Below are 110,464 nucleotides of genomic sequence, written 5' to 3' on the forward strand. Positions count from 1 at the left end.
GAGCTCGGCCGTCGACGCCGTCACGATCGGCGACGCGAACGGGAGCGGGCCGTACAGCAGTATCCGGACGGGAGCCGGGGGTTCGGGCGTCCGACGGCCTGGGCTCTCGGACGAACGGGGAGGTCGACCGCGACGGACGACTCGACGGTCCCCCCGGTTACCGCACGGGCACCGTTCCCGCGGTCCCGGGCCGCTCGGCGAGGTCCACCTCGACCGCGCGTTCGCCGGCCTCCCCCTCCCGGTGGACGGTCAGTTCGACCGTCCCCCCCGGCTCGCCGTGGAGGATGAGGTGTCTGACCAGCTCCTCGTGGGTGCGCACGGGCTCGCCGTCGGCCGCGACGATCACGTCGCCGCCGACGGGCAGCTCGCGCCCGTCGACGACGGCGGTCCGCGAGCAGCCGCGGAGGCCGCCGCCGTCGCCCGTGGATCCGTCGCCCCCCGCGGACCCGGATCCCGTCCCGCCCACGTCGACGACGAGCACGCCGTCGGTTTCGAGGAGGCCGTTCGCCTCGGCCAGCGCGGGGGTCACGTCGCTCGTCCGCACCCGGAGGTAGGGGTGGCGGTGGACGCCGTCGGCGACGAGCGAGGGAACGACCCGGTTCACGAGCCGCGCGGAGACGGCGAAGCCGATGTTTTCGCCGGCCTTCGCGCGGTTGACGCCGACCACCTCGTAGCCGCCGGCGTCGGTCGCGGCCACGAGCGGCCCGCCGCTGTTGCCGGGGTTGATCGCCGCGTCCGTCTGCACCACGTCGGGGACCGAGAACCCGCCCCGTAGCGGCAGCGAGCGGTTCACGCCGGAGACGATGCCGGCGGTGACCGACCCGTCGAGCCCCATCGGGTTGCCCAGCGCGGCGACCGGCCGGCCCGGGGCGGGCACGTCCGTCGCCGTCGCCAGCGGCTCGGCGTCCATCCCCGCCACGCGGACGGCCGCGAGGTCGGTGTCGGCGTCGGCGCCGACGACCCGCCCCGCGAGCCACGAGCCGTCGGCGAACCGGATCCTGACGGCCCGCCGGTCGCCGACGACGTGCTCGTTCGTCACCACGTGCTCGGCATCGTAGACGAACCCCGAGCCCGCGCCGCGGGCCGCCCCGTCGCCGTCCACGTACACCGACACGACCGACGGCGCGACCGACCGGTACAGCTCCTCGTGATCGAGGCCGAACGGCCCCGTCTCTGCGTCCATCACCTCCGGTAAGCGATTAGGTGACAAGTACCGCTCGCGGTCGGGCGACGCGGCGCACAGGTGGCTGGAGTCGGCGTGTCCGAGCGGCTCGTCGCTCGCTTCGCGTATCATGATCGGGTGGAGCGGTCTCAGTACCGCTCAGCCGCCGTTCTTCGAGACCTCGCTCGCTCCCGCTTGTTCTGTGGGCGGCTCGGCCCTCCGGACCTCGCCGCCGTTCCCCGAGGCGCTCGCTCCCTCCGGTCAGTGGTTCGGTGGGCGGCTCGGCCCTCCGGACCTCGCCGCCGTTCCCCGAGGCGCTCGCTCCCTCCGGTCGCTCGCGCCTCGCACGTCTCGCACCCGCCGGTTTTATTCTCCGCCGCGAAGTTCACTCGTGTATGAGTACCACCGATGCGTTCGCGGCGATGCGCGAGTCCGGCGTCGTCGCGGTGCTGCGCGGGGCGGAGCCCGAGACCGTCGTCGACACCGCCGAGGCGCTCGTCGCCGGCGGCGTCACCGCGCTGGAGGTCACCGCCGACACCGCCGGCGCGACCGACATGATCGCCACGCTGTCGGAGGAACTGGGCGACGACGCGCTCGTCGGCGCCGGCACGGTCCTCGACAGCGAGACCGCGCGCGCGGCCGTCGCGGCGGGCGCGGAGTTCGTCGTCTCGCCCTCCTTCGACGAGGGCGTCGTGGAGACGTGCAACCGCTACGGCGTGCTGTGCGCCCCGGGCGTGATGACGCCGACGGAGGCGGTCGAGGCGTACGAGGCCGGCGCGGACGTGGTAAAAGTGTTTCCGGCGAAGACCGTCGGCCCGGACCACGTCGCCGCGCTGAAGGGGCCGCTCGGGCACCTGGAGATCATGCCCACCGGCGGCGTCTCCCCGGACAACGCCGGCGACTACATCGAGGCCGGGGCGGTCTGCGTCGGCGCCGGCTCCGCGCTGGTCGACCGCGACCTGGTCGACGTCGGCGACTTCGACGCGATCACCGAGCGCGCGGAGGCGTTCCGCGACGCCATCGAGGCGGCCCGCGAGTAGCCGGTCGAAGGGTATTCGTCGCCGCCGGCAGTCGGGTCCCGTATGTCCCGCCCCGCCGGCGTCGTCTTCTTCCGCACCGCGAACCGCGAGCGCGTCGTCGACTGGTACCGGCAGGTCGTCGGGTGCTCGGTGTGGCTCGAACAGCCCGGGTGTACGATCCTCGCGCGCGGCGACTTCCGGTTCGGGTTCTGCGACGCCGACGGGGGCGACACCGAGACGGAGGGGATCCTCACCTTCGTCTATCCGGACCGCGAGGGCGTCGACCGGGCGCACGAGCGCGTGGGCGACGCCGCCCGCGAGGCCCCGCACGTGAACGAGCGCTACGACATCTACCAGTTCTTCGCCGACGACCCGGACGGCCGGGCCGCCGAGTTCCAGACGTTCCTCCACGAGCTACCGGGGTGACGGCCCCGGACGCGTCCGGGCGACGCCCGTGCGCCCGAACCGCCTCGGGTCACTCCCCGGCGCGCTCGCGGTGGACCGACTCCCCGTCGATCCAGTAGACGTACGTCTGGGTGAACCAGTCGGCGTGGACGACCGTCGAGGTGGCGGTGCCGTTCTCGGCCTCGCCGCCGGTGTTCGAGTAGCCGGTGCAGGTGACGACCGCCCGCCAGGCGTCGCCGCGGCGCTCGACGCGGTCGACCTCGCACTCGAGGGACACCTCGCTCGTCTCGTCGTACCAGAGGCTGTTGTACACGTAGCGGTACTCGTACGTCCGGGCGAACGACCCGACGGACGACTCGTTCAGCTCGGGCGGCCGCTCCGGACGCTCCTTCGGCCCGTCGGGCCAGGCGATCGACTTCCCGGGGAGGGGCGTCGACGACGCCGTGGTCGCGGGCGACCCGGGCGACGTGCCGGTGGCGGTGTCGCCCGTCATCGGTCCGCCGGGCGCGGCGAGACAGCCGCTCGTCAGGAGGAGGGCCGCGGCGACCGCCGCGGCGAGGGCTCGACTGCGGGGACGCATGCGTCCGGAGGACTCCGGGGATCCGGCAAGTGTCTTGTGTCGGCGTCGCCCCGGCGGGGAACGCGGGAACGCGGGCCGGCCGGCGAGAACGCTGGTCGGCCGGCGGCGACCCGACCGACCGCGGCCGACCGGTCCGATCAGTCCCTGGCCCCCTCGACCGGGATGTCGACGCCGGGGGCGTCGCCGTCGCTCCCGGCGTCCGTTCCCGCCCCCGACTCGGCATCCTCGACGTCGACGGGAGCGTCCGCGTCCGCGTCGAGTCCCCGGATGCGGTCGGCGGTCACGTCGACCGCCGGCGAGTAGTGGAACACGGGGTCGCTCTCGGGCTCCCCGAAGCCGTTCGCCGCGAACAGGCCGTTCGTGCGGATCTCGCAGTGGGCGGGCGCGAGCGGCCACGGGTCGTGCTCGATGTCGCCGTAGTAGACGCGTCCGCGCCCCTCGGTGTAGAAGCGGTAGTTCTCCACGAGGAACGCCTCCAGGCTCCCCGGCTCGGGGGGGCTCGGCTCCCCGACGGGGCCGTACGTCGCCTCGAAGTCGGCCGGCGGCGCTCCCGGGTGGGCGCGTCTGCTGCGGAAGGTGACCCGGTCGCCCTCGCGGGTCACCTCCATCGAGGCTCGGTAGTACGGGAGGCGGAACAGCGAGCGGGCGAGGCTCACGCCGACGGTGTCGGCCGCGTCGAGGGTGAAGAAGTACACCCCCTTCCTCCCGCCGTGGGTGACGTAGGTGCGGAGGTTGAGCTCCGGGAACGACAGGCCGACCGGCGCCCCGCGCGGCCGGATGTCCGCCATCTCGAACGGGACGACCCCGAGGTACGCGTCGCCGTCGTAGGTCGCGACCGACAGCGGCTCGGGCAGGCGCGCCCCGACGGTCGCCGGGTCGACGCGCCAGTGGGCGAACAGCGCGTCGAGCCAGCGCATCTCCAGCAGGCGTCGCTTCATGCCGGCCGGTAGGGGCCGCGTACGGAAGGGTCAAACGGCTCTTTGAACGTACGGAACGTTCAGGCGTCGGGGCTCGGTACCGTGGGACATGCCACGTTCCCGACTCGCGACCGTGTGCTGTGCCCTCCTGCTCGTCCTCGCCGGCTGTTCCGGCGGCGCCGGCGGCGCCGACGGCGGCGGGGGGAGCGACCTCGACGCGACCGGCGACCCGGAGGCGGCGGAGGCGACGGCGACGCCCGCGGCGACCCCGGGCGGGGGGTCCGGATCCGGGTCGAGCGACGGCGGCGCGGCCGGCGTGTCGGCGCAGGTCGCCGAGCGGAAGTTGATCTACGAGGCGACCGTCCAGCTCCGCGTCGACGACTACGAGGCGGCCCGCGAGGACCTGACCGCGATGGCGCGCGAGCGCGGCGGCTACGTCGGCAGCGCCACCCAGGAGGTCCGTGGCGAGGGGAACCGCACGTGGACGACCGGCCGGCTCGTGCTCCGGGTGCCGGCGGGCAACTACTCCGGCGCCGTCGAGACCGTCAGGGCCCGCGGCGAGGTGCGGTCGTTCCAGGAGTCGACGACCGACGTCACCGACCGCGTCGTCGACCTGGAGGCGAGGCTGGAGAGCCTCCGGGCCGAGCGCGACCGCCTCCGGGAGCTGTACGAGCAGGCCAACGACACCGAGGAGGTGCTGGCGGTCCAGCGCGAACTCTCCGACGTCCAGACGGAGATAGAGCGGACCGAGGCTCAACTGCGCAGTCTGGAGCGCCGCGTCGCGTACTCGACCATCGTGGTGGAACTGCACGAGCCCCGCCCCGACTACGAGCCGCCCGAGCGGCAGCAGTGGTACGAGACGCCGCTGACCGAGGCGTTCCTGGCGTCGGTCGACGGCGTGGTCGTCCTGGGGCGCGCGCTGGTGGTGCTCGCGGCGTACGCGCTGCCGTACCTCGCGGTGCTGTCGGTCCCGGCGGCGGGCGCCGCGGCGGGCTACCGGTACCTCCGCACCTGACCAAAAAATTCATAAACCCCTATCGTAGATAGCCCCGTCGGGGACGCGTCGGTTCCGGACTCGCCCGTTGCCATACCCACGGGGTGGGACCGGAGGTACTGCCATACCCACCACGTGTCCCCATCTCCAGCCCGCGAGCGGCCGCTCCGTCCGTCGAGCGGGCGGACCCGCACGCACCGCTTCTCCCGTGTCGGAGCCGGTTACCCGACCGTTCCGTCGGGGAGCGTCTTGACCAGCGCCGCCAGCGTCGCCTCGTCCGCGGCGCCGACGTAGTAGCGGCCGCCGGCCGCCGAGACGGCGCCGGCCTCCGCGGCCAGCAGCTCGCCCGCCTCCTGCTCGAACGGGTCGGGGTACGCGCAGACGACGCCGGCGACGCTCCCCCGCGCGAGCAGCCCCCAGTCGACGCACGGCGACCACGTCTCCAGCACCCGCTTGCACCGATCGCGCAGCGCGGCCCTGATCCGGTCGGCCTCCGCGCGCCGGTCCGCGTCGCGGACGGCGGGCAGCCCGACGATCAGCGAGACGGTGGACCGGTCCAGCGGGCGGTCACGCGGCGCCGCCGTCAGGGGGTCGCCGTTCAGCCTCGCACCGTCCCCCCGGACGGCGACGTAGCAGTCGTCGACGAGCGGCTCGTGGATCGCGGCGACGAGAGTGTCATCGCCGACCCGCGCCGCCGCCGCCGTCGCGATCGACGGGTAGTCGACGGCGTAGTTGTTCGTCCCGTCCAGCGGGTCGACGATCCACTCGACCGGCCCGTCGCCCGGCCTGCCCGACTCCTCGCCGCGGAGCGCGTGGTCGGGGAAGTCCGCGCGGATCCGGTCGAAGATCAGCCGCTCGGCGGCCTCGTCGGCCTCGGCCTTCACGTCGTCGGTGCCGTAGTCGCCGACGGTGCCGCCGTCGCGGAAGCGCTCCGCGAGGTACTTCCCCGCGGTCCGCACCGCCGCCTCGGCCGTCGCCGCGAGCGCGTCCGGCTCCGGCGCGTCGTCGCCGGCGCGGTCCCGTGGTCCGGTCCCCCGCGCGTCCTCGTCGCTCATGGCCGCTACTGGGCCGGTGGGGCGTTTCAGGCCGTCGGTTCCGCGGCCGGTCGGGGGCCGGGTCCGTCGGCCCGCCGGACCGTCGCCACACCGGCCCGCCGGCCCGGTCGGGAGCCGCGGCGCCGCCCGGATGCGGCCGGCACGACCGGATGACGAACCTATTTGCGGCGGGCCCCGACACGTCGTGGCATGACGGAACTCCCGCTTTCGGCCTTCTACGACCTGACGCAGGTCGGCGAGGTGGCGGTCTCGCCGTCGGGCGACCGGGTCGCGTTCACGACGACGGAGTACGACGCCGACGCCGACGAGCCCGTCGGGTCGCTGTTCGTCGCCCCCGCCGACGGGTCGCGCGACCCCCACCGGCTCACCCGCGTCTCGGGCGCCTCCGCGCCCGCGTGGTCGCCCGACGGCGACCGGCTGGCCTTCCTCGCGGCGCGCGAGGAGGATGCTGACCGGCGTGTCGGCCGCGACGACGGCGAGGCCGACGAGGGGGGCGACGGAGACGACGAGGACGCTGAGGACACCCCCGCCGGCGACGACGAGGAACCGGACCGACAGGTGTGGGCGTTCGACCTCGCGCTCGGCGGCGACGCCCGGCAGGTCACCGACTTCGAGGAGGGCGCCGAGGAGTTCGACTGGGGCCCCGACGGCGACCGCCTCGTCGTCGCCGCCCGCGACCCGACCGAGGCCGAGCGGGCGTACCTCGACGGCCGCGAGGAGGGCGACCCCGTCGAGACGGAGCGCCTCCAGCACAAGCTCGACGGCGTCGGCTACACCGACACGGTCCGCACCTACCTCCACGTCGTCGACGCGGAGACGGGCGAGGCAGAGCGCCTCGACGACGCCCACGGCGGCGGCGCCTACCAGGACCTCTCGGGGATGGAGCCCGACTGGGGCCCGAACGGCCGCATCGCGTTCACCTCCTGCCGCGAGGAGAACCCGGACGACACGCTCGTGCGCGACGTGTTCACCGTCGCCCCCGACGGTACGGGCCTGCGGAAGCTGACGGACTCGGATCTCTCTGCGAGCGCGCCCGCGTGGTCGCCGGACGGCGAGCGCCTCGCCTTCCTCGGCGGCGACCCCGTGAACTGGTGTATCCCGACGCAGGTGTTCGTGTACGAGGACGGCGAGCACGCGTCGCTGACGGCGGATCTCGACAGGACGACCGCCCGCGGCGCCGCGCCGGCGTGGGCCGACGGCGGGACCGTCTACTGCCTGTTCGCCGACGAGGCCCGGACCCGACTGATGCGCGTCGCGGCCGACCTCGACGCCGCGGCGGGCGAGGACCACGCCGCCGAACGCGTCTTCGAGGCGCAGGGGGGCGACCGCGCGATGGGGTCGTTCGACCTCTCGGCGGACGGCGAGCGCGCGGGCTTCGTGTTCTCGCACCCGAGCGACGGGCAGGACGTGTACGCCGTGGACGCCGCCGACCTCGACGCGGGCGCGGGGGAGGAGCCCGCGTCGCTGGCGCGGCTCTCGGCGGTCAACGCCGACCTCACGGGGGAGTACCCGATGCCGGAGGCCCGGCGCGTCGAGTGGGACAGCGACGGCGAGTCCATCTCGGGCGTCGTCTACCACGACCCCGACGTGGCCCTGGAGGAGGGGAACCACCCGCTCGTCGTCGCCATCCACGGCGGCCCGATCAGCTACGACGAGCCCGAGTTCAGCTTCGCCCACGCCGCCCTCACCAGCCGGGGCTACGTGGTGCTGCGGCCGAACTACCGCGGCGGCTCCTCCTACGGCCGCGAGTTCGCCGAGGCGCTCCGGGGCCGGTGGGGCACCCACGAGGTGACCGACATCGCCAACGGCGTCGCGTCGATGGTCGAGCGCGGCTGGGCCGACGGGGACCGGGTGTTCGGCTACGGCTTCTCCTACGGCGGCATCGCGCAGGGCTTCCTCGTCACCCAGGAGCCGGACCTGTTCACCGCGGCGGCGCCCGAGCACGGCATCTACGACCTCCGCTCGGCGTACGGGACCGACGACTCACACATCTGGATGGAGAACGAGTACGGTCTCCCGTGGGAGAACCCCGAGGCCATCGACGCCTCCTCGGCCATCACCGACGCGGGGAACATCGAGACGCCGCTGTTGGTCACCGCCGGCGCCGAGGACTGGCGGTGTCCCCCGGGCCAGAGCGAACAGCTCTACGTCGCCGCGAGGAAGCAGGGCGTGGAGGCGCGCCTCGTGCTGTACGAGGACGAGCACCACAACATCGGGACGCCCGACCGCGCGATCCACCGGCTGGAGGAGATCACCGCCTGGTACGCCCGCCACGACCCCGCGGTCGAGGCGCCCGACGCCGACGACCCGCACGGTCGCGAGGACGACGAGTAGCCGCCGGCGGTGGCGGGGCGGGACGGCGCGGAGCGGCGCCGCCCCGGCCGCGCCGGGACCAACATATTTGAGCGATGACACGGATCCCTCGACCATGGAGTTCGAGGTGATCCGCGGCGACATCGCCGACCAGTCCGCGGACGCGCTGGTGAACGCCGCCGGGACGAGCCTGAAGATGGGGAGCGGCGTCGCCGGCGCGCTCCGCCGGGCCGCGGGGGTCGGCCTGAACGAGGAGGCGATGTCGAAGGGGCCGGTCGACCTGGGCGAGGTCGCCGTCACGGACGCGTACGACCTCGACGCGGAGTACGTGATCCACGCGGCCGCGATGCCGCACTACGGCGACGGGCGGGCGACCGAGGAGAGCATCCGCGACGCGACCCGGAACGCCCTCGCGGCCGCCGACGAGCGCGGCTGCGAGTCGCTGGTGATCCCCGCGCTCGGGTGCGGCGTCGCGGGGTTCGACCTCCGGGACGGCGCCCGCGCCATCGCCGAGGAGATCCGGGCGTTCGAGCCCGACTCCCTCCGAGACGTGCGGTTCGTCGCCTACTCCGAGGAGGAGTACGAGACCGTCCGCGAGGCCGTCGAGGCCGACCGCTGACCCCGCCACGTCCGCGGTCGCGTCGCCGCGGCCGCCGTCGCCGGCACCGATTTGTCGCCGGAGGCCCACCCGCCGACCGTGGACGTCCCGAGCGACGCGCCCGCGACGTGCCCGACGTGCGGGGCCGAGTACGACTCCGTCTCGGTGCACGACGCGGGCCTGCTGGTGAACCTCCTCGACAACGAGCGGTACCGCCGGGTGTGCTTCGAGCCGGTCGCCGGCGACGACGGGACGCCGCTGGTCGAGTTCTACCACCACACCCACGAGCAGGTCGCCGCCGACGGGGAGTGACCGACCCCGAATCGGCAAGCGTTGCCAGCTGTTCGGAGCACCGGCGACCACTTCGGACGACACAACGACCCCGTCGCTGGCGACCGTAGTCCCCGACGATGTCCGACACCGAAGACCGCGACCACGAGCACGGCACCGTCCGCGAGCGCGTCGACGAGTCGGTCGACGCCCGCGACGACTGGGCGCGACGGCGACGCAAGGGGATCCCCACCGACGAGAACCTGCTCGTCGTCGCCTGCATGGACGAGCGCATCCCCGTCGAGGACGCGCTCGGGCTGGAGCTGGGCGACGCCCAGATCTACCGCAACGCCGGCGGGAAGGTGACCGACGACGTGATCCGCTCGGCCGCGCTGACGACGAACTTCTTCGACACCGACGAGATCGTCGTCGTGAACCACACCGACTGCGGGATGATGTCCGCGAGCGACGAGGACGTCCGGGCGGGCCTGGAGGCTCGGGCCGAGGCCGCCGGCGTCGACCTCGACGACGTTGATCTGGACCCCGCGCTCCCCGAACTCGACATCGGCGACGCGACGGTCGAGGAGTGGGTCCGGATGACCGACGACATCGACGCGGCCTGCGCCGCGCAGGTCCGCTACCTGGAGGAACACGAGCTCATCCCCGACGACGTGACCGTCTCCGGCTACGTCTACGAGGTCGAGTCCGGCGAGCTCCGCCGCCCCGGCGAGCGGATCGCCGAGGAGATCAGCGAGCGCCGAGTCTGAGCCGGCGACCGCGACGGGGACCCGGCCGCCCCGCGGCCGCGGTCCGGCCCCGTACCCGCGGCGACCCCCGCCCGAGCGTTCATGCCCCCGGAGCGCCAGCGTTCGTCCGTGCCGGCGCTCACAGACCCGCTGGCGGTCGGGGACGTCACGCTCCCGAACCGGCTCTACCGCGCGCCGCTGCTCGAACACGCGGGCAACGGCCCCGACGCCGTCGACACGCTGATCGAGAAACTGGAGCCGGCGGCCGCCGCCGGCGCGGGCCTCGTCTGCCAGGGCGCCACCATCGTCCGCGAGGAGGGCGGCTGTGCCGCGCCGGGGATGACCCGCGTCCACGACCCCGACTTCGTCGCGACGCTGGGGCGGCTCGCGGAGACGATCCACGACCACGGCGGCCGGATCGCGATCCAGCTGGAGCACGGGGGGCTCCGGTCGATGGAGACGTGGCACCGCGGCTTCCGCGAGCGCAACCCCGGCCTCGAACAGCTCGCCGTCTCCCGCCCGCCCCGCCCGCTCAGGCTCCTCGACCGCCTCGGGTTCCTCGACTACGACGCGCACGTCCTCGGGACCGACGAGTGCCGCGAGCTGGCCGCCGACTTCGGCCGCGCCGCCGCGGCCGCCGTCGACGCGGGCTACGACCTGGTCCACCTCGCCGGCGCCAACATGGGCATCCTCCACCAGTTCGCCTCGCCGTTCTACAACCGGCGCGACGACGAGTTCGGCGACCCGGCGCGCTTCTTCGAGGCGGTCCTCGCCGAGATCCGCGACCGCGTCGGCGACGTGCCCGTGCTGACGAAGGTACCCGCCGAGACGGGGGCGCCGCCGGGGATCGGGCCGACGCTGTCGGCCGACGACTGTGTCCGCCTCTGCGGGCGACTCGCCGACGCCGGCTACGACGCGCTCGTCCCCGTAAACGGCTCGGTGTTCTGGGACATGAGCGTGATCCGGGGCGCGTTCCCCGGGCGCTCGTGGCGCGACGAGCGGTTCAGGGAGGGGTACGTCGACGCCTTCGGCTCGCGCCCGCGGGCGGCGCTCGTCGCCGCCGCCAACTGGGTCGAGTCGCTCGTCTACTCGCGCGAGCCGGCGTGGAACGCCGCCCTCTGCCGGCGAGTCCGCGAGCGCGTCGGCGTTCCGGTCCTCTGTGAGGGCGGGATCAGGGACCGGGAGACGATCGACGGTCTGCTCGGGGACGCGGCCGACGCGGTGGGGATGGCCCGGCCGTTCTACGCCGAGCCGGAACTCCCGGCCCGCCTGCTCCGCGAGGACGCGGCGGCGGACGGCGTCGCGGCCGTCTGCGCGGACTGCAACAACTGCGTCGTCCCGCAGGCGGCCGGCGAGCCGGGCGTGTGCCGGACGCCCGAGGTGCTCCGCGAGGCCGGCGAGCTCCGCGGGGCGGGCGCCTACGAGCGGACGGACGCGGAGCCGACCGACGCCGAGCGGTGAGCGGGACGGGCGACCGCTCACAGCCTCGCGCGCGCGGACGCGAACGCCGGAACGTCGACGCCGACCACGTCCGCGATGGCGTCGGCGGCGCCCAGCAGCCACTCGGCGCGCTCGATCCGCGACTCCAGGTCGCCGGGGCCGATCCGGTAGGCCTCGACCAGCTCCTCGACGCTGGCGCCGTCGACCCACTCCGCGAGGATCCGCGCGGTCTTCACCGACTCCAGCCACGCCTCGAAGTCGCCGGCCTCCGCCATGCCGGTCGTGAGCTCCGCCGAGCGGTCGCGGGCGAACTGATAGATCTCCGCGCGCTCGGCGTTGCCGAGGTAGGTGTCGACCATGTCGGGGGTATCGCAGACGATCTCGAACGCCGTCAGCTCCGTCACGTCGCCGTCGTCCATCCCCGCGACGGTCTCCAGCCCCTCGACGATGCGGACGCCCGTCTCCGGGGTGACGTACTGCCGCGACACCTGCGCGCCGAGGTCGGTCGCCTCGATGCCGCCGCCGTTGCCCCCGTTGCCGCCGGCGCCGCCGTTGCCGCCGCTGTCGCCGGCGGCGCCCGCCGCCGCCAGCATCCCGTCGTCGATGAGGCTCGCGATGGCGTCGCCGACGACGCCGCCGAGGTCGGGGTTCGCGGTTCTGGAGGCGTAGAAGGTACCCGAGAGCGCGTCGAGCACCGCCGCCTGCGACCCGGCGACGCCGGTGGCGACGAGCGCCAGGGTGTGCGTGCGAAGCGCGGCCGGGTCCCGCAGCTTCGACTCCACCCGCTCGGGGTCGGCCGTGACGTAGCGGTCCCACAGTACCTCGCGCTCCTCACCGTCGTCGGCGACGAGCACCGCCTCGCCGTAGGGATCGAGGTGGGGTCGCCCCGCACGCCCGCACATCTGGTGGACCTCCAGCACGGGGAGCCACTCGGTTCCCTCGCCGGTGTAGCGCCGCTGGTCGCGCACGACCACCCGCCTCGCGGGGACGTTCACCCCGGCGGCGAGAGTCGGGGTCGCGCAGATGACCGCCAGCCGGCGCTCGCGGAACGCCCGCTCGACGAGGGCGCGGTGGTCCGACGAGAGGCCGGCGTGGTGGAACGCGACGCCCCACGCGGCCGCCCCGGCGAGGCGCTCGCCGGTCTCCGTGCCGTCCGCCTCCCGCAACTCCTCCGCGACCTCGGCGGCGGCCATCGCGGGGTCCGCGGCCGTCCCTCCGGGGTCGCCGCCGCGGTCGGCCCGGGCCGCGACCGCCGCGAGGCGCTCCTCGGTCAGCCGGTCGGCGAGCGCCTCCGCCTCCCGGCGGGAGCTGACGAACGCCAGCGCCTGGCCGCCGTCCTCGACGGCGCCGCGGACGAGTTCGACCGTCGCCTCGGTGTCCGCGTCGGTCGCGGGGTCGGCGCCGTCGACGGGGACCGACAGCTCGGTGCCGTCGTCGAACCGCACCCCGTCGTCGGCGTGGACGCCCACCCGGAGGTCGACCGGCCGCCACGTCGACTCCACCAGGGCGGCGTCGAGCCACGCCGCGATGTCCTCGGGGTTGTCGACCGTGGCAGACAGCGCGACCACCTGCACCTCCGGCGTCCGCCGGCGGAGCGTCGACAGCGTCACCTCCAGGGTGGGGCCGCGGCCGGGCGAGCCGAGCAGGTGCACCTCGTCGACGACGACGCACGCGAGGTCGTCGACCCACCCGGCGCCGTTGCGGATGGCCGAGTCCACCTTCTCGCTGGTCGCGACGATCACGTCGTTGTCCGCCAGGTCGCTCGCCGCGGAGTCGTAATCGCCCGTCGAGATGCCCGCCTCGACCCCCGGGAGCGCGTCGAACTCCTCGTACTTCTCGCGGGCCAGCGCGCGCAGCGGGCAGACGTACAGCCCCGGCCCGTCGGCCGTGAGCAGCGCCAGCTCCGCGACGAACGTCTTCCCCGAGGCGGTCGGGACCGCGGCGACGACGTTGTCGCCGTCGCAGACGCCCGCCTCCACGGCCGCGACCTGCGGGGGGTACAGCTCCTCGATCCCCTCCCGCTCGAAGTGGTCGACGTGCTCGGGGGCCAGCGGGAGGTCGGCGACGCGCATTCGATGGCGTCCCTGGGGCCCTCTCGGGTATAAATTTCCGTACGCGAGGCGGGGGCATGCCGCGTCCCGTCCTGTGCCATCCCGTCCCGCGGCCGATCAGTGGCGGCCGTGGTCGTCGCTGCGGCCGTGATCGTGCGGGTGCTCGTGGTGGTGTGCGCCCTCGGCGTGGCCCTCGGGGAGCCGGTCGGCGTGGGCGTGGGGGTCGCCCTCGACGAACTCGTGGGCGTCGCGCTCGCCGTCGGCGAACGCCCGGACACGGGCGGCGAAGTCGTCCTCATCGACGAGGTCGCGGTCGGTCAGGAAGCGCTCCAGCGCCGCCAGCCACGCGCCGTAGTAGTCGGCGTCGCTCCCGTCCTCGGCGCCGGGGGTCGCCTCCAGTTCGGCGACCAGCTCCGACTGGAAGTCCTCCCAGGCCCGCCCCGGTTCGTCCTCGTCGGTGAGCGCGACCGCGAGCGCGAACGACCGCGCCATCCACGGCTCCGCGAACGTCGGGCCGTCGTCGTCGACGCGCGGGACGGGCTTCCCCGCGGTGTCGACGTCGGCGGTCGAGGTCGGTTCCGCGCTCGGGTTCCCGTCCGCGCCCGTGCCGGCGTCCCCCGCCGCCCGCGCCCCGCCGTCGGAGGCGATGGCGCCGCCGTCCGCGAGCCGCTCGACGCCGATCATCGCGTCGCGGGAGACCAGCTCCGCGAGTTCGTCCTCGCTCATGTCCTCGGTGCCCTCGGGCCGCCGCGGGAGGACCATGTAGCGGACCTCGGAGTTGGAGTCCCACACCTCAACGTCCACGGAGTCGGGGAGGTCGGTGTCGAACTCCTCGCGCAGCAGCGCGCGGGGCTCGTCCACGACGCGCGAGCGGTACGCCGGCGACTTGTACCAGGTCGGCGGCAGGCCGAGCACGGCCCAGGGGTAACACGAGCAGAGCGTGCAGACGACGACGTTGTGCGTGTCCGCGGTGTTCTCGACCACCCGGAGCTCCATCACCTCGTCGTTCACCGAGATGTCGAGGTCCGCGACGGCCGCGATGCCGTCCTCCAGCAGCCACTCGCGGTACTCGGGGTCGGTCCACGCCCGCGCGACGACCCGGGCGCCGTTCATCGGCCCCACGTCGCCCTCGTAGGTCGCGATCACCTCGTCGACGGCGTCGGTGCTCAAGATCCCCTTCTCCGTCAGTAGCGACTGGAGCGCGCGCGCCCTCGCCTGCGGGTCGACCTCGTCGCGGAGCTCGGGATCGGGGTGGGACGGCGGGTCCTCGCCGCCGGGGCCCCCGTGGTCGTCGGTCATGGGGTGTGGTGACGCGTGCGGGGGCTTAGGCGTTCGCCCCGTCGGGGGTGCCGCCCGATCGGGTCACTCCCCTTCGGGGTCGACCAGATACGGCTCCCACAGTTCGATGTGCAGGCCGTCGGCGTCGGTGCACCCCTCCCCCCACAGCTCCTCGGCGTCGAAGCGGACGTTGTACAGCTGTTCCGCGTGTCCGCCGGCGCCGTCCTCGCGGGCGTTCGCGTCGGGGTACACGTGCGCGCCGCGGTCGGCGACGACCTCGCCCTCGGCGCCGCGGACGTACCGCGGGCACCGCGTGTGTCCCGCGGGGTGTCGCTTCACCGCCCGTACGCGGTCGCCGACGGCGAAGGCGGGGTCGCCGTCGCCGCGGCGGCTCAGGTACTTCTCGCGGACGCCCGCCAGCAGTTCGGGCAGCCGGTCGGGGTCCTCCACGTCCGGTACCTCGGCCTCCCCCGACGCGAACGCCTCGGCACGCTCGCGGAGCTCGTCGGCGTCGACGACGCCGGCCTCGACGAACAGCGTCTCGACGGCGCCCAGCCAGCGCTCGTAGTACGGCGTCGTGAGGTAGCGCTCGGGGTCGTCGCCCTCCAGCGTGTACCGGAAGCGGTCGAGTTCGAAGCTGTCGGAGCCGAGCCCGGCGATGTACAGCGACTGGACGACGCCCTCCCACTCGTGGTGGAACGGGCTCGCGTCGTCGGGCCGGTCCGGCGGGAGGTCGTCGAAGGAGTCCATCCCGCCGAGGTCGTGGATCCCGTCCATGATCGCTCGTTGGCGTGGGTGGTGGTAAAGACTTGGTAGGTGGTAGCACGGTTGAGGTCGGCGGTGCCCGATCCGAACCCGACAGCGCCCCCACCGCGACGGGGGCGACCGTGACCACGACAGCCCCCGCCGGTCTCGACTCGGTGCGGGCGGCGCGCTCCTCGGTCGGCTCGCTCCGCTCGCCTCCCTGCGGTGCTCACCGCTCCGCGCCTTCGTCGAGACCGGCGGCCCCTTTCAGTCCCACCCGAGGTCCGGCCGGGCGTCGTCGTTCGGCCTTCGGACGGGCAGAATCGAACCCGGACTCCCGCGAGAACAGGCTGCGGGGAGTCGGTGTCGCGTCGTCGACGGTCGTTCCTCTCAGTCGTCGCCGAGCAGGCCGGCGTCGAAGAGGCGCTGCATGCCCTCGCGCAGTCGCTCCTCGCTGGCGGCGTAGCTGATCCGGGCGTAGCCGGGCGCGCCGAAGGCGGAGCCGGGGACGGTCGCGACGTGCGCCTCCTGGATCGCCTCCTCGGCCCACGCGGAGTCGTCGTCGGCCACGGGGAGCATCATGTAGAAGGCGCCGTCGGGGACGGTCACGTCGACGCCGTGGTCGTCGAACAGCTCGACGAGCATGTCGCGGCGCGACTCGAAGGCGGCGCGCATCTCCTCGACGGACTCGTCGGTGTTCCTGAGGGCCTCGATGCCCGCGCGTTGGACGAAGTTCGTCGCACACGACACCGAGTGGCTGTGGAGCTTCCCCGCCTGCGACACCAGGTCGCCGGTGGCGTGCAGGTAGCCCAGCCGCCAGCCGGTCATCGAGTACGCCTTCGAGAAGCCGTTGATCGTGACCGTTCGATCGGCCATTCCGTCGAGGCTCGCGAGGCTGGTCTGCTCGACGCCGTAGACGATCTCGTCGTAGATCTCGTCGGAGATGACGGCGACGTCGTGCTCGACGGCGAGGTCGCGAACGCCCTCCAGCCCCTCGTCGGAGTAGACGGCGCCGGTCGGGTTCGACGGGGAGTTGACGATCAGGAGTTCCGTGTCGTCCGAAACGGTCGCCGCGAGGTCGTCGAGCCCGTCGGCGAGCGAGAAGTCGTGCGGCGCGAGGTCGACCCGGGCGAGGTCCCCGCCTGCGAGCTTCACCATCGCCTCGTAGGACACCCACGCCGGGTCCAGCAGGACGACCTCGTCGCCCTCGTCGACGAGCGTCTGGACCGTCTCGTACAGCGCCTGCTTGGCGCCGGGCGTGACGATCACCTCGTCGGCGTCGGCGTCGATATCGTCGGCGCGGAGCTTCTCGGCGATCGCCTCCTTCAGCTCCGGGACGCCGTTCGAGGAGGTGTAGCCCGTGTGGCCCGCGTCCATCGCGGCCTTGCCGGCCTCGACGACGTTCTCGGGCGTGGGGAAGTCCGGCGCGCCCACCGAGAGGTCGACCACGTCGTGGCCGGCCTCCTCCAGCTCGTTCGCGGCGTTCGAGATGGCGAGCGTCGCCGACGGCTCCACGCGGCCGACGCGCTCGGCGAAGTCGTAGGCGAAGTCGCCGCCGGCCTCCTGTCCGCTCATGCGGCCACCTCCGGGGCGGGGAGCCCCTCGGCCAGGTCCACGGCGGCGCTCGCGGCCTCGGCGCCCTTCTCGGCGCGCTCGCGCGCCTCCGCGCCGCTCTGTCCCGGCCCCGACACGCCGAAGGTCACGGGCGTGTCGCGGTCGAGGCTCACGTCGGCGAGCTTCGTCGCGATCGCCTGCCCGATCACCTGGTCGTGATCCGTGTCGCCGGAGACGATGGTGCCGACGACGGCGACGGCGTCGATGTCGTCGCGGCGGGCCAGCCGGTCGGCCGCCAGCGGCGTGTCGTAGGCGCCGGGGACGTCGACCGTCTCCCCGACGGTCGCCCCGCGCTCGGCGACCGCCTCCCGGGCGGACTCCTCCATGGACTCGGCGATGGACGCGTAGTAGCGCGCGACCACCAGCCCGAGCGTAGTCTCGGTCATTGTGTCCGGGGAGGGTCGGCCCGCTCAAAGGCGTACCGCTCCTGGCCGATGTCTCCGCCCCGAGGTCCCCCTCGACGGGCGGCCGGCGCCGGGGACGGTCGGCGGTTCGGCGGATCACAAGAGTTGTTACCGGCGGCGTGCGACCGCTCGCCAATGAGTGACCCCGCCGGCGGGGACCGATCCGCCCCCGACGGGACCGCGGCCGACGACGGCGACCCGGACGCCCCCGACGCCGGGCCCGACGCGGACGGGGAGGCCGCCTCGGACCCCTCCCGGGACGATGCCGCCCCGTCGTCCCCCCGCGACGACGGCCGGCTGCCCGACCCCCTCCGCGACCGCGTCGGCGACCCCGCGACCGCCGCCGTCCTGCTGATCGTCGCCGGGTCGCTGCTCCTCCGCACGGTCCAGCTCGGCCACCGGGTCTTCCACTGGGACGAGGGCCGCGTCGGCTACTGGATCCTCCGGTTCGACGCCACCGGCGAGTTCTTCTACCGGCCGATCATCCACGGGCCGTTCCTCCCGGTCGTGAACAACGCGCTGTTCGACGTGATCGGGGCCTCCGACTTCGCCGCCCGGCTCCCCGTCGCGGTCGTGGGCGGCCTGCTCCCGCTGGTCGCGCTGCTGCTCCGGCACCGCCTCCGCGGGCGCGAGCAGGTCGCGCTCGCGCTGCTGCTGTCGGTCGACCCCCTGCTCGTCTACTACGGCCGGTTCATGCGCGGCGACGTGCTCGTCGGATCCTTCTGCGTCGCCGCGTTCGCGCTCGTCGTGTACGCGGTCGACACCCGGCGGACGCTCCCGCTGTTCGGCTCGGCCGCGCTGCTCGCGCTGGGGTTCACGGCGAAGGAGAACGCGTTGGTGTACCTCGCGTGCTTCCTCGGGGCGGGCGTCCTGCTGCTCGATCACCGGGTCGTCAGATCGGCGTCGCGCACGGGCTCGCCGCTCGACGCGCTCGTCGGCGAGGTCGTCGCGCTCGGGCACTTCCTGAACGAGTGGACCGCGGGCTCGCACACCAGACGCCTGATCGAGCGCCGCGTCCGCGAGCGCGCCGGCGACGGGGGCGGCGCGCCGTACGCCCCCGAGGTCGGGTTCCTCGGCCACCTCGCGATATGGGTTCCCCTGGGCGCGGGCGGCGTCGTCGCCACGTTCCTCGGGGTCGTCGCGTTCTTCTACGCGCCGCGCCCGGAGCTGTGGAACGCCCTCGGGCTGGGGAACCTCATGGCCGGGGCGCCGACCCCCGACGCGTCGGTCGGCTCCGTCCTCCACGACGCGACGTGGGGCGCCGGCGAGAAGTTCTGGGGCACGTGGGGCTCCGGGACCCACTCGGGCCACGCGTACGTGCCGTACCTCTACGACGTCGGCGAGACGCTCGCGTACGGGTCGGGCGTCCTCGTGGTGCTGGCGGTCGTCGGCTTCCTGGCCGACGGCTACGGCCGCGACCGCGGCACCCGCACGGTCGTCGCGTTCGCGACCTACTGGGGCGCCGCGTCCCTGGTGGGCTATCCCGTCGCGACGGACATCCAGGCGCCGTGGGCGGCGGTCCACGTCGTCCTCCCGCTGTCGATCCCGGCGGCGGCGGGGCTGGCGTCCGTCGTCGACTCCCTGCGCGCCTCGGTCGCCCGCGAGGACGCGGCGACCGCCGCGCTGGCGGGGCTGGTCGTGTGTGCCGCCGTCGCGGGCGTCGCCGCGCCCAACGCCGACTACTGGAACTCCGCCTCCGTGGAGGACAAGCAGGTGCTCCAGTGGGCACAGCCGGAGAACGCCTACAAGGAGGCGCTGCAGGACGCCGGCGCCGTCGCCCGGGACAACGAGGGGACGGACGTCCTGTTCGTCGGGACCGACAGCGGCAGGGGGACGAGGCTGTACGTCGCCAACGAGTCGAGCCTCGACCGGATGCCGCCCGGGGGCCCGAGCTGGCACTCCCGGCTCCCGACGCCGTGGTACCTCGAACTCCACGACGCGGAGGTGACCTCCACGCCGCCGGAGGCGCGCTTCGACGGCCTGCCGCCGGCCGAGGAGATGCCGCCGGTCGTCATCGCCAAGCCGAACGACGCCGAGGAGCTTTCGGCGCGCCTCGACGGCTACGAGTCCCGTGAGTACGCGTTCCGGCTGTGGAGCGAGCGCATCGTCGTGTTCATCGACGAGGAGGCGCTCGCGGACGCCCGCGCGGAGGGACGGCCCCGCTGACGACCACCGCCGACGCCCGTCCCCGGACGGCGGTACGGGCGGGAGTCGCCCTGTAATACGCACGTCCGTGTACACATTCCGTCCTGTGGAGCAAGGTTTATTCGCGGACCTGCCGAACCCGCGGCCGTGAACCCGACGTGTCCCGGCCCGACGCTCGGCGTCGTCGGCGGCGGACAGCTCGGCCGGATGCTGGCGGAGGCCGCGTCGCCGCTCGGCGTCAACGTGGTCGTGCTCGACCCGACGCCCGACTGTCCCGCCTCGCGCGTCGCCGACCAGATCGAGGGGGCCTTCGACGACCCGGACGCCGTCCGCGCCCTCGCCGAGCGCGCGGACGCGCTGACGCTGGAGATCGAGCTCGCCGACCCGGACGTGCTGGAGGCGGTCGGCGAGGAGTTCGACGTACCGGTCCACCCCTCGCCGGACGCGCTGCGGACCATTCAGGACAAGCTCGTCCAGAAGCGGGCGTTCGCCGACGCGGGGGTGCCCGTCCCCGAGTTCGTCGCCGTCGAGGACGCCGACGACCTCGCCGACGCGGTCGAGCGCTTCGACGGCTGCATGCTGAAGGCCCGCACCGGCGGCTACGACGGTCGCGGGAACGTCCCGGTCGAGCCGGGCGACGACTACGAGGCGAAGTTAGCGGAGGTGGGCGCCGGCGAGGGCGGCGCGATGGCCGAGGAGCTGATCGACTTCGAGCGCGAGCTCTCGGTCGTGGCCGCCCGCGGCGACGGCGAGTCCCGCGCGTTCCCCGTCGTCGAGAACGTCCACCGCGAGGAGATACTGCGCGAGACGGTCGCGCCCGCCCGGTGCTCGGAGGCGGTCGCCGAGCGCGCCCGCGAGGTCGCGCTCGACACGCTGGAGACGCTCGACGGGCGGGGCGTGTTCGCGATGGAGCTGTTCGAGGAGCCCGACGGCACCGTGTCCGTCAACGAGGTGGCTCCGCGCCCGCACAACTCCGGCCACTGGAGCATCGAGGGCGCGACGACCTCCCAGTTCGAACAGCACGTCCGCGCCGTCCTCGAGTGGCCCCTCGGGAGCGCCGAGGCGCGCGCGCCGACCGTCATGGCGAACGTCCTCGGCGACGTCCCCGAGCCGCGGCCGGCCTCGCTGTCGGGCGTCGGCGACGTGCTCGCCGCCGGCGACGCGCACCTCCACTGGTACGGCAAGCGGGAGGCCCGCCCGCTGCGGAAGATGGGCCACCTGACGCTGACCGCCGACGGCGACGCCGCGGGCGACGCGGCCGGGGGGCGAGACGCCGCGACCCGCGACGACCTGCTCGCCCGCGCCCGCGACCTGCGGGACGGGCTGACCTTCGAGTGATCACCCACGCGACTCACCCACCATGACCACCGTTCAGGACCTCATCGACCGACTCGAATCCGACGCGAACAGGGACGCCGACCCGGAGACGACGCCCGACGTGGGGGTGATCATGGGGTCGGACTCGGATCTGGACACCATGCAGGGGGCCTTCGACGCCCTCGACGAGCTGGGGTTCGCCGAGCAGACCGACTTCGCCGACCCGCCGGACGCGCGCTTCACCTACGAGGCGTACGTCGTCTCGGCCCACCGGACCCCCGACCTCATGTACGCGTACGGGGAGACCGCGGCCGACCGCGGCCTCGACGTGATAATCGCGGGGGCGGGCGGGAAGTCGGCGGACCTGCCGAACATGACCGCGAGCATCGCCTACCCGATCCCGGTGATCGGCGTGCCGGTGCAGGAGAAGTCCGTCGACTCGGTGATCGGGATGCCCACCGGCGCGCCCATCGTCGCCGTCGACGCCGGCAAGTCGTTCAACGCGGCGCTGTCGGCGGCCCAGGTGCTCGCACGGGAGCACGACGAGATCGAGGAGCGCCTCGTGGAGTACCACGAGGGGCTGCAGGGCGACGTGGCCGAGACCTCCCGCGACCTCCACGACCTCGGGGTCGCGGGCTTCCGGGAGTCGCGCGGCCGCGAGCGATAGTCCGAACCGGCCTGCGCCGTCCCGGCCCGAGCCGGGGACCCCCCGGCTGCGGGACGGGCGGAGGGAGGGACCGGGCGCGAGGCGCCGCGTTCGTCGCCGACGGGGGCTGACGGCCGCTCCGCGCGGGCACGCGCAAGTGAAGCACTTATCTGTGGGGGCTCCAAACCGACGTACGATACGGAGAACCCGGTATGAATCCATGGATAGCGATCGGCGCGTTGGCGGTGATGGGCGTGGGCATCCCGCTCGGGATGATGGCGGTGTCCGCGATCCTCCGCCCGAGCGTGCCAGAACAAGGCAAGAGCGCCACCTACGAGTCCGGTGAGATCCCGACGGGGTCGGCGACGGGCATCCAGTTCAACATCCAGTACTACATGGTTGCGCTGCTGTTCGTCGTCTTCGACATCGAGACGGTTCTGATCTTCCCGTGGACGGTCATCTACCAGTCCGCGTTGGCGTCGGGCGTCGGGCTCGCGACGGTGCTGCTCCCGATGCTGATCTTCATCGGGACGCTCGTCGTCGGACTCGTGTGGGCGTGGCGGCAGGGCGCCGTGAAGTGGACGAGCAGTCCGCGTGCGGCGAGACAGAAGACGGAGCGCACACAATGAGCAGCGACAACAGACCCTTCGTCACGGACGATAGCCAGGTACTGACCGACACCCGGGACGCCCGGATGACGGGCGAGGACAACCGCTTCAACTCGAAGCTCCGGGAGGCGTTCGGCTCCTCGCCGTTCATCCTCACCAAGTTCGACAAGTTCATGAACTGGGTGCGGGGCTCCTCGATGTTCATGCTGCAGTTCGGCATCGCCTGCTGCAGCATCGAGATGATGCACACCTACGCGGTCAAACACGACCTCGACCGCTTCGGCGCGGGCGTCCCGCGCGCCTCCCCGCGGCAGGCGGACGTGATCATCGTCCCCGGGACCATCGTTTCGAAGTTCGCCCCGCGGATGAAGCGCGTGTACGACCAGATGCCCGAGCCCAAGTTCGTCATCGGCATGGGCTCGTGTACCATCTCCGGCGGCCCGTTCCAGGAGGGGTACAACGTGATCAAGGGCGCAGAGGAGGTCATCCCGGTGGACATCCACGTCCCCGGCTGCCCGCCGCGCCCCGAGGCGCTCGTGTACGGCGTCGCCAAGCTTCAGGAGCGGATCGCCAACGGCGAGTCCTCCCCGGTGACGGTGAAGCCCTACGAGCTGGAACAGTTCGGTGACCTCGACCGCGACGAGATCGTCCAGCAGCTCGCGGACGACATCGACGAGGAGGACCTCGTCATGCGGTACAACTGGGCGGACTCACCCTAACCATGAGCCTGGAAGACCCCGAGCCGGACGCGCCGGCCACCGTCGAGGAACAGACCCCGGACGAGCTCGCCGAGCTGCTCGGCGACCGCGTCATCGGCCGCGAGGAGCACCTGAACGCCCCCGGCTACGTGATCCGGCCCGACGCGGTCCAGGACACGCTCTCGACGCTCAAGGAGGAGGCGGGCTACGACCACCTCTCGTGTGTCACGGCCCAGGAGTACGAGGACCGCTACGAGTCGATATACCACCTGAAGAAGTACGACGACCCGACCCAGGAGGTCAGCGTCGTCGTCCCCACCGACCGCGAGAACCCCGTCAGCGAGTCGGCCGAGCCGGTGTTCCGGACGGCCGACTGGCACGAGCGGGAGGCGTACGACCTCGTCGGCATCGAGTACGACGACCACCCCGACCTCCGCCGCATCCTCCTGCCCGAGACCTGGCAGGGGCACCCGCTGGCGGCGGACTACGACCAGGACCGCCCGCAGGTCGTCCCGCTTCGCGAGCACGCGAACCCGCTCCACGAGGACCAGCGCGACGAGCAGGACACGGACACGATGTACCTCAACATCGGTCCCCACCACCCCGCCACGCACGGGGTCCTGCACCTGAAGACGACGCTGGACGGCGAGCAGGTCGCCGACGTCGAGAGCGACATCGGCTACCTCCACCGCTGCGAGGAGCAGATCTGCCAGAACGGCACCTACCGCCACCAGATCATGCCGTACCCCGACCGCTGGGACTACATCTCGGCGGGCCTGCTCAACGAGTGGGCGTACGCGCGCGCGGCCGAGGACATGGCCGACATCGACGTGCCCGAGTACGCGCAGGTCATCCGGACGATGGGCGCGGAGCTGTGCCGGATCGCCGCCCACATGCTCGCGGTCGGGACGTTCGCGCTGGACGTGTACGGCGACTTCACCGCCATCTTCATGTACGCGATCCGGGACCGCGAGAAGGCCCAGAACATCCTGGAGGACCTCACGGGCCAGCGGCTCATGTTCAATTACTTCCGCCTCGGCGGGGTCGTCTGGGACCTGCCCGAGCCACGCGAGGAGTTCTTCGAGAAGACCCGCGACTTCCTCGAGGACCTCCCGGAGGCGCTGGAGGAGTACCACGACCTCATCTCGGGCAACGAGATCCTCCAGATGCGCACCATCGACACGGGTGTCCTCCCGCCGGAGGTCGCGAAGAACTACGGCGCGACCGGTCCCGTGGCACGCGGGTCGGGCATCGACTACGACCTGCGCCGGGACGACCCGTACGGCTACTACGACGAGCTCGACTGGGACGTCGTCACCGAGGACGGCTGTGACAACTACAGCCGCCTGCTCGTGCGCCTGCGCGAGGTGGAGGAGTCCGCGAAGATCATCGAGCAGTGCATCGACCTGCTCGAGGACTGGCCCGAGGAGGACCGCACCATCCAGGCCAACGTTCCGCGGACGCTGAAGCCCGACGACGACACCGAGATCTACCGCGCGGTCGAGGGCGCCAAGGGCGAGCTCGGCATCTACATGCGCTCGGACGGCACGGACAAGCCGGCCCGGTTCAAGATCCGGTCGCCGTGCTTCTCGAACCTCCAGACGCTGCCGGAGATGGCCGAGGGCGAGTACGTGCCCGACCTCATCGCCGCGCTCGGCAGCCTGGACATCGTGCTCGGGGAGGTGGACCGCTGATGGCGGGCGGCGCCGTCGCGCCCCTCCAGCAGGGGATGCTCCCGGACACGATCGCGAGCTTCCTGCCGTTCGGCGGGCTCGCCGCCGACGTCGTCGGCGCGCTGCTGGGGGCGTTCCTCATCGCGAACTTCCTGCTCATCAACACGGCCTTCGCGGGCCCGTGGGCCAAGCGGAAGATCACCGCGGCGTTCACCGACCGCATCGCGGTCAACCGGATCGGGCCGTTCGGCCTGTTCGTCATCGTCGCGGACGCGGTCCGGCTCCTCTCGAAGGAGCTGATCGTCCCCGAGGGTGTCGACCGTCCGGCGTGGGACCTCGGTCCGATCCTCATCCCGTTCTCGGCGCTGCTCGGCTTCGCGGTCATCCCGATGGGCAGCGGCCTGCAGTTGGCCGACCCCGAGACGGGGCTGGCGTTCGCGTTCGCCGCCTCGTCCATCGCCTCGCTCGGGCTGATCATGATGGGCTACGCGTCGAACAACAAGTACAGCCTGCTCGGCGGCCTGCGCGCCGTCGCCTCGAACATCGCCTACGAGATCCCGCTCATCGTCACCGGCGTCTCCGTCGTGCTGTTCACGGGGACGCTCCAGACGAGCGCGATCGTCGAGGCCCAGCGGGCGGCGTTCCTCTCGGTCGCCGGCGTCACCATCCCGCAGTGGTTCGCGTTCGTGAACCCGTTCGCGTTCGTGCTGTTCGTGGTGGCGAACGTCGCCGAGGTCGGTCGCAACCCGTTCGACATCCCGGAGGCGCCCACCGAGATCGTCGCCGGCTACCAGACGGAGTACAGCTCCGTGTACTTCGTGCTCATCTACCTCGGGGAGTTCATCCACATCTTCCTGGGCGGCGCCATCGCGGCGACGCTGTTCCTGGGCGGTCCCGCCGGGCCCGGCCCGGCGGCGCTGGGGATCGTCTGGTTCACCGCGAAGATCTGGGCGTTCTTCCTGTTCACCCAGTGGCTGCGCTCGGCGATCCCGCGCCTGCGCGTCGACCAGTTCATCGAGATCGGCTGGAAGGGGATGCTCGTGCTCTCCTTCGCGAACCTCGTTCTCACCGCGGTCATCGTGGGGGTGCTCGCGTAACAGTTCAGAACCATGATCGGACTACTCAAAGGAATGGCGACGACGATGAAGCACGCGCTGGACGGCAAGACGTTCACGGTCGAGTACCCGGACGTCGCGCCCGAGGTGAGCCCGCGGTTCCGCGGGGTCCACAAGTTCTCCCAGGAGCGGTGCATCTGGTGCCGCCAGTGCGAGAACGTCTGTCCGAACGACACGATCCAGATCGTGCAGGACGACCAGCGCAACGGCGAACAGTACAACCTCCACATCGGCCAGTGCATCTACTGCCGGCTGTGCGAGGAGGTGTGTCCGGTGGACGCGATCCTGCTGACGCAGAACTTCGAGTTCACCGCCGACACGAAGGACGAGTTCGTCTACAACAAGGAACAGCTCAAGAACGTCCCCTGGTACAAGGGGATCGACCCGCTCAACTCCCGGGAGCCGGACCGCGGCGCGTGGATCGGCGAGGGCGACGGCGAGATCGACTACCAGTAACGTCCGTCCCTCGCCCCGCGCCGCCGGCGAGCGCTCCGGGTTCTCCGCCGTTCTCGCGTCCGACAGCGGCGCGGCCGCCGACCCGCGGGCTCGGCCGGCGAGTCCCGACGCCGACAGCCGACCGCCGCCCCACGCGACGACCGCCCGCACCCCGCGCCGGCTATCGATCCGACCCCGGGCCCGGGAGTATCCGCGCCGCCCGCGGCCGCGGCGGCGACCTGCGACGGCGGGGACGGCCCCGATCCGCGTCGAGGTGTCCCCACGCCGTCGTTCGCGACCGATCGGGGCTCCGAACGTGTTCGCCCGACGCCCCCGGATCCGGCCGACCGCCCACGCGTACCCACACGCACACGCGCAAACCGTTCTCGAAACCTTCAAACGGACTCCGCCGGGAGTGTCGGGTAATGGTTGTAGAGACTATCGCGTTCGCGCTGTTCGCCCTCGTCACCGTGGGCAGCAGCCTGGGCGTGGTCCTCGCGGAGGACGTGTGGCACTCCGCACTCTTCCTCGGGGCCGCGCTCCTCAGCGTCGCGGTGCACTACGTGATGCTGCAGGCGGAGCTGCTGGCCGCCATGCAGATCCTCGTCTACGTGGGCGGGGTCCTGATCCTCATCACGTTCGCCGTGATGCTGGTGCGCAGGGAGGGTGAACCGGAGGGACTGGAGGTGTTGGACGCGTGAGCGACGCCGACGCGGGGTCGCGGCCGCGCCTGAAGCTCGGGGGCCACCTCGTGCCGGGGCTGGCGGCGGTCGCGCTGTTCGTCGTCCTCGCGGCCGTGTTCCTGCAGGCCTCCTTCGGCGAGCCCGCCGGCTTCGCGGAGGGCGCCTCGATCACCGCGAGCATCGGCTACGCGATGTTCAACGTCGACGCCGACGCGGTCTCCGAGACCGTCGTCTCCGCCGAGGGGTTCGTCGTCGCGTTCGTGCTGATGGCGGTCGTGCTCGACGTGGCCATCGACGGCGCGGTGTACCTCGCCAAGCGCGACGAGGACGGCGGCATCGGCGGCGTGCTCACCGACGGCGGGCGCGAACTGCGCGAGACGCTCCGCGGGGGTGACGAGTGATGTTCGCCCCGCCGGAGTACTACCTCGTGCTGGCGGCCGCCGTGTTCTGCATCGGCGTGTTCGGTCTGCTGACGCGGCGGAACGCGCTGCTGTTCCTGATGTCGGTTGAGCTGATGCTCAACGCGGCCAACATCAACCTCGTCGCGTTCTCCTTCTACTGGGGGAACGTGACGGGCCAGACGTTCACGCTGTTCACGATGGCGCTCGCGGCCGCCGAGGTCGCCATCGGCATCGGGATCATCCTCGTGCTGTACCGCAACTTCAAGGACGTGGACGTGACCGAGGCGACGACGATGAGGTGGTAATTCATGGCAGGAATCTTCGACTTCGCGCCGGCCGTCGTGCTGCTCCCGTTCCTCTCGTTCCTGATCGCGGTGGGGACCGCCCTCTCCGGGCGCGACCTGCTGCCGAAGGGCGGGGCGATCCCCGGCATCGCGGCGACCGCCGGGTCGCTCGTGCTGTCGGTCGCGATGGCCGCCACCGTCGCAGGAGGCCAGGTGTACGACGAGACGATCTACACGTGGGCCGTCGGGGCCGTCCCCGGCGCCGAGGCGCCGCTGGAGCTGACGTTCGGCGTCCTGATCGACCCGCTGTCCTCGATGATGCTCGTCATCGTGACGCTCATCGCGCTGCTGGTCCACGTGTTCTCGCTGGGGTACATGAACGACGAGGGCGAGACGGGCCTCCCGCGCTACTACGCCGGGCTCGGCCTGTTCACCGCCTCCATGCTCGGGTTCGTCGTCGCCGACAACCTGCTCATGGCGTTCATGTTCTTCGAGCTGGTGGGGCTGTGCTCGTACCTCCTCATCGGCTTCCACTTCCGCGAGCCCGGCCCGCCGTCGGCGGCGAAGAAGGCGTTCCTCGTCACCCGCTTCGGGGACTACTTCTTCCTCGTCGGCGTCGTCGCCGTGTTCGCGACGTTCGGGACCGCGCAGTTCGTCGGCTCCGAATCGGCGCCGGGCTTCCCGGCGCTGGCCGAGCAGGCCCTGCACGGCGAGTACGCGGCCAACACCTTCCTCGGGCTCGGGCCCGAAGCGTGGTTCACGGTCGTCGGCCTGCTCGTGCTCGGCGGCGTGATCGGTAAGTCCGCACAGTTCCCGCTGCACACGTGGCTCCCCGACGCGATGGAGGGCCCGACGCCGGTGTCGGCGCTCATCCACGCGGCGACGATGGTCGCGGCCGGCGTCTACCTCGTCGCGCGGATGTACGGCTTCTACGCCGTCTCGCCGACTGCGCTGGGCGTCATCGCCCTCGTCGGCGGCTTCACCGCCCTGTTCGCCGGCACGATGGGCATCGTGAAGCGCGAACTGAAGCAGGTGCTCGCGTACTCGACCATCTCGCAGTACGGCTACATGATGCTCGCGCTCGGCGCGGGCGGGTACGTGGCCGCGACGTTCCACCTGATGACCCACGCGTTCTTCAAGGCGCTGCTGTTCCTGGGCGCCGGGTCGGTCATCATCGCGATGCACCACAACGAGAACATGTGGGACATGGGCGGGCTGAAGTCGAAGATGCCCGTGACCTACTACTCGTTCCTCGCCGGGTCGCTGGCGCTGGCCGGGATCTTCCCGTTCGCCGGCTTCTGGTCGAAGGACGAGATCCTCTTCGAGACGCTGATCCACGGGCTGGACGGCCAGCCGCTCCTGCTGCTGGGGTACGCGTTCGGCCTGCTCGCGGTGCCCGTCACCGCCTTCTACACCTTCCGGATGGTGTTCCTCACCTTCCACGGCGACGCCCGCACCGAGCAGGCGGAGTCGCCGGCGTCGGTCCGCTGGAACGTGAAGCTGCCGCTGGCGGTGCTCGGCGTGCTCGCGGCGGGCGCGGGCGTCGTCAACCTCGCGCCGGTGCGCGTGCTCACGGGCCTGCACGTGGACTTCCTGCACGCGTGGCTCGACGGCGGCTTCTCGGACCTGACGGTCCACCACTACGCCGAGATCGACCCGTACTCCTCGGCGTACATCGGCGGCGAGGTGACGACGGTGCTGCTGGGCGCGGCGGTGTCGCTCGGTCTCGCGCTCGCGGGCCTCGCGCTCGCGTACAAGCTGTACGCGGTGCCGACGCCCGAGGAGCACACGGACAAGCTCGGCTCGGTCAAGGACCTGCTGTACGACAACTACTACCAGGACGAGTACCAGGTGTTCCTGGCGGAGCGGGTCGTCCTCCCGCTGGCCCGCGCCGCGGACACCTTCGACCAGGGCGTCGTCGACGGCGCGGTCAACGCCGTCTCCAGCGTGAGCCTGTTCTCGGGCTCGCGGATCCGGCGCATCCAGACGGGCGTGGTGAGTAACTACGCGGCGCTGGTGACGCTCGGGCTCACGGCCCTGCTCGTGCTGTTCGGCGTTCTCGGGGGGTGGTTACTGTGATAATCGAGGCACTCATCGGAGTCACGTTCCTCGCCGCGCTGGTCGTCATGCTGGCGCCCGACGAGTACGCCGGCCGGCTCGCGTTCGCGCTGAGCCTGCTGCCGGTCGTCGGGAGCCTCTACATGTGGGCCGGCTTCGACGCGGGCGGGAACGCGCTCATGGCCGGGAGTATCGCGTACGAGACGCAGATCGACTGGCTGACCGTCGCCGGCTACGAGCTCCAGTGGTTCGTCGGCGTCGACGGCATCAGCCTCCCGCTGGTCGTGCTCTCGGCGGTGCTGTCCACGCTCGCGATCCTGTCGGCGTGGACCCCCATCGACAGCCGGCAGTCGCAGTTCTACGGCCTCATGCTGTTCATGGAGGCGAACCTGCTGGGCGTGTTCACCGCGCTCGACTTCTTCCTGTGGTTCGTCTTCTGGGAGGCCGTGCTGGTCCCGATGTACTTCCTCATCGGCGTGTGGGGCGGCCCGCGCCGGAAGTACGCCGCGATCAAGTTCTTCGTGTACACGAACGTCGCCAGCCTCGCCATGTTCATCGCGTTCATGGCGCTGGTGTTCAACCTCCCCGTGAGCTCCTTCGGGCTCCCGGAGATCACCCAGTCGTTGCAGGCCGGGGAGCTGAGCAGTTTCGTCGGGCTCGAGCCGGCGACGCTGAAGCTCGCGGCGTTCGTCGCGATGTTCGCCGGATTCGCGGTGAAGGTGCCGGTCGTCCCGCTGCACACCTGGCTGCCGGACGCCCACGTCGAGGCGCCGACGCCGGTGTCGGTGATGCTGGCGGGCGTCCTCCTGAAGATGGGGACGTACGCCCTGCTGCGGTTCAACTTCACGATGCTGCCGGACGTGGCGACGCGGCCGCTGGTCGCGGCGGTCGTCGCCGGCGTCGCGGTGGTGTCGGTCATCTACGGCGCGATGCTCGCGCTGGCCCAGCAGGACCTCAAGCGCATCGTCGCGTACTCGTCGGTCTCCTCGATGGGATACGTCATCCTCGGGCTCGTCGCCTACACGGGCCTGGGGATCGGCGGCGCGACGTTCCAGATGATCGCCCACGGGCTCATCTCCGGGCTGATGTTCATGGCGGTCGGCGTCATCTACAACGTCACCCACACGCGCATGGTGGGCGACATGTCCGGGATGGCCGACCGGATGCCGGTCACGGTGGGCATCCTCGTCGCCGGCGCGTTCGGCTACATGGGCCTGCCGCTCATGGCCGGCTTCGCCGCCGAGTACTTCATCTTCCAGGGGGCGTTCGCCTCGCAGGTGATCCCGTCGGCGCCGCTGTTCACCGCGGCGTCGATGTTCGGCATCGTCATCGTGGCGGGCTACCTGCTGTTCGCGATGCAGCGGACGCTGTTCGGTGAGTTCCGCCTGGAGACCGACTACGAGGTGCGCCGGGCGCACTTCCACGACGTGGCGCCGCTGGCGGTGCTGCTGCTGTGCACCATCGCGCTCGGCGTCGCGCCCGGCATCTTCTTCGAGATGATCACTGACGCGATCGAGCCGGTCGTCGCGGTCGTGGGGGGTGGTGCCTGATGGCGGTCGATCCCGCGCTCCTGCAGAGCGGGGCCGGCCAGCTCCCAACCTGGACCGCGCTCGCGCCGGCGCTGGCGCTCGTGGCGACGGGGCTGATCCTCATCGTCGCCGACAGCATCGACCCGGACAGCGGCAACCCGGCGCTGCTCGCCGGCGTCGCCACCGTCGGCTCGCTCGCCTCCCTCGGGCTGGCCGGCTGGTTCCTCGCGGCGGGCACCGGCCAGTCCGGAACCGGCGGCGCCATCGTCCTCTTCGGCGACGCCCTCGTCGTCGACGGGATGGCGCTGTTCTTCCAGGCGCTGTTCGCCTCCGTCACCGCGCTGGTCGTGGTGGCGAGCTACGACTACCTCCACGACCACGAGTACCAGGCGGAGTTCTACTCGCTGGTGCTGTTCGCGGCGACGGGGATGGCGCTGATGGCGACGGCGAACTCCCTGGCGGTCGCGTTCGTCTCGCTGGAGCTCGCCTCGCTGCCCTCGTACGCGCTGGTGTCGTACCTCAAGCGGGACACCGGAAGCGTCGAGGCGGGGCTGAAGTACTTCCTCATCGGCGCGCTCTCCTCTGCGGTGTTCGCGTTCGGCATCTCGCTGGTGTACGCCGCCACCGGGAGCCTGCTGTTGCCGGACGTGTACGAGGCGCTCGCGAACGCCCCCGAGGGACTGGCGGGCGTCGCGGGCGTCGGCATCCTGATGGTCGCCGGCGGGTTCGCGTTCAAGACCGCCTCCGTCCCCTTCCACTTCTGGGCGCCGGAGGCGTACGAGGGCGCGCCCGCGCCCGTCTCGGGGTTCCTCTCGTCGGCCTCGAAGGCCGCCGGCTTCGCGCTCGCGTTCCGCGTGTTCGTCGTCGGCTTCCCGCTGGACGCCGGGATCGACTGGGTGCTGCTGTTCCAGGTGCTCGCGGTCGTCACGATGACGCTCGGCAACTTCGCGGCCGCCACCCAGGAGGAGGTCAAGCGGATGCTCGCGTACTCCTCGATCGGGCACGCGGGCTACGCGCTCATCGGCCTCGCGGCCTACACGGGCGCCAGCGGCGGCGACGTGCTCGGCGCGTCGATGGCGCACCTGCTCGTGTACGGCTTCATGAACACCGGGGCGTTCCTGTTCGTGGCGCTGGCCGAACGCTGGGGCATCGGCCGCACCTTCGAGGACTACGCGGGCCTGGGCGCGAAGGCGCCGTTCGCCAGCGTCGCCATGAGCGTGTTCATGTTCTCGCTGGCGGGCCTGCCGCCGTTCGGCGGGTTCTTCTCGAAGTACTTCCTGTTCATGGGCGCCGTCGAGGCCGGGTTCTGGTGGCTCGCGGCCGTCGGCGCCGTCAACAGCGCGCTGTCGCTGTTCTACTACAGCCGCGTCGTGAAGGCGCTGTGGCTCGACGACGCCGCCACCGAGTTCGAGCTCGGGTCGACGCCGACGGCGCTGTACGCCGCGGTCGTGTTCGCGGCCGTCGCGACGGTGCTGCTCCTGCCCGGGTTCGCCCCGGTCATCGAGACGGCACAGACCGTGGCGGCGGCCATCCTGCCGTAACGCCCCGCCCCGACTCCCGACTCGCGGCCCGTTTTCGGTCCGGTTCCGACCCCGTTCGAGGGTCCGCCTCCGCCCGCTATCGACCCCGAGCGCCGCGTCCGGTTCCCGGGACCCGGCGGCGGCGCTCCGGCCGTCACCGGTCGCGCGGCGAGGACGGCAGGGTTTTCCCGGCCCGGGCCGACCGATCGCCGTAATGCGTCGGCTGGTGCTCGGCTGCGGGACCGTCGGCAACGACATCGTCGCGTCGCTGACCGGCCGGTCCGGCACGCTCCACGTGATAACCGAGGACAGCGGCCGGGTGACGGCGCTCCGCGACGAGAACGTCTCGGCGGTCGAGGCGGACCCGCTGGACCCCGGCAACTACCCGGACCGGGCGGACCTGGTCGTCGTGGGCGGTCCGTCGGCGACGGCCAACCTCACCGCGGCCGACCGCGCCCGCGAGCGCTACCCGGACGCCGTGATCGTCGCGTACGCGGGCGAGGACGCCACCGAGGCGGACCTGCGGGCGCTCCGCGACCTCGCCGACCGGGTGATCGACCCCATCGGCGTCGCCGCCGAGCGGGTGCTCGACGTGGCGACCGGCGCGACGGCCGAGCGGCTACGGTCGATGGTGCGTGCGCTCCGGTCGGTGGAGGGGACGCTCGCGGTCGTCGCCCACGACAACCCCGACCCGGACGCCATCGCCTCGGCGGTCGCGCTGGTACACGTCGCCGAGTCCGTCGGCGTCGACGCCGAGGCGTGCTACTACGGCGACATCTCCCACCAGGAGAACCGCGCGCTCGTCAACCTCCTCGACATCGAGATGCGCCGGCTCGACCCCGAGGCCGACCCCCGCGAGGAGTTCGCCGCCTTCGCGCTCGTCGACCACTCCCGGCCGGGAGTCAACGACAGCCTCCCCGAGGGCATCCGCCCGGCGGTCGTGATCGACCATCACCCGCCCCGCGAGCCGGTCGACGCGGGCTTCCTCGATCTCCGGGACGCCGTCGGCTCCACGTCGACGCTGCTTGCCGAGTACCTCGACCGGTTCGGGATCGACCCCGGGCGGCGGATCGCGACCGCGCTCCTGTACGGCATCAGGATCGACACCAAGGACTTCACCCGCGAGGTGAGCGAGGCGGACTTCGACGCCGCCGCGTACCTCCTCGGGCACGCCGACACGGAGGTGCTCGACCGGGTCGAGTCGCCGAGCGTGAACCCGGAAGTGCTGGACGTGCTCGCGCGGGCCATCGAGAACCGCGAGCAGCGCGGGAGCGCGGTCGCCTCCTGCGTCGGGGAGATCCGCGACCGCGACGCGCTCGCGCAGGCGGCCGAGCAGCTGCTCAACATGGAGGGCGTCGACACGACGCTCGTGTACGGCTATCGCGACGGCGTCGTCTACGCGTCGGGGCGGACCCGCGGCGCCGACCTCGACCTGGGGGAGACGCTCCGGGACGCCCTCGACCAGATCGGCTCGGCCGGCGGCCACGCGGACATGGCGGGCGCGCAGGTGCCGCTGGGCATCCTCGCGGACGTGGACGAGGACTCCAGGGACTCGCTCGCCGAGGTCGTGCGCGACATCGTCGCCGGCCGGTTCTTCGAGACGCTGGAGGACGCTCCCAGCGCGCCCGTCCGGACGGCCGACCGCGCCGTCACGTTCCCCGACAAGGACTGAACCAGGGGCGCGTCTCGGCGGGGGTCCCCGACGGGGTGGCCCCGCCCGCGGGAGGAACCCTTACCCCGCCGCCCGTCGAACCCGTCCACGAATGAGCGACGCCCGGAGCGAGGCCGCCAAGCCGAAGGTGCGATCGTACATGACCCGGGACGTGGCGACGGTGTCGCCGGACGACACCGTCAGCGAGGTGGTCGAGCGGATCCTCGACAGCGACCACAACGGCTTCCCCGTCACCGACGGCCGGACCGTCGTTGGGTTCGTCTCCGCGCGCGACCTCCTGTCGGTGGACGACGACGCCCCGCTGTTCACCGTCATGAGCGACGATATCATCGTCGCGCACCCGGAGATGGACGTCACCGACGCCGCGCGCGTCATCCTCCGGTCGGGCATCCAGAAGCTCCCGGTCGTCGACGACGCGGGCAACCTCGTCGGGATCATCTCGAACACGGACGTGATCCGCTCGCAGATCGAGCGTGCGACGCCCGAGAAGGTTGGCAAGCTCATGCGCACCCTGGAGGAGATCCACGGCGTCGACACGACCGAGGAGCGCCGGACGGTCGCGCTCTCGGATCTCACCCCCACGCAGGCGCGGGTGTACGCCGACGAGCTGGAGGGCCGACGGTACGAGCTGGAGCGCGGGCTCGCCGAGCCGCTGGTCGTCATCGACAACCCCAACGCCAGCGGCGAACTGGAGGACGACGGCCGGCTCGTGCTCGCGGACGGCCACCACCGCGTGATGGCCGCCCGCCGCCTCGGCGTCGAGGAGATGGACGCCTACGTCATCGTCATCGCCGACCACGTCGAGCTCGGGATGGAGAAGACCGCCCGCAAGGAGGGGCTCTCGTCGATCGACGACATCGACGTGGTCGACTACGCGCGCCACCCCCTCGTCGAGACGACGAAGCGCTTCCAGAACGACGACGCCTGACCCGCCCCGGCGTCACTCCCCCTCGTCCCGGTCGAACGTCTCCTTCCACTCCGCGAGCAGGTCGTCGGCCGTCTCCCGGTCGGGAACGCGTTCGCGCCGGTAGGCCCGCCCCTCGGGCGCCTGTTCGAGCCTGTCGAGCCTGACGACGACGCTCCCGTCGGCGTGTTCGCGCACGCGCAGCGTCGCGTGACCGTCGTCGCGTTTCCACTCGTCGTACCGCTCGGGCGTCTCGACGGGGCTCCAGGGCATACCCGCCGTTCGCGCTCGCACGTGAACAACGCGGCGGTTCGCGGCCCACACCCGGCCGCCTCTCCCCTCCGCGGACCCCCGCTACCGGACCGCGCGGCCGCGGGCGGGCCGTCGCCGGATCAGCGGGCTCTCCGTCTCCCCGCACTCGGGACACACCGCGTACCCGAGGCTGTCGTAGTCGATCCCGGTCGACGGGGCGCACGTCCCGCACGACGCGCACTCGAACACCGCCGTCTCCACTGACACCATACCGTGCCATTCGATGTCATACGACTTAGTTGTATGCCGCCTGTCTGACGGTATCCGGTCGATAACCGGTTGTCTTCACGATAGTATCACCCGGCGCCGTCGGGCGGTCATCGGTAGCGGCCGCGCGAATCCGTCCGTCGAGCGCGCCCGCCGGCGCTCGACGGCGGGACTCAAAAAGGGTCGAGATCGACGGGGCCGGCGTCTCCCCTCCGCCCGGCCTACAGCGCGTCGACGACGTTCAGGAACCCGCTCCCGTAGAACGTCTTGTCGTACCCGTCGGGCACGTCGGCGGCGCGCTTGAGCGCGCTCTCGACCTGGTTCGCGTTGTAGTCGGGGTTGGCGCTCTTGACCAGCGCGGCCGCGCCCGCGACGTTCGGCGCCGCCATCGACGTGCCGGCGAGCCAACCGTACGTGTGGTTGACCGACTCGATCCCGGTGATATTGCCGTCATCATCCTGTTCGTACGTGGGAATCGCGAGCGTGTTGTACACGAGGTCGAGATACCACGGGACGCCGGTCCCGATGGCGCCGAGGTCGGCGTCGCCGCCGGGGGCCCCGAGCGTGATGGCGTTCGTCCCGTAGTTCGTGTAGAACGCCGGGCTCTCCGGCGGCGACGCGAAGTCGTCCGAGTCGCCGTCGCCGTCGGCGTCCCAGCCGAACCCGATCGGACCGGTGGCGGCGACCGACACCGCCTGTGCCCCCTCGTTGGGCAGACTGATGAAGTTCTTGTCGTGCTGGAGGTCCGCCGAGTCGTTGCCGGCGGCGATGGAGAGCAGGGTACCCTCCTTGTTCGCGTACGTCATCACCCTGTTGAGGGCCTTCCCGTAGAACTGGCCGATCCCCTGCCGCGGGATCGGATACGCGCCCAGGGAGAGGTTCGCCACGTCCGCGTCGATGTTCGCGCTGTACACGACTGCCGCGAGGATGTCCGCGAACGACGCCAACGCATTGGGCGAGAACACCCGACAGTCGACCAGGTCCGTCCCGGGTGCGGTGCCGATCACACCCTCCCCGTTGTCGAGGGCGCCGACGATACCGGCGACGTGCGTACCGTGGTAGCCGCCCGCGGGGTTCGCGGCGCCGAGCCCGTCGCCCGTGAAGTTCCTCGATAGCGATTCGTTCACGTCCAGGTCGGGGTGTCCGCCGGCCACGCCGCTGTCGATGATCGTCACCCGAGTGCCCGCTCCCTGCGTCACCTCGTGGGCTTCCGGAACGTTCAGCGCCTGCTTGTCCCACTGGAGGGGGTAGAACGGTTCGTCGCTCGCGCTCGACGACGGGGCGTCCACGTCCGACTCGTCGACGGTCGGCGCTTCCGCGTTCACGCCCGGATCGTCCAGTTCGACCTCGATGTCCGCCGCGTATCCCGTCACCGCCTTCGATCGCTTCACGTCGGACTCGCTCCCTTCGACGACTGCGAACTTCACGCCGGGCATCTCGTGGACGACCGTCAGGTCCGACGGCAGGCCCTTCCCCTTCGTCTCGACGACGAACCGGTCGGTCCGTTCGGCCGCCGTGACCGTCGTGCCGGCGAAGATGCCGCCCAGTACGCCGCCGCTCAACTTCAGAAACGTCCGTCGTCCGTGCGAGGACATACCATGACAGGCGTATTTATCAGATATAAATGTTTGTAAACGATACGTTCGTGCTCCCTGATTTATTCGGAGCCTGTCCGAATCTCCCTCGATAGCGCCGCTCTCCGCGTTCTCCGTCGTATACGTTAGATAACACTACTCCGCGGTCGACGCGGAACGGACGGCGCGGCGCCCTACTCGTGTCCGGAGACGCGGACCGGCTCGTACGGCTCCTCCAGGTACTCCATCTCGCTCGACGACAGGGAGAGGTCGAGCGCCTCGACGGCGTCCTCCAGGTGCTCGACGCTCGTGGTGCCGACGATGGGGGCGTCGACGGCGTCCTGCTCGAACAGCCACGCGAGGGCGACCTGGGCCATCTTCACGCCCTTCTCCTCGGCCAACTCCTCGACGCGGGCGTTGATCTCCTCGCCGCCGCCCTCCAGGTACGGGTGGCGGCGGGCGTGCTCCTCGCTCTCGCCGCGGGTCGTCGCGTCGAGTTCGTCGACCGGCCGCGCGAGCCACCCGCGCGCGAGCGGCGACCACGGGATCACGCCCACGTCCTCCCGCTCGCACAGCGGGAGCATCTCGCGCTCCTCCTCGCGGTACAGGAGGTTGTAGTGGTTCTGCATCGTCGCGTACCGCTCCAGCCCGAGGCGGTCGGCCGCGTGGAGCGCCTCGGCGAACTGGTGGGCCCACATCGAGGAGGCGCCGACGTAGCGCGCCTTCCGGTCGCGGACCGCCCCGTCGAGCGCCCGCACCGTCGCCTCGATGGGGGTGTCGTAGTCCCACCGGTGCGTCTGGTACAGGTCGACCGTCTCCATCCCGAGGCGGTCGAGGGAGTTGTCCAACTCCTGCTGGATCGCCTTCCGCGAGAGGCCGCCGGAGTTCGGGTCGCCCTCGCGCATCCGGAAGTACCCCTTCGTGGCGACGACGAACTCGTCGCGGTCGTACCCCGCGAGCGCCTCCCCGAGCACCCGCTCGGACTCGCCCTCGGAGTACATGTTGGCGGTGTCGAAGAAGTTCACGCCCAACTCGATCGCGCGCTCGACGAGTTCGGTCCCCGCCTCCTCGTCGAGCACCCAGTCGCGCCAGTCGGGGTCGCCGAAGCTCATACAGCCGAGACAGATGCGCGAGACGGTCATCCCCGTGTCGCCGAGGGTAGTGTACTCCATGTCCGGGGGTCGTCGGGAGGCGACAAAAACCCGGGTGGCGACCCCAACGACCGTGGCGGCGAACGCTCCCGCGACAGCGACGCGCCGGGGCGACTCCGGCACGCGCCAACGGCACCCAAACGATTATTCCATATACTGTCCACGGTCCGCGTATGCCGGTCGATTACGACACCGCCGTCGCCGACTTCGAGTGGGACATCCCCGACGACTACACGCTCCCGTCGGTCGTCGAGGGCCACGCGGAGGCGTACGGCGACCGGGTCGCCGTCACCTTCCTCGACGAGGACGGAACGCGCGCCGAGCGCACCTACGCCGACATCCACGCCGACATGAACCGCTTCGCCAACGCGCTGGCGGACCTCGGCGTCGGCGAGGGCGACCGCGTGATGCACCTGTTCCCGCGCCACCCGGACGCCTTCGCGATCCAGCTGGGCGTGCTCAAGCGCGGGGCGCTCGTCGTCCCCTGCTCGGCGATGCTGAAGCCGAAGGACCTGGCCTTCCGCGCGAACGACTGCGAGGCGACGACCGTCGTCGCCCACGAGTCGCTCGTCGACATGGTCGAACCCGTCCTCGACGAGACGCCCCTCGACACCCTGATCTGTCTCGATGGCTCGCCGGAGGGCTGGCGGGAGTTCGACGGCCTGCTCGACGGGCGGGAGACGGAACACGACGGCCCCGACGTGGGCGCCGAGGACCCGATGAGCATCAACTACACCTCCGGCACGACGGGCCAGCCGAAGCCGGTGCTCCACCGCCACCGGTGGATGCGCGCGTTCGAGCTGGTGAACGCCCCCTACTGGTGGGGCGTCACCGCCGAGGGAACCGACGCGCCGGGCGTCGAGGACGACGACGTCGACCTCGACGAGGAGCTGCTGTGGGCGACGACCGGCACCGGCTGGGCGAAGTGGTTCTGGTCGCCCGTCGGCGTCGGGATCACCACCGGCGCGCGCCAGCTCCTGTACGAGGGCGAGTTCGACGCCGACGAGTTCCTCTCGGTGATGGAGGAGGAGGGCGTCACCCGCCTGTGCGCCGTCCCGACGCAGTACCGGATGTTCACCCAGACCGACCTCTCGGCGTACGACCTCGACCTGACGGAGGCGCTGTCGGCGGGCGAGCCGCTCAACCGCGAGCCGATCGAGGCGCTCCAGGACGCCTACGGCATCACCCCCCGCGACGGCTACGGCCAGACCGAGACGGTGTGTCTCGTCTCCAACTACCCCGGCATCGACGTGAAGGAGGGGTCGATGGGCAAGCCCACCCCCGGCCTCGGCACGACCATCATCGACACGCAGGAGGAGGAGGAGGTCGAGCCGGGCGAGATCGGCGAGATCGCGGTGCCCGTCGGCAACCCGGGCACCTTCGACAGCTACTTCGAGAAGCCCGAGCTCGACGAGGAGACGTTCTCTGGCGACTACTATCGCACCGGCGACCTCGCGCGCGAGGACGAGGACGGCTACTTCTTCTTCGAGGGGCGCGCCGACGACATCATCCTCTCGGCGGGCTACCGCATCGGCCCGTTCGAGGTCGAGGACGCGCTCGTCTCCCACGAGGCGGTCGCGGAGGCCGCCGCCGTCGCCTCCCCCCACGAGGAGCGCGGGAACGTCGTGAAGGCGTACGTCGTCCTCGCCGACGGCCACGAGGGGAGCGACGAGCTCACCGACGAGCTCCAGGACTACATGAAGGAGGAGACGGCGCCGTACAAGTACCCCCGACGGATCGAGTACGTCGAGGAGCTCCCGAAGACCTCCTCGGGCAAGACCCGCCGGGTCGAACTCCGCGAGCGCGAGCGGGAGCGCTTCGGGGAGTAGCGGCGCCCGTCGCACGCCGGGTCCCGTCGTAACCTCCTTACTCGCACAGCCCGTACCTGACTCCGTTCGATCCCGCCACCGGAACCGCATTCTCCGTCCACGACAGCCGCCCACCACCGCCCACCCCACATGACCGTCTGGCTCCTCGGCGACCAGCTGTACCCCGACGCCGCACCGCTCCAGCACGACGACCACGTGCTCATGATCGAGGCGCACGGCTTCGCCGAGCGCGTGCCGTACCACCCGCAGAAACTCACGCTGGTGTTCTCGGCGATGCGCCACTGCCGCGACGACCTCCGCGCGGACGGCTACGACGTGACGTACGTCGAGGCCGAGACGTTCGGCGACGGCCTCGACGAGTACCTCGCGGCGAACCCCGGCGACTCGCTCGTCCTCCAGCGGCCGCCGACCCACGGCGCCGGCGAGGAGCTCCGGCGGCTGGTGGAGGAACGCGGGGGCGACTGCACGCTCGTCGAGAACGACCTGTTCCTCACCACGCCCGCCGAGTGGGACGAGTGGGTCGAGGGGCGGGCCTCGGGCGGGTCCGGCGACGGCGACGCCGCCGGCGACACGTTCCGCCAGGAGCACTGGTACCGCCACGTCCGCCGCGAGACGGGCGTGCTGATGGAGGACGGCGAGCCCGCGGGCGGCGAGTGGAACTACGACGACGAGAACCGCGAGACCCCGCCCGACGGCTGGTCGCCGCCGCCGATCCCCGAGTTCGAGCCCGACGAGCTCACCCGGGAGGTCCACGAGTTCGTCACCGAGCGCTACGACGACCACTGGGGGAGCGCGGACCTCGCGGACTTCGTTTGGCCCGTGACGCGCGGGCAGGCGCTGCACGCCCTAGAGCAGTTCGTCGAGGTGCGCCTCCCGGCGTTCGGGCCGTACCAGGACGCGATGGTCGAGGGGGAGTGGGCGCTCTCGCACTCGCTTCTGTCGCCGGCGATCAACCTCGGGCTGCTCCACCCCCGCGAGGTCGTGGACGCCGTGGAGGAGGCCTACCACGACGACGGGCACGACGCGCCGCTCAACTCCGTCGAGGGGTTCCTCCGGCAGGTGCTCGGGTGGCGGGAGTTCGTGCGCCACGTGTACCGCGAGTCGATGCCGGGGATGGCCGAGGCGAACCAGCTCGACCAGACGCGGGACCTCCCGGAGGCGTACTGGACCGGCGAGACGGACATGACGTGCCTCTCGGAGGCGGTGGGGCACGTCCGCGAGCACGGCTACGCCCACCACATCGAGCGCCTGATGGTGCTCGCGAACTTCGCGCTGATCTACGGCGCCGACCCCCACGAGCTGAATCGCTGGTTCCACCTCGGCTTCGTCGACGCCTTCCACTGGGTCACCACCCCGAACGTCGTCGGCATGGGGTCGTTCGCGACGGACGCGCTCTCCTCGAAGCCGTACGCCTCCTCTGCGAACTACGTGAACCGCATGAGCGACTACTGCTCGTCGTGCCCCTACCACCACACGAAGACGACCGGCGAGAACGCCTGCCCGTTCAACGCCCTCTACTGGGACTTCCTGAAGGACAACGAGGAGGTGCTCCGGGGGACGGGCCGGATGGGGCTGATGTACTCGCACGTCGACGACAGGGGCGACGAGGAGTGGGCCGCCATCGAGGAGCGCGCGGCCGAGATCCGCGAGATGGGAGAGAACGGGACGCTGTAGCCGGTGGGTCGCTCCCCCCGCCGGCGACGCGGTCGGAGCCCTCCCCCCGGTCAGCGCCCCTCGTCGACCAGCGAGAGCACCCGCACCCGCCGGACGGCGTCGAAGTCGCGCAGGCGGTAGACCAGCTCCCGGACGCGGGCGGCGTCGCCGCGGCAGAACACCGTCTCCAGACACCACTCGCCCTGGTGGACGTGAGAGGTGGTCGTGATCACGTCCTGGTAGTCGTGCTGGACGCCGTGGAGCGCGCGGATCACCTCGTCGTGGACGTAGTCGAACGCGACGACGGCGGCGACCTCGCCGGCGGCGTCCTCCAGGCGCGTGTGTCGCTCGACGTACTCGGCCATCGCCTCCCGCACGGCCCGCGAGCGGGAGTCGAACCCCTCGGCCTCGGCGACGGCGTCGAACTCCGCGAGGGCGTCGTCGGGGACGTTCAGGCTCGTTCGCATGGCTCCCCCTCGTCGCCGCCGGCGGTTCGGCGTTTCGGTATTACGGGGACGCCGGCGCGGTCATAACAGCCGTTTTCGGGTCCCGTCGCCGAGTCCACGGCGTGCTCCACGACGTCGCCCCCGGCCTGCTCGTCGGCGCCGTCGCGCTCGGCGCGCTACACGGGGCCGAGCCGGGCCACGGCTGGCCGGTCGCGGCCGCCTACGCGTTCGACCGCGCGAACGCGTGGCTCGCCGGGCTCGTCGGCGGCCTCGTCATCGGCGTGGGCCACCTGGTCTCCAGTCTCGCGGTGGTCGGCGCGTTCTTCCTCCTCAAGACGCGCCTCCCGGTGGACGGGCTCTCCGAGCCGATGGTCGTCGCCGGCGTCCCGGTGGGCTCACCGATCGGCGTCGTCGCCGGCGTCCTCCTGGTCCTGCTCGGCGTGCGCGAGTACCGCGGCGGGGGGCACGGCCACTCGCACGGCCCCGGCCACGACCACGCCGACGGCCACGGTCACGCGGACGGCGGCCACGGTCACGCCCACCAGCACGGGAAGGGAGACGGCCACGGCGACCACGTTCACGGCGAGAACGTCCACGCCGACGGCGACGGGACGCCCGGCCGGCTTCACGCGGACGTCGACCTCCCGGAGACGGGGCGGGAAGCCGGCCACGAACACGGGTCCGACGGCGACGCGGGGCGGAGCGTCCTCGGCCGTCTCCGTGCCGCGCTCCCGCTCGTCGGCGACGGGGCCCCCGGCGACGACCGGAACCACGCCCACGACGCGCTCTCCGCCGACGACGGCCTGTCCGGCATCGCCGTCTCCGCGTTCGTGCTCGGGTTCGCCCACGAGGAGGAGTTCGAGATCATCGCGATCTGTGCGGGCTCGGACCACTGTCTCGGGCTGATGATCGCGTACGCCGTCACGGTCGTCGTCGTCATCACGGCGCTGACGCTCGCGCTGGTCGCCGGCTACGAGCGCTTCGAGGAGCGCGTGGAGCGGTACGCCGAGCACTTCCCGACCGTCTCGGCGGTCGTGCTCGTCGGGATGGGGCTCGGCTTCCTGTTCGGCGTGTTGTAGCGGGCCGACGCGAACCGGCGCGCCGCGGGAGCGACGACCCCCCCGCTCAGCGGAACCGGCCGAGCAGCCGGTACCGCTCGTCGGGGTCGTACGAGCGGAACAGCAGGCTGTTCGTCAGCACCGACACCGACGAGATCGCCATCGCGCCCGCCGCCAGCACCGGCTGGAGCAGCCCGAGCGAGGCCAGCGGGATCATCGCCGTGTTGTAGCCGAGCGCCCAGAACAGGTTCTGTTTGATCTTCGAGAGCGTCCCCTCGGAGACGTTGATCGCCTTCACCACGTCGAGCGGGTCCGAGCGCATCAGCGTCACGTCCGCGGCCTCGATGGCCACGTCCGTGCCGGAGCCGATGGCGACGCCGACGAACGCCGCCGCGAGCGCGGGCGCGTCGTTGACGCCGTCGCCGACCATCATCGCCCGCGAGCCGTCCGCCTGGATCGCCTCGACGGCGTCGGCCTTGTCCTCCGGGAGGACGCCCGCGCGGACGTTGTCGGGGTCGATGCCGACGCGCTCGGCGACCGCGCGGGCGGTGCGCTCGTTGTCGCCGGTGATCATGTGGACCGCGACGTCGCGGTCGCGGAGCTGCGACACCGCCGACGTCGCGGACTCGCGCACCTCGTCGGCGACCGCCAGCACGCCGAGCAGCTCGCCGTCGACCGCGACCAGCATCGCGGTCTTGCCCTCGGCTTCCAGCTCCCGCATCGCGTCCATCGCCGGCTCGGGGTCCGCGTCCTCCTCGCGGAGGAGGTCCGGCTTGCCGACGACGACCGTCCCGTGCTCGGTGCGCGCGCGGATCCCCCTCCCGGAGACGTTCTGGAGCACGTCGAGGTCGCCGGGCTCGACGCCGCGCTCGCGGGCGCCGGCGACGACCGCCTCGGCGATGGGATGCTCGCTGCCGTGTTCGGCGGTCGCGGCCGCCCGGAGCAGGCGCCGCTCGGCGCTCCCCTCGGGGACCGGCTCGACCGCGGCCGCGCCGCCACCGGTGCCCGCGGGCGTCGTCGCCTCCGCCTCAGCCTCCGTGTCTGTCGACTCGCCGGCGGGCGCCGCGCCGTCGGTCGCGGGCGCGACGGGGCGGGCGTCGGTGAGCGTCATCTCGCCGCGCGTCAGGGTGCCGGTCTTGTCGAAGACGACCGCGTCGACGTCGCGGACGCGCTCCAGCACGTCGCCGCCCTCGAAGAGGACGCCGTGCCGTGCGCCGATGCTCGTGCCGACCATCGTCGCCGCCGGCGTCGCCAGCCCCAGCGCGCACGGGCACGCGATGAGGACCGCGGAGGCGAACACCAGCACCGCGAACTCGGTGACGCCGACGGCGGCCGGGCCGCCCGCGGCGAGCCCCCACAGCGGGAGCGCCGTCACGGCCGACGCGAGCGTCTCCGGCGCGAGCGTCCAGACGGCGCCCCACAGCAGGGCGTTGGCGATCACCGCCGGGACGAAGTACGCGGAGATGCGGTCGGCGACGTTCTGGATCTCGGGCTGGCGCGACTGCGCCTCCTTCACGCGCTCGACGATCTGCTGGATCGCCGTCTCCTCGCCGACCTTCGTCGCCTCGATCACGAGCACGCCGGTCTCGTTCACCGTCGAGCCGATCACCTCGTCGCCGTCGCCCTTCTCGACGGGCACCGACTCGCCGGTGACCATCGACTCGTCGACGGCGGACTCCCCGTCGACGACGACGCCGTCGGTGGGAACCTTCTCGCCGGGGCGGACCTTCAGGCGGTCGCCGACCTCGACCGCCTCCAGCGGCACCTCACGCTCGGTGCCGTCTTCCTCGACGAGCGTCGCCGTCTCGGCCTCCAGCTCCAGCAGCGACCGGATCGCCTCGCCCGCCTGCGACTTCGAGCGCGCCTCCAGGTAGTTGCCGAGCGTGATGAACACGAGGATGAGCGCGGCCGTGTCGAAGTAGAGGCCGGCCTGCGGCAGGACCCCCAGGAGGGCGATCACGGAGTAGCCGTACGCGGTGGACGAGCCCAGCGCGATGAGCACGTCCATGTTCGCGCGGCCGTTGACGACGACCGCCTTGTAGGCGTTCACGTAGAACTCCCGGCCGAGCACGACCTGCACGGGCGTCGCGAGCGCGAACGCGACCCAGCCGAGCGGGAGGCCCGTCCCCGGGATCCGCTCGGGGAGCGTGCCCGGCGCGAACAGTTCGAACGCGAGCATCGCCACCAGCGGCGCCGACAGGACGGCGCCGAACAGCGTCAGCCGGCGCTGACGCGTCAGTTCCGCGTCGCGGGCGGCGTCCTTCGCGGACCGCCCGTCCTCGCCCGCCCCGTCCCCGCGGATCGGCTCGTAGCCCGCGTCCTCGATGGCGTCGTAGACCGCCTCCGGGCTCGTCACCGAGGGCGCGTACCGCACCGTCGCCTCGTCGGTGGCGTAGTTGGCGTCGACCGAGACGACGCCGGGCAGGTCCTCGACGGCGTCCTCGACGGTCGCCGAGCAGTTGGCGCAGGTCATCCCGGTGATCCCGACGGTAACCGTCTCTGCGATGGGGTCGTAGCCCGCCGACTCGACGGCCTCGAACACTTCGGCGAGCGTGACGCGCTCGGGGTCGTACTCGACGGTCGCCTCGTCGGTGGCGTAGTTCGCGGCGACCTCGCCGACCCCGTCGAGGTCCGCCACGGCGTCCTCGATGGTCGCGGCGCAGTTCGCGCACGTCATGCCGCCCACGTCGACGGTCACGCGCTGTCTGTCACTCATTGCCCGCTAGTACGGGGTCCGTATTCATGCGGTTTGTGTCTTCGATCGTTAAGCGTGACGGCGACAGAACCTTTCAAACAAAGCCCTATTCGACGTGAATCGAGTGGAAACGAACCGACCTCGGGATCCTGCTCCGGTTCCGATATCGAAACCCGAATGAGCCGCGAACGGCACAGCCGAGACGTGACGACGACCATGCGGATCACCGGAATGACCTGCGACGGCTGTGAGGCGAACGTGATCGAGGCGCTCGAAGGGGTCGACGGCGTCGAGAGCGCGGCCGCCGACCACGAGGCCGACGAGGCGGTCGTCGAGGGCGACGCCGACCCGCTGGACCTGATCGCGGCGGTGCCCGACCCCTACGAGGTCGAGTCGACGGCGTGATCCCGGCGTTCAGGAAGCGCCGTGTCCGGCCGGACCACGTGACGGGCTCGCGGTCCGCTACCGCGCCATCGTGTAGAACTCCTCGTTGGGGCGCCAGTCGGCGAACGTCGCCATCCGGTTGCTGAGGTTGAAGAACGCCGCGACCATGCCGATGTCCCACACCTCCTCCTCGGAGTAGCCAGCCTCGGACAGCAGGTCGAGGTCCTCGGTCGTCACCGCGTCCGGTTCCTCGGTGAGCTTCACCGCCACCTCCAGCATCGCCATGCGCTCGTCGCTCACGTCGGCGGTCCGGTGGTTGGACACGAGCTGGTCCGCGAGGTGGGGGTCCTCCGCGTAGATGCGCACGAGCGCGCCGTGAGCGACGTTGCAGTACAGGCAGTTGTTCCGGCCGGAGACGGCGACGACGATCATCTCCACCTCCTCGCGGTCGAGCGTGGTGTCCTCGACGAGGGCGTCGTGGAACGCCATAAACGCCCGGAAGTGGCTCGGCTTGTACGCGAGCGCCGACATGACGTTCGGGGTGAACCCCGCGCGCTCGGTCTCCTCGTCGAGTCGCTCGCGGACGTCCTCGGGCACCTCGTCGTAGTCGGGGACCGGGAAGCGGCGCTGGGCGTCGTCGAGCAGGTCGGGCCGTGGGGACTCCTCTGGCATACGCCGGGGTACGGCGACCCGGGATAAATCGGTACTCCCTCCGACTCGTCCACTCAGACGGGGACGCCCCGCGCCGCGAGCACGACCGCCGCCGCGAGCGCGAACACGCCGAGCGCGAACAGCCCCCAGTTCCACGCCGTCGAGTCGGCGGTCGTGAGCGACAGCGACCACTCCCGCGGGTACGGCCACAGGAAGTTCACGCCCATCGGGGTGATCACGTCGCCCAGCAGGTGCGCGACGACCGTTCCGAACCCCAGCAGGAAGCCGAACGCGACCATGGAGACGCCGCCCGGCACCGCGACCGAGAGGACGGGTTCGACGAGCGAGGCGGCGCCGGCGAAGACGGCGCCGACGACGGCCGCGAACAGCAGCGAGTGGGTCGGCCCCCGGTGGGAGATCCCGGGCACGCGGTGGTCGACGTCCGGCAGCATCGCGAGGTAGAGCACCGTGCCGGCGACGAGCGCGGCGAAGACCGGGAAGCCCGCCGAGAGCAGCCAGAACGTGATCGGCGCGAGCGTCAGCATGGCGACGCCGAGGTGACCCCGTTTGTACACGGCCGGCGATGGGGCGTCTTCGGTCAAGAACGCTCGGGATCGCGGACGGGCGACGTAGGGGGCGGTGTGGACGGGACGGCACCGGGACGGTCGCCGCGTCGGCGACGGTGTCCATGTCGGCGAAAGTATATATCCGAGTGCGCGCGTCCGGGAGAGCATGGACCCTCTCGCCTCCCTGGACGCGCTGGCGCCGTGGCAGGCCGCCGCGGTCGTGCTCGGTGTCTCGCTGGGCGCCGCGGTCGTCGCCGAGTTCGTCGTGATCCGCGCGGCGAGGCGGTTCGTCACCCGCACGGAGACGGGCCTCGACGAGATCGCGCTCGCGGAGGTTCGCGTCCCGCTGGTCGCCTCGCTCGCGCTCGCGGGCGTGTACCTCCTCACCCGGATCGAGGGCGTCGTCGCCGCCGTCCCGGTCTCGGGGGCGGCGCTGGAGGCGTTCTTCGGCGACCCGGCGCTGACGGTGGTCGTTCTGCTGTGGGCGTGGGCGCTCAACGAGGTCGTCAACCGCGGCGTCGACTACCTCCAGGAGCAGGGCGCGCGCTACGACTTCGCGCCGGTGTTCTCGAACGTCTGGACGCTCGCGGTCGCCGTCGGCACGGTCGGCACGGTCCTGTACATCTGGGAGATCGACGTCACGCCGCTGCTCGCGGGCGCCGGTATCGCCGGCATCGCCGTGGGCTTCGCCGCGAAGGACACCGTCGCCAACTTCTTCGGCGGGGTGGCGCTGTACTTCGACGACACCTACCGCGTCGGCGACTTCGTCGAACTCGACACCGGAGAGACCGGCACTGTGGTGAAGGTGGGCGTGCGCTCGACGACCCTGCTCACCCGCGACGAGGTGCTCGTCACGGTCCCCAACTCCGTGCTCAACGCGACGAAGGTGATCAACCAGTCGGCGCCGTCGCGCCGCCGCCGCGTCCGGGTGCCCGTCGGCGTCGCCTACGGGACGGACCTGGACGACCTAGAGGCCCTGCTGGTCGACGTCGCGTCCGCCGAAACGCTGGTGCTCGATTCCCCGAAGCCCCGGTGTCGCTTCCGGCGGTTCGGCGACTCCGCGTTGGAGTACGAACTGCTCTGCTGGGTCGCCTCCCCGACCCGCCGCGCGAAGGCGGTCCACCGCCTCAACCGCGCGGTCCACGACCGGTTCGCCGAGGCCGGCATCGAGATCCCGTACCCCCGCCGGGACCTGACGGTTCGCGAATCCCCGGTGGACGCGGGTCCCGACGCGGCCGACCGCGACCGCGTCGGCGACCCCGACCCCGGATCCCGGTCGCCGGCGACCGACGGCGGCGACGACGGGGGACGCGGCGACGCCGGCGGCCGGGAGCGGGGGCGTTAAGCCGCAACCGGCCGAAGCCGGGGTGTGCAACTCGGCCCCCTCGACGCGCTCGTCTCCGTGTTCGGGCCGTTCGTGTTCCCCGCGCTCCTGTTCGCGCTCGGGGTCGTCGGCTACCTGCTCCTGCTCGCGCTGGGCCGCCTCGGGATCGAGCTGTGAGCCGTCGGGCGGCAGGGCGGGTGCTCCCCGTCGCCCGGGGCGTGCTGTCGGGGGCGGCCTACCGGTTCCACGGCGCCGCGTCGGGGTCGATCACCCGCTCGCGAACGTCGTGGGCCGCGATCCGGTCGAGGTCCTCCGCGTCCAGTTCCAGGTCCCGCGCCTCGTAGTTCGCGCGGACGTGGTCGCCGGTCGCCTTCGGGATCGGCACCAGCGCCTCCTGCGCGAACGCCCACGCGAGACAGACCGCCGCGGTACTCGTGTCGTGCTTCTCCGCTATCTCCCCGAGGAGCGGGTCCTCCAGCGCCTCGCCGCGCCCGAGGGGCGAGTACCCCACCAGGTAGTGGCCGTGCTCGACGGCGTACGCCCGGAGATCGTCCTGCGGGAACAGGGGGTGACACTCGACCTGGTGGGCGGCGACCGGGGCGTCGAGACGGGCCCGCGCCTCGTCCAGCAGGTCGGGCGTGAAGTTCGACAGCCCGACGTGGTCACAGACGCCCTCGTCGCGAAGTTCGTCCATCGCCCGGAGCGTCCCGCCGGGGTCGTACGCCGAGGTCGGCCAGTGGACGTACAGCAGCTCCACCGAGTCGAGGCCGAGGCGCTCCAGCGACTCCCGGGCCGTGCGCTTCGCGTCGTCGTACGCGAGGTTGTCCGGGTGGACCTTCGTCGCCACGACCACCTCCTCGCGGGGGACGTCCGCGCGGCTGATCCCCTCACCCACCGCCGCCTCGTTGTCGTACATCTGCGCGGTGTCGACGTGTCGGTAGCCGAGGTCGAGAGCGGCGCGCACCGTCTCGGCGCACTCCTCGAAGTCGTCGTTCGCGGAGGTGCCGAGGCCGAGCGCCGGGAGATCCAAGTCGGTCATCGTCCGGAGTGTGCGCCTGCGGGGGGAAAGGGTTCGGGAGGCGGCACGACGGGTACGCGGGGCCCCGCCGCCGGGCGTCGACGCGGACGTCGCCGCCGGGGTCGAACCGGACCGGGTATTTGTCGGTGGAGCCCCAACGGGCGGACATGCCGACCGTCCGCTTCCGCGGCGCCGAGGTCGTGTGCGACCGTGGCGACACCCTCCGGGACGTCCTCCTCGACGCGGGGCTGTCGCCGCACAACGGCCGCGCCGACGCCCTCAACTGCCGGGGGCACGGCTCCTGCGGCACCTGCGCCGTCCGCGTCGCCGGCGCGGTCTCGGAGCCGACCCGCCGGGAGCGCGTCCGCCTGCGCGTCCCGCCCCACGACCCCGACGCCGGCCTGCGGCTGTCGTGTCAGACCGCCGTGCTCGGCGACGTGACCGTCGAGAAGTTCCCCGGATTCTGGGGCCAGCACGTTGGCCGCGACCCCGTCGGCGACGCCGCCGCCGACTCCGACGGCGACACGGCCGGCGCCGACCGGACAGTCGGCGACCCCGACGGCTGACGGCGACCCCGACGGCTGACGGCGACCGACCGCGCCGACCACGCCCGGCCCGTTCACCGGCGTTGGACAACGCCGATATCCCCGGCGCGAGACGCCCGCACGATGACCGACCTCCCTCCCGAGCGCGTGGCCGCCGTCTTCGGCGTCGCCTCCGTCGTCGTCTCGCTGGGCGGCATCGCCCTCGCGGTCGCGCTGGCGCCGTGGTTCTCGTGGACGGCGAACGCCCTCTCGGACCTCGGGGTCGCGGCCGACCGCGTCGTCGCCGCGGCGTTCAACGGCGGCCTGATCGTCGGCGGGGCGCTCGCCCTCCCGTACGCGTGGGCGCTGTGGGCGACCGCCCGCGACCGCGTCGGGCGGGCGGTCGCGGCCCTGTTCGCGGTCGTGTCCGCTCTCATGGCCGGCGTGGGCGCGTTCCCCGCCGAAACCGCGCTTCACGCCCCCGTCGCCGTCGGCTTCTTCCTCGGGCTCACGCTCCTGCTCGGGGCCGACGGCCTCCGCAGGCGCGACACCCTCGTCGGGAGGCTGCTCCTCCTCGCGCCCGTCGTCCACGTCGCCGCGTGGGCGGCGTGGCTCGCTGTCCTCGACGCCGGGGACGGCATCGCGGTCCCCGAACTCGTCGGCGCGCTCCTGCTGGCCGGGTGGGTGCTCGCGGGGTCGGCCGTCGCCCCCCTCGCGGACCGTGCGCGTCGCTGACGTGTGACGGAGCAGTCAAGCCGGTGGCGCCTGTGCGGTCGGTAATGGGTCTCGATTCGACCGGGGAGTGTGCGCTGCTCCCGGACGAGACGGCGGCGCTGTGCGAGGAACACGCGGCGGTCCGGGCGGACCACGACGACGGCTTCGAGGCGGCGAAGGCGCTCCTGCCGCACATGGGCGCGCACGTCCGCGACGACCACGCGACCGTGGGTATCTGGACGCCCGGGCTGGTCGAACACGGCGTCCCCGCGGAGGCGGTGTACCTGGAGGTGCTCACCCCGCCGGCGGGGACGGATCCGGCGGCCACCGACCCCCGGGAGGTCGCCTTCGAGCGCTCGCTCGTCGAGACACGCCGCGAGGGGGAGGTGACGTGGGCGGCCGTCGACGGGATGGCCGCCGGCACCCGCGACCGGCTGGGGTCGCTGTACCAGCTCGTGTACGACCCCCGGGCGGCCGGGACCGGCGAGGCGGGCGGGCCGAGCGGCGACGCGGGCGACGACGGGTCGGGGGACTCCGGGGACGGACCCGACCCCGCGGACCTCCCGGGCGCGGTCGGCGACGACGGCCTCGCGACGGTGCATGACCCCCTCGCCGACTCGGTGCCCTTCGGCGCGTTCGCCCCCGCGGAGCTGTACGACCGCGACCGGCTGGACCGCGAGCGCGCCGACCGCGAGTACTTCGAGGCGCTCGGCACCGACGACGAGCGGGTCGCCACCTCGCCGGACGACGGCCTCCCCCGGGTCGACCCCGCAACGAGCATGGTCGAGGTCCACCCGGGAACCGCGACCCCGTCGGGGTCGCTCGCCGGGCTGACGCGGCTGGTCCACGGGATCGGGGAGAAACGCCGGGCGGGCGAGGAGCTGACCGCCTTCGGGGAGACGCTGGCGGGCTACGACGCGATCCAGCTCATGCCCGTGGAGCCGCTGACCGAGCGCGAGGATCACCCGGGGTACTGGCGCGACGTCGCCCGCGACGGCGACGCCGCGACCGCGACGGTCGCGCGCCCGGAGAAGGTGAACTGGGGGTACGACGTCGTCGTGCGGGCGTTCTCGGCGCCGAACCCCTCGATCCTGGAGACGGGGCGGCCCGACGAGCTGGTCGACTTCATCGCCGCCTGTCACACCTTCCCCGAGCCCGTGAAGGTGGTGTTCGACGTGGCGCTCGGGCACGCCGACGACGGCGCGCTCGACCTCCTCCCGGACCGCTTCTTCCACGGCCCGGGGATGTACGGCCAGCACCTCGACTACCTCGACCCGATGGTCCGCGCGCACGTGCTCGACCTCCAGCGGCGCAAGATGGACTGGGGCGCCGACGGCATCCGCGTCGACGGCGCACAGGACTTCCGCAACTGGAACCCCGAGACCGGCGAGATGGAACACGACGACGCGTTCCTCGCGGAGATGGACGCCGTCACCCAGGAGGTGTGCGGCACCGAGTACCGCCCCTGGTTGATCTACGAGGACGGCCGGCCGTGGCCCCGCCACGACTGGCAGCTTGCGTCCACCTACCGGACGCTCATCGAGCGGCACCCCCACGCCTTCCAGTGGTCGCCGATCACGTTCGCGCACAACAAGCCCGCGATGCTCACCTACTGGGCGCGCACGTGGTGGCGCGTCCGCGAGGTGGCAGACATGGGGCGCAACTGGATCACCGGCGTCGCCAACCACGACACCGTCCGGCGGGGCACGCAGGTGGACGTGCCGGAGTCGTGGGAGGGCGACCCGATCAACCGCTACCTCGGGGACTCGCCCCCGGAGATCATCGACCGGGCCTACGACAACCCCGCGACCGACGCCCTGCTGCACTGCCTGCTGCCGGGCGTCCCGATGGACTTCCTCAACGCCAACGCCCGCGGACCGTGGGGGTTCGTCCGCGACACCGACGCCGAGTGGAACGTGAAGGTGGTCGCCGACGAGCACAACCTCCTCGACTGGCAGGTCCGGCCCGAACACTACGAGGACGACCGCTTCTTCCCCCGCCTGAAGGCGATGGGGTTCGGGACGCGCGAGGAACTGGACGAGTTCGTGAAGGCGCTGGCGACGACGGTCGAGCCGACCGGCTACGACCGCGAGACGATGGCCGCGATGCTGTCGGCGCTCGACCTGGCGATCGACCCGACCGCCGACGACCTCGACCGCTTCGCGGACGCGTGGATGCGCGACGTGGCCGACTTCGCCAACCTCGGCCACTGGCGCGACGAGCAGGCGGTGGGCCGAACCGGCTTCGCCCGGCGCATCCGCGAGTTCAGGCGGGCGCGTCCGTGGCTCCGGGAGTCGATGCGGCTGCCCGACGCGCCGGAGGTGGAGGCGCCGGTGACCGCCCGCGACGCGCCCGCCGGCGACCCCGCGGCCGAGGGCGAGGACGGCGACGACGGGGCGACCGACCGGTTCGGCTACCGCCACCCGGCCGACGGCGCGGTCGTCTATTACGGGCTCAGGGAGTCGCCGGACGGGCGCGAGCGGGTGCTGTTCGTCGGCAACATGGAGGGCGCGGCGACGACCGTGACGCCGGCGGCCCTGTTCGGGGACCGGGACGTCGACCCCGCCGGGTTCGAGGCGGCGCTGGTGCCCCCCGGCGTCCGCGACCGCCGGGAGGGGCCGCCGGCCGTCGACGAGGCGGTCGAGCTCGCGACCGGACAGGCCGTGGTGTTCGTCGACGAGCCGTGAGCGTCCAGGGTTCGGTGACGCTCCTCAGACGAACAGCTCGTTGAACCGGTTCACGGCCTCGTCGGTGCCGGCGACGACGAGGGAGTCGCCCTCGACCACGCGCGTGTCCGGGCCCACGTCGGTGAGCAGACGGTCGTCGCGCTCGACGGCGACGACCGTACAGCCGGTCTCGGCGCGCACGTCCGCCCCCGCGAGCGTCCGCCCCTCCAGGCGGGGCGCCCGCGTGCGCACGAGATCGACCTGCGTCTCGGGGCGGAGCACCTCCTCGTCGAGCAGCTGGGAGGCGAGCAGGCGGCCGGAGACCGTCGACAGCGAGAGCACGTACTCGGCGCCGGCGCGGTAGAGCTTCGGAACGGAGTCGGCGTCGTTCGCCCGGGCGATCACCTCCACCTCCGGGGCGACCTGTTTCACCGCGAGCGTCGCGAAGATGGTCGTGGTGTCGGAGTCGAGCGCGATCACGGCCGCCCGGGCGTCGTGGATCCCCGCCGTCTCCAGCGTCTCCCGCTCGGTCGCGTCGCCGACCACGTCGACGCCGGCGGCGTCCTCCAGGTCGACGACGGTCACCTCGTCGGTCGGCCGGACCTCCGCGGCGGCGCTGTGGCCGACCATCCCGTACCCCGCGACGACGACCGACCCGCGGCGCCGCCGTCGCGTCTCCGAGAGGGTGAGCTCCTTCAGCGCCTCCAGCGCGGGCTCGTCGCCGACGACGAGCAGGACCGTGTGCTCGTCGATGACCCGGTCGGGCCGCGGCGGCGACTCGAACTCGCCGTCGTCCCACGCGCCGAGCACGTTCGCGCCGGTGCGCTCGCCGATGCCCGACCCGGCGACCGTCTCGCCGACGAGCGGGCTGCCGCGGTGGACCAGCAGCTCCGCGATCTGGAAGTCCTCGCCGATCTCGACCCCGTCGCCCACCTCGTCGGCGACGCTCGCGGTCGCTTTCGCCCCGAGGCTCTCGCCGAGCAGCCGCCGCGGGGAGACGACCCTGTCGGCGCCGGCGTAGCGGTGGTAGTCGGCGACGTCCTCGTCCTCGACGAGGCTGACGACCCGCAGGTCGCCGTCGTCGGCGCACTCGCGCGCCGAGAGGACGACGCTCGCGTTCGTCTCGTCGTCGGCGTCGGCGACGAGCGCGCGGGCCTCCCAGACGTTCGCGTCCCGGAGGGTCCCGACCTCCTCCGGGTCGCCGTGGATCACGTGTTCCTCGCCGTCGTCGTAGATTTCGGCGGCCCTGTCCCCGTCGTCCACGACGAACAGGTACGGCACGTCGCGCGCCCGGAGTTCCTCGCGGAGGACGCGCCCCCGCGGCGTGTGCCCGCAGATCACGACGTGGTCGGCGAGGTCGTCGGCCGTCGTCGGCGCCGTCGTCGACAGCGTCTCCTCGAACAGCGGGAAGACGAACGCCGGCAGCGCCATGAAGATGAGCAGCACGCCCGTGAGATCCATCGCGACGACGAGGAGGTTCATCTCCGTCGTGCTCCACGGCGCGTCCGACCCGAACCCGGTGGTGGTGAACGTCTCGACGACGACCTGCAGCGAGTGCGCGAACGACTGCTCGCGCCCCTCGAACGCGGCCATCGCCTCGTGGTACGCCACCGTGTACAGCAGGATGACGACGACGAGCGCACCCAGGTACGCCGCCGTCCGCCGTCGCCACTTTCCCATACCCCTCCCTGCGCGGGAACCGTGTTAACCGGCACGGAAGCGCCGCCTCCCGTGGCGGGTGCACGGGCGCGACGCTCGCGGCTCGCGGCCCGCGCCCGAAAGACCGAGGCCGGTCGCCTCCGTCCCTCCGCCCGTGAACCCCCGCCGCCGCGACGGCCTGCTCGCGCTCGCCGCCACGGTCGCCCTCCTCGCGGGCGCCGGGGCCCTCGGCGTCGCGCCCGCGTCGCTCCTGACCCCGCCGGCGCCCCTCGCCGCGGCCGCCGGCGCCTGCGGCGCCGTCGCGATCGAACTCGCGATGGCGGCCCGCCCCGACGCGGCGCGGCGGGCCTGGGCCGACCGGCGCGTCCGGTGGGGCGGCACGCTCCTCGTCGCCGCCGGCGGTCCCGTCGCCGTCGCGGTCGGCGGGGCCGGAGCCGGCCGGGTCGCCGTCGCGGCTCTCGCGGGCGGCCTGCTCGCGTACTTCCTCCTGCTGGCGGGCGTGCTGTCGGGGGCGCTCGCGCCGCCCGAGACGTGGTTCGAGGGACGGAACTGATACCGGGCGAGCGCCAACCCTCCCGCGTGCGCGAAGTCACGCTCGACGCGACCGGGCCGGTCCGGCTGGACGAGGACGACCTCGACGAGGAGTACGGCGACGTGGCGGTGTGCCGCTGCGGGCTGAGCGGGGATTTCCCGTTCTGCGACGGCTCACACCGGCGGACCGAGGGCGAGGAGGAGGGCGTCCGCTACAAGTACGTCGACGGCGAGCGGCGGGTGGTCGAGGAGATCCGGCTCTCGGAGCCCGACGGCGACCGCGAGCACGAGGGGGAGGAGGAGTAGGAGCGTGTCGCTCCGGGGACGGCCGCCCTACGCGCCGACCTCGGCGCCGACGTACAGCGCGACGACGAGGAAGATCCAGACGGCGTCGACGAAGTGCCAGTACATCGAGGCGGTCGTCACGGAGACGTGACGCTCGGCGGAGTACTGCCCGAGCAGGCCGCGGACGAACACGATCCCGAGCAGCACCGCGCCCATCGACACGTGGAGCCCGTGGAGGCCGGTGAGCCCGTAGAACGCCGAGCCGAACAGGCCGCTGGTGAGGGTGAACTCCTCGTGGATGATGAACTCGTAGTACTCGTACACCTGGCCGCCGATGAAAACGATACCCAGCAGGAGCGTCACACCGAGCCAGCCGAGGAACCTCCCGCGGTCGTCGTTCCGGATCGCGCCGTGGGCGAAGTGCAGCGTCACCGAGGAAGCGATCAGGATGGCGGTGTTGATGACGACCAGCGAGCCGAGCAGGTGCGGCAGGTCGGCGGCGACCTCCGCCCAGGCGTCCTGCGAGCGGATGAAAAAGAAGTACGTGAAGCCGGCGCTGAACGTCGCGATCTCGGAGCCGAGGAACGCGAGCATCCCCCAGCGGAGCTTGCTGGCGCTGTGTTCGTCGGCGCCGCGCTCCCAGAAGTGGACGACGAAGGCGTGGTACATCCACCCGTAGATCCCGACGAGGAACAGCCCGATGCTGCCGACGATGACGCCGGGACCGACCATCGGCCCCACGAGGTTCCGGTCGCCGACCGCCATGAGGTACAGCGCCGCGCCGACGTAGATGCCGGCCGCCCCGAGCGCCGTGACGAACGGCCACCAGGAGGCCTCCCCGAACCCGCGCGGCCAGTCCTCGACCGCGGGCAGGTGGTGCCCGTCGTCGTGGGCGTCTTCCGTTTCTGTAGCCATGCGCGCCGGTAGCCGACGCGGAGACAAAAATCCTCCCACCTGCGTCGACGGCGGGGCCGCCGGCGACGCGCCGCCCTCCTGCGGACCGGACGTCGTCGGGTCCGCCGCGGCCGATACACATAGTACGGTACGTCCCCATCGACGAGTGCATGCCGGAGTGTCGGAACTGCGATTCGTTCGTCACCGAGCGGTACGTTCGAGTGTTCGCCCCCGAGGGAATGGACGGCGTTCGCGTCTGCCCCTCCTGTGAGGACGTGATCCGCGACGGCGCGGACGTCCGCGAGGCCCGGTCGAAGCGCGTCTGACCGCCCACGCGGCCTCCGGATTCTCCCGCCGTCGCTACTGCCGTCCCGTTCCTCCCGTCCCGTCTCGCCCGCTCCCGCCCTGCATCGCCCTGTCTTGCTCACCCCCGATCTGGTCCACCCCGAGCCGTCCCGCACCCCCGGCGGAGCGCATTTCACCGTTCGGCGTCAGTCTCCTGCCATGGCGCTGTTCGATACGTACGCGGCCGCGCTCCAGCGGGACCGGGCCGACCTCCCCGCCGGCACCCGCCTCGTCGGTGTCGTCAGGCGGCCGACCCGGTGGTTCCACGCCGCGGTCGACGAGAACCGGCCGGCGCTGGCCCCGCCGGGGGATCTCCTCGACGACCACGCCGACGCCGTCGAGTCGTTCAAGCTGGACGGGCTCTGCGAGGAGGGCGCCCACAACGCCGCCTGGGACCGCGTCGACTTCGACGAGCGCTACCGCGACCACCTCGACTCGGACCCCGAGGCGCGGGAGGCCGTCGCGTCGCTCCGCGCGGACGCCGCCGTCGACGACGTGGCGCTCGTCTGCTTCGAGAACACGGACAAGAAGCGGTGTCACCGGACCGTCCTCCGGGCGGTCGTCGAGGAGGGGATGGACACGAGCGGCGAGGACGACGGGACCGGCGACGCGACCGGGAGGGACCGGAACGGGGACACGACCGACTGATCGCCGCCGCGTTCCGCAAGCTACTCGGCCGCCCTCGCCCAACCGCGAGTGATGCGTCGGCTCCCCCGCCCGACCCGGCTCGCGCGGCGCGCGGTCACCGCCGTCCTCGCCCCCCTCGCGGCGCTCGCGGCCGCCGGCCGCGTCGCCGCCCACGCCGGCGGCATCCGCGGCGCCGCCGCGTCCGTGACCGTCCCGACGTGGCTGTTCCTCGCGACCGGCGGCGCCGTCGTCGGCGCCTCCTTCCTGCTCGCGTCCGCGGTCACCGACCGCGCGTACATCCGCCGGATCGACACGTGGGGACGGACGCTCCCGGACGCGGGCCGCGCGGCCCGCCTCCTCGCGCGCGCCGCGGGCCTCCTCGCGCTCGCCGTGACGGTCGCCGCCGGCCTGTTCGGCCCGCCCGCCCCCGGCCGCAACGCCGCCGTCCTGGTCGTCTGGATCGGGTGGTGGGGGCTGTTCGTCCTCTCGGCGTACCTCGTCGGGAACGGGTGGCCCGCCGTCGACCCGTTCCGGACGGTCGCCCGCGCGGTCCCGTCGCTCGACCGGGAGTACCCCGACCGGCTCGGGTCCTGGCCCGCCGTGGCCGGGCTGCTCACGCTGGTGTACCTGGAGGTGGTCACGCCGCTCGCGGACGACCCGCGGCTGCTCGCCGGCGTCGTGCTCGCGTACCTCGGCCTCTCGGTCGCCGGGAGCGCCGTGTTCGGCGTAGACGACTGGTTCGGGAACGCCGACCCCGTCTCCCGATTGCTGGCCGCCTACGGCCGGGTCGCCCCGGTGACGCGGACCGACGACGGCCTCCGCCTGCGGCTCCCCGGGATGGGCCTGACCGACGCCGGGCGGGTCGAGGGCCGCGACGACGTGGGGTTCGTCGTCGCCGTCGTGTTCGTCACCACCTACGACGGCTTCGTCGGCACCGCCCTGTGGGCGGACCTGGCCCGGCCGTTCGTCGATATCGGCGTCCCGCCGCTGCTCGTCTACCTGCTGGCGATGGTCGCCGGCTACGGGCTGTTCCTCGCGTTGTACCTCGCGTCCGCGAGCGCCGCCCGGCGCACCGCCGACACGTACCTCGCGCCGGGCGAACTCGCCCGCCGGTTCGCCCCCTCCCTGCTCGCCATCGCGGCGGGCTACCACCTCGCACACAACCTCGGGACGGCGCTGGCGCTGGCGCCGTCGCTCGCGGTCGTCCTCGCGTCGCCGCTGTCGCCGCCCGCGGAGGTGCCGGTGCTGCTCGTGCCCGACTGGGTCGGCGGCGTCGGCGTCGCGGCCGTGCTCGGCGGCCACCTGCTCGCGGTGTGGGTGGCCCACTCGACCGCCTACGGCCTGTTCCCCGACCGCCTGCAGGCGATCCGGAGCCAGTACGGCGTCACTGTCGCGATGGTGGCGTACACGATGGCGAGCCTGTGGGTCGTCTCCCGCCCCGGAGGTGTTCCCCCGTTCCTATGAGCCGAGGCGACCACGACGCCGACCCGGCGGACGCGGCCGACGCCGACCGCGGTAGCGACGCGGCGGCGGCCGCCGCCGACGGCGACACGGACGACGCCGACGGCCGGCCACGCGTGGACGCGGCGACCGCGCCGGGCGCCCACCTTTCGGCCGACGCCTACGCGGTGCCGCCGGACGCGACGGCGGTCGAGTGCCCGCGGTGCGGCCGGCCGTTCGCCCGCGAGCGCCATCGCGACCTCCACCTCGGGCGGGCCCACGGCGACCTGGACCCCGACGAGCGCGACGCCTACGAGGCGGCGGTCGCGGACGAGCGCGCCGACATCAGGCGGTTCCGGATCGTCTCGCTGGGGCTGCTCGTCCTCCTGTACTTCGGGTTCCTGTTCCTGTACGCCGTCGTCGGCTGACCCCGGCCGCCACAGCTGTCGCCGCCGACGGTCGTCGGCGTCCGACGGCCGTCCGACCAGGCGGAAGGTATTTGCGTCGGACGGGGCGATGTACCGGCGATGGACGGCGACACAGTCGAAACGGTGACCGAGTGGGAGTCCGAGCCGCTCTCGGGGGGGATCGACGGGCTCCGGGAGCTCCAGTCGCGGGAGTTCACGGGGGCGGTCACCGGCGGGCGCGCCTGGCTGTTCATGTTGAACGGCCGGATCGTCGGCGTGTTCGACGGCTCGCTGGACTCGTTCGCGGACGCCGACGGCACCGCCTACGCGGCGCCCGACCCGTCGCTCCCGCTGCTGTACGCGATGCGGGAGACGGGCGGCGAGACGAAGGCGCGCTACTACACGAACGACACGGCCCTGTCGGCCGCGGACGCGAAGCTCTCCTCGGGGAAGTTCACCGGCTACATCGAGCTGTCGGAGAACGTCCTCTCCGGGGACTACTACGCGGTCTACTACGGCGGCCGGCGCCTCGCGTGCGCGTTCGTGGGGACCGGCGAACAGAAGCAGGTGCTCACCGGCGACGAGGCGTTCGAGGCCGCCGACGACGAGGTCGGCATCTACGAGGTGGTCGACGTCGACGTCGACGTGGTCGAACTGCCCGACCCCGACCCCGAGCCGGGGGCCGACGACGGCCCCGCCGACTCCGCGGCCGCTCCGGGCTCCGACGGCCCCGACGGCATCACCTTCGGCGGCGCGAACGGAGCCGACGGGGCCGACGCCGGCGGCGCCGGCGACACGTCGGGGGAGCCGAGCCCGTCGGCCGACCCGGACGACGACCGGCCGACGCCGACGGACGCGCTCGGCGGGTCCGACGCGGACGCGGACCCGCCCCCGAGCGCACACGACGGGCCCGACCGCGCGGGGACCGCGGAAACGGCCGCGACCGCCAACGGCGGGGCGACCGACCCCTCGTCCGCGGAACCGACCGGCGACGGCGACGTCGGGGAGGAGGGCGACGACGCCGACCGGGCCGGCGCGGCGACCGGGCGGCCGAACGGGGCCGGGACCCCGTCGGCCGACGCCGATCCGTCCGCGGCCGGCGGCGGGGCCGATCCCGCCGACGGTCCCGGCGCCGGCGCGGCCCCCGCCGAGCGGACGCCGCCGGGAACCGACACGGACGCCCCGGCGACCGCGTCCGGGGGTCCCGACGACGGGACCGCCCCGGAGGGCGAGACCGACGCGAACGGCGACCCCTTCTCCGCGGAGGAGCAGTGGCGCGAGACGAAGTCGATCCCGTCGCTGGACCCCTCGGAGACGGCCGCACCGGAGCCGGCGACGGAGAACGGCGCCACGGCCCGGCAGCGACGCCGCCGCCGGCGACGCGAGGCGGACCCGGAGCGCGCCGGCTCCGACGGCGCGACGGACGGCAGCGGGGCGTCCGGGTCGACCGGGTCCGCCTCGACGGAGCCCGCCTCGACGGGAACCCCGGCGGCCGGCGGCGACGACGCCGAACGCGGGTCGGGAGCCGACGGCACGGCCGCCGCCGGCCCGCGCGAGGCGACCGCCCCGGACGCGGCTGCCGTCCGCGAGGAGCTCGAGACGGTCCGCGCCGAGCGCGACCGGGCGCGCGAGGTCGCGCGCGAGGCGAGCGAGCAGCTCGAGGAGCGCGAGAGCGAGGTGAGCCGACTGCGCGAGGAGAACGAGCGGCTCACCGCCCGCGTCGACGAACTGGAGTCGGAGCTGTCGGACCTGCGCGAGCGGCTGGAGGCCGCGAGGGCGGGCGACGCCGGCTCCGGCGACGGGGACGACGCGCACGCGCGGACGGTCCCCGCGGACCGCGCGCTGGCGGGGACGAACCTGTTCGTCCGCTACGAGTCGAAGGGCGGCGCGACGCTGGAGAAGGCCCACGCGGGCGGCGCCTCCCGCTCGGAGGTGAACGACAACCTCCGGCTGGAGGTGCACACGGACTTCGACGCGGCGGACGCCGCCGTCGACGGGCGGCCGTTCCGGGAGTTCCTGCGAGACACGATCGAGTACGGGTTCGTCGAGTGGGCGGTCACGCAGCTGCTGTACGAGATCCAGAGCACGCGCAACGAGTCGGCGCTTCGCGACCTGTTCGACGCGATACCCGAGATCGACCGCGCGGAGCTGAACGGGACGGTCGAGCTCGACGACGCGGAGGGCGGCGCCGACGAGCGCTCCTTCGACGTCGTGTTGCGCGACCGGATGGGCAACCCCCTCGTCGTCGCCGACGTGACGGAGGGGCGCGAGGCGACCACCGAGTCGATGCTCGACGGCCTCGTCGGCGACGCGAGCGCGGTCGCCGACGCCGACGAGCACCTCGCGGCGGGCTTCTACGTCACCGCCTCCTTCTTCGAGCCGGGGGCGCTGGAGGCGGCGGCCGACGCCACCGGCGGAGGCCTGCTCTCGCGCGGCAAGCGCAAGAGCTTCGTGAAGCTCTCGCGCAAGCAGGGGTTCCACCTCTGTCTCGTCGAGTCGCGCGAGGGCGAGTTCCACGTGAACGTCCCCGAGCTGTGAGGGTCCAGGCCCTCGCCGGGGGTGGCCGCGGCCGCCCGAGACCGTTCGGTCGCCGGCGCTCGCCGAGGGAGCGATCCGAGAGGAACGAGGAGACGAGCTACGCAGTCGCTGCTCCCGCAGCTCGGTCGATCCGACGTCCGAAGACGGGTGGTCGCCGCGTCAGCTCTCCAGCTCCGGGGCGTCCTCGATCCGCATGCCGCCGATCTTGTCGACGATCTCGTCGAGCTTCTCGTCGAGCTCGTCGACGAACTCCGCGGTCCGGTCGGTGGTGATGGCGCCCTGGCTGGACGGCTCGATGAGGTTCTCCTCCTCGAGGACGCGCAGCGAGTAGCGGACCTTGTGGTGGGGGTACCCGGTCTCGTTGGACATCTTCACGATCCCGATCGGCTCGTTCTCGATGACCATTCGGAGGACTTGGAGGTGCCGCTCGAGCATATCGACCTCCTTCTCCAGTCTGTCTATCATGGCACGTGTTAACTCGTGTGTCCACCGTTTAAAAGTTCTCCTCCCGGTCGGGAAGGGGTACCCCGACCGTCACGTTGTCGGGCGATCTCGATCCGACCCTCCGGTGTGGGGGAGGTTAACGGTTACGCCCGCGGACGGCGACGATGATGCGTGGACGCGGATACTGTTCCTCGGTGGGGAGCCCGCTTATACAGGGATACGGATCGTCGGTGCGGACGGACCGTAATCTGTTTACCGGGCGGCGCGGAATCAGCGGTCGGTATGACTGTCACCATCGTCGGCTCCCAGCTCGGGGACGAGGGCAAGGGTGCCCTCGTCGACCTCTGGGGCGGGGACGCCGACGTCGTCGTGCGGTATCAGGGCGGCGACAACGCCGGCCACACCGTCGTCGAGGGCGGCGAGGAGTACGCCCTCTCGCTGGTGCCCTCCGGCGCCGTCCGCGGCAAGGTCGGCGTGCTCGGGAACGGCTGCGTCGTGAACCCGCGGACGCTGTTCGAGGAGCTGGGGACGCTGCGCGAGCGCGGGCTCGACCCCGACGTGCGCGTCGCCCGGCGCGCGCACGTCATCATGCCGTACCACCGGCGCCTCGACGGCATCGAGGAGGAGGCGAAGGCCGACTCCGACTCGGGCGTCGAGGTCGGCACGACCGGCCGCGGCATCGGCCCCACCTACGAGGACAAGGCGGGGCGCCGGGGCGTCCGCGTCGGCGACCTGCTCGACCCCGACGTGCTGCGCGACCGGTTGGAGTACGCCGTCCCGCAGAAGCGCGCGCTCATCGAGGACGTGTACGGACTGGAGGCCGGCGAGGAGTGCGACGTCGACGCGCTCCACGAGGAGTACGCCGAGTTCGGCCGTCGCCTCCGCGAGGAGGGCATGACGGTCAACTGTTCGGCGTTCCTCCACGAGCGCCGCGCCGCCGGGGACAACGTCATGTTCGAGGGGGCGCAGGGGACGCTCATCGACGTCGACCACGGGAGCTACCCGTACGTCACCTCCTCGAACCCGACCGCCGGCGGCGCCGCCACCGGCACCGGCGTCGGCCCGACCGTCACCGGGCGCGGCGAGGTCGTCGGCGTCGTGAAGGCGTACCTCTCGCGGGTCGGCGAGGGCCCGATGCCGACCGAGCTCGACGGCGACGAGCGCGAGGAGGCGCTCGCGAGCGACATCCGCGAGAAGGGCGGCGAGTTCGGCACGGTCACCGGCCGGCCGCGCCGCATCGGCTGGCTCGACGTGCCGATGCTGCGCCACGCCGCCCGCGTGAACGGCTACACCGGGCTCGCCGTCAACCACCTCGACGTGCTCGCCGGCCTGGAGGAACTGCGGGTCGGCCACGCCTACGAGCTCGACGGCGAGGAACGGCTCTCGCTGCCGGCGACGACCGAGCGCTGGGCCGAGTGCGAGCCGGTCCTCCGGGAGTTCGAGCCGTGGCCCGAGGTCGACTGGGGCGCGGTCGCCGACGACGGCTACGACGCGCTCCCGGCGGCGGCCCGCGACTACCTGGAGTACCTCGAGGAGCAGGTCGACGCGCCCGTCCACGCGATCGGGGTCGGCCCCGACCGCGAGCAGACGGTCGTGCGGACGAACCCCTGGGCGTAGCATCGTCTCGCGAAACGGTCGGCCGATCCGGGCCGATCCGGGGCGCCCCGGACGCACCCGCGCGTCGGCGCGGGCGGTCCCGAAACCCGCGGGCGGCGGGACGGGGAACCCGTAGGCTTTTGGCCGGCCCGCGCCACCGCCCGCGTAATGAAGGAGTCCCTGTTGGACATCGTCTGCTGCCCGCTCGACAAACACGACCTCGAACTCGAGGTGACTGAGCGCGAGGAGGGGGAGGACGGCGAGATCATCGAGGGGACGCTCACCTGCACCGACTGCGGCGAGGCGTACCCCATCGAGGACGGCATCCCGAACCTCCTGCCGCCGGACATGCGCGAGTGAGGTGAGGCGGGGTGAGGTGAAGCGGGGCGAGACGAGGCGGGACGGGCCCCCACCCCGCGCCCGTTCGCGGCGATAGCGTCCGAACGAACGGTTCCAGCGGCCAATCTTTTTGGTTCGACCCGAGGGAGTGAGTGACGTGTCGTCAGAGGCAGCAACCCTGGGGGTGACGCTGAACCGGGACCGACTGAACCAGGCGACCGCGCCGTCGTCGTTCGCGGTCGACGACGACTTCCTGGTCGTGCTCGAGAACGAGGGAGAGCCGGTCCACGTCCACCTCCGGTTCGACGGCCCGCTCGCCGACGCGACGCGGATCGCCACGTCGAACCACTACGTCGACGGCGGCGCCACCCGCACCGTGGAGGTGGCGGTCGCGTCCGTCGAGGCGCCCGTCGAGGGGACGCTGGAGGTGATCACCGGCCACGGCGCCGAGGGGACCGAGGTCGCGGTCACCCTCGACCCCCCGTCCGACCCCGTCGAGGTCGACGAGTCGCTGTCGGCGCCGGCCGGGTCGCCGTCGCCGGCCGCGGGCGACGACGGCGACGGTGGAACCGGCGGGAACGCGGACGGGACCGCGGACCGGGCGGCCCCCGATCCCGCGGCGGCCGTCGACCGCCTCCGAGAGGGCGCCCCCGACGGGGGGACGCTCGCGGTCGTCGCCGTCGCGCTCGTGGCCCTCGTGGTCGCCGTCGCCGTCGGCGCGACGCTGAACAGCCTCGCGGTGTCGCTGGGCGTCCTCGCGGTCGTCGTCGCCGTCGCCGCGGCGCTGTTCCTCCTGCTCGGGTAGCCTCGAGGTCGAGCGACGGGGTCGCCTCGGACGCCCGCTTACTCGTCGTCGTGACCCGTGTGGTCGTCGTCGCCGTGGCCGTCGTCGCTGTGGTCGCCGTGGTCGTCACCGCTGTGGTCGCCGTCGTCTCCGTGTCCGTCTCCGTCGTGGTGCTCCACCGCCCCCGCCGGCTCCGTCGGGACGCCGGCGAGGTTCCCGTGCTCGTCGAACAGCTTCGCGCGGAGGTACCGCGTCCGGTAGCGGTTGGCGTCCTCGTACACGTCGGCCTCGCGGATCTCGTCGACGCGGCCGTCGGCGACGGCGTCGACGATCCCCTCGATCTGCTCCTTCTCGCTGGGGGTGAGCCGGAAGGTGTACTCGCGGGGCTCCTCCTCCTCGAGCTTGGTCCAGCGGCGGCCGGCCGCGATCACGAGCGAGCACGGCTCCCGGCAGGGGAACGCGCCCGTCCCGCCGTCGGCGGCGAGCTCGTCGTCGGCGCTGTACTGCCACTCCCGGCGCTTCACGCACTGGGAGTCGTCGCAGGCCGCCTCGGCGACCCACTCGACGGCCTCCCGCGGGAGCTCCGAGACGATCCCGTAGATGCCGGTCTGGCGGTCTGTCGTGTCCGTCCAGTGGTCGATATCGAGGGTGCCCTCGCGCTCGCGGTACCAGTTCGCGACCGTCGCGGGGTACAGCGTCTCGACCGTCTCGACGGCGTCGCGCCAGTCGAGGTCGGGGTACACCCACCCGGTCGGCATGTTCGTCCCGGTCTTCAGCGGGCGGTACATGCCGTCGTCGTCGTACTTCGCGAGTTCGCGCGCGTCGAGCGGGTCGCGGTACGTCTCCAGCTCCTCGACCGCGCGGTCGGCGTCGTCGACGTGGCGCACGTCGTAGCGGCGGTCGCCGTCGTCGTCGCCCGAGAGCGTGGCCTCGATGCGCAGTTGCCCCCACTCGGTGACCATCCCGTCGGCGAGCGCGTCGTACCGCTCGTGGACGCCGCGCTCGCCGGCGGCCTCGGCGTGCCGGAGGAACGCCCGCCGGGGGGAGCCGTGGCGCCGCACCTCCCGCTCCCAGAAGTACCAGTTCGTGACGTACGGGCTCCCGTCGGCGTGGGCGTGGAGCTCGGCCTCGGAGAGGCCGGTCGCCTCGTGTTCGGGCGTGACGAAGGTGTAGCCGTCGCCGGAGGCGTCGCCACCCTCGCGGGCGACGCGGAGGCCGTCGAAGTCGATCCCGCCGTCCGCGTCGGCGGCCTCGACGAGCGCGTCGAACTGTCGCGCCAGCATTCAGTCGTCCGCCCCCGGGGCGACGCGGGTCGTCTCGCGGACGGACTCGATCGCCGCCGAGACGTCCGCGCCGGCGTCGGCCGCCCGCTCCAGCACCACATCGGCCATCAGCGACTCGGTGCCGACGGCGCCGGCGTACCAGATCCGGTGGCCGTCCACCTCCGCGGGCACGTCGTAGCCGTCGCGGTAGTCGTCGGTGAGGCCCATGTCCTCCGGGATGTCCTCCTGGGTGTGGAAGCCGTCGGAGACGAACAGGGGGACGACCACCACGTCCTCGGACTCGAAGAAGTCGGTCACGTCGTCCACCTCGGGCTCCTCGTCCATGTACAGCGCCTGGACCTCCTCGAAGCGGCCGAGGTCGCGCACGCGCTCGGCGTGGTACTCGATGGCCTTCGCGGAGTTCTCGTTGCGCTCGGTGCCGTGGCCGACGACGGCGAGGCCGAAGCCCTCGCCCACGTCGGGGTCGCCGGTGACGCTCTCCGCCCGGCGAACGATCACGTCGGTCATCGACTCGTGGGTGCCGACCGGCCCGCAGTAGTGGACCGTCTGCCCCGTGTCCTCGGCGGTGTAGGTGGCGACGTCCGCGGAGAGGCCGTCGGAGTCCCAGTCGGCCACGTCCCAGCCGTCCAGCCTGAGCTCCCGCGGGATCACCTGCTCGGTGAAGTAGCCCTCCGAGATGAACATCGGGACGACGTACACCTCGTCGGCCTCGACGGTTCGGAGGACCTCCCGCAGGCTCGGCTCCTCCTTCCAGAACCCCGTCCGGACCTCCTCGAACGCGCCGGCCGCGCGGATCGTGTCCGCGTGGTCGTAGGTGGGCGCGCTCGACCCGGGGTTGAGGTGCGACCCGTGGGCGACGATGACCAGCGCCTGACTCATGGAGGAATCGAGGGGCGGAGCGACCTTATCGCCTTCGACAGGGGAGCACACCCGGCCGGGCCGGCGGCGGACGGGGGGAGGGGACGGAGGAAGGGAGGCGAACGGGGGAGGGGCGTCAGCGGGGACCGCGACCGAACCGCGTCAGACCTCGACGCAGGCGCGGGTGCCGGGGAGACAGACCCGCCGGCGACGCCGGCGTCCGAGCCGGCTCCACGCGCCCGCCAGCACCTTCCGCCCGACGGCCGCCGCGACCGCGCCGGCCAGCGCCGCGCCGACCAGCGGGAACGCGAACGCCACGAACGCCGCCAGCGCCGCCACGGACACGGCCACCGTCGGGCCGACCGATACGTCCTCCGGGTCGGGGACCCCGCGGTCCCCGTGCAGTGGTCGTCTCATCGCATGTGATCGATCGGTCCCCACCCACTAAACGGTAATCTGAATGATGTTTCTGTACGCGCGGTTACTGAAACCCGTTTCAGTCGCGGGGGCGGCGGAACCGCCGCCGTTATGCCCGCAGCCGTTCCGCCTGCGTCCATGACCGTCGCCGAGGAGACGCGCGCCGCCGTCCGCGACCGACCGTTCCTGTACGACGCGCTCCGGGCCGGCGTGGCGAACTACGCCGCCGCCGCCGAGGCGCTCGGCCTGGACGCCGACCCGGACGCGGTGGCGACGGCGCTGCGGCGGTTCGCCGACGAACTCGGGGAGGGTGACGGTGCGGGGGCCGCGACCGGCGCGGACGCCGTCGACGCCCGTGTCACGATGAGCCGCGGGGTGGGGCGCGTGGACGGGGAGGGTGACGACGCCGGCGCCGAGGACGGGGCCGACGGCGCCGACCGCGTCGAGGACGAGGCCGGCGGCGATCCAGGGGCCCGCGAGCCGCTCCTGTCGGTCGGCGACGCCGGGTACGCCGCGGACGCCGGCGACGCGACGGCGGTCCTCGCCCGGGGAACCGTCGACGCGGCCCTCCTCGAACGGGCCCTCGGACGGCTCCGGACCGCCGGCGTCGCCGTCGAGGCGGCCGGCGTGACGCCGTCGGCCCTGCTCGTCGTCGTGGGGCGCAGGGACGGGGCGACCGCGCTCCGCGTCGTCGAGGCGGTCGTCGAGGACGGCGGCGCGGTCGACGCCTGAGGCCGCCGGGGGTTCACGCGTCGCGGTCGGGGGCGGCGACCGCCCCGGTTGTAGCCGTTCCGGTCGCGACCGCCCCGGTCGCGGCCGTCCGGGTTCGCCCGACCGCGGCCCGCCGGATCCGTCGAGTCGATCTTCGACGGTTTAACACGGAGGGCCGCGTAGCGTCGCCCGACATGGGGCTGTCCGTGACCAACACCCTGACGGGCGAGCGCGAGGCGTTCGAGCCGGCGAGCGACGACGAGGTCCTGCTGTACGTCTGCGGGCTGACGGTCTCGGACGACGCGCACCTCGGACACGCACGGCTGTGGTTCCACGCAGACATCCTCCACCGGTGGCTCGACTGGCTCGGCTACGACGTGCGCCACGTCGAGAACGTCACCGACGTGAACGAGAAGATCGCCGCCCGCGTCGGCGAGCGCGAGGGCTGGGAGACGGAGGCCGACGTGGCCCGCCACTTCACCCGCGAGGTGCTCGCCGACATGCGCGGGCTGAACCTCCTGCGCGCGGAGGTGTACCCCCGCGTCTCCGAGCACGTCCCCGAGATCGTCGCGCTCGTCGAGCGGCTGGTCGAGGCCGGCTACGCCTACGAGGCGAACGGCTCGGTCTACTTCGACGTGACCAGTTTCGAGGACTACGGCCGCCTCTCGAACCAGCGGCCCGAGGACCTGGAGGTCGACGAGGGGGAGGACGAGGACGTGCTCGCGGAGAAGCGCCACCCCGCCGACTTCGCGCTGTGGAAGGCCGGCGGCGTCGACGAGGAGGCGGTTCGCGAGCACCGCAAGCACGAGCACGAGGGCGACCTCCCCGCCGGCGAGACGTGGGAGTCGCCGTGGGGAGAGGGCCGCCCCGGCTGGCACATCGAGTGCTCGGCGATGTCGACGACCCACCTCGGGGACACCCTTGACGTCCACATGGGCGGGCGCGACCTCGTGTTCCCGCACCACGAGAACGAGATCGCCCAGAGCGAGGCCGCCACCGGCGACACGTTCGCGCGCTACTGGCTCCACAACGGCCTGCTGGAGACGACCGAGGACAAGATGTCCTCCAGCCTCGGGAACTTCTTCACCGTCGAGGACGCCCTCGAGGAGTTCGGGGTGAACGTGATCCGCACCTTCTACCTCGGGGCGCAGTACCGCGGCGACCAGACGTTCTCCGAGGCGGCGATGGCCGAGGCCGAGGAGCGCTGGGAGCGCCTGGAACGCGCCTACGAGGCGGCCGTCGAGGCCTGTGACTCCGTCGACGCCCGCGCGAAGGCGACCGACGACGACCTCCGCGAGGCGGTCGAGGGGGCGCGCGAGCGGTTCGTCGCGGCGATGAACGACGACCTGAACGTCCGCGAGGCGTTCGGCGCCCTGCTGGAGCTCGGGACGGCGGTGAACCGCCACACGGAGCACGTCGGGGACGCCGACGGGGAAGATTCGGCCTACGACTACCGCGGGCTCCGCCGCGCCGTCGAGACGTTCGAGGAGTTCGGCGGCGACGTGTTCGGGCTCGAACTCGGCCGCGAGGCCGACGGCGAGGCGGAACTGGTCGGCGACCTCGCCGACCTCGTGCTCGACGTGCGCGAGGAGGAACGCGAGGCCGGCAACTACGGGCGCGCCGACCGCCTGCGCGACGACCTCGAGGCGCTCGGGCTCGTCGTCGAGGACGGGGAGGACGGGCCCGAGGTGCGGTTCGAGTAGTACGGCGGGTCGGCGGCGGCGCCTGCCGCCGCACGGGGCGCTACCCCCCCGACTCCGCCGCCGGTTCGTCCTCCGCGAGCGTCCCGGCCGCCGCCGGCACGACCAGGACGGGGCGGTCTGCGCCCCGCACGACGCGCTCGGCCACGCTCCCGAGAACGATCCGGCGGATGCCGCCGCGGCCGTGGGTTCCGACGACGATCAGGTCCGCGTCCGTGTCGGCCGCGTACCCGCGGATCGCCCGGCTCGGTTCTCCCCCGATGACCTCGCCCTCCGCGTCGACGCCGGCCTCGCTGGCCCGGTCCAGCACGCGACCGACGGCCTCGTCGGCGCCCTCGTCGAGGGCGCGCCGGACCGCCGCGATCGTCTCCTCGGTGAGCAGGCCGCCGCCGACGTTCGCGACCGTCCCCGGCTCGTCGACGACGCTGACGGCGACCAGACGCGCCCCCAGCGCCCCCGCGAGACCGACGCCGACGCGCTCGGCCGGCGCCGCCGCGTCGCTCCCGTCGGTGGCGAGGAGGACCCGCGTGTCCGGGCCCCACTCCCGCCCGGCACCCTCGCTCTCGCGGACGGCGGCCGGGACCACGAGCACGGGGACGTCGGCCGTCCGGATCAGCTTCTCCGCGACGCTCCCGAGCAGCGCCCGCCTCGCCCCGCCGCGGCCGTGGGTTCCGACGACGATCAGGTCCGCGTCGGTCTCCCCGGCGTGCGCGAGCAGTTCCGCGACGACGCGGCCCTCGCGGACCGCGGGCGCGGCGTCGAGGCCCGCCTCGCGTGCGCGCTCGGCGAGGTCCTCCACACGCCGCTCGGCCTCCTCGCGGGCGTCCGAGAGGTCGGCGACCGTCCGTCCGATCACGAAGGGGTTCACCACCGTGCAGGGGTGGACGCCCGCGTCGAGCGCCGACGCCAGCGAGAACGCGGTCCCGACGGCCGCCGCGGCGGGGTCGCTCCCGTCCGTGGCGACCACGACGTCCGCGATACGGCTGTCGTCCATACCCGGCCTTCTCGCGATCACAGGATAAAGCCGCCGCCGGTCGGGCGCCCCCGCCCGGTTACTCCGTCGTGAACAGGTCGGTGTCCTCGGGGATCGCGAACAGTCCCATGCGGACGCCGCAGTCGAGCCAGCCGTAGCCGTAGGAGTACGACGCCAGCGCGTTCACCGGGTCGTCCGCCTCGCGGAAGTGGCGGCCGTCCTCGAGGTAGGAGGCGGCCATCTCCTCGCACTCCAGCGCCATCACGTGGAGGGGCGTCCCCTCGGGGACGCACACCTCGGCCGCCGCGAGCGCGTCCGCGAGCATCTCCCCGTACCGGGTCGTCTTCTCCTCCAGGTCAGCGGGCATGGACGCCACTGCGCGCGCCCGCCCCCTGAGCGTGTCGCCCCCGCGGCACGGTGCCGGTATCGACGTGTCACCGGCGGGCCGGACGGCCGCCGTCGCCGGCGTTACGGTCCGCCGCGGCGGTCGTCGCCGTCGCGTTCGAACTCGGGGTCCTCCTCGGGGTCGAGGAAGCCGCGGTACGGGCAGACGTGCTCGTCGCGGATCAGCTGTTCGTCGATGATCTCCAGCCCGAGCTCGTCGAGCTCCCTGTTGATCCGGTCGAGGTCGTCGTGGTCGCGGCCGATCGCGTTCACGTACACGTTCCGCTCGCCGGTCATGATCTCCCGGACGGCGGTGACGCCGCGTATTTCCCGGGCCTTCTTCCCCAGTTCGTCGCGCTCGGGGATCCGCGCGGTGCAGACGATCTTCGTGTACAGCGGGTAGCCCGCGAGGTCGTAGTCGATGTCGATGTGGTAGCCGCGGACGATCCCGGACTCCTCGAGCTTGTTGAGGCGGGTGCGGACCGTGCTCGCCGAGAGGTCGAGCTTCTCGGCGATGTCGCTGGACGACGTCCCCCGCGCGTCCTGCTGGAGGTAGTAGAGGATGTGTCTGTCCACGGAGTCCAGCTCGCCGTCTTTCATCTGTACGTGCACTGCCCCCGGCCCACGCATTAGTCTTGTTCCGTCGACCCCGACGGAGCAGTCGCCGCCGAGGGGTCGTTGTCGGACCCGCCGCCGCGGGATCCGTGACTAACCGGAGACGGATGGCGTGATATCTATGCCGATCGTTGACGATCCGTCAATAGAAACCGCCCGTTTATGGTGTACCGTCATATACGTACGTACGAGTACCCGGTCCGTCGGACACATCCACCATGAAGGAACTCGAACGAGACCTCGGTCTCCCGTCCGTCCTCGCGATCAGCATCGGCGCGATGATCGGCAGCGGCATCTTCATCCTGCCGGCGCTGGCGCTGAAGATCGCCGGGCCCGCGGTGATCCTCGCGTACGCGCTCGCCGGCCTGCTCGTCGTCCCGGCGGCGCTCTCGAAGTCGGAGATGGCGACCGCCATGCCGGAGGCCGGCGGGACGTACATCTACATCGAGCGCGGGATGGGCCCGCTGCTCGGCACGGTCGCCGGCGTCGGCACGTGGTTCTCGCTGTCGTTCAAGGGCGCGCTCGCGCTCGTCGGCGGCGTCCCGTACCTCCTCCTGCTGTTCGACCTGCCGCTGAAACCGGTCGCGCTCGGCCTGGCGGCCGTGCTGATCCTCGTGAACGTCGTCGGCGCGAAACAGACCGGCCGGCTTCAGGTCGCGATCGTCGTCGTGATGCTGGCGGCGCTCGGCTGGTTCGCCGCGGGGAGCGCCCCGAGCGTCCGGTCGGCCAACTACGTCGACTTCTTCGGCTACGGACTGGAGGGCGTCCTCGCGGCGACCGGGCTTGTGTTCGTCTCCTACGCCGGCGTCACGAAGGTCGCGAGCGTCGCCGAGGAGGTCGAGGACCCCGGCCGGAACATCCCGCTGGGGATCCTCGGGTCGCTCGCGTTCACCACGGTCCTGTACGTCGCGATCGTCGCCGTGCTCGTCGGGATCACCGACCCCGGAAGCGTCGCCGGGTCGCTGACGCCGGTCGCGGTCGGCGCCGAGCAGACGCTCGGGCGGGCGGGCGTCGTCGCCGTCATCGTCGCCGCCGTGCTCGCGCTCGTGTCGACGGCGAACGCGGGGATCCTCTCGTCGTCGCGGTACCCGTTCGCGATGAGCCGGGACCAGTTGGCGCCCCCGTCGCTGTCGTCGGTCAGCGAGCGGTTCGGCACGCCCGTCACGTCGATCACGCTGACGGGCGCGGTGTTGCTGTTGCTCATCGCGTTCGTGCCCATCCTCGACATCGCGAAACTCGCCAGCGCCTTCCAGATCATGGTGTTCGCCCTGATCAACGTGGCCGTCGTCGCCTTCCGCGAGGGGAGCGTCGAGTACGAGCCGGAGTTCACCTCCCCGCTGTACCCGTGGGTGCAGGTGTTCGGTGCGGTCTCCGGGCTGCTCCTGCTGACGCAGATGGGGACGGTCGCGCTCGCGGGCGCGGTCGTCATCACCGTCGGCAGCGTCGTCTGGTACGCGGTCTACGTCCGCCCGCGGGTCGACCGCGAGGGGGCCGCGACCGACGCGATCCGGCGGCAGGTCGGCCGGGAGGCGCTCGCGGACATCGAGTCCGCCGTCGCCGAGCGCCCGGGCACCCGCGAGGTGCTGGTCGCGCTCACGAAGGACCTCGACCCCGACCGCGAACGGTCGCTGATCGCGCTGGCGGCCGACCTCGTCCGCGAGGACGACGGCCGCGTGGTCGCCGTCCGCTTCGAGGAGGTCCCCGACCAGGCGCCGCTCACCGAGGACGTGACCGTCCAGTCCGACGCCGATCGCTCGTTCGAGACGAGGGTGGAGGCGCTCGCCGACGATCTGGACGTGGCCGTCGAGGCCGACGAGATCGTCAGCCACGACACGAAACACGCCGTCGTCAACTTCGCCGACGACCGCGGCGTGGAGACGATCGTCGCCGAGCACGAGCCGCTCCGGCTCCGATCGCGCCTGATCGGCGACCCGTTCGACTGGGTCGTCCGCCACGCCCCCTGCGACGTGCTGCTCGTCGACAACCTCGGCTACGACCGGCCCGAGCGGGTCGTCCTCTCGGGCGACGTGGGGCCGTACCCACCGCTGGCGGTGGACGTCGCCGAGGCGGTCGCGCGGGCGAACGGCGGGGAGGTCTCGCTGTGGTACCCCGACGACGGCGCGGACCCGGAGAAGCGCCGCCGGCTGGTCGAGGACTACCGCTCGGAGCTGTCGGACCTGCTGTCGGTGCCGGTCGCGGCCGAGTCGGTCCGGACCGACGGCGGCCGGCTCCCGGACCCGGACCTGCTGATCCGTCGCGGGGCGGACCACCGGCTCCGCACCGCGCTGTTCGACGAGCGCCCGGACCTCCCGAACCCGGGGTGTACGGCCGTCACCGTCTATCCCCACGAGTCGCGCCGGCCCGGGTTCGGGCGGCGGCTGGTCGAGCGGCTGGCGTTCTGAGGGGCGCGTCGCGCCTCGCGGCGACGCGACGGCGACGCGCCGCCGTCCCGGGAGGGGGCCGCTGGCCGCCGTCCGGACACGACAGCACAACGTACAAACCCCGGAGCCGCATATCCGAACCCAATGACCGACTCCTCCGACGTCGTCGAGCACCGACCGTTGATCATCGCCGGAACGGGCTCGGCCGGGCTCACCGCCGCCATCTACGCCGCCCGCTCGAACAACGACCCGCTCGTCTTCGAGGGCGACGAGCCCGGGGGCCAGCTCACGCTCACCTCCGAGGTGGAGAACTTCCCCGGCTTCCCCGAGGGGATCGGCGGCGCGGAGTTCATCAACGACGCCAAAGAGCAGGCGAAGCGCTTCGGCGCCGACGTGAGAAACGGCGTCGTCGAGCGCGTCGAGCGGGTCGAGCGAAGCTCGACTGCCGACCGGAACGCGCCGCGTTCCGGTAACGACAGCTCCCGCCCGTTCCGCGTCGAGCTGACGAACGGCGACGTCTACACGGCCGACGCCGTCATCGCCGCCTCCGGCGCCTCCGCCCGGACGCTCGGCATCCCCGGCGAGGACGAGCTGATGGGGTACGGCCTCTCGACGTGTGCGACCTGCGACGGGGCGTTCTTCCGCGGCGAGGACATGCTGGTCGTCGGCGGCGGCGACGCCGCCATGGAGGAGGCGAGCTTCCTCACGAAGTTCGCCGACACGGTGTACATCGTCCACCGCCGCGAGGAGTTCCGCGCGGAGGACTACTGGATCGACCGCGTGATGGAGCACGTGGAGGAGGGGAACATCGAGATCATGCGCAACACCGAGGTGACCGAGCTCCACGGCTCCCGCGAGGACGGCGTCGAGTCGGTGACGCTCGTGCGCCACCCCGAGGGCCACCCCACCGAGAAGCTCGACGACCCCGAGACCGAGGAGCGGGAGTTCCCCGTCGGCGCGGTGTTCTACGCCATCGGCCACACGCCGAACACGGAGTACCTCGCGGACACGGGCGTCGAACTGGACGAGGAGGGGTACATCCGCACGAAGGGCGGCCACGGCGCGGGCCAGACGGAGACCGCGGTGCCGGGGCTGTTCGGCGCCGGCGACGTCGTCGACTACCACTACCAGCAGGCGGTCACCGCCGCCGGCATGGGCTGTAAGGCCGCAATCGACGCCGACGACTACCTGGAGGAGCAGGCGCGCGCGGAGGCGACGGCCGGCGAGACGGCGGCCGCCGACGACTGAGAACCGCTTTTCGCTGGCCCTCCTCGCTCGCCGTGCTCGCCCGTCGCCGCCGGCGGAACCGGGGGAGGACGCTCCGAGCGACCGCCGTCTCGCACGCCGACCGCCCGAGACCCACGGACCTTTACGTCCGCCACGCCACCGACACGGCATGGTCGGAACCGAAACCTACACGGTCACGAGCCCGAGCGGCGACACCGACGAGGTCGACCTCCCCGAGGGGCTGGTCGACATGCTCGCGGAGCAGGGCGAGAACCCCAGCCAGGTCATCAGCGACGTGGTCCTGCAGGCGTTCGCCCAGCAGGCCCACGCCATCGCCCACCACAGCGAGGGCGAGCCGCCCCAGGACGTCCTCGACATCAACGAGAAGGCCGAGGAGCTGTTCGAGGAGCGCTTCGGGCGCAGCCTGAGCGAGGCGATGGGCCACTCGCACTGACGCCCGGGAGCCGCCGCGACCCCGCCACGACGCCCGTTTTCTCCGGGGACCGAACGGCGGACAGCCGCGGCCGTCGGCGGCCCCGCCCCGACCGGCGCCGTCACTGCGCGTAGTACAGTTCGGCGTACAGCCCCTCGTCGTCCACCAGCGTCTCGTGTTCCCCCCGCTCGATGATCTCGCCGTCGTCGATCGTGTAGATCCGGTCGGCGTCCTTGACGGTCGAGAGCCGGTGGGCGATCGCGACGACCATGAACTCGCGGTCCATCGACTCGATCCCGGCCTGCACGCGGGTCTCGATGTTCGTGTCCAGGTCGCTCGTCGCCTCGTCGAGCAGCAGCAGGTCGGCGTCCTCCAGCAGCGCCCGCGCGAGCGCGACGCGCTGGCGCTGGCCGCCCGACAGCCGGACGCCGTCGTCACCCAGCTCCGTCTCGTACCCGTTCGGGAGGTCGTCGACGAACTCCGTGACCTGCGCGATCTCACAGACGCGCTCCATCTCCGCCCTGGTCGCGTCCGGGTTCGCCATCCGGAGGTTCCGTTCGAGGGTCGTGTTGAAGATGAACGGGTCCTGCCGCACGTACGCCACGCGGGAGCGCCACTCGTCGACGCCGTACTCCTCGATCGGGACGCCGGCGGCCGTTATCCGTCCGCTATCCGGGGCGTACAGCCGGGCGAGCAGCGCCGCGATGGTCGACTTGCCGGCGCCCGACTCGCCGACGAACGCGACGAACTCGCCGTCGTCGATCCCGAACGAGACGTCCGAGAGGACCTGCTCGTCCCCGTCGTACGAGAAGGAGACGCCCTCGAAGCGGACCGGCGAGGGGTCGTCCGGGACCGGCCGGTCCCCGCCCTCGATCTCCGGGTTCCGCTGCAGGGTGTCGATGAAGTCCTCCGTGCGGACGAGGTGGGGGAGCATCCCCTCGAGCTGATAGAACCGCTTGTTCGTCCCGCTCACGGCCGGGCCGAGCTTGAACATCACGAACAGGAACGCCCCGAGCACGCCGAAGGACATGTTCGTGAACACGAACGCCGCGTAGATCAGCGCGAAGATGAGCAGCGCGATCGAGAGGTTGTACGCGTTCCCGATGAGCGCCTCGTTCCGGCTCACCCTGATCGACGCCTCGACGTACCGGCCCATCGCCTCGGAGAACAGCTCGCGCAGCCGGCCGTCGTACCCGAGGGTCTTCACCTCCCGGATCCCCTGCGTGCCGGCCTGGACGGTCCGCTGGATGTCCTCGTTGGCCTGCGCGACCCGGTCCCCGATCGTGTAGGCCGACTCGACCACGTTGCGCAGTCCGAACGTCAGGACCGCGACGAACACGGTCGACAGGAGCGTCAGCACCGGGGCGAGATACAGCGCGAGCACGACGTACACCAGGATGATGAGCCCGGACTGGAACACCCGGACGAACGCCTCGATCCCCTCGCCGGCCTTCTGTGCCTGCGTGACGATCGCGTTGAGGATGTCGTCGGAGCCCTCGTGGTCGAAGTAGGCGATGCGCGCGTCCAGCGCGTTGTCGAACCCGCGGGACTGGAGGTCCCGCACGTAGAGGTTCTTCAGGTACACGCGCGCCCACTCGGCGAGGAAGGTCGACGTGTAGCGGACCGTGAGTACCGCGCCCAATCCGACGACGATCGTCCCGACGGTGAACGGCACCCCCAGTACCTCGTACAGCGACGCGAACAGGCCGGCGATCCCGCCGTCCGGCCGCGCCTCCGGCGACTGTGCGACCTCGATCAGCGGCACCACGAACGTCACGCCGACCCCCTCGAGCAGCGCGGTCAGTATCCCGAACACGACGATCGCCCCGGTGAACCGCGGCTTGTACGACGCGATCAGGTACAGCGCGTGGAGCTTGTCCCGTAGTCCGACGTCCTCTGCCATTGTCGCCGCCTGTCCTCGAACGGGATTTGTTAGTATGGCCCTATGCCGGCTGGCGACCGGACTCCCTCCCGCGATCGGCGGCCCGGGACCGCTGGACGGCGCGCGGGCGGCCGTCGCGACACCGGACCCGGTTCACAGGCCGGTCGCGATGTCGCGGACGCGCTCGGCGAGGGTCCATCCCGGGAGTCCGAACAGGGACGCGACCGTTCCGGCGCCGCACCTCAGCCGCCCCCCGACGCCCTCGGCGTAGTAGGTGGCCAGCAGGAAGTGATAGACCGCCGACGGCGACCACGTGCTCTCCTCCAGGAGATACCGGCCGTGTTTCTGGTGCCAGGTGGCGAGCAGCTCCCGGCGGATCTCGGGGTACCGGTCGTACAGTCCCTGTCGGTGCCTGATGTTCTGTTTCACCTTCTCGAGGCGTCTCGCCCCGGTCCACAGCTTGTTACCCTCCTGGCGATAGACGACGAGACACTCGTCGACGTAGTCGACTTTCGTCCGGAGCGCCAGCGCGATCTTCAGGTCCGTGTCGCCGAGTTCGATGTCGAGGTCGTCGTCCGGGGCCATCCCGGCGAACGGCATGCAGTCCGTCAGCACGCTCCGCTCCATCAGCATCGAGCCGGTCCAGAGGGGGAACGTGCGGAACGCCAGCGCGTGCTCCAGCACGTCGCCCGACACCTCGGGCTTCGGGTACCGCGGCTCGTCCCCCCACAGGACGCCGCAGTAGGAGACGCCCACCTCCGGGTTCTCCCGCAACACCGCCGCCGTCTTCGTCAGCTTCCCCTCCAGCAGCCGGTCGTCGTCGTCGAGGAACTGCACGTACTCGCCCGTCGACGCCTCGATTCCCGTCGTGTACGCGGCCTGCCAGCCGCCGTTCTCCTCCCTGACGACGGCCTCGTCGATCACGTCGCCGTACTCCTCCAGCACGGGCTCCGCGTGGCCCTCCCCCGAGTCGTCGACCACGACGAGCTCGACGGGCTCGTACCCCTGGGCGCCGACGCTCTCGATCGCCTCCGGGAGGAGGTCGTTCCGGTAGTGGGTGGGGATGATCACCGAGATCGTGGGGGGCATACCCGGGCGAGGGGCGGCATCGGTAATGGTTATACCCCGGCTATCCCCGAGGGTCGCACCCCCCGCGGCAGTCCCGGGTCGCGTGCGCGCGGCGACTCCCGGACACCGGGGCGACGCGACCGGACCCGCGCTACACCGACGTGACCGCGAGCAGCGGCACCGTCGCGCCCCCGCCGACGAGGACGCCGGCGACGAGTTCCCGCCTCCCGCCGCCCGCGAGCCCCTCGCCCAGCTCCAGCGCCTCGGGGATGAACTCCGTGAGCACGAGATACACCATCGCGCCCGCGGCGAAGCCGAAGCCGACCGGGAGGAACCGCTCGGCGACGGTGACGAAGTAGAAGGCGACCACCGCGCCGAGCGGCTGCGGGAGGCTGGAGAACACCGCCCACCAGACCATCCGCCACGGCGGCACGTCCATCGTCCGCAGGGGGATGGAGACGGCGACGCCCTCCGGGACGTTGTGGATCGAGATGGCCAGCGTCATGAACACCGCCAGGAGCGGGACGGCCGTCCCGAACACGACGACACCGCCGAGCGTGTCGAACCCCAGTTCCGCGAACGAGACGCCGACGGCCACCCCCTCGGGGAAGCTGTGGACCGTGAGCACCCCCAGAATGAGCAGGAGCTTCCGGTAGTCGGCCTCCTCGTACTTGCGGGGGTGGACCTCCACGTCGGCGATCACCTCGTGGGCGACGACGACCAGCACGACGCCCGCGAGGGCACCGACCCCGAGGTCGAGCGGCGTCCCGTACGCCAGCCCCTCGCTCGCCAGCCCGAACACCGACGCCCCGATCATGATCCCCGAGGCCAGCCCCCACAGCGCGACGTTCCACCGGTCGCTGACCTCCTCCACGAGGAAGAACGGAAGCGCGCCCAGCCCCGTCGCCAGCGCGGTGACCAGCCCCGCGAGGAACACGAAGACGTACGCGCCGAGCTCCGCCATGTCCGACCGTAGCCGGCGCGCGGCCATAATTCTCACGTTGCTGACTTTTTCGGCCGGCCGAAATCGCGTCTCCGGAAAACCCGAACACGTGAGGGGAACGGCGCGTGAACTCTGTCCGTAGGAGCGTATCAGAAGTTTGTGAGAAACGAGATCACTCCGTCTTCCACCCGCGGTCCGTGCGGTTCAGGCGGACGCAGCCGCCCTCGGTGACGACGACCAGGTCTTCGACGCGCACGCCGAACTCCCCCGACAGGTAGACGCCGGGCTCGACGCTGAACACCATCCCCGGCTCCAGTTCGCGGTCGCTCCCCTCGACGATGTACGGCTCCTCGTGGACGTCGAGGCCGACCCCGTGGCCCGTCCGGTGGACGAACTCGTCGCCGTAGCCCGCCTCCTCGATGACGTCCCGGGCGGCGGCGTCGACCTCGCCCGCGGTCGCGCCGGGCTCGACCGCCTCGACGGCCGCCTCCTGGGCCTCCCGAACGAGCCGGTGGACCTGCCGGAAGCCCTCCGGGGGCGACTCGTCCCCGAAGACGAGCGTCCGGGTCTGGTCGGAGGGGTAGCCGTCGACCCGGGTGCCGAAGTCGAGGACGACCGGGTCGCCCGCCCCGACGACGCGGTCGCCGTGGGTGTGGTGGGGCATCGCGCCGTTCGGACCGGACCCGACGATGGTCTCGAAGGAGACGCCCGTGCCGCCGTGCGCGTCCAGTCGCTCCTCGATGTGGTCCGCCAGTTCGGCCTCGGTCATCCCGACGACGTCGTCGCCGTCGGCGCGCAGTTCCCGGATCACGGCGTCGGCCGCCTCGCCCGCCCGGCGCATGGCCGCCACCTCGGCGTCGTCCTTGATCACGCGCAGGTCCGCGAGCACCTCGCTCGCGAGGCCGAAGCTCGCGCCGGGGAGCGCCTCGCGGAGGTCCTGGGTGAACCGCGCGTGCATCGTGTCGTCGACGAGGACGCGGGTTCCGACCCCGTCGTCGACGCCCTCGGTCCCGCCGCGCAGCCCGAGGTCGTCCGCGACCGCCTCGACGGCCGCCAGGGGGTCCTCGTCGTCGCCCCACGTCCGCACGTCGTCGACGGCGGACTCGGCGCGCACCTGCTCGCCGGAGAGTTCCGGCACGAGGAAGACGGGGCCGGCGTCGGCCGCGAGGAACAGCAGGAGGTGGCGCTCGCTCGGCGCCTCGGTGTAGCCCGTGAGGTACCGGAGGTTCGTGCTCGGGAACAGGACCAGCGCGTCGGCGTCGCCCCCGCCGTCCGCGTCGTCCGGTCCGTCCGTCGTGCCGTCGCCGAGGCGGTCGCGGACGGCCGCGATCCGGCGGGCGTAGGGCCCGCCGGCATCGGCGTCGGTCGCGTCGGTGTCGCTCATGTCCGGTCGTACTGCCGCCGCCGAGTTGAACGCGTCGGAGGAGGCGGTCGGGGGCGGCGGCGCTCAGTCCGCGCGGGTCGCGTCGCCGTCGCCGCCGCGGACGAAGCGGTCGTAGGCCGACAGGAAGTCCTCGTCGGACTCGGCGGTGCGCTCCCAGTCGTCGAGGCCGCGCTCGGCGTCGGTGCCCGGGATCAGGTTGTCGAGGGCGAACGCGACGACGCCGCCGACGGCGATGCCGGTCGAGCCGACGACGAACACCGTGTTCGCGACCGCGTCGGCGCCGAGCACCGGGCCGAACACGGGGACGGCGGCCATACTCCGCGCGAAGAAGGCGGCGCCGCCGACGCCGTCGGGCGCCGCGCTCGCGACGTTCGAGAAGTACTCCGGGACGAACAGCCCGGCGAACAGCGACACGCCAAGCACGAAGAGGTTGCGCTGGGAGTCGAGGTCGACGTACTTCAGGTTCGCGAGGCCGACGCCGACGATCTGGCCGAACATGGCGACGTAGAGGCCGCCGACGACCGGGTCGGGGATCGACGCCACGAGCGCGCCGAACGGGCCGAAGAAGCCGACGACGAGCATCGCCGCCGCGCCGACCTGCACGACGTAGCGGGAGGCGACCCCCGTGAGCCCGATGGCGCCGATGTTCTCCGAGTAGGAGGTGGAGCCGCCCGCGCCCATGAGGCCGGCGAACACGTTCGCGAGCCCCTCCATCCCGATGCCGTGGGTGATGCGCTTCTCGGACGGCGCGCCGACGCCCGACAGGCGCGCGACGGCGTGGTAGTCGCCCAGCGACTCGACGATCGAGGCGATCACGCCCGCGAGCATGCCGACGACGAAGCTCGTCGTCACCCGCGGCACGCCCCACTGGAGCGGGTAGATGGCGACCGCCAGCGGCGCCTCCGCCACCGGCGTCAAGTCGACGTACCCGGGCGTCCCGGGGGCGTACACGCCGGCGGCCGACAGCGCCAGCGCGACGACGTACGCGACGACGATGCCGAGCAGGACCGGGAACAGCTCGAACGCCCGCGCGCGCTCGCCGAGGAACTGCGAGAAGACGGCGATGAGCCCGAACGTGAGCAACAGCAGCGGCCAGTTCTGCGTCGCGCTCGCCACCTGCGGCGCGGTGAACAGCGTCAGCCCGATGAGCACGATGACCGGCGCGATCACCACCGGCGAGACGAACCGCCGGAGGCGACCCACCAGCCCGAGGTAGCCGACCGCCACCTCGAATAACGAGGCCACGACGATGGCGCCCTGTAGCTGGAGGAGCGCGGCGCGCCACGCCTCCACCCCGCCGCCGGGCGGGTTCGCGACGACGACGCCGACGATGGCGAGGGCGGGCGCCAGCATCGAGAACGGCGCCCCCTGGACGATCGGGTAGCGGTTCCCGAGCGTCGTCTGCGCGAGCGTGGCGATCCCGGAGACGACGAAGAACGTCCCCACGAACCGCGGGACGAACCGCTCGGGCATCCCCATCGCGCCCGCGAGGATCAGCGGGACGGCGATGTTCGCGCCGACCATCGTGAGGTAGTGCTGGATCCCGAGCCCGAGCGACCGCCCGAGGGGCGGGCGGTCCTCGATCCCGTAGGTGAGAAGCGCTCCGTCCCCGCCGTCGCCGGCGTCGTCCGGTCCGTCGTCGTCGGCGCCCGTGGCTGGCATCTCACCCGCCCGTTCGGGCTTCCGCACTTCACCCTGCCGTTCTCGGGAGCCACGCGTGGCCGAACTGATACGTATCGGGGCCCGCCGCCGTCTGCGGCGGGCGGTGCGGTCGGGACGGTCGTCCGGGTCGGGCTACTCGCCGTCGTCGTCCCCGCGGTCGCCGCCGGTCCCGCCGTCGACGCCGTCGAGGAACGCCTCGACCTGCTCCCGCGTCGGCAGCGCCGCCATCGCCCCCTGGGCGGTGGTCGCGCGCGCCCCGACGGCGTTGCCGAAGCGGAGCGCCGCCGCGAGGTCCGCGCCGCCGTCGAGCGCGTCGACGGCGCCGGCGGTGAAGGCGTCGCCGGCGCCGGTCGTGTCGACCACGTCGGCGTCGAAGCCGGGGTGCTCGGCGGTGCCGGCCCCCCACGGCGCGTCGGCGGTCGACCGGGCGTACGCCCCCGCCGCGCCGCGGGTGATCAGCGCGGTGTGGGGGCCGTCCGCGACGACCGCCGACGCCACGGCCTCCGCCGTCCCCTCGTAGCCCGCCGGGTCGAGGTCCTCCACGGACGCGACGAGCACGTCCACGTCCGGGAGCGCCCGCGCGAGCGTGTCGCCGTAGTCGAACGCCCGCCACAGCGACGGGCGCGCGTTCGGGTCGAACGAGACGGTGACGCCCTCGGGCGCCCGCTCCAGCAGGTCGAACACCGCCGAGCGCGCCGGCTCGTGGGCGAGTTCGACCCCGCCGACGTGGAGCCAGTCGACGGCCGCGAGCGCGTCGTCGCCGATCCGCCCCGGCTCCAGTCGGGTGCTCGCGGTCCCGTCGAGGTACAGCGAGAACGACCGATCGCCGTCCGCGTCGAGGGCGACCACCGCGAGGCCGGTCGGCGCCTCGGGGTCGCGCTCGACGAAGGTGTCCGGGATCCCCTCCCCCCGAAGCGTCGCCGCGAGGAAGTCGCCGAAGCCGTCCTCGCCGAGCCGGGTCCACAGCGCCGGCGCCTCGCCGAGGCGCGCGAGCCCGGCGGCGACGTTCGCGGGCGCGCCGCCGGGCCGTCTGGCGTACGTCCCGGCGTCGCCGTGGCCGCCCGCCTCGCCCCCCTCGGGGTGGAGGTCGACGATGCACTCGCCGACGACCAGCCGGCTCATTCCGGGCCCCCCGCGGGGGCGGCTCCCCCGCGACCGTCGCCCCCGTCGCCGTCGGCCGCCGCCACCAGCTCCTCGACCCGGTCGAGGCTGTGCCCGAGGTAGCCGTAGTCGCGGGTGAACACCTCCGCCGAGAGCGTCCCCGTCCAGTCGTCGGGGAACGCGCGCAGTATCCGCTCGAAGTCGACGAACCCGGCGCCGATCGGGAGGTGCTCGTCGCTCGGGCCGCGCACGTCGTTGAGGTGGACGTGGCTGATCCGGTCGGCGTGCTCGCGGACGAGCGCCGCGATGCCGTCGTCGTCGCGGCCGTCGACGCGGGCGTGGCCCGTGTCGAGACACATCGAGACGTCCGTCCGGTCGAGCAGTTCGCCGATCCGGTTCGTGTCGAACCGGCCGTTCGGGATGTTCTCGGCGACCACCTCCACCCCGCGGTCGGCGGCGTACCCGTCGAGGTGGCGAACCGACTCCACGACGTGGTCGCCGATCGCCCCGTCGTCGTGGGCGGGCGACCACGCGTCCGAGGTCGGATGCAGCGTCGCCTTCGTCGCGCCCAGGTCCGCCGCGAGGTCGACGTGCGCCTCCAGCTCCGCCAGCGACCCCGAGCGCACCCCGTCGAACGGCGATCCCGGGTCGATCGAGCCGAAGGGGAGGTGGACGGTGCAGCCGACGCCGTGGTCGGACAGCGCGTCCCGGAGCGCGTCGCGTCGGGGCGCGAGCTCGTTCCTGGCGCCGTCGCCGTCGAGCATCACCTCCACGTAGTCGTAGCCGTGGTCCGCGGCCGTCGCCACCGCCTCCCGGCGGTCCATGCCGATCTGGGTGACGAACCCGATGTCGACGTCCATACCCGGGATTTCACCCGCCGGCACTTCGACCCTCCGACCGTCGACGGGCGTCGAGCGCCCGACCGTCGCCGGCCCGGGTCCTCGACGTCGCCGCGGACGGCGACCCGTTCGGCCCCGCCACACCGCATGGCTCTTGCGACCGGCCCCCCTAGCGGGCGGCATGGACATCGGGCCGCTGGAGGCGTTCGTCGCCGACGCCGCGGCGACGGCGGACGTCGACGAGCCGGCGCTCCGGGGGACGCTGGCGGGGATGCAGGCGGACGTGCGGTCGTACCCGGGGGTCGCCGACCTCGTGTTCGAGTACCGCCGCGCGTTCGAGTACGACCCGCTCGTCCGCCGCGACGGCCGGACGTACTACCTCCTCGTTCCCCCGCGGGTGTGGTCGGAGTTCGCGGCGACGCTGGACGCCTCCGCGGCCGTGCTCGCGGCGGCCAAGGCCGTCCACGACCGGGCGTTCACGGCCGCGACGGAGCTTGCGCCCGAGGAGCGGGGTGACTGGGAGCCGCTGGTGTTCGTGGCGGACTCGTCGCCGTGACGCCGTCGCCGTCACGGTGCCGTCGGAACGTCGTCCCCGTCTGCCCGGGCGTCGTCCGCCGATCGCGCCGTCAGTCGTCGTCCACGCGCGGGGCGCCGTCGGGCTCGGAGGGCGGGCCGAACGGCCCGGCCGCCGCCCCCTCCCCGCCGCCGTCGGGTCGCTCGCCCGTCACCGAGACCCGCCACGGCTCGATCTGATCGGCGACGCTGGCGGCGTCCCGGTCCCCCTCCGCGGCACGCAGCCGGAGCACGACGACCGATCCCACGTCCTCGAACGGGAGGCCGTCGCCGCCGGCGTCGCTCCCGTCGGCGAACGCGAGCTCGCCGTCGACGCCGTCGACGATCCACCGGACCAGCCAGAGGCCGATGCCGCTGGCGTGCCGGAGCTTCGTCTCGTGGCCGGACTCGACGGCCGCGCGGTCCTCGTCGGGGATCCCCGGGCCGTCGTCCGCCACCCGGAGCTCGAGGGTGTCGCCGTCGCACCGGGTCGTCACCGCGACGCGGGGCGTCTCGCCGCCGTGGTGTCGCGCCGCGTTCTCGACGAGGTTCCACACCGCGGTCGCGAGCAGTTCGTCCGCGTAGGCGAACCGCCCGTCGTCCTCGGTGTCGGTCGTCACCTCGGCGGCGGGGAACCGGTCGCGGGCGCGGTCCGCGACCGCCTCGACGACGGCCACGACGTCGACCGGCCGCCCGCCGTGGTCGGTGCTCCGGAGGGTCTCGTCGACGCCCCGGACGCGCTCGCCCAGCGAGGCGAGGCGCTCGGCCGACCGCTGGATGTTGCGCGCGTGGTCTGCGGTCTCCTCCCCGCCGGTGGAGGCGATCACGTCGGCGTACCCGAGCACGACGTTCAGTTCGTTGCGGAGGTCGTGGCGGAGCACCCGGGTCAGGACCTTGAGGCGCTGTTCGTAGCGCTCGCGGCGCGTCTCGTCGCGGAGCGTCATGAGGTAGCCGCCGACGTGCGGGTCGTGGAAGCGGTTGACGCCGACGCCGTCGAGCGCGCGCCAGCCGCCGTCGCGGTGCTCGACCCGGAACGACACCCGGATGCTCTCGCCCGGCCGGTCGAGGCTCTCGGCGAACGGCTCGGCGACCGACCGGCGGTCGTCCGGGTGGATGTAGTCGGTGATCACCTCCCCCTCCAGCGTCTCCGGGTCGTAGCCGAGAACCCCCTCCACGGCGGGGCTGATGTACCGGACGACGCCGTCCGCGTCGGCGACGGCGATGACGTCGTCGGCGTGTTCGACGTACGCCCGGAAGCGGCGCTCGACCCGGGTCCGGTCGGTCACGTCCCGGAACACGAGCAGCCGGACCCCCTCGCGGCCGAGCGACTCGCACGTCGCCTCGAAGTACGTGGGCTCGGCCGCCGACCCGGCGACGAACTCCGTGACGTCGCCGAGGGCGAACTCGGCGTCCTCGCCGTCGAGCAGCGCCTCGGTCTCCTCGACGTCGGGGAGCACGGCCTCGGCGTCGCGGCCGACGGCGTCGCCGTCCACGTCGAACGCCTCGCTCGCGGCCTCGTTCGCCTCCAGCACGCGGTCGGACTCGTCGACCACGAGGATCGCGTCATCGAGGTTCGCGAACACCGTCTCGTGTGCCACCGGCGCCACGTCGAACAGGTCGAACCGGTACATGGCGAACACCAGCACGAGGCTGGAGGCGCCGAACCCGACCGGCGTCACGTCGACCCGCGGGAGCCACGCGGGGTCGAGGACGAACACCGTCTCGGTCGCGATCGGCACGCAGGCGGCGAGCGCGAGCGTCGTCGCCTGCCGCCGGTACGGCCCCGACGAGCGGGAGGCCGCCTCCGCCAGCAGCATGACGAAGCCGACCCCGACGAGCGCGCAGTAGCCGAGGTGGGCGACGAACGCGGGGCCGGGGTGTGCGACGTACGTCGGCAGTTCGAACACCGAGCGGACGGTGATCGCCGAGAAGAACAGGTCCCCGGGATTGAGCACGACCATCGCGGCCGCGACCGCCGGCTCGACGCCCAGCAGCGCGACCCGGCGGCGCGTCACCCACTCGCCGCGGCCCGTGTAGTACAGGCCGAACAGCAACGCGGTCGTGACGATCGGGGTGGCGACGACCCACTTCGCCAGCACCAGCGCGTACCCGAGGTCGGTCGCGCCGGCGAGCAGTTGGGCGCCCAGCAGCCCCGCCCACAGCGCCGCCGAGTACGTGATGACGACGAAGGCGGTGCCGGCGTGGTCCCGCCGCTCGCGGGTCCGCAGATACGCGAGCGTCCCCGCCGCCGCCGAGGCGACCCCTGCCCCGAACACGGCGGCGAGGAAGATGTCGGATTCGTGGACCATCGCCGGGAGTACTGCTGGCTGGTCGGGTCGGTCGTATAAACACGCGGCCAAAATTATCAGTTCGGATTATTCCCGAGCCGACCGATACGGCTCGTTCGCAGTCCGTTACAGCCCGGGACGACGCTCGATGACGGGCGATCGGGTCTCGCCCGCCCACATCATATCAACGTACCTACAAACCGAGCTCCCGACCGATGACGAGGTGCTGGATCTCGCTGGTGCCCTCGCCGATCTCCATCAGCTTCGCGTCGCGGTAGAACCGCTGGGGCGGGAAGTCGGTGGTGTAGCCGTAGCCGCCGTGGACCTGCACCGCGTCCTCGGCCACCTCGCGGGCGGCCTCGCTGGCGTCGAGCTTCGCCAGCGACGACGCGCGCGTCACGTCCTCGCCCGCGTCGTACATCGTCGCCGCCTTGTGGGTGAGCAGGCGTGCGCGCTCGGTCTTGCGGTGCATGTCCACGACCGTGTCGCGGACGGCGTCGAACTTCGAGATGGGCCGACCGAACTGCTCGCGCTCGCCGGAGTAGTCCCTGGCCGCCTCGTAGGCGCCCTGCGCCAGCCCGGTCGAGAGGGCGGCGATGGAGATGCGGCCGCCGTCGAGCGTCTTCTTCGTCTGGTCCCAGCCGTCGCCCTCCTCGCCGAGCAGGCGGTCCTCCGGGACCCGGACGTCGTCCAGTCGGATCTCGCAGGTGGGCGAGCAGTTGAGCCCCATCTTGTCCCACACCGTCGTCACCTCGAACCCGTCGTCGTTCTCGGGGTCGACGATGAACGTCGAGATGCCGTCGTAGCCCGCCTCGGGGTCGGTGACGGCCTTCACCAGCACCGAGTTCGCGACGTTCGCGTTCGTGATGAACTGCTTCGTGCCGTCGAGGACGTACTCGTCGCCGTCCTTCTCCGCCGTGGTGTCCATGTCGGAGGCGTCCGACCCCGACCCGGGCTCGGTGAGCGCCCACGCGCCTATCCCCTCGCCCTCCGCGAGCGGGCGGAGCCACTCCTCCTTCTGTTCCTCGGTGCCGAACAGCTCGATCGGCTTCGACCCCAGCGAGACGTGCGCCACGTACGAGAGGCCGACGCCGCCGGAGACCCGGCCCAGCTCCTCGGCGACGAGCGCGTACATGAGCGTGTCGCCGCCGAGGCCCCCGTACTCCTCGTCGATCGGGACGCCCATGATGTCCAGCGTCCCGAGTTCCTCGAAGATCTCGGCGGGGAACCGGTGCTCGTCCTCGATCTCCTGGGCGATGGGTGCGATCTCCTCCTCGCAGAACTCGCGGACCTGGTCCCGGATCATCCGGTGTTCCGCGGGCAGATCGAAATCCATAGGCAAACGTTGCGAGACGCCCATAATAAGTCGCGCGGAGTGTCCCCGGCGGGTCGGGTCGCTCCGGGCGGGTCCTCGCGACGCGGGACCGGATCGGTCCCCGCCGCAACGATTTATCCCCGTCGCCCGACTACGGACCACCCCATGGACGTACAGCGCCTCCTGCGCGGGACCGTCGAGTGGGACCGCCTGGAGGCGGTGGCCGGGGAGCTGGCGGCCCGGTACGGCGACGGCGAGGCGCACGTCGAGTTCCTCGACGCGGACAACTGGCTGTCGACGCCGTTCATCCTCCGGACGGGCGGGGATGCGTACTTCGTGAAGGTGGTGAGCCGGCAGAACTCCGTCGTCCACGCGCTGTTCACCGCCGGGCGCAACCTCGGGGCGTTCACCTCGGGCACGGAGGGGTTCTTCGAGCACTTCGGCACGCCGGCGGACATGGCGCGCCACGAGCTGGAGGCGACCGAGCGGATGCGCGCAATCGGCGTCAACGCGCCCGAGCCGGTGGAGGCGCTGGAGATCGACGGGCTCGGCGTGCTCGTCGTCGAGTACCTCCCGGCGTTCCGTCCGCTCGACGAGCTCGACACCGAGGCCGAGCGCGACCTCGCCCCGGAGCTGTTCCGGGCGCTCCGGCGGCTCCACGACCACGGGCTCGCCCACGGCGACCTCCGGGCGGAGAACGTGCTCATCCTCGACGGCGACCTCTACTTCATCGACGCGACGAGCGTCCGCGAGCCGGGGGCGCTGGACGCCCGCGAGTACGACCTCGCGTGCGGGCTGGCGGCGCTCGAACCGCTGATCGGCGCGGCCGACGCCGTCGAGGCCGCCCTGTCGGCGTATCCCGCCGAGGACGTGCTCGCCGCGCGGGAGTACCTCGACTTCGTCGCCATCCGCCCGGACCACGACTTCGACGGCCCGGGGCTCAAGGGCGAGATAGAGAAGCGCGCCGCCGAACGGAGCGAGGCCGCGGACACGAGCGGCGACCGACGCGACCGGTGAGGACCGCGCGGCCGAGCGGGGGAGTCGGACGGCGACCGGGCGCGACGCCGGCCCGTGTCGCCGGTCGGACCGGGCGCGGACGGGGCGATCCGCTACGATCCCGGCCCGGACCCCGGGCTACTCACACGGGAGGTTCGACTCCAGCGTCGCGTCCCCGACGAGGACCGCGCCGCACATCGTCGATTCCCCGTGGATCGTGCAGTAGTACTCGTACACCCCGGGGGAGTCGAAGGTGTGATCGGTCGAGTCGCCCGACCCGAGCCGTGCGTCGAGCGACCACGAGGCCGCCGTCTCGTGGAACCGGGCGCTCGTCACCGTGTGCGTCGCGTACGCGCCCGACGCCTGGTTCGTCCACGTCACGGTCGTCCCGACGGGGACCGAGAGCCGGACCGGCTGGTAGTAGTTACTGTACACGCCGACGGACGCGCTCCCGTCGCCCGACCCGGCCGTGGCGGTCGTCGTCGCCGGCTCGCCCGTCGTCGTGGCGGGCGACCCCGTTTCGGTCGTCTCTTCCCGGGTCGTTTCCACGCCGGTCGTCTCTCCCCCGGTCGTCTCCCCTCCGGTGCCGCCGCCCGCGCAGCCGGCGAGCCCGACGATGTACCCTCCGGCGAGCGTCGCGAGGTAGCCGCGTCGCTCCATGTGTGACAATACGATTCACTGAGCCAATAGGTTCGCCGCGCCCGTGCATCTGACACGCACGCCCGAGTGCTCCCGGTCGGCTGTCCGCCCGCCGCCGGCGGTCGCCGCCCCGTGCGTCCCTCAGGGCTCGTCGATCTCGATGGTCACCGGCCCGTCGTCGTCCGCGGCGGCGGCGGGGTCGTCGTCCCGCTCGGCGAGGAACTCCTCGACGTAGGAGACGTTCCACTTGTTCGCCTTGATCACGGCGTCGAACACCGGGCCGACGACGGGGATCGACCCGAGGGCGGCGTCGGCGGTCACGTTCGCCAGCATCCGCACGACCGTCCTCAGCGGCACGCCGAGGTACGCCGCCTCGGCGACGATGTACAGCGAGATCCCGGCGGCGACGGCGTCCCCCGCCCCCGGAACGACGCCGAGCACCGGGTCGAGGCCGACCCTGACGTCCGTCCCCGGGATCCGGACGGCCTCGTCCATCACGCGCGCCACCGTCTTCACGCGCCGCAGCGCCGGTTCGTCGACCGATTCGGGTAGGTCCATCGCGATAGAATCGTCCTCGGACATGGTCGGGGGGAGGCGACCGCGGGGAAAGTGCCTTGCGGCCGCCGCGGCGTCGCCCCCGGCGTTCGCGTGCGGCCACGGACCGTCACAGCGGGTCCGCCCGGCCCCGACCCATCGCTGGCCGGCGGCGACTTTCCCGCACCTATATCACCCACGTCGCGCAAGTTTTGCCCATGAGCCGAGACGACGGCGTCTACCAGCACTACATCGACGGCGAGTGGACCGACGGGACGGGCGAGGAGACGTTCGTCAGCGAGAACCCCGCGAACGGGGAGGAGCTGGGCGAGTTCCGCCGCGGCACCCCCGCGGACGTGGAGCGCGCGGTCGCCGCCGCCGACGAGGCCTTCGAGGAGTGGAGGGAGCTGTCCCACATCGACCGCGCGGAGTACCTCTGGGACATCTACCACGAACTGCGGGACCGCCACGAGGAGCTCGGCGAGATCGTCACCATGGAGTGCGGCAAGGAGATCAGCGAGGGGAAGGCCGACGTGACCGAGGCGTGGCACATGGTCGAGTGGGCCGCCGGCGACGCCCGCCACCCCAAGGGCGACGTGGTCCCCTCCGAGATCCCGAGCAAGGACGCCTACATGCGGCGGAAACCCCGCGGCGTGGTGGGGTGTATCACCCCCTGGAACTTCCCGGTCGCCATCCCGTTCTGGCACATGGCCGTCGCGCTCGTCGAGGGTAACACGGTCGTCTGGAAGCCCGCCGAACAGACCCCGTGGTGCGCGCAGATCCTCGCGGAGATGTTCGAGGACGTCGGCGTCCCCGACGGCGTGTTCAACCTCGTGCAGGGCTACGGCGACGCGGGCAACGCCATCGTCGAGGACGGCCGCGTCGACACCGTGCTGTTCACCGGCTCCGCCGAGGTCGGCCACCAGATCGCCGACAAGGTCGGCGGCGAGCCCGGCAAGCTCGTCGCCTGCGAGATGGGCGGCAAGAACGGCATCGTGATCACCGAGAACGCCGACCTGGACGTGGCGGTCCACTCGGCGGTGATGTCGAGCTTCAAGACCACCGGCCAGCGCTGCGTCTCCTCCGAGCGCCTGATCGTCCACGAGGACGTGTACGACGAGTTCAAACAGCGCTTCGTCGCCAACGCCGAAACGGTCGCCGTGGGCGACCCCCTGGACGAGGACACGTTCATGGGGCCGCTCATCGAGGCCGAGCACGTCGAGAAGGTCTCCCGGTACAACCAGCTCGCGAAGGACGAGGGCGTGAACGTGCTCGTCGACCGCGAGGAACTGGACGCCGACGAGATCCCCGAGGGCCACGAGGACGGCCACTGGGTCGGGCCGTTCGTCTACGAGGCGGACCCCCACGAGGACCTCCGGTGCACCCACGAGGAAGTGTTCGGCCCGCACGTGGCGCTGCTGAAGTACAGCGGCGACATCGAGGAGGCCGTCGAGATCCACAACGACACCGACTACGGGCTCGCGGGCGCGATCATCTCGGAGGACTACCGCCAGATCAACTACTACCGCGACAACGCCGAGGTCGGCCTGGCGTACGGGAACCTCCCGTGCATCGGCGCGGAGGTCCAGCTCCCGTTCGGCGGCGTGAAGAAGTCGGGCAACGGCTACCCCTCGGCGCGGGAGGTCATCGAGGCGGTGACCGAGCGCACCGCCTGGACGCTCAACAACTCCAAGGACATCGAGATGGCGCAGGGCCTCTCGGCCGACATCAAGACCAAGGAGGAGTAAGCCGTCGCTGACGGGGACGGCCGGGGAGTCGGTCCGCGACTCGTTCTCGGTATCGACGGCCGGCCCCCCGTTCCGAGGGACGGCCGCACCCGCCGGTAGCGGGCGTACGCGTAGAACCCCCGAGAGACGGAGGTCCGCTCCCTGTGACGCGCCGGGGTGTAACCCCGGAAAGGTCCGGCCGATCCCGGACGGCGCGGTGTGAGACGCCGCCCGCGAGCCGGACGTGGGTGGTGTGGTGGTGTGTACGTGGGTTCGATCCGCGTGCGGTTCCGGGGAGCCGTCCGGCCGGGACGGGAGTGGGAGCGGGAGATGCCCCGGCCGTCCCGGGCGGATGGGCGAACTCGCCGCCGCCCGGGCGGTCCCCGGTCGCTCGGGACGCGAGGTCCCGCGACCCGCGAAGCCGAACCGGGCCGACCGGAAGGTCGTACGCCCGGGCACGCTGGGGGGAGTCCCCGGGCGTGGGTTCGGTCCCGCGGCGTCCGTATCGGGGCGCGTTCGTCACTTCAAGACACCGCCCGAATTATCGGAAGCGATTCTCTCCGGGCCGGTCGGTTTTATCGCCGCGTCCGCCGACCACGCGTACGTGTTCGAGTCCACCTTCGCGGACGCGAGCCGGCGCGACTGGGCAGACGACGGGACCGACGCGACCGTCCGGATCGCGACGGTCGGCTGCGGCAACTACGCGCGCTCCGTCTCGCTCCCGGCGATGGAGCGGGGCGAGTACGCGGCGCCGACGGTCGTCGTCAGCGGCGACGCCGACAAGCGCGCGACGCTGGCCGACGAGTTCGGCGTCACGGCGCTCGACTACGACGAGTACGAGGCGGGCGCGGCGACCGACGAGTACGACGCCGTCTACGTCGCCACGCCGAACCGCCTCCACCTGCCGCACGTCGAGACGGCGGCGAGCCACGGCAAGCACGTGATCTGCGAGAAGCCGCTGGAGGCGACGGTCGACCGTGCGGAGCGGCTCGTCGCCGCCTGCGACGACGCCGGCGTGCGCCTGATGACCGCCTACCGCATGCAGACCGACCCCGTGGTCCGCCGGCTCCGGGAGTTCGTCGCCGCCGGCGGCATCGGCGACGTCCAGCGCGCCGTCGGCGACTTCACCTTCCCCGTCCTCGGCGGCGACGCGGGGCCCGACCAGTGGCGCCTCGACGGCCGCCTCGCCGGCGGCGGCGCGCTGTACGACGTCGGCGTGTACCCCCTCAACACCGCGCGGTTCCTCGCCGGCGACGACCCGGTCGCGGTCTCGGCGACGACGCGCTCGCCGGACCCCGCCTTCGAGGAGGTGGACCAGCACGTCGACTTCGGGGTCGAGTTCGACGGCTGGGTGGGGAACTTCTCGGCGTCGTTCTCGGGGCACCCGAACACGTCGCTGGAGCTGCTCGGGTCGGACGGCCGGGTCGCGGTCCGGTCGGCGTTCCAGCCCGGGGCCGACCGCGAGGTGACCGTGGAGACGCCGACGGGGACGCTCGACCTGACGGGCGCCGGCGCCGACGAGACGGTCGAGGAGTTCGACTACTTCGCGCACGCGGTCGCGACGGACGCCGGGGTCGACCCCGACGGCGCCGACGGCCTCGTGGACATGCGGACGCTGGCGGCCGCTCAGGAGTCGGCGGCGTCGGGTCGGCGGGTCGAACTGTAGCGGGGACGGGGCGGCCGCTCCTGGACGTGCGGGACTCGAAGGGACGGCGGGAACTGTGCGAGGGCGAAGCCGGAGCGGAGTGGGATGGGGAGGCGGTGGGGCGCGCGTCCGGAGCGATGGACCCCTGATCGCGGGCCGGACGCGCGCGGTCGCGTCGGGTGCGGCGGCGCGAAGTGTGATTCGCCAGCTTGCGACGAGAAAAGCGTCGGTTCGCCGGCATCGGAGTGTATCGTCGTGACGGTGATAAATGCACCGGCACGGGCCGACGGCAAGCGACGCGGCCGACGGAACGGTTATGTGGGCACGTCGGGAGGTGATCGGTATGGCCCGCCTCAGGGCCGAGGCGCTGCTCGGCGGCGCCGAGGACCTGCTGTCTCAGCCGTGCCGTATCGTCGACCACCGCCGGCTCGGGGACCCCGGCGAGTCCCTCGACGCCCGGGACGTCGGCGACGCGGTCGGCGGCTGTCGGAGGGACGACCTGATCGGGAGGCTGCTCCGGGTGGAGCGGGTTCCCCTCTCGCACGTGGACGTGGACCCGGACGTGCGCGAGCGCCTGTGTCACCTGCTCGACGGCGACCGGACGGTCTTCGTCCACTACGTGGAGTAGGAACCGGGCCCCGGTTTCTCGGATACGGGAGGGAGGCGAGTCCGCGCGCTAGTAGTCGCGTCTGTCCCGGAGCGCGGGGAACTCCCCGCGGACCGTTTCCACCCGCTCGGGGTCGACCTCGGCCGTGACGAGCGCGGGGTCGTCGCCCGCGGACGCGACCGTCGTCCCCCACGGGTCGTACACGGTGGAGCGCCCGAGCAGGTCGGCGTCCTCGAAGCTCCCGGACCCGTTGACGGTCGCGACGTACGCGAGGTTCTCGATGGCCCGCGCCCGCGGGAGCGTCCGCCAGTGCTCGACGCGCGGGTACGGCCACGCGCTCGGGACGAGCACGAGGTCCGCGCCCTCGTCGGCGAGCAGGCGGAACTGCTCGGGGAACCGGAGGTCGTAACACGTCGTCACGGCGACCCGGAACCCGAGCAGGTCGACCACCGGGAGTGCCTCCCCGGGGGTGAGCAGGCGCGTCTCGGCGGACTCGTAGCCGAACAGGTGGTGCTTCCGGTAGACGGCGCGCCGCTCCCCGTCGGCGTCGAACAGGACGGCCGTGTTGGCCAGCCCCTCCTCGGCGGGGACGTCCTCGCCGTCGGCGGCGCTGGCGGCCAGGTCCTCGACGACCGACCCGGCCAGCAGGGCGAGGCCGCGGTCGGCGGCGGCCTCCCGCAGCGTCGAGAGGGTCGGCCCCGAGAGGGGCTCGGCCCCGCGCTCGTACGCCTCGAACGCGAAGTAGCCGACGTTCCACAGCTCCGGGAGCGCCACCAGGTCCGCGTCGCGGTCGGCCGCGCGCTCGACGGCGTCCAGCGCCCGGTCGAGGTTGCCGTCGCGGTCGGCCGCGCGCACCTCGATCTGTGCGAGCGCGAGCCTCATGCCAGCCCCAGGTCGCGCTCGAGGGCGCGTTCGAGGTTGTCCAGTTCGTCGCCGAACTTCCGCTCGAAGAACGACTCCACGCCCGGCAGGCGGCCGTCGACGACGAACTCGTTGACGAGGCGGGCGCGCCCGTCCTCGGTCTCGGAGACGGTGTGCTCGCCGGTGACGCGGAACGCCCGCGACTTCCCGACGAACTTCACGTATTCGGGCGGCTCCGTTCGCACCTCCTCGGTCTCGACGGCGATACTGGAGCGGATCACCGGGATCGGGAGCCTGACGTGCCACGTCGCGGTCCGGTCGCCGGTGACCTCGTACTCGTCGACGACGCTGATCGCGCCGGCACGCTTGGCCGGGTCGGAGATGAACGCCCAGACGTCCGCCGGCTCCGCGTCGAAGACGAACTCCCGGCGTACACGCACGGTCATCGAGTCGAGGTGGGGTCGACGGGCGAAAAAACCGGGGGATCCGTGACCCGCCGCGGCGTCGGTCGTCGCGGTCGGCCGGGGCCGCGGCCGTCGCTCACGGATGGCGAGACGGCGAACGCGTGGACCGGAGATCGGGTGTGGTTCGGGATCCCAGGGAGCGCAGGAGGGGTCCGGAAACTCAGGAGGGGTCCGGAAACTCAGGAGAGTTCCGGGAACTCAGGAGAGTTCCACACGCCACGTGGTCGACCGGGCGCGCCCCCACTTCTCGATGTCGACCTCCTCGGCCTTCTCGGCGAGCGTGGGGAGCCGGGACCCGACCTGCTTCGCGGAGAGGCCGATGGCCTCCGCGATGTTCTTCGCCCGGAAGTACTCCTCCCCCCTGGAGACGCTGTCGCGAAGGTACGCGAGGATGCGTTTCTCCTCGTCGGTGTACTCCGTCATTTGTGCCATCGGTCGCTAGTCGGCGCGCGTTCTTAACGCTTCCCTCGGGGGAACGCCGACGGTTCGACTCGTATCGACGCCCGTCGCGTCAGCCGTCGAACGCCTGCGTCGCGACGACCGCCAGCGTCGCCGCCAGCATCGCCGCCGCGAAGCCCCACGCCTTCACGATCTGGGAGGCGCCGGCGATCATGAACCCCGCCCCGACGACGGTGAGGGCGCCGAACGCGAGCGCGACCCCGACCGCCATGTCGCTTTCGAGGGTCTCTGTTGCCATACCCGAGGCTCCGGGGGAACGCACCTAACGCTTGCGGAAATCGGAGACGGCGGGGGTCCGGTGCGCCGCACCCGCGTCGCCGCCGCGGTCCGCGACCGCCGCTCGGCCTCGGCCGAACGGCATTTCAACCCCGCTCCGGTACAGTGCCGCCGATGTGGATGCTACCAGGGAGGGATGAGCCGGACGCGGGAACCGATCGCGGGCTGTCGACGCTGCGGGTCGTCGCGCTCGTCGCGGTCGTGCTCGTCGGCTCCGTCGGCGGCGCGTTCGCGCTGGGGATCGTGGGCGCCCCGTCGGTCGTCGGCGTCGAGAACCGCTTCGGCGAGGTGACCAACGAGACGACCGTCGTCGAGAGCGACCTGACGGTGAACAACCCCAACCCGATCGGCGTCCGGCTCGGCGGCGTCACGGTCGAGTACGGGGTCGCGATGAACGGCATCGCGATGGCCAACGGGACGAAGGAGGGGGTCGACGTGGGAACCGGGAACACGTCGATCCCGTTCGAGACTCGCCTCGACAACTCGAAGATCCCCGCGTGGTGGGTGAGCCACGTCAACAACGGCGAGCACACGGACCTCGTCGTCGACGCCGAGGCGCGGTCGTCGCTGATCGGCCAGAGCTACGGGACGCAGGTGACCCGCGACGTGAACACCTCGGTCATCGAGGCGTTCCGTACGAGCGAGCCGAAGCCGCTGAACGCGAACGCGCCCGTGGTCTCGGACCCGGTCCTCTATCTCAACCGGACGGAGGCGGAGTGGGGGGCGGTGAACAACGAGACCACGGAGGTCGAGATGACGCTGTACCTCTACAACCCCAAGCCGTACCCGATCTCCCTCTCGGAGATCGGCTACGACATCTACATGAACGACATCACGATGGGGAGCGGCGAGGCCGGCCGGACGACGACGATCCCGCCGGGCGAGACGGTCCCGGTCGAGGCGACGACCGAGATCCGGACCCAGCGGCTCGACGAGTGGTGGGTGTCGCACCTCCGACGGAACCAAGTGACGAACCTCACGATGCCGTTCTACCTCGTCGTCGACCTCTCCGAGGGCGGCGGCGGCGAACAGCGGATCCGCCTCGACGGCTACCAGCGCACGGTCGAGACGGACGTCTTCGGGACGAAGCCCGCCGACGACGGGACCGGAGACGGCGACGGGGCGGACGGCACGACCGACGGCAGCGGGAGTTCCGATTCCGGCGGCGACGGCACGGCGACGCCCTCGGACGACGGCGGCACGGGCGACGGCACCGCCACGGCGACGCCCACCCCGACGCCGACGCCCGACGACGGGACGACGACGACCGAGGACGACGGGATCCTCTCCCTCGGGGACGGGCCGGGCCCCGACCGTCCCGGGCCGCGGTAATCGCCAGCGCCGACAAGGCTTTGTTCTCGGGCGGACTGGACCCGGGTATGTTCCGGAGTATCTCCGCTCCTGATCGAGTTCTCGGACGGTAACGTCACGGCCTCCCCGGACGGCGATGCCATCGTCGTCGAGGTCGACGGCGCGTGCCACGAACTGTCCCGCGACGACGCCGCCGATCTGCAGGCGGCGATCGCCGACGCGCTGACCGAACGCAGGGAGTTCTTCCGCACCGCCGGGGAGTTCCGCGCGGACGGCACGTACGTCGTCTCCCGCAAGGCCGCCGACTCCTCGGGCAACGCCAAGGTGTTCGACTCCTTCGAGGAACTGCGGCGCCTGTACGACCGCCTGCCCGACGCCTTCGACGCCGAGGACGTCGGCCGCACCGGGATCACCGGATCGCGGCGCCACATGCTGATCCGCCACTTCGCGGAACACCCCGCGTTCGACTGCTCCATCCGCCGGCGCAACCCGCTGAGCGCCCGGAAGGAGGGGGACGACGCGGCCGAGGAGGGGGACACGGAGGAGTAGTCGCCGTCGGGCCCCCGCGCCTCGCAGGCCGTCCACAACGGCGATCGACCCGGTCCGCGAGCGGTCGCTTCGGCTCCCCGCTCGTTTTTCGGGACCTCCCGGTGGTCGGTCCCGCCCTTCTCGTTGGCGGCTCGGCACGGAGACCTCGCCGCCGATCCCCCGAGACGCTCGGCTCCGCCTCGCGTCTCGCCCTTCTCGTGGGCGGTTCGGGCCGGGCGGCCTCACTGCGTTCGGCCGCCGACACCTCGCCGCCGGTCTGCCGAGGTCGCGCTCGCTTCGCTCGCTCGACCTCGCCCTACTCGATCGTCACGAACTCGTTCTCCTCATTAAGCGCGAGGTTCGCGGAGACCTCCGCGATCCGCATCGCGTACTGGGCGGTCTCCTGGAGGCTCACGAGCACCTCACGCACCTGTAGCAGCTGGGCGTTCGACATCTCCGGCAGGTCGCCGAGGATGTCCTGCTCGCGGTCCTTCAGCTCGCGGAACAGGAACTTCACCTCGATCGTGAGCGCGTAGTCGCGCTTGACGGCCGCCTCGACGGCCATCGCGGTGATCTCGTCGACCTGGTCGGTGAAGTCGCGGATGCGGCGCATCGTCGCGTCGTCCACGTCGAGGGTGTTGCCCTCGGCCTCCATCGCGATCTCGGCGATGTCCTCGGCGTTGTCCGCGATGAGTTCGAGGTTCTTCGCGATCGAGCGGTAGCCGATGAGCGGGAACCCAGAGTCCAGGTCGACCGCGCGCGCGAGGTTCGGGTTCTGGTAGGCCGTGAAGATCAGCCGCAGCAGGAGCACGAAGATCTTGTTCGCCTGCCGCTCGCGGTTGAGCGCGCGCTGTGCGAGGTCCGGGTTGCCGTGCGCGAGCGCCTTCACCGCCTCCCCCCGCATCGTGCTCCCGGTGTTCTCCAGCCGTTCGAGGAGGTTGTCGAGCGTGAAGTCCTCCGGGTCGACCGAGCACCGGATGGCGATGTTCTCGGGCGTCTCCTCGATGACGCCCAGGCCCATCAACTGCGTCTCGGCCTTGTACACCGCGTTGATGTGGTCGGAGCCGAGCGCGCCGTCCTTCGTGGTGATGTTGATGACGCGCCGCCCGAGCACGTACTGCGCGAGGATCGCCCGCTCCAGCGCGTCCGCGTCGAGGTTGTCGGCGTGCAGCGTCGCCTCCGCGTCCTCCGTGCTCGCGGACTCCGGCAGCACCGTCAGCGTCCCCTTGCCGCCCATCCGGAGCGACACCTCGTCCCCCTTCTCGACGTGCTGTTCCTTCGCCCACTCGGCCGGCAGCGTCATCGCCAGCGTCGAGGGGCCCAGCCGCTGGACCTTCCGCGTTTCCATAGCTAACCGCAGTCACTATACGACCTTAACCTTGACCCTATGTCCATTATACCCGTGGAGCGGTGTGTAAGGATCGTCCGCCCGGTTTATGAGTGTGGTCGGGTCCGCGGCCCGGTCGACCCCCGCGGCGACTCACACGACCTTCATCATCCGTCGCTCGAAGCGGCCGACGCGGACCTTCACCCAGCCGCGAAGCTCCTCGTCCAGTTCGGGGTCGTCCGTGTCGACGCGGAGCACCCGGAGGTCGTCGAGCTTGTCGCGGGAGGCGACGACCTCCAGGTCGCACTCGCGGATCACCGCCGGCGAGAGCTGGGGGTTGCCCCGGCCGAACACGAACCCCTGCCCGCCGATGGGCGTGACGACGATGACGTTGTCCTCGCCTAGCGAGTCGAGTATCTCGGCCTCGGTCGCGTCCGCCGCCAGCACCTCGCCGTCGCGGTACACGTCGACGCCGATGGGCGACCCCTCGAACCCCAGCTTCTCCTTCACCTCGCCGACGGTCGATCCCGGGCCGAGCACCCACGTCGTTTCCGGCCGGGCATCGACGTCCGCGGCGACGCCCTCCGCGAGCGACTCGACGGTGCCGCTCCCGGTCTGCTTGCTCGACTGGAGTTCCTCGGCGACCGGGACGTGCGCCACCGCCCGCAGTTCGGGGTGGACCTCGCCCTCGCGGTACTCGTCCTCGTCGATGTCCATCACCTCGCGGCGCTCGGTACGCTCGAACGTCGCCGCGACGTACGCGGCGTCCTCGGGCGAGACGGCGAACACCGACGAGTACACCTTCACGCCGGCGGGGACGCCGAGCATCGGGACGTCGCTCCCCGCCAGCGCCTCCGCCACGTCCGCGGCGGTGCCGTCGCCGCCGACGAACACCACGAGGTCCGCGTCGGCGTCGCGGAACGCCCGGACGGCCCGGCGGGTGTCGTCGGGGCCCGTCTCCTCGCCGCCCGGCTCCCCGAGCACCTCGGGGTCGAAGCCGGCCGCCCGGACCCGGCTCGCGCCCATCGGGTCGCCCCACGCGAGCACGTCCGCGTCGGGGGCGCGCTCGGCCAGCGCGTCGAGGGCGCGTCGGGCGCGGTCGGGGGCGCGCGGCTCGGCGCCGCGGGCGCGCGCCTCCTCGACTTTCCCGTCGGTGCCCTTCAGGCCGACCCGGCCGCCCATCCCCGCGATGGGGTTGACGAGGAAGCCGATTCGCATGTCAGAACCCGGGCGGGCGTGCGGCAAAAGCCCGCCGACTCGGCGGATGATGGCGCACCGGGGACGCGGCCCGGGGAGACGACGCCGGGGCCGGGCGGTACGCGGCGGGGACGACACCTCGGGACGACCGCTACGAGTCGCCACAGAGGAGCGCGAGCCCGCTGGCCACGCCGATCAGTAGAAAGCTACCGAGGAACCCGACCGTCGGGTCGACCGGGACGCCGAGCGGGTCGACGAACCGCTCGGTTCCACGCCAGCCGAACAGGTACGCGCCGAGGAACCCGACGGAGAAGAGCAGGAGGACGACCACGCTGAGCGGGCCGCCGCCCGACGCGGTCGCGTCGGCGGGGTCGGTCGGGTCTGCCATAGTTACAAACTTCCCCTGGTTGTATTATATCTTGCCCCCGGGGGATCCGGGTTCAGGTCGCCGACACCGTCACGGCCGTGAGGCGGTCGACTAAGAGCCGGATCCCGACTCGCAGGCGACCCCACCGGATCACGGGATCCACGTCGAACGGGTCGGTTCACACCGTCTCAGGAGTCCGAATCGGACGGAACTCCCGTGGAGAACGTCGGGGGAACGGCGGGGCGTGTCCGCGGAGGTCGACCGCCTTACAGGAGGCTCGCGCCGACCGCGTACGGCCACGGCGCGGACGCGAGCGCCAGGAACGCCAGCGCCGCGCCGGCCATGACGACGTTCTTCAGGAACTGCGTCATCTCGTCCTGCTGCTGATCCTCGGGCACCGCCCAGAAGTCGTGGAAGACGAGGGCGGAGACGAGCAGGAACGTCGCGAGCGCGCCGGCCGCTAGCGGGACGAACGCCCCCGCGGCGACGCCGAGGCCGCCGAAGACGAGCGTCCCGCCGGAGACGAGGACGCCCAGGCGCGGGGCGGGCAGCCCCTTCGCCTCGGCGTACCCCGCCATCGCGTCGGTCTGCATGAAGTGGTTCAGTCCCATGAACGCGAGGACGAAGCCGAACAGGAGCCGGCCGAGGAGGAAGGCCTCCGCGGCGCCGGCGGCGGTGAACGGATCTGACGCACCCTGCAGGATGATCGTGTCGAGCATCGCTATCCCCTACACGCCGCCCAAACTTATAATTTAGCTGACATAGAAGTAACCGGGTTACACGGGTGTCACTGTGGGGTGTGACGACTTCACACGTACGAGAGTGCGCGGTTCGAACGATACGACCGTTCCGCGCCGGTCGACGATCCGGACTCTCCCATCCGGGTTGACATTCCGTCCCGTCCTCGGTCCCCGCCCCTCCGGGCGGCGATCGCCCCCGCGGACGCCCGGACCGGATCGGAGACGGACCGCCGGCACCGACGGAGGTTTGCCCGTCCGGGCCCTCCCGGTCGGTATGTACACCGGGCGGACGGAACAGCCGTGTTGTCTGTGTGACTCGCCCGAGACGGTCGCGCGGATCGACATCCCGCCACGGACGGTCCAGCTCATGAAACACGCCGACCCGATCGCCTGGCGCGACATCGTCGGGGAGGTGTCCATCCACTTCTGCGAGTCCGACTGGGAGACGGTCGCGGACCTCGTCCTGAACCTCGGGATGAACCCGCTGTCGAGATGCAACGTCGCCCGGGCGTCGTTCGACCTCCGGGAGGACTTCGAGGCGCTGTTGAACGACACGCGTGACGAACCGGACCAGACCGACCTGGAGCGGCGGATGCTGGCGGACGCCGACGAGACGCTCTCGGCCGTCGAGGACCCGATGACCGAGGAGCGCGACGTGGTCGAGGCCCGGGTCGTGGTCGACTCGCTGGCGGAACTCGGGGTCGTCTCCGGTTGACCGACCCCCCGGCGACGCGGGCCCCGGGGCGGGTGGAAGGCTTTTGTCCGTACCCGGTGTAAGCACTTCGAGTCCAGATGTCACTCCGGGAAACCATCGACTCCGTCGAGGGGCGCGAGAAGCGCCTGACGGTGTTCGATCCCCCCACCGACGACGTCGTCGCGGAGCTCCGGGAGTACTTCGCGTCCCAGGCGGTCCGGATCGAGGTCGGGTCCACCGACAGCGGCCTCTCCGGGTACGTCGTGCTCTCGGACGAGGACGACGACGAGGTGCTCGCGGCCGTCGACCTCCGGCACCTGGAGGACGACCTGTCGGTCGCCCCCGGGGAGGACCGTCCGTTCTCGCCGATCCTCGAACACCTCGACGGGACGATCTTCACCTCCTACAGCCTCCGACAGATGATGGCCGCGACCAGGGAGATGGAGGACCGGGCGTGGCGCGTCGGGACGGGCGAACTCCACGCCGGCTTCCAGCGCGTCGACGCGCTCCGCGCCCAGACGGGCGTGTACGAGGACCTCGCCACGAAGGACCTCGACGTCCACACCTACTGCGCCCCGGCGGACGACCTCCCGGAGATCGAGGGCGTCACCCTCCACGCGGAGGACGCCGACGAGATCCGCGAGTCGTGGTTCGTCGTCTTCGACGGCGGCGGCGACCCGACGGACGCCTGCGCGCTCCTGGCGGAGGAACGCGGCGCCCCCGACGAGCGCCGGTTCTACGGCTTCTGGACGTACGACTACGCGATCGTCTCGGACGTCCTCGACCACCTGCACGAGCGATACGCCGTCCCCGCGTGACGGTCCCCGTGTCCCCGCGTCGTGAACCGGTCAACCGCACGGCGGGTTCCCGTCGGTTTCAAACCGATTATATGCGAGGCTGACTGAACGGTTAGACAACACCGATGTCACACCGCCCCCACGCGCTGTTGCTCGCCGCCCTCCTGTGCGTCTCGGCCGTCGGCGCCGGGTTCGTGGGCGTCGTCGCCGCGGACGAGGACCCCCGCTTCGAGACGGACGTGCCCGAGCCGGTGCTCCGGCCCGGCACCACCCAGGAGCTGACGATCGAGCTGACGAACGACGCCGCCGACTACGACGACGACGTGGAGCCCGCGCTCGACGTTTCCGCGACCGTCGGCGACGTCGACGGGATCGAGGTGCTGTCGGGCGCCCGCGAGCTCGGGCGGATGGGCGACGGCGCGACCCGGACGGTGACCGTGCGGGTCGACGTGCCCGCCGACGTCGCCGGCGGCACCCATCTTGTTCCGATCACCGTCGAGTACCGCGACCGCGACGACGAGGACGAGGTGGTCTCGACCACCGTCTACGCGACCGTCCGCGTGCAGGAGCGCGCGCGCTTCGTCGTCGAGTCCGTCGAGTCGGCGGCGCCGGTCGGCGGGTCCGGCACCGTCTCCGTCACGGTCCGCAACGTCGGAGACGCCGCGGCGACGGACGCTGTGCTCGCGTTCCAGTCGGGCAACTCCGACCTCCGCTTCGGCGAGTCCGCGACCGCGCGCCGGTTCCTCGGCGCGCTCGCGCCCAACGAGAGCCGCACCGTCGCGGTCGACGCGGCGCTGGCCGAGTCGGCCGAGACCCGCGAGTACGCCGTCGACGCGACCGTCGAGTACGAGACCGAGGGCGGCGTGTCGGCCACGTCGCGTCCGCTGTCGTTCGGCGTCCGCCCCCTGCCGGAGCAGACCTTCGGCGTCGACGGCCTCGAGAGCACGCTCCGGGTCGGCGAGGAGGGTCGCCTCGTCGGCACCGTGACCAACACCGGCGAGCGGACGGTGTCGAACGCGGTCGTCCTGTTCGAGACGGACAACCCCAACGTCTCGCCGCTGGAGCCGGAGGTCGCCGTCGGCACGCTCGAACCGGGGGAGTCTGCCGAGTTCGCGTTCGACGTCGAGGTGTCCGACGCCGCCGAGGCCGGCCCACGGCAGTTCACGCTGCGCGTCCAGTATCGCGACACGGAGGACACCCGGCGCACGAGCGACCCGATCGACGCGCCCGCGTCGGTCGCGCCGCCGCGCGACGAGTTCGCGGTGGAGGCGGTGAACGGGACCCTCGCCGTCGGCGAGGGGGGTCGACTGGAGCTCCGGGTGACGAACGCCCGGAACGAGACCGTCAGCGACGTGTCCGCGAAGCTGTTCCTCGACGCGCCGCTGTCGTCGAGCGACGACGAGGGGTTCGTCCCGGAACTCGCGCCCGGCGAGACCGCGACGGTCCGGTTCGACGTGAGCATGGCCGGGAGCGCCACGGTCGGCAAGACGTACCCCGTGAAGGTCGACTTCCAGTACGACACCGCGGACGGCGACACGCTCATCTCGGACACCTATCAGGTGCCCGTGACCGCCGGCGAGCCGACGGGCTCCGACGTCCCGTTCCTGCTACTGGTCGCGGTGACCGGCGTGCTAGTCGTCCTCGCGGCCGGGACGTACGTCGTCCGAAACAGGTGACTCGCCGGTGAGCGACGCATGAACCACGAGCGGCTGGTCGAGGCGACCGTCGGGCAGATCACCGAGCGGCCGGGGCGGATCGTGGCGGCGTTCCTGCTCGTCACGCTCGCCTTCGCCGGCGGCCTCTCGAACGTCTCCACCGAGGCGGGGACCGAACAGTTCGCCTCCGGTATCCCCGCCGAGGAGGCGCTGGAGGACGTCCGGCAGGAGTTCGGCACGCCGTTCGCCGCCGACACCGGGGCGACACAGCTCGTCCAGCGGAACCGGAACGTCCTCTCGAAGCCCGCCATGCTGCGGATGCTCAGGGCCCAGGAGCGGCTGGAGGAGACCGACGGCCTCCGGGTGGCCGGCACCTCCAGCGCCGCGGCCACCGTCGCGACGACCATCGACCCGAGCGCGCGCACGACCGAGGAGCGGATCCGGACGCTGGAGCGGGCGACGCCCTCGGAGATCGACGCCGCAGTCCGCGAGAACGCGGACAACCCGGCGTTCACCGGCGCCGTCTCCGACGACTTCAACGCCGAGGCGGCGTCCGCGTCGGCGACGATCGGGGTGGTGACCCACGAGGTACCCGGCCTCGGGAGCGGCGGCGCGGCCGCCGGCCAGAGCGGATCGAGCCCCATGACGGATATCCAGCTTCGGAGCCAGCGCGTCGTCGACACGGTCGGCGGCGACATCACCGTCTTCGGGTCGGGGATCATCTCGGACGAGTTCGCGACCGTCATCTCCGACTCGCTGCTCATCGTCACGCCGGCGGCGGCGGTCCTGATCGTGTTCTTCCTCGTGGTCGCGTACCGCGACCTGCTCGACCTCCTGCTCGGGACGTTCGCGCTGGTGATGGCGGTCGTGTGGACGTTCGGCTTCCTCGGGCTCGCGGGCATCCCGTTCAACCAGGTGATGATCTCGATCCCGCCGCTGCTGCTGGCGGTGGGGATCGACTTCGGGATCCACGCCGTCAACCGCTACCGCGAGGACCGGGCGACCGGCCTCGACGTGGGCGAGGCGATGGGGACGGCGGTCAGACAGCTGATCGTCGCGTTCTTCATCGTCACCGGGACGACCGTCATCGGGTTCCTCTCGAACCTCTCGTCGGCGCTGACGCCGATCCGCGACTTCGGCGTCGTCGCCGCCGTCGGCATCACGTTCACGTTCCTCGTCTTCGGCGTGTTCCTCCCGGCGGCGAAGGTGTGGCTCGACCGCCGTCGCGACCGCATCCCGATCCCCGTCTTCAGCCAGACGCCCCTGGGGGCGGAGGGCACCCGTCTCGCGCGCGTGCTCCGTACCGGCGTCGCCGTCGCCGACCGCGCGCCCGCGGCGTTCCTGATCCTCGTGCTCGTGCTCACGGCGACCTCCGGCGCCTACGCCACGGGCATCTCCACGTCGTTCTCACAGGAGGACTTCCTCCCGCCCGAGGAGACGCCCGACTACCTGGAGGAGCTTCCGGAGCCGTTCGCGCCCGACGACTACTCCGCCGTCGCGACGCTGAACTTCCTCGACGAGAAGTTCACCGCCAGCCAGGGCGGCTCCGTCACGATATACGCGGAGGCGCACATGGAGCGCGACACCGTCCTCGAGGAGCTACACCGGATGGGCGACGATCCCCCTGACACCTTCGTCTCCGAGGACGGCCACGCCGAGGAGCGGAGCCTCGTGACGGTGATCCGCTCGCGCGCCGAGAGCGACCCCGAGTTCCGACGCCTCGTCGCCCGCAACGACCGGAACGGGAACGGGATCCCCGACCGGAACCTCGGGGAGGTGTACGACTACCTGCTGGAGTCCTCCTCGCGGGAGGCGACGCTGCAGTACCTCTCGGAGGACCGACGGAGCACCCGCGTCGTCTACGACGCCGAAGCCGACGCGGACCAGTCGGCCGTCACCGCCGACGGGCGGCAGGTCGCCGAGCGCTTCCGCGGCGACGCGACGGCGACGGGCAACACCGTCGTCTTCCAGGCGGTCTCGGACCTCATCTTCCGGTCGGCGGTGACGAGTCTCGCGATCGCCCTCTCGCTGACGGTCGTGTTCCTGCTGGTCGTCTACGGGGTCCTGGAGGGCCTGCCGTCGCTCGGGATCGCCAACACCGTCCCCATCGTCGCGTCCGTCACGCTGGTGGCGGCGACGATGCGGGCGGCCGGCATCCCCTTCAACGCCTTCACGGCGACGATCCTGTCGCTCACGATCGGCCTCGGGATCGACTACTCGGTCCACGTCGTCCACAGGTTCATCGACGAGCGCCGGGAACACGACCTCTCGACGTCGCTGGACCGCACGGTCCGCGGCACGGGCGGGGCGCTCCTCGGGAGCATGCTCACGACCACGACCGGCATCGGCGTGCTCGTGTTCGCGATCCTGTCGGTGCTGGGCCAGTTCGGCGTGCTGACCGCCATCTCGATCCTCTACTCGTTCCTCGCGTCGCTGCTGGTGCTCCCGTCGACGCTGGTGCTGTGGGACCGGCTCAAGGGCCACGACCCGGACGTGCCGGTCGACGTGGCCGAGTCCGCGCCCTTCGAGTTCCTCCGGCGGCGCGGGTCGCCCGAGGCGGTCCCCTCGGAGTGAGGGCAAGCGCGGCCGCGTCGCCGGCCACGTTCTCCTCACCGGGCGTCCGGGTCGTCGCTACCGGCGGATCTCGAACCCACGCTCGCCCTCCGGCCCGCCGTACTCGACCTCCACGTCCTCGACGACGGCGGCGGGACTCCCCGTGTGGCACCACTCGACCATCCCCTCGACGGCGTCGCGCGACCCCTCGAAGACGGCCTCCACGCGGCCGTCGTCGAGGTTCCGCACCCAGCCGTCGACGCCGCGGTCGCGGGCGGCGTCCCGGGTGGTCGCGCGGTAGTAGACGCCCTGTACCCGCCCGGAGACGAACACGTGCGCGCGGACGCGGTCCGCGTCCCCGCCCGTTCCTGCGTCGTCGCTCATACCCGTCGGTGGGCGGCCGAGGCTCGAAAAGCCGACGGCCGCCGGTCGGGAGCCGGGAACCGGCGGATCCGTACGACGGGCTCCCGCGACCCGCCGCCGCGACGCGCCGGAACCGCGAACCATTCAAACCCGCGGCGACACGCTCCGCCCGAGATGGACGCACGGAGCCGACGACCGACCGCCCGTTCCCTCCCGACCCGACCGTGACGGCCTCGGTCGGGGGCCGCCGGTACGTTGCCGCGCTCGCGCCGCTCTTCGCGGCGGCCATCTGGGGCGGGATGTACGTCGTGAGCAAGTGGGGGTTCGACCTGATCCCGCCGCTCACGCTCGGGTTCCTCCGCGTCGCCGTCGGCGCCGCCGCGCTGTACGCGGTCGTCCGCGCCCGCGGCGTCGCCGTCGATCGGGCGGACTACCGGGGCTTCGCCGTCCTCGGCGGGTGGGTGGCCGTCACCATCGCGACCCAGTTCCTCGGCACGGAGCTGACGAACGCCAGCCAGGGATCCCTGTTGACGGTCCTGACGCCCGTGTTCACGGTCGTCCTCGGCGCGGCCGTGCTCGGCGAGGACGTGACCCGCCGCTCGGCCGGCGGCATGGCCCTCGCGGCCGTCGGCACCCTCCTCGTCCTCGCGGGCCAGTACGACCTGACGCGCCTCGGCGGCGCGAGCGCCGCCGGCGTGGGCGCGCTCGTCCTCGCGAGCCTCGCGTGGGCCGGCTACACCGTCTGGGGGGTGCCCCTCGTGCGCAAGTA

General features: G+C 72.3%; 106 protein-coding genes and 1 pseudogene (1 of these 107 running past the window's edge). 60 read left to right on the top strand and 47 right to left on the bottom strand.

Annotated features, from left to right (window positions below; translation table 11 throughout):
- Nucleotides 1–157: 157 nt before the first annotated feature.
- Nucleotides 158–1,183: a S1C family serine protease gene (locus ACQUQ1_RS02590; protein WP_435062690.1), complete on the bottom strand. Its 1,026-nt coding sequence runs from the start codon at nt 1,181–1,183 to the stop codon at nt 158–160.
- Between the two features lie 374 nt (nt 1,184–1,557).
- Between ACQUQ1_RS02590 and ACQUQ1_RS02595 the strand changes: the two genes are divergently transcribed.
- Nucleotides 1,558–2,202 (top strand): bifunctional 4-hydroxy-2-oxoglutarate aldolase/2-dehydro-3-deoxy-phosphogluconate aldolase, encoded by a 645-nt coding sequence (locus tag ACQUQ1_RS02595; protein ID WP_435062691.1) that lies wholly within the window; start codon nt 1,558–1,560, stop codon nt 2,200–2,202.
- 42 nt (nt 2,203–2,244) lie between these two features.
- Nucleotides 2,245–2,607 (top strand): VOC family protein, encoded by a 363-nt coding sequence (locus tag ACQUQ1_RS02600; protein ID WP_435062692.1) that lies wholly within the window; start codon nt 2,245–2,247, stop codon nt 2,605–2,607.
- Between the two features lie 49 nt (nt 2,608–2,656).
- Here ACQUQ1_RS02600 and ACQUQ1_RS02605 read toward each other — a convergent pair whose 3' ends face one another.
- A complete protein-coding gene (locus ACQUQ1_RS02605; RefSeq protein WP_435062693.1) occupies nt 2,657–3,166 on the bottom strand; it encodes a hypothetical protein in 510 nt (169 codons plus the stop codon).
- A 257-nt stretch (nt 3,167–3,423) separates the two neighbouring features.
- Nucleotides 3,424–4,104, bottom strand: a pseudogene (locus ACQUQ1_RS02610) (YqjF family protein); the annotation flags it as partial.
- Nucleotides 4,105–4,192: 88 nt separating this feature from the next.
- On the opposite strand from ACQUQ1_RS02610, the gene ACQUQ1_RS02615 reads away from it, so the two are divergent.
- On the top strand, nt 4,193–5,098 hold the full coding sequence (locus ACQUQ1_RS02615; protein WP_435062694.1) for a DUF4349 domain-containing protein: 906 nt from the start codon (nt 4,193–4,195) through the stop codon (nt 5,096–5,098).
- A gap of 200 nt (nt 5,099–5,298) precedes the next feature.
- Here ACQUQ1_RS02615 and ACQUQ1_RS02620 read toward each other — a convergent pair whose 3' ends face one another.
- Nucleotides 5,299–6,132, bottom strand: coding sequence for an inositol monophosphatase family protein (locus tag ACQUQ1_RS02620; RefSeq protein ID WP_435062695.1), 834 nt, complete (start codon nt 6,130–6,132; stop codon nt 5,299–5,301).
- A 189-nt stretch (nt 6,133–6,321) separates the two neighbouring features.
- Between ACQUQ1_RS02620 and ACQUQ1_RS02625 the strand changes: the two genes are divergently transcribed.
- The 5 genes from ACQUQ1_RS02625 (at nt 6,322) to ACQUQ1_RS02645 (ending at nt 11,520) form a co-directional block, all read left to right on the top strand.
- On the top strand, nt 6,322–8,466 hold the full coding sequence (locus ACQUQ1_RS02625; protein WP_435062696.1) for a prolyl oligopeptidase family serine peptidase: 2,145 nt from the start codon (nt 6,322–6,324) through the stop codon (nt 8,464–8,466).
- A 94-nt stretch (nt 8,467–8,560) separates the two neighbouring features.
- Nucleotides 8,561–9,064, top strand: a complete 504-nt coding sequence (locus ACQUQ1_RS02630) for a macro domain-containing protein (RefSeq protein ID WP_435062697.1) — start codon at nt 8,561–8,563, stop codon at nt 9,062–9,064.
- A gap of 78 nt (nt 9,065–9,142) precedes the next feature.
- Entirely contained in the window at nt 9,143–9,355 is a 213-nt protein-coding gene (locus ACQUQ1_RS02635) for a hypothetical protein (protein ID WP_435062698.1), read from the top strand.
- 98 nt (nt 9,356–9,453) lie between these two features.
- Nucleotides 9,454–10,080: a beta-class carbonic anhydrase gene (locus tag ACQUQ1_RS02640; RefSeq protein ID WP_435062699.1), complete on the top strand. Its 627-nt coding sequence runs from the start codon at nt 9,454–9,456 to the stop codon at nt 10,078–10,080.
- 81 nt (nt 10,081–10,161) lie between these two features.
- Nucleotides 10,162–11,520 carry an NADH:flavin oxidoreductase gene (locus ACQUQ1_RS02645; protein WP_435062700.1) on the top strand — a complete coding sequence of 453 codons (1,359 nt, stop codon included), beginning with the start codon at nt 10,162–10,164 and terminating at the stop codon, nt 11,518–11,520.
- A 17-nt stretch (nt 11,521–11,537) separates the two neighbouring features.
- Here ACQUQ1_RS02645 and ACQUQ1_RS02650 read toward each other — a convergent pair whose 3' ends face one another.
- The 5 genes from ACQUQ1_RS02650 to ribH form a co-directional block, all read right to left on the bottom strand.
- Complete coding sequence (locus ACQUQ1_RS02650) at nt 11,538–13,571, bottom strand: DEAD/DEAH box helicase (protein WP_435062701.1); 2,034 nt, start codon at nt 13,569–13,571, stop codon at nt 11,538–11,540.
- 96 nt (nt 13,572–13,667) lie between these two features.
- On the bottom strand, nt 13,668–14,849 hold the full coding sequence (nthA, locus tag ACQUQ1_RS02655; RefSeq protein WP_435062702.1) for a nitrile hydratase subunit alpha: 1,182 nt from the start codon (nt 14,847–14,849) through the stop codon (nt 13,668–13,670).
- Between the two features lie 63 nt (nt 14,850–14,912).
- On the bottom strand, nt 14,913–15,605 hold the full coding sequence (gene nthB / locus ACQUQ1_RS02660; RefSeq protein WP_435062703.1) for a nitrile hydratase subunit beta: 693 nt from the start codon (nt 15,603–15,605) through the stop codon (nt 14,913–14,915).
- Between the two features lie 357 nt (nt 15,606–15,962).
- Complete coding sequence (locus ACQUQ1_RS02665; RefSeq protein ID WP_435062704.1) at nt 15,963–17,147, bottom strand: pyridoxal phosphate-dependent aminotransferase; 1,185 nt, start codon at nt 17,145–17,147, stop codon at nt 15,963–15,965.
- Nucleotides 17,144–17,572, bottom strand: a complete 429-nt coding sequence (gene ribH / locus ACQUQ1_RS02670) for a 6,7-dimethyl-8-ribityllumazine synthase (protein WP_435062705.1) — start codon at nt 17,570–17,572, stop codon at nt 17,144–17,146. The genes ACQUQ1_RS02665 and ribH overlap by 4 nt, the downstream gene beginning before the upstream one ends.
- A 153-nt stretch (nt 17,573–17,725) precedes the next feature.
- Between ribH and ACQUQ1_RS02675 the strand changes: the two genes are divergently transcribed.
- The 16 genes from ACQUQ1_RS02675 to ACQUQ1_RS02750 all read left to right on the top strand — a co-directional run bounded on the left by ACQUQ1_RS02675 (nt 17,726) and on the right by ACQUQ1_RS02750 (nt 35,302).
- On the top strand, nt 17,726–19,756 hold the full coding sequence (locus ACQUQ1_RS02675; protein ID WP_435062706.1) for a flippase activity-associated protein Agl23: 2,031 nt from the start codon (nt 17,726–17,728) through the stop codon (nt 19,754–19,756).
- A gap of 126 nt (nt 19,757–19,882) precedes the next feature.
- Complete coding sequence (locus ACQUQ1_RS02680) at nt 19,883–21,073, top strand: 5-(carboxyamino)imidazole ribonucleotide synthase (protein WP_435062707.1); 1,191 nt, start codon at nt 19,883–19,885, stop codon at nt 21,071–21,073.
- Nucleotides 21,074–21,095: 22 nt separating this feature from the next.
- Nucleotides 21,096–21,719, top strand: a complete 624-nt coding sequence (gene purE / locus ACQUQ1_RS02685; RefSeq protein ID WP_435062708.1) for a 5-(carboxyamino)imidazole ribonucleotide mutase — start codon at nt 21,096–21,098, stop codon at nt 21,717–21,719.
- A 191-nt stretch (nt 21,720–21,910) separates the two neighbouring features.
- On the top strand, nt 21,911–22,327 hold the full coding sequence (locus ACQUQ1_RS02690) for an NADH-quinone oxidoreductase subunit A (RefSeq protein WP_435062709.1): 417 nt from the start codon (nt 21,911–21,913) through the stop codon (nt 22,325–22,327).
- The gene (locus tag ACQUQ1_RS02695; RefSeq protein ID WP_435062710.1) at nt 22,324–23,025 is read left to right on the top strand and encodes an NADH-quinone oxidoreductase subunit B; all 702 of its coding nucleotides are present in this window, start codon (nt 22,324–22,326) and stop codon (nt 23,023–23,025) included. Before ACQUQ1_RS02690 ends, ACQUQ1_RS02695 begins: the two co-directional genes overlap by 4 nt.
- 2 nt (nt 23,026–23,027) lie before the next feature.
- Nucleotides 23,028–24,698, top strand: a complete 1,671-nt coding sequence (locus tag ACQUQ1_RS02700; RefSeq protein WP_435062711.1) for an NADH-quinone oxidoreductase subunit D — start codon at nt 23,028–23,030, stop codon at nt 24,696–24,698.
- The gene (locus tag ACQUQ1_RS02705; RefSeq protein ID WP_435062712.1) at nt 24,698–25,774 is read left to right on the top strand and encodes a complex I subunit 1/NuoH family protein; all 1,077 of its coding nucleotides are present in this window, start codon (nt 24,698–24,700) and stop codon (nt 25,772–25,774) included. Before ACQUQ1_RS02700 ends, ACQUQ1_RS02705 begins: the two co-directional genes overlap by 1 nt.
- 12 nt (nt 25,775–25,786) lie before the next feature.
- A complete protein-coding gene (locus tag ACQUQ1_RS02710) occupies nt 25,787–26,248 on the top strand; it encodes a NuoI/complex I 23 kDa subunit family protein (RefSeq protein ID WP_435062713.1) in 462 nt (153 codons plus the stop codon).
- A 404-nt stretch (nt 26,249–26,652) separates the two neighbouring features.
- Complete coding sequence (locus tag ACQUQ1_RS02715) at nt 26,653–26,928, top strand: NADH-quinone oxidoreductase subunit J (protein WP_435062714.1); 276 nt, start codon at nt 26,653–26,655, stop codon at nt 26,926–26,928.
- Nucleotides 26,925–27,311, top strand: a complete 387-nt coding sequence (locus ACQUQ1_RS02720; protein WP_435062715.1) for a proton-conducting membrane transporter — start codon at nt 26,925–26,927, stop codon at nt 27,309–27,311. Before ACQUQ1_RS02715 ends, ACQUQ1_RS02720 begins: the two co-directional genes overlap by 4 nt.
- A complete protein-coding gene (gene nuoK, locus ACQUQ1_RS02725; protein ID WP_435062716.1) occupies nt 27,311–27,616 on the top strand; it encodes an NADH-quinone oxidoreductase subunit NuoK in 306 nt (101 codons plus the stop codon). The genes ACQUQ1_RS02720 and nuoK overlap by 1 nt, the downstream gene beginning before the upstream one ends.
- Nucleotides 27,617–27,619: 3 nt before the next feature.
- Nucleotides 27,620–29,674: an NADH-quinone oxidoreductase subunit L gene (gene nuoL / locus ACQUQ1_RS02730; RefSeq protein ID WP_435062717.1), complete on the top strand. Its 2,055-nt coding sequence runs from the start codon at nt 27,620–27,622 to the stop codon at nt 29,672–29,674.
- Nucleotides 29,671–31,203: a complex I subunit 4 family protein gene (locus ACQUQ1_RS02735; protein WP_435062718.1), complete on the top strand. Its 1,533-nt coding sequence runs from the start codon at nt 29,671–29,673 to the stop codon at nt 31,201–31,203. The genes nuoL and ACQUQ1_RS02735 overlap by 4 nt, the downstream gene beginning before the upstream one ends.
- On the top strand, nt 31,203–32,723 hold the full coding sequence (locus tag ACQUQ1_RS02740) for an NADH-quinone oxidoreductase subunit N (protein WP_435062719.1): 1,521 nt from the start codon (nt 31,203–31,205) through the stop codon (nt 32,721–32,723). The genes ACQUQ1_RS02735 and ACQUQ1_RS02740 overlap by 1 nt, the downstream gene beginning before the upstream one ends.
- Before the next feature lie 193 nt (nt 32,724–32,916).
- Nucleotides 32,917–34,374: a DHHA1 domain-containing protein gene (locus ACQUQ1_RS02745; protein ID WP_435062720.1), complete on the top strand. Its 1,458-nt coding sequence runs from the start codon at nt 32,917–32,919 to the stop codon at nt 34,372–34,374.
- A 91-nt stretch (nt 34,375–34,465) separates the two neighbouring features.
- The gene (locus ACQUQ1_RS02750; RefSeq protein WP_435062721.1) at nt 34,466–35,302 is read left to right on the top strand and encodes a CBS domain-containing protein; all 837 of its coding nucleotides are present in this window, start codon (nt 34,466–34,468) and stop codon (nt 35,300–35,302) included.
- 12 nt (nt 35,303–35,314) lie between these two features.
- Here the strand turns inward: ACQUQ1_RS02750 and ACQUQ1_RS02755 are convergent, their stop codons facing one another.
- The 4 genes from ACQUQ1_RS02755 to ACQUQ1_RS02770 form a co-directional block, all read right to left on the bottom strand.
- A complete protein-coding gene (locus tag ACQUQ1_RS02755) occupies nt 35,315–35,551 on the bottom strand; it encodes a DUF7543 family protein (RefSeq protein WP_435062722.1) in 237 nt (78 codons plus the stop codon).
- Between the two features lie 81 nt (nt 35,552–35,632).
- Entirely contained in the window at nt 35,633–35,800 is a 168-nt protein-coding gene (locus ACQUQ1_RS02760; RefSeq protein ID WP_435062723.1) for a hypothetical protein, read from the bottom strand.
- A 218-nt stretch (nt 35,801–36,018) separates the two neighbouring features.
- Entirely contained in the window at nt 36,019–37,392 is a 1,374-nt protein-coding gene (locus tag ACQUQ1_RS02765; protein ID WP_435062724.1) for a S8 family serine peptidase, read from the bottom strand.
- A gap of 173 nt (nt 37,393–37,565) precedes the next feature.
- Nucleotides 37,566–38,543, bottom strand: a complete 978-nt coding sequence (locus ACQUQ1_RS02770) for an aldo/keto reductase (RefSeq protein WP_435062725.1) — start codon at nt 38,541–38,543, stop codon at nt 37,566–37,568.
- A 152-nt stretch (nt 38,544–38,695) separates the two neighbouring features.
- Between ACQUQ1_RS02770 and ACQUQ1_RS02775 the strand changes: the two genes are divergently transcribed.
- Nucleotides 38,696–40,351: an acyl-CoA synthetase gene (locus ACQUQ1_RS02775; RefSeq protein WP_435062726.1), complete on the top strand. Its 1,656-nt coding sequence runs from the start codon at nt 38,696–38,698 to the stop codon at nt 40,349–40,351.
- 129 nt (nt 40,352–40,480) lie between these two features.
- A complete protein-coding gene (locus tag ACQUQ1_RS02780; RefSeq protein WP_435062727.1) occupies nt 40,481–42,025 on the top strand; it encodes a cryptochrome/photolyase family protein in 1,545 nt (514 codons plus the stop codon).
- A gap of 50 nt (nt 42,026–42,075) precedes the next feature.
- On the opposite strand, the gene ACQUQ1_RS02785 is transcribed toward ACQUQ1_RS02780, so the two are convergent.
- A complete protein-coding gene (locus ACQUQ1_RS02785; protein ID WP_435062728.1) occupies nt 42,076–42,471 on the bottom strand; it encodes a CopG family ribbon-helix-helix protein in 396 nt (131 codons plus the stop codon).
- A gap of 101 nt (nt 42,472–42,572) precedes the next feature.
- Here ACQUQ1_RS02785 and ACQUQ1_RS02790 point away from each other — a divergent pair, with 101 nt between their 5' ends.
- Nucleotides 42,573–43,529 (top strand): hypothetical protein, encoded by a 957-nt coding sequence (locus ACQUQ1_RS02790; protein WP_435062729.1) that lies wholly within the window; start codon nt 42,573–42,575, stop codon nt 43,527–43,529.
- Nucleotides 43,530–43,575: 46 nt separating this feature from the next.
- Here ACQUQ1_RS02790 and ACQUQ1_RS02795 read toward each other — a convergent pair whose 3' ends face one another.
- Entirely contained in the window at nt 43,576–46,224 is a 2,649-nt protein-coding gene (locus ACQUQ1_RS02795) for a heavy metal translocating P-type ATPase (RefSeq protein ID WP_435062730.1), read from the bottom strand.
- A 156-nt stretch (nt 46,225–46,380) separates the two neighbouring features.
- Between ACQUQ1_RS02795 and ACQUQ1_RS02800 the strand changes: the two genes are divergently transcribed.
- Nucleotides 46,381–46,608 carry a cation transporter gene (locus ACQUQ1_RS02800; RefSeq protein WP_435062731.1) on the top strand — a complete coding sequence of 76 codons (228 nt, stop codon included), beginning with the start codon at nt 46,381–46,383 and terminating at the stop codon, nt 46,606–46,608.
- A gap of 57 nt (nt 46,609–46,665) precedes the next feature.
- Here the strand turns inward: ACQUQ1_RS02800 and ACQUQ1_RS02805 are convergent, their stop codons facing one another.
- Nucleotides 46,666–47,259, bottom strand: a complete 594-nt coding sequence (locus ACQUQ1_RS02805; protein ID WP_435062732.1) for a peroxidase-related enzyme — start codon at nt 47,257–47,259, stop codon at nt 46,666–46,668.
- Nucleotides 47,260–47,312: 53 nt separating this feature from the next.
- Nucleotides 47,313–47,813 (bottom strand): metal-dependent hydrolase, encoded by a 501-nt coding sequence (locus ACQUQ1_RS02810; protein ID WP_435062733.1) that lies wholly within the window; start codon nt 47,811–47,813, stop codon nt 47,313–47,315.
- A 157-nt stretch (nt 47,814–47,970) separates the two neighbouring features.
- Here ACQUQ1_RS02810 and ACQUQ1_RS02815 point away from each other — a divergent pair, with 157 nt between their 5' ends.
- Both ACQUQ1_RS02815 and ACQUQ1_RS02820 read left to right on the top strand, forming a co-directional pair.
- Nucleotides 47,971–49,149, top strand: coding sequence for a mechanosensitive ion channel family protein (locus ACQUQ1_RS02815; protein ID WP_435062734.1), 1,179 nt, complete (start codon nt 47,971–47,973; stop codon nt 49,147–49,149).
- A gap of 24 nt (nt 49,150–49,173) precedes the next feature.
- Nucleotides 49,174–49,305, top strand: a complete 132-nt coding sequence (locus ACQUQ1_RS02820; RefSeq protein WP_435062735.1) for a hypothetical protein — start codon at nt 49,174–49,176, stop codon at nt 49,303–49,305.
- Between the two features lie 58 nt (nt 49,306–49,363).
- On the opposite strand, the gene ACQUQ1_RS02825 is transcribed toward ACQUQ1_RS02820, so the two are convergent.
- Complete coding sequence (locus ACQUQ1_RS02825; RefSeq protein WP_435062736.1) at nt 49,364–50,167, bottom strand: aldo/keto reductase; 804 nt, start codon at nt 50,165–50,167, stop codon at nt 49,364–49,366.
- A 146-nt stretch (nt 50,168–50,313) separates the two neighbouring features.
- Between ACQUQ1_RS02825 and ACQUQ1_RS02830 the strand changes: the two genes are divergently transcribed.
- The 3 genes from ACQUQ1_RS02830 (at nt 50,314) to gghA (ending at nt 54,071) form a co-directional block, all read left to right on the top strand.
- On the top strand, nt 50,314–50,712 hold the full coding sequence (locus ACQUQ1_RS02830; protein WP_435062737.1) for a 2Fe-2S iron-sulfur cluster-binding protein: 399 nt from the start codon (nt 50,314–50,316) through the stop codon (nt 50,710–50,712).
- A gap of 102 nt (nt 50,713–50,814) precedes the next feature.
- Nucleotides 50,815–51,405 carry a DUF998 domain-containing protein gene (locus ACQUQ1_RS02835; RefSeq protein ID WP_435062738.1) on the top strand — a complete coding sequence of 197 codons (591 nt, stop codon included), beginning with the start codon at nt 50,815–50,817 and terminating at the stop codon, nt 51,403–51,405.
- 44 nt (nt 51,406–51,449) lie between these two features.
- Nucleotides 51,450–54,071 (top strand): glucosylglycerol hydrolase, encoded by a 2,622-nt coding sequence (gghA, locus tag ACQUQ1_RS02840; protein WP_435062739.1) that lies wholly within the window; start codon nt 51,450–51,452, stop codon nt 54,069–54,071.
- Between the two features lie 24 nt (nt 54,072–54,095).
- On the opposite strand, the gene ACQUQ1_RS02845 is transcribed toward gghA, so the two are convergent.
- Nucleotides 54,096–55,730, bottom strand: a complete 1,635-nt coding sequence (locus ACQUQ1_RS02845) for a potassium channel family protein (RefSeq protein ID WP_435062740.1) — start codon at nt 55,728–55,730, stop codon at nt 54,096–54,098.
- Nucleotides 55,731–55,863: 133 nt separating this feature from the next.
- On the opposite strand from ACQUQ1_RS02845, the gene ACQUQ1_RS02850 reads away from it, so the two are divergent.
- Together ACQUQ1_RS02850 and ACQUQ1_RS02855 are read left to right on the top strand one after the other, a co-directional pair.
- Nucleotides 55,864–56,262, top strand: a complete 399-nt coding sequence (locus ACQUQ1_RS02850) for a hypothetical protein (RefSeq protein WP_435062741.1) — start codon at nt 55,864–55,866, stop codon at nt 56,260–56,262.
- Nucleotides 56,263–56,288: 26 nt separating this feature from the next.
- Nucleotides 56,289–56,546, top strand: coding sequence for a CDGSH iron-sulfur domain-containing protein (locus ACQUQ1_RS02855; protein ID WP_435062742.1), 258 nt, complete (start codon nt 56,289–56,291; stop codon nt 56,544–56,546).
- A gap of 27 nt (nt 56,547–56,573) precedes the next feature.
- On the opposite strand, the gene ACQUQ1_RS02860 is transcribed toward ACQUQ1_RS02855, so the two are convergent.
- On the bottom strand, nt 56,574–57,440 hold the full coding sequence (locus ACQUQ1_RS02860) for a cytochrome c oxidase subunit 3 (RefSeq protein ID WP_435062743.1): 867 nt from the start codon (nt 57,438–57,440) through the stop codon (nt 56,574–56,576).
- A 149-nt stretch (nt 57,441–57,589) separates the two neighbouring features.
- On the opposite strand from ACQUQ1_RS02860, the gene ACQUQ1_RS02865 reads away from it, so the two are divergent.
- The 5 genes from ACQUQ1_RS02865 (at nt 57,590) to ACQUQ1_RS02885 (ending at nt 62,776) form a co-directional block, all read left to right on the top strand.
- Nucleotides 57,590–57,745, top strand: coding sequence for a DUF7563 family protein (locus ACQUQ1_RS02865; protein ID WP_435062744.1), 156 nt, complete (start codon nt 57,590–57,592; stop codon nt 57,743–57,745).
- A gap of 178 nt (nt 57,746–57,923) precedes the next feature.
- Nucleotides 57,924–58,412, top strand: a complete 489-nt coding sequence (locus ACQUQ1_RS02870) for a DUF488 domain-containing protein (RefSeq protein ID WP_435062745.1) — start codon at nt 57,924–57,926, stop codon at nt 58,410–58,412.
- Nucleotides 58,413–58,463: 51 nt separating this feature from the next.
- Nucleotides 58,464–59,855 (top strand): hypothetical protein, encoded by a 1,392-nt coding sequence (locus ACQUQ1_RS02875; protein ID WP_435062746.1) that lies wholly within the window; start codon nt 58,464–58,466, stop codon nt 59,853–59,855.
- Entirely contained in the window at nt 59,852–60,259 is a 408-nt protein-coding gene (locus ACQUQ1_RS02880) for a DUF7410 domain-containing protein (RefSeq protein ID WP_435062747.1), read from the top strand. Before ACQUQ1_RS02875 ends, ACQUQ1_RS02880 begins: the two co-directional genes overlap by 4 nt.
- Nucleotides 60,260–60,358: 99 nt before the next feature.
- Complete coding sequence (locus ACQUQ1_RS02885) at nt 60,359–62,776, top strand: DUF7527 domain-containing protein (protein WP_435062748.1); 2,418 nt, start codon at nt 60,359–60,361, stop codon at nt 62,774–62,776.
- A gap of 159 nt (nt 62,777–62,935) precedes the next feature.
- Here the strand turns inward: ACQUQ1_RS02885 and ACQUQ1_RS02890 are convergent, their stop codons facing one another.
- Entirely contained in the window at nt 62,936–63,241 is a 306-nt protein-coding gene (locus tag ACQUQ1_RS02890; RefSeq protein WP_435062749.1) for a hypothetical protein, read from the bottom strand.
- A 261-nt stretch (nt 63,242–63,502) separates the two neighbouring features.
- Between ACQUQ1_RS02890 and ACQUQ1_RS02895 the strand changes: the two genes are divergently transcribed.
- The 3 genes from ACQUQ1_RS02895 to ACQUQ1_RS02905 all read left to right on the top strand — a co-directional run bounded on the left by ACQUQ1_RS02895 (nt 63,503) and on the right by ACQUQ1_RS02905 (nt 65,960).
- The gene (locus ACQUQ1_RS02895) at nt 63,503–64,837 is read left to right on the top strand and encodes an adenylosuccinate synthase (RefSeq protein ID WP_435062750.1); all 1,335 of its coding nucleotides are present in this window, start codon (nt 63,503–63,505) and stop codon (nt 64,835–64,837) included.
- A 147-nt stretch (nt 64,838–64,984) separates the two neighbouring features.
- Nucleotides 64,985–65,176 carry a methytransferase partner Trm112 gene (locus ACQUQ1_RS02900; protein ID WP_435062751.1) on the top strand — a complete coding sequence of 64 codons (192 nt, stop codon included), beginning with the start codon at nt 64,985–64,987 and terminating at the stop codon, nt 65,174–65,176.
- Between the two features lie 136 nt (nt 65,177–65,312).
- Nucleotides 65,313–65,960 (top strand): DUF7524 family protein, encoded by a 648-nt coding sequence (locus ACQUQ1_RS02905; RefSeq protein WP_435062752.1) that lies wholly within the window; start codon nt 65,313–65,315, stop codon nt 65,958–65,960.
- A 38-nt stretch (nt 65,961–65,998) separates the two neighbouring features.
- Here the strand turns inward: ACQUQ1_RS02905 and ACQUQ1_RS02910 are convergent, their stop codons facing one another.
- From ACQUQ1_RS02910 to ACQUQ1_RS02920, 3 genes are all read right to left on the bottom strand, one after another.
- Nucleotides 65,999–67,222: a DR2241 family protein gene (locus ACQUQ1_RS02910; protein WP_435062753.1), complete on the bottom strand. Its 1,224-nt coding sequence runs from the start codon at nt 67,220–67,222 to the stop codon at nt 65,999–66,001.
- Nucleotides 67,223–68,101, bottom strand: a complete 879-nt coding sequence (locus ACQUQ1_RS02915) for a CbiX/SirB N-terminal domain-containing protein (RefSeq protein WP_435062754.1) — start codon at nt 68,099–68,101, stop codon at nt 67,223–67,225.
- Nucleotides 68,102–68,242: 141 nt separating this feature from the next.
- Nucleotides 68,243–68,497 carry a hypothetical protein gene (locus ACQUQ1_RS02920; RefSeq protein WP_435062755.1) on the bottom strand — a complete coding sequence of 85 codons (255 nt, stop codon included), beginning with the start codon at nt 68,495–68,497 and terminating at the stop codon, nt 68,243–68,245.
- Between the two features lie 138 nt (nt 68,498–68,635).
- On the opposite strand from ACQUQ1_RS02920, the gene ACQUQ1_RS02925 reads away from it, so the two are divergent.
- Together ACQUQ1_RS02925 and cysS are read left to right on the top strand one after the other, a co-directional pair.
- Nucleotides 68,636–69,229, top strand: a complete 594-nt coding sequence (locus tag ACQUQ1_RS02925; protein ID WP_435062756.1) for a DUF7523 family protein — start codon at nt 68,636–68,638, stop codon at nt 69,227–69,229.
- A 173-nt stretch (nt 69,230–69,402) separates the two neighbouring features.
- The gene (gene cysS / locus ACQUQ1_RS02930) at nt 69,403–70,911 is read left to right on the top strand and encodes a cysteine--tRNA ligase (protein ID WP_435062757.1); all 1,509 of its coding nucleotides are present in this window, start codon (nt 69,403–69,405) and stop codon (nt 70,909–70,911) included.
- Nucleotides 70,912–70,951: 40 nt separating this feature from the next.
- Here the strand turns inward: cysS and ACQUQ1_RS02935 are convergent, their stop codons facing one another.
- The 3 genes from ACQUQ1_RS02935 to ACQUQ1_RS02945 form a co-directional block, all read right to left on the bottom strand.
- Complete coding sequence (locus ACQUQ1_RS02935) at nt 70,952–71,902, bottom strand: universal stress protein (RefSeq protein WP_435062758.1); 951 nt, start codon at nt 71,900–71,902, stop codon at nt 70,952–70,954.
- Between the two features lie 58 nt (nt 71,903–71,960).
- Nucleotides 71,961–72,248 carry a DUF357 domain-containing protein gene (locus tag ACQUQ1_RS02940; protein ID WP_435062759.1) on the bottom strand — a complete coding sequence of 96 codons (288 nt, stop codon included), beginning with the start codon at nt 72,246–72,248 and terminating at the stop codon, nt 71,961–71,963.
- Nucleotides 72,249–72,349: 101 nt separating this feature from the next.
- On the bottom strand, nt 72,350–72,865 hold the full coding sequence (locus ACQUQ1_RS02945) for an Lrp/AsnC family transcriptional regulator (protein ID WP_435062760.1): 516 nt from the start codon (nt 72,863–72,865) through the stop codon (nt 72,350–72,352).
- A gap of 233 nt (nt 72,866–73,098) precedes the next feature.
- Here ACQUQ1_RS02945 and ACQUQ1_RS02950 point away from each other — a divergent pair, with 233 nt between their 5' ends.
- The 3 genes from ACQUQ1_RS02950 to ACQUQ1_RS02960 all read left to right on the top strand — a co-directional run bounded on the left by ACQUQ1_RS02950 (nt 73,099) and on the right by ACQUQ1_RS02960 (nt 76,942).
- The gene (locus ACQUQ1_RS02950; protein WP_435062761.1) at nt 73,099–75,282 is read left to right on the top strand and encodes an amino acid permease; all 2,184 of its coding nucleotides are present in this window, start codon (nt 73,099–73,101) and stop codon (nt 75,280–75,282) included.
- A gap of 123 nt (nt 75,283–75,405) precedes the next feature.
- A complete protein-coding gene (locus ACQUQ1_RS02955) occupies nt 75,406–76,509 on the top strand; it encodes an NAD(P)/FAD-dependent oxidoreductase (RefSeq protein ID WP_435062762.1) in 1,104 nt (367 codons plus the stop codon).
- Nucleotides 76,510–76,657: 148 nt separating this feature from the next.
- Complete coding sequence (locus ACQUQ1_RS02960) at nt 76,658–76,942, top strand: DUF7545 family protein (protein WP_435062763.1); 285 nt, start codon at nt 76,658–76,660, stop codon at nt 76,940–76,942.
- Nucleotides 76,943–77,042: 100 nt separating this feature from the next.
- On the opposite strand, the gene ACQUQ1_RS02965 is transcribed toward ACQUQ1_RS02960, so the two are convergent.
- The 7 genes from ACQUQ1_RS02965 to ACQUQ1_RS02995 all read right to left on the bottom strand — a co-directional run bounded on the left by ACQUQ1_RS02965 (nt 77,043) and on the right by ACQUQ1_RS02995 (nt 85,821).
- Complete coding sequence (locus ACQUQ1_RS02965) at nt 77,043–78,824, bottom strand: ABC transporter ATP-binding protein (RefSeq protein ID WP_435062764.1); 1,782 nt, start codon at nt 78,822–78,824, stop codon at nt 77,043–77,045.
- A 132-nt stretch (nt 78,825–78,956) separates the two neighbouring features.
- A complete protein-coding gene (locus ACQUQ1_RS02970) occupies nt 78,957–79,892 on the bottom strand; it encodes a glycosyltransferase family 2 protein (protein WP_435062765.1) in 936 nt (311 codons plus the stop codon).
- 130 nt (nt 79,893–80,022) lie between these two features.
- Nucleotides 80,023–80,835 (bottom strand): ZIP family metal transporter, encoded by an 813-nt coding sequence (locus ACQUQ1_RS02975; RefSeq protein WP_435062766.1) that lies wholly within the window; start codon nt 80,833–80,835, stop codon nt 80,023–80,025.
- A gap of 151 nt (nt 80,836–80,986) precedes the next feature.
- Entirely contained in the window at nt 80,987–82,198 is a 1,212-nt protein-coding gene (locus ACQUQ1_RS02980; protein ID WP_435062767.1) for an aminopeptidase P family protein, read from the bottom strand.
- Between the two features lie 63 nt (nt 82,199–82,261).
- On the bottom strand, nt 82,262–83,860 hold the full coding sequence (locus tag ACQUQ1_RS02985) for a uracil-xanthine permease family protein (protein WP_435062768.1): 1,599 nt from the start codon (nt 83,858–83,860) through the stop codon (nt 82,262–82,264).
- 132 nt (nt 83,861–83,992) lie between these two features.
- Nucleotides 83,993–84,982, bottom strand: coding sequence for a carbohydrate kinase family protein (locus ACQUQ1_RS02990; RefSeq protein WP_435062769.1), 990 nt, complete (start codon nt 84,980–84,982; stop codon nt 83,993–83,995).
- Nucleotides 84,979–85,821 (bottom strand): sugar phosphate isomerase/epimerase family protein, encoded by an 843-nt coding sequence (locus ACQUQ1_RS02995; protein WP_435062770.1) that lies wholly within the window; start codon nt 85,819–85,821, stop codon nt 84,979–84,981. Before ACQUQ1_RS02995 ends, ACQUQ1_RS02990 begins: the two co-directional genes overlap by 4 nt.
- Before the next feature lie 160 nt (nt 85,822–85,981).
- Here ACQUQ1_RS02995 and ACQUQ1_RS03000 point away from each other — a divergent pair, with 160 nt between their 5' ends.
- Nucleotides 85,982–86,356 (top strand): hypothetical protein, encoded by a 375-nt coding sequence (locus tag ACQUQ1_RS03000; protein ID WP_435062771.1) that lies wholly within the window; start codon nt 85,982–85,984, stop codon nt 86,354–86,356.
- Nucleotides 86,357–86,426: 70 nt separating this feature from the next.
- Here ACQUQ1_RS03000 and ACQUQ1_RS03005 read toward each other — a convergent pair whose 3' ends face one another.
- Nucleotides 86,427–88,661: a histidine kinase N-terminal 7TM domain-containing protein gene (locus ACQUQ1_RS03005; protein WP_435062772.1), complete on the bottom strand. Its 2,235-nt coding sequence runs from the start codon at nt 88,659–88,661 to the stop codon at nt 86,427–86,429.
- Nucleotides 88,662–88,833: 172 nt separating this feature from the next.
- The gene (locus ACQUQ1_RS03010) at nt 88,834–89,976 is read right to left on the bottom strand and encodes an acyl-CoA dehydrogenase family protein (RefSeq protein WP_435062773.1); all 1,143 of its coding nucleotides are present in this window, start codon (nt 89,974–89,976) and stop codon (nt 88,834–88,836) included.
- Nucleotides 89,977–90,120: 144 nt separating this feature from the next.
- On the opposite strand from ACQUQ1_RS03010, the gene ACQUQ1_RS03015 reads away from it, so the two are divergent.
- On the top strand, nt 90,121–90,972 hold the full coding sequence (locus ACQUQ1_RS03015) for an RIO1 family regulatory kinase/ATPase domain-containing protein (protein ID WP_435062774.1): 852 nt from the start codon (nt 90,121–90,123) through the stop codon (nt 90,970–90,972).
- A gap of 117 nt (nt 90,973–91,089) precedes the next feature.
- Here the strand turns inward: ACQUQ1_RS03015 and ACQUQ1_RS03020 are convergent, their stop codons facing one another.
- Nucleotides 91,090–91,611: a cupredoxin domain-containing protein gene (locus tag ACQUQ1_RS03020; protein WP_435062775.1), complete on the bottom strand. Its 522-nt coding sequence runs from the start codon at nt 91,609–91,611 to the stop codon at nt 91,090–91,092.
- A gap of 120 nt (nt 91,612–91,731) precedes the next feature.
- Nucleotides 91,732–92,172: a DUF4112 domain-containing protein gene (locus tag ACQUQ1_RS03025; RefSeq protein WP_435062776.1), complete on the bottom strand. Its 441-nt coding sequence runs from the start codon at nt 92,170–92,172 to the stop codon at nt 91,732–91,734.
- Nucleotides 92,173–92,342: 170 nt separating this feature from the next.
- On the opposite strand from ACQUQ1_RS03025, the gene ACQUQ1_RS03030 reads away from it, so the two are divergent.
- The 3 genes from ACQUQ1_RS03030 to ACQUQ1_RS03040 all read left to right on the top strand — a co-directional run bounded on the left by ACQUQ1_RS03030 (nt 92,343) and on the right by ACQUQ1_RS03040 (nt 96,124).
- Entirely contained in the window at nt 92,343–93,872 is a 1,530-nt protein-coding gene (locus ACQUQ1_RS03030; protein WP_435062777.1) for an aldehyde dehydrogenase family protein, read from the top strand.
- Nucleotides 93,873–94,455: 583 nt separating this feature from the next.
- Nucleotides 94,456–95,517: a D-xylose 1-dehydrogenase Gfo6 gene (gene gfo6 / locus ACQUQ1_RS03035; protein WP_435062778.1), complete on the top strand. Its 1,062-nt coding sequence runs from the start codon at nt 94,456–94,458 to the stop codon at nt 95,515–95,517.
- Nucleotides 95,518–95,839: 322 nt separating this feature from the next.
- A complete protein-coding gene (locus tag ACQUQ1_RS03040) occupies nt 95,840–96,124 on the top strand; it encodes a hypothetical protein (protein ID WP_435062779.1) in 285 nt (94 codons plus the stop codon).
- A 48-nt stretch (nt 96,125–96,172) separates the two neighbouring features.
- Here ACQUQ1_RS03040 and ACQUQ1_RS03045 read toward each other — a convergent pair whose 3' ends face one another.
- The 4 genes from ACQUQ1_RS03045 to ACQUQ1_RS03060 form a co-directional block, all read right to left on the bottom strand.
- Complete coding sequence (locus ACQUQ1_RS03045) at nt 96,173–96,985, bottom strand: carbon-nitrogen family hydrolase (RefSeq protein WP_435062780.1); 813 nt, start codon at nt 96,983–96,985, stop codon at nt 96,173–96,175.
- Complete coding sequence (locus ACQUQ1_RS03050; protein ID WP_435062781.1) at nt 96,982–97,410, bottom strand: SRPBCC family protein; 429 nt, start codon at nt 97,408–97,410, stop codon at nt 96,982–96,984. Before ACQUQ1_RS03050 ends, ACQUQ1_RS03045 begins: the two co-directional genes overlap by 4 nt.
- Nucleotides 97,411–97,626: 216 nt before the next feature.
- Nucleotides 97,627–97,851 carry a DUF7123 family protein gene (locus ACQUQ1_RS03055; protein WP_435062809.1) on the bottom strand — a complete coding sequence of 75 codons (225 nt, stop codon included), beginning with the start codon at nt 97,849–97,851 and terminating at the stop codon, nt 97,627–97,629.
- 88 nt (nt 97,852–97,939) lie between these two features.
- Nucleotides 97,940–98,125, bottom strand: a complete 186-nt coding sequence (locus ACQUQ1_RS03060; protein WP_435062782.1) for a DUF7525 family protein — start codon at nt 98,123–98,125, stop codon at nt 97,940–97,942.
- Nucleotides 98,126–98,277: 152 nt separating this feature from the next.
- Between ACQUQ1_RS03060 and ACQUQ1_RS03065 the strand changes: the two genes are divergently transcribed.
- Nucleotides 98,278–99,495 (top strand): LEA type 2 family protein, encoded by a 1,218-nt coding sequence (locus tag ACQUQ1_RS03065; RefSeq protein WP_435062783.1) that lies wholly within the window; start codon nt 98,278–98,280, stop codon nt 99,493–99,495.
- 153 nt (nt 99,496–99,648) lie between these two features.
- Complete coding sequence (locus tag ACQUQ1_RS03070; protein ID WP_435062810.1) at nt 99,649–100,023, top strand: DUF7528 family protein; 375 nt, start codon at nt 99,649–99,651, stop codon at nt 100,021–100,023.
- A gap of 295 nt (nt 100,024–100,318) precedes the next feature.
- Here the strand turns inward: ACQUQ1_RS03070 and ACQUQ1_RS03075 are convergent, their stop codons facing one another.
- The 4 genes from ACQUQ1_RS03075 to ACQUQ1_RS03090 form a co-directional block, all read right to left on the bottom strand.
- A complete protein-coding gene (locus ACQUQ1_RS03075; protein WP_435062784.1) occupies nt 100,319–101,350 on the bottom strand; it encodes a PhoU domain-containing protein in 1,032 nt (343 codons plus the stop codon).
- A 132-nt stretch (nt 101,351–101,482) separates the two neighbouring features.
- Nucleotides 101,483–102,547 (bottom strand): ATP-NAD kinase family protein, encoded by a 1,065-nt coding sequence (locus tag ACQUQ1_RS03080; RefSeq protein WP_435062785.1) that lies wholly within the window; start codon nt 102,545–102,547, stop codon nt 101,483–101,485.
- A 130-nt stretch (nt 102,548–102,677) separates the two neighbouring features.
- Nucleotides 102,678–102,914, bottom strand: a complete 237-nt coding sequence (locus ACQUQ1_RS03085; RefSeq protein ID WP_435062786.1) for a hypothetical protein — start codon at nt 102,912–102,914, stop codon at nt 102,678–102,680.
- Between the two features lie 245 nt (nt 102,915–103,159).
- Nucleotides 103,160–103,612, bottom strand: a complete 453-nt coding sequence (locus tag ACQUQ1_RS03090; protein ID WP_435062787.1) for a DoxX family protein — start codon at nt 103,610–103,612, stop codon at nt 103,160–103,162.
- 295 nt (nt 103,613–103,907) lie between these two features.
- Here ACQUQ1_RS03090 and ACQUQ1_RS03095 point away from each other — a divergent pair, with 295 nt between their 5' ends.
- The 4 genes from ACQUQ1_RS03095 to ACQUQ1_RS03110 all read left to right on the top strand — a co-directional run bounded on the left by ACQUQ1_RS03095 (nt 103,908) and on the right by ACQUQ1_RS03110 (nt 109,353).
- On the top strand, nt 103,908–104,348 hold the full coding sequence (locus tag ACQUQ1_RS03095) for a hypothetical protein (RefSeq protein ID WP_435062788.1): 441 nt from the start codon (nt 103,908–103,910) through the stop codon (nt 104,346–104,348).
- Nucleotides 104,349–104,425: 77 nt separating this feature from the next.
- Entirely contained in the window at nt 104,426–105,145 is a 720-nt protein-coding gene (locus ACQUQ1_RS03100; protein WP_435062789.1) for a DICT sensory domain-containing protein, read from the top strand.
- 104 nt (nt 105,146–105,249) lie between these two features.
- Nucleotides 105,250–106,800, top strand: a complete 1,551-nt coding sequence (locus ACQUQ1_RS03105) for a COG1361 S-layer family protein (RefSeq protein ID WP_435062790.1) — start codon at nt 105,250–105,252, stop codon at nt 106,798–106,800.
- A gap of 18 nt (nt 106,801–106,818) precedes the next feature.
- On the top strand, nt 106,819–109,353 hold the full coding sequence (locus ACQUQ1_RS03110; RefSeq protein WP_435062791.1) for an efflux RND transporter permease subunit: 2,535 nt from the start codon (nt 106,819–106,821) through the stop codon (nt 109,351–109,353).
- 57 nt (nt 109,354–109,410) lie between these two features.
- Here ACQUQ1_RS03110 and ACQUQ1_RS03115 read toward each other — a convergent pair whose 3' ends face one another.
- Nucleotides 109,411–109,716, bottom strand: coding sequence for an acylphosphatase (locus ACQUQ1_RS03115; RefSeq protein WP_435062792.1), 306 nt, complete (start codon nt 109,714–109,716; stop codon nt 109,411–109,413).
- 203 nt (nt 109,717–109,919) lie between these two features.
- Between ACQUQ1_RS03115 and ACQUQ1_RS03120 the strand changes: the two genes are divergently transcribed.
- Nucleotides 109,920–110,464, top strand: the 5' portion of a protein-coding gene (locus ACQUQ1_RS03120) for a DMT family transporter (protein WP_435062793.1). 361 nt of this gene lie beyond the right edge of the window; only the first 545 of its 906 coding nucleotides appear in the window; its start codon is at nt 109,920–109,922; its stop codon lies off the right edge, out of view.

The organism is Halobaculum sp. EA56 (assembly GCF_051195075.1).
Classification (GTDB): domain Archaea; phylum Halobacteriota; class Halobacteria; order Halobacteriales; family Haloferacaceae; genus Halobaculum.

Bases quoted from the DNA above. Each gene is read 5' to 3' on its own strand.
- ACQUQ1_RS02590 (WP_435062690.1), bottom strand. From the start codon at position 1,183: ATGGACGCAGAGACGGGGCCGTTCGGCCTCGATCACGAGGAGCTGTAC.
- ACQUQ1_RS02595 (WP_435062691.1), top strand. From the start codon at position 1,558: ATGAGTACCACCGATGCGTTCGCGGCGATGCGCGAGTCCGGCGTCGTC.
- ACQUQ1_RS02600 (WP_435062692.1), top strand. From the start codon at position 2,245: ATGTCCCGCCCCGCCGGCGTCGTCTTCTTCCGCACCGCGAACCGCGAG.
- ACQUQ1_RS02605 (WP_435062693.1), bottom strand. From the start codon at position 3,166: ATGCGTCCCCGCAGTCGAGCCCTCGCCGCGGCGGTCGCCGCGGCCCTC.
- ACQUQ1_RS02615 (WP_435062694.1), top strand. From the start codon at position 4,193: ATGCCACGTTCCCGACTCGCGACCGTGTGCTGTGCCCTCCTGCTCGTC.
- ACQUQ1_RS02620 (WP_435062695.1), bottom strand. From the start codon at position 6,132: ATGAGCGACGAGGACGCGCGGGGGACCGGACCACGGGACCGCGCCGGC.
- ACQUQ1_RS02625 (WP_435062696.1), top strand. From the start codon at position 6,322: ATGACGGAACTCCCGCTTTCGGCCTTCTACGACCTGACGCAGGTCGGC.
- ACQUQ1_RS02630 (WP_435062697.1), top strand. From the start codon at position 8,561: ATGGAGTTCGAGGTGATCCGCGGCGACATCGCCGACCAGTCCGCGGAC.
- ACQUQ1_RS02640 (WP_435062699.1), top strand. From the start codon at position 9,454: ATGTCCGACACCGAAGACCGCGACCACGAGCACGGCACCGTCCGCGAG.
- ACQUQ1_RS02645 (WP_435062700.1), top strand. From the start codon at position 10,162: ATGCCCCCGGAGCGCCAGCGTTCGTCCGTGCCGGCGCTCACAGACCCG.
- ACQUQ1_RS02650 (WP_435062701.1), bottom strand. From the start codon at position 13,571: ATGCGCGTCGCCGACCTCCCGCTGGCCCCCGAGCACGTCGACCACTTC.
- nthA (WP_435062702.1), bottom strand. From the start codon at position 14,849: ATGACCGACGACCACGGGGGCCCCGGCGGCGAGGACCCGCCGTCCCAC.
- nthB (WP_435062703.1), bottom strand. From the start codon at position 15,605: ATGGACGGGATCCACGACCTCGGCGGGATGGACTCCTTCGACGACCTC.
- ACQUQ1_RS02665 (WP_435062704.1), bottom strand. From the start codon at position 17,147: ATGAGCGGACAGGAGGCCGGCGGCGACTTCGCCTACGACTTCGCCGAG.
- ribH (WP_435062705.1), bottom strand. From the start codon at position 17,572: ATGACCGAGACTACGCTCGGGCTGGTGGTCGCGCGCTACTACGCGTCC.
- ACQUQ1_RS02675 (WP_435062706.1), top strand. From the start codon at position 17,726: ATGAGTGACCCCGCCGGCGGGGACCGATCCGCCCCCGACGGGACCGCG.
- purE (WP_435062708.1), top strand. From the start codon at position 21,096: ATGACCACCGTTCAGGACCTCATCGACCGACTCGAATCCGACGCGAAC.
- ACQUQ1_RS02690 (WP_435062709.1), top strand. From the start codon at position 21,911: ATGAATCCATGGATAGCGATCGGCGCGTTGGCGGTGATGGGCGTGGGC.
- ACQUQ1_RS02695 (WP_435062710.1), top strand. From the start codon at position 22,324: ATGAGCAGCGACAACAGACCCTTCGTCACGGACGATAGCCAGGTACTG.
- ACQUQ1_RS02700 (WP_435062711.1), top strand. From the start codon at position 23,028: ATGAGCCTGGAAGACCCCGAGCCGGACGCGCCGGCCACCGTCGAGGAA.
- ACQUQ1_RS02705 (WP_435062712.1), top strand. From the start codon at position 24,698: ATGGCGGGCGGCGCCGTCGCGCCCCTCCAGCAGGGGATGCTCCCGGAC.
- ACQUQ1_RS02710 (WP_435062713.1), top strand. From the start codon at position 25,787: ATGATCGGACTACTCAAAGGAATGGCGACGACGATGAAGCACGCGCTG.
- ACQUQ1_RS02715 (WP_435062714.1), top strand. From the start codon at position 26,653: ATGGTTGTAGAGACTATCGCGTTCGCGCTGTTCGCCCTCGTCACCGTG.
- nuoK (WP_435062716.1), top strand. From the start codon at position 27,311: ATGTTCGCCCCGCCGGAGTACTACCTCGTGCTGGCGGCCGCCGTGTTC.
- nuoL (WP_435062717.1), top strand. From the start codon at position 27,620: ATGGCAGGAATCTTCGACTTCGCGCCGGCCGTCGTGCTGCTCCCGTTC.
- ACQUQ1_RS02740 (WP_435062719.1), top strand. From the start codon at position 31,203: ATGGCGGTCGATCCCGCGCTCCTGCAGAGCGGGGCCGGCCAGCTCCCA.
- ACQUQ1_RS02745 (WP_435062720.1), top strand. From the start codon at position 32,917: ATGCGTCGGCTGGTGCTCGGCTGCGGGACCGTCGGCAACGACATCGTC.
- ACQUQ1_RS02750 (WP_435062721.1), top strand. From the start codon at position 34,466: ATGAGCGACGCCCGGAGCGAGGCCGCCAAGCCGAAGGTGCGATCGTAC.
- ACQUQ1_RS02755 (WP_435062722.1), bottom strand. From the start codon at position 35,551: ATGCCCTGGAGCCCCGTCGAGACGCCCGAGCGGTACGACGAGTGGAAA.
- ACQUQ1_RS02760 (WP_435062723.1), bottom strand. From the start codon at position 35,800: ATGGTGTCAGTGGAGACGGCGGTGTTCGAGTGCGCGTCGTGCGGGACG.
- ACQUQ1_RS02765 (WP_435062724.1), bottom strand. From the start codon at position 37,392: ATGTCCTCGCACGGACGACGGACGTTTCTGAAGTTGAGCGGCGGCGTA.
- ACQUQ1_RS02770 (WP_435062725.1), bottom strand. From the start codon at position 38,543: ATGGAGTACACTACCCTCGGCGACACGGGGATGACCGTCTCGCGCATC.
- ACQUQ1_RS02775 (WP_435062726.1), top strand. From the start codon at position 38,696: ATGCCGGTCGATTACGACACCGCCGTCGCCGACTTCGAGTGGGACATC.
- ACQUQ1_RS02780 (WP_435062727.1), top strand. From the start codon at position 40,481: ATGACCGTCTGGCTCCTCGGCGACCAGCTGTACCCCGACGCCGCACCG.
- ACQUQ1_RS02785 (WP_435062728.1), bottom strand. From the start codon at position 42,471: ATGCGAACGAGCCTGAACGTCCCCGACGACGCCCTCGCGGAGTTCGAC.
- ACQUQ1_RS02795 (WP_435062730.1), bottom strand. From the start codon at position 46,224: ATGAGTGACAGACAGCGCGTGACCGTCGACGTGGGCGGCATGACGTGC.
- ACQUQ1_RS02800 (WP_435062731.1), top strand. From the start codon at position 46,381: ATGAGCCGCGAACGGCACAGCCGAGACGTGACGACGACCATGCGGATC.
- ACQUQ1_RS02805 (WP_435062732.1), bottom strand. From the start codon at position 47,259: ATGCCAGAGGAGTCCCCACGGCCCGACCTGCTCGACGACGCCCAGCGC.
- ACQUQ1_RS02815 (WP_435062734.1), top strand. From the start codon at position 47,971: ATGGACCCTCTCGCCTCCCTGGACGCGCTGGCGCCGTGGCAGGCCGCC.
- ACQUQ1_RS02825 (WP_435062736.1), bottom strand. From the start codon at position 50,167: ATGACCGACTTGGATCTCCCGGCGCTCGGCCTCGGCACCTCCGCGAAC.
- ACQUQ1_RS02830 (WP_435062737.1), top strand. From the start codon at position 50,314: ATGCCGACCGTCCGCTTCCGCGGCGCCGAGGTCGTGTGCGACCGTGGC.
- ACQUQ1_RS02835 (WP_435062738.1), top strand. From the start codon at position 50,815: ATGACCGACCTCCCTCCCGAGCGCGTGGCCGCCGTCTTCGGCGTCGCC.
- gghA (WP_435062739.1), top strand. From the start codon at position 51,450: ATGGGTCTCGATTCGACCGGGGAGTGTGCGCTGCTCCCGGACGAGACG.
- ACQUQ1_RS02845 (WP_435062740.1), bottom strand. From the start codon at position 55,730: ATGGGAAAGTGGCGACGGCGGACGGCGGCGTACCTGGGTGCGCTCGTC.
- ACQUQ1_RS02860 (WP_435062743.1), bottom strand. From the start codon at position 57,440: ATGGCTACAGAAACGGAAGACGCCCACGACGACGGGCACCACCTGCCC.
- ACQUQ1_RS02865 (WP_435062744.1), top strand. From the start codon at position 57,590: ATGCCGGAGTGTCGGAACTGCGATTCGTTCGTCACCGAGCGGTACGTT.
- ACQUQ1_RS02870 (WP_435062745.1), top strand. From the start codon at position 57,924: ATGGCGCTGTTCGATACGTACGCGGCCGCGCTCCAGCGGGACCGGGCC.
- ACQUQ1_RS02875 (WP_435062746.1), top strand. From the start codon at position 58,464: ATGCGTCGGCTCCCCCGCCCGACCCGGCTCGCGCGGCGCGCGGTCACC.
- ACQUQ1_RS02880 (WP_435062747.1), top strand. From the start codon at position 59,852: ATGAGCCGAGGCGACCACGACGCCGACCCGGCGGACGCGGCCGACGCC.
- ACQUQ1_RS02885 (WP_435062748.1), top strand. From the start codon at position 60,359: ATGGACGGCGACACAGTCGAAACGGTGACCGAGTGGGAGTCCGAGCCG.
- ACQUQ1_RS02890 (WP_435062749.1), bottom strand. From the start codon at position 63,241: ATGATAGACAGACTGGAGAAGGAGGTCGATATGCTCGAGCGGCACCTC.
- ACQUQ1_RS02895 (WP_435062750.1), top strand. From the start codon at position 63,503: ATGACTGTCACCATCGTCGGCTCCCAGCTCGGGGACGAGGGCAAGGGT.
- ACQUQ1_RS02900 (WP_435062751.1), top strand. From the start codon at position 64,985: ATGAAGGAGTCCCTGTTGGACATCGTCTGCTGCCCGCTCGACAAACAC.
- ACQUQ1_RS02910 (WP_435062753.1), bottom strand. From the start codon at position 67,222: ATGCTGGCGCGACAGTTCGACGCGCTCGTCGAGGCCGCCGACGCGGAC.
- ACQUQ1_RS02915 (WP_435062754.1), bottom strand. From the start codon at position 68,101: ATGAGTCAGGCGCTGGTCATCGTCGCCCACGGGTCGCACCTCAACCCC.
- ACQUQ1_RS02920 (WP_435062755.1), bottom strand. From the start codon at position 68,497: ATGAGACGACCACTGCACGGGGACCGCGGGGTCCCCGACCCGGAGGAC.
- ACQUQ1_RS02925 (WP_435062756.1), top strand. From the start codon at position 68,636: ATGACCGTCGCCGAGGAGACGCGCGCCGCCGTCCGCGACCGACCGTTC.
- cysS (WP_435062757.1), top strand. From the start codon at position 69,403: ATGGGGCTGTCCGTGACCAACACCCTGACGGGCGAGCGCGAGGCGTTC.
- ACQUQ1_RS02935 (WP_435062758.1), bottom strand. From the start codon at position 71,902: ATGGACGACAGCCGTATCGCGGACGTCGTGGTCGCCACGGACGGGAGC.
- ACQUQ1_RS02940 (WP_435062759.1), bottom strand. From the start codon at position 72,248: ATGCCCGCTGACCTGGAGGAGAAGACGACCCGGTACGGGGAGATGCTC.
- ACQUQ1_RS02945 (WP_435062760.1), bottom strand. From the start codon at position 72,865: ATGAAAGACGGCGAGCTGGACTCCGTGGACAGACACATCCTCTACTAC.
- ACQUQ1_RS02950 (WP_435062761.1), top strand. From the start codon at position 73,099: ATGAAGGAACTCGAACGAGACCTCGGTCTCCCGTCCGTCCTCGCGATC.
- ACQUQ1_RS02955 (WP_435062762.1), top strand. From the start codon at position 75,406: ATGACCGACTCCTCCGACGTCGTCGAGCACCGACCGTTGATCATCGCC.
- ACQUQ1_RS02960 (WP_435062763.1), top strand. From the start codon at position 76,658: ATGGTCGGAACCGAAACCTACACGGTCACGAGCCCGAGCGGCGACACC.
- ACQUQ1_RS02965 (WP_435062764.1), bottom strand. From the start codon at position 78,824: ATGGCAGAGGACGTCGGACTACGGGACAAGCTCCACGCGCTGTACCTG.
- ACQUQ1_RS02970 (WP_435062765.1), bottom strand. From the start codon at position 79,892: ATGCCCCCCACGATCTCGGTGATCATCCCCACCCACTACCGGAACGAC.
- ACQUQ1_RS02975 (WP_435062766.1), bottom strand. From the start codon at position 80,835: ATGGCGGAGCTCGGCGCGTACGTCTTCGTGTTCCTCGCGGGGCTGGTC.
- ACQUQ1_RS02980 (WP_435062767.1), bottom strand. From the start codon at position 82,198: ATGAGCGACACCGACGCGACCGACGCCGATGCCGGCGGGCCCTACGCC.
- ACQUQ1_RS02985 (WP_435062768.1), bottom strand. From the start codon at position 83,860: ATGCCAGCCACGGGCGCCGACGACGACGGACCGGACGACGCCGGCGAC.
- ACQUQ1_RS02990 (WP_435062769.1), bottom strand. From the start codon at position 84,982: ATGAGCCGGCTGGTCGTCGGCGAGTGCATCGTCGACCTCCACCCCGAG.
- ACQUQ1_RS02995 (WP_435062770.1), bottom strand. From the start codon at position 85,821: ATGGACGTCGACATCGGGTTCGTCACCCAGATCGGCATGGACCGCCGG.
- ACQUQ1_RS03000 (WP_435062771.1), top strand. From the start codon at position 85,982: ATGGACATCGGGCCGCTGGAGGCGTTCGTCGCCGACGCCGCGGCGACG.
- ACQUQ1_RS03005 (WP_435062772.1), bottom strand. From the start codon at position 88,661: ATGGTCCACGAATCCGACATCTTCCTCGCCGCCGTGTTCGGGGCAGGG.
- ACQUQ1_RS03010 (WP_435062773.1), bottom strand. From the start codon at position 89,976: ATGGATTTCGATCTGCCCGCGGAACACCGGATGATCCGGGACCAGGTC.
- ACQUQ1_RS03015 (WP_435062774.1), top strand. From the start codon at position 90,121: ATGGACGTACAGCGCCTCCTGCGCGGGACCGTCGAGTGGGACCGCCTG.
- ACQUQ1_RS03020 (WP_435062775.1), bottom strand. From the start codon at position 91,611: ATGGAGCGACGCGGCTACCTCGCGACGCTCGCCGGAGGGTACATCGTC.
- ACQUQ1_RS03025 (WP_435062776.1), bottom strand. From the start codon at position 92,172: ATGTCCGAGGACGATTCTATCGCGATGGACCTACCCGAATCGGTCGAC.
- ACQUQ1_RS03030 (WP_435062777.1), top strand. From the start codon at position 92,343: ATGAGCCGAGACGACGGCGTCTACCAGCACTACATCGACGGCGAGTGG.
- ACQUQ1_RS03040 (WP_435062779.1), top strand. From the start codon at position 95,840: ATGGCCCGCCTCAGGGCCGAGGCGCTGCTCGGCGGCGCCGAGGACCTG.
- ACQUQ1_RS03045 (WP_435062780.1), bottom strand. From the start codon at position 96,985: ATGAGGCTCGCGCTCGCACAGATCGAGGTGCGCGCGGCCGACCGCGAC.
- ACQUQ1_RS03050 (WP_435062781.1), bottom strand. From the start codon at position 97,410: ATGACCGTGCGTGTACGCCGGGAGTTCGTCTTCGACGCGGAGCCGGCG.
- ACQUQ1_RS03055 (WP_435062809.1), bottom strand. From the start codon at position 97,851: ATGACGGAGTACACCGACGAGGAGAAACGCATCCTCGCGTACCTTCGC.
- ACQUQ1_RS03060 (WP_435062782.1), bottom strand. From the start codon at position 98,125: ATGGCAACAGAGACCCTCGAAAGCGACATGGCGGTCGGGGTCGCGCTC.
- ACQUQ1_RS03065 (WP_435062783.1), top strand. From the start codon at position 98,278: ATGTGGATGCTACCAGGGAGGGATGAGCCGGACGCGGGAACCGATCGC.
- ACQUQ1_RS03075 (WP_435062784.1), bottom strand. From the start codon at position 101,350: ATGGAAACGCGGAAGGTCCAGCGGCTGGGCCCCTCGACGCTGGCGATG.
- ACQUQ1_RS03080 (WP_435062785.1), bottom strand. From the start codon at position 102,547: ATGCGAATCGGCTTCCTCGTCAACCCCATCGCGGGGATGGGCGGCCGG.
- ACQUQ1_RS03085 (WP_435062786.1), bottom strand. From the start codon at position 102,914: ATGGCAGACCCGACCGACCCCGCCGACGCGACCGCGTCGGGCGGCGGC.
- ACQUQ1_RS03090 (WP_435062787.1), bottom strand. From the start codon at position 103,612: ATGCTCGACACGATCATCCTGCAGGGTGCGTCAGATCCGTTCACCGCC.
- ACQUQ1_RS03095 (WP_435062788.1), top strand. From the start codon at position 103,908: ATGTACACCGGGCGGACGGAACAGCCGTGTTGTCTGTGTGACTCGCCC.
- ACQUQ1_RS03100 (WP_435062789.1), top strand. From the start codon at position 104,426: ATGTCACTCCGGGAAACCATCGACTCCGTCGAGGGGCGCGAGAAGCGC.
- ACQUQ1_RS03105 (WP_435062790.1), top strand. From the start codon at position 105,250: ATGTCACACCGCCCCCACGCGCTGTTGCTCGCCGCCCTCCTGTGCGTC.
- ACQUQ1_RS03110 (WP_435062791.1), top strand. From the start codon at position 106,819: ATGAACCACGAGCGGCTGGTCGAGGCGACCGTCGGGCAGATCACCGAG.
- ACQUQ1_RS03115 (WP_435062792.1), bottom strand. From the start codon at position 109,716: ATGAGCGACGACGCAGGAACGGGCGGGGACGCGGACCGCGTCCGCGCG.